A 113,961-nucleotide genomic window follows, 5' to 3' on the forward strand; every position below is an offset into this window, starting at 1 on the left:
CATAAATATTTTTTACCCCCTGTTCCACGCGGGGGCGGCTTCGTTGCTCCCGTTTTGCGTCCCACACAAAAAGGGGTGGGGGGGGGAGAGGGAATCCAACCCCTCGTAGCCAGTTGGGAAGGCTGCCTTCCTCCATTTAAACCCCCCCCGCCTATGCCCGCGGACTTGCCTCGGGGCAGATAACCGGAATGAAAAGCAGCCGGGATCGATAGTCAACCGGATTCGCACATCACCCTGCAAACAGCATGTATATCAGCTACGGCGCATGCGGCCGGCGATGGCGACAATGCCAAGGCCGATCCAGCCCAGCACCGCAATGAGCAGAAGCGGCGCGGCCGGGATCATCAGCCAGCCCAGCACGCCCATGGTGTAAAGCGTATCGCCAATATCAATGCCGGCCAGCAGACACGGGTGAACACTGTTCTCATCCACCGTGCAGCCAAGCGTATTGGCGATCGCATAGGTCACCAGGACCGACAACAGCGGCAATAGCGCAATGAACGTCAGAATGGCGAGCACGACAGCTGCCGCACGCCGTTTCGAGCCGGTTTTCCGAGGCATCGCAAACCTCCAATCCTGCATGACAAATCCCAGGAATACATCTAGGCCCGTCAAATCGGCGTCTTGTCAATCAACCGCGGTTCACGACCGGAAATGTTTGGAGAGTTTCAGGCCCTGCGCCTGATAATTCGAGCCGAGGTCGGTGCCATAAAGGGCCTTGGGCCGCTCCAGCATATGTTCATAGATCAGGCGGCCGACGATCTGGCCATGCTCGAGAATGAACGGCACCTCGTGGCTGCGCACTTCAAGTACCGCGCGGCTGCCGGTTCCGCCTGCGGCGGTGTGCCCGAAACCCGGATCGAAGAACCCGGCATAGTGCACGCGGAATTCGCCGACCAGCGGATCGAACGGCGTCATCTCCGCCGCATAAAGCGGAGGAACATGCACGGCTTCACGCGACACGAGAATGTAGAATTCATCGGGATCGAGCACCAGTTCGCGTGCGCCGCGATCATGGATCGGCTCCCAGAAATCGAAGAGGTCATGCGCCCCGCGCTTGTCGACATCCACCACGCCCGTGTGGTGCTTGCCGCGATAACCGACGAGGCCGTTGGCATCGCCGGTCAGATCGATGGACAAGGCAATGCCGCCGCCCGATATGTTAGGCGTGTCCGACGCCACGAGCGTCTCGCTTGCATGCAGTGCGGTCAGTTCCGTCTCGTCGAGCTGTGCCCGCCCGGTGCGGAAGCGTATCTGCGAGAGACGCGATCCTGCCCGCGCGACAATCGGGAAGGTACGCGGGCTGACTTCGAGATAGATGGGGCCATTATATCCCGCCGGCACCTTGTCGAATTCCTGTGCCCCGTCAACAATGACGCGAGTGAAAATATCAAGACGCCCGGTCGAACTCTTGGGATTGGCCGATGCCGAAACCCCGGCGGGCAGCGCCAGGCTTTCCAGCAGCGGGACGATATAGACACAGCCGGTTTCCAGCACGGCACCGTGACTGAGGTCGATCTCGTGCAGCTTGAGTTTTTCCAGCTTGTTGATGACGGGGGTTCCGGGCCCCGGCATGAAACTGGCGCGCACGCGATAGGCTTTCGTGCCCAGGCGCAGGTCCAGGCTGGCAGGCTGGATCTGATCAGCGTCGAAATCACGCTCGGTTTTCAGTGCACCGGCCTGATGCAATGCCCTGATGCCGCTATCTGCCAGAATGCCCGCTTCACGTATACTCATATCGACCGCCGAAACCTCATATAATTTCCCAAAAGCTTTAGCGTCTCACCCGATTGACGCAAGCCGCCAAGAGGATTAAAGCAATTTTATCCCGTGGTGATTTGGCCGGCCGGCTTGCAGCCACGTTAAACAATTTGCTAAAAGAGGCCCGGTCTCGTCCGGCCTTTTTGCGATTCCCGCAAGGCCGGTTTTTTATTGGCCAGATTCTGGCAGATTGAGAAGACGATGACCACAACCCGTAAGCTGCGCCCCGCGACACAACTCGTTCATGCCGGAACCTTGCGCTCCGGTTTCGGTGAAACATCGGAAGCCCTCTTCCTCACCCAGGGCTTTGTCTATGACACGGCGGAAGCTGCCGAATCCCGCTTCAAAGGCGAAGAACCCGGCTTCATCTATTCACGCTACGCCAATCCGACAACCGACATGTTCGAAAAGCGCATGTGCGCGCTTGAGGGCGCGGAAGATGCGCGCGCAACGGCTTCGGGAATGGCTGCGGTTGCGGCGGCAATCCTGTGTCAGGTCAAGGCCGGAGACCACGTTCTGGCAGCGCGCGCCCTGTTCGGCTCGTGCCGCTACATCATCGAGACGCTCCTGCCGAAATATGGCGTGGACTTCACCCTGATCGACGGCTCCAAGGCCGAGAACTGGGAAAAGGCCATCCGCCCGAACACCAAGGCGCTGTTCCTGGAAAGCCCGACCAACCCAACACTCGAGATCGTCGATATTGCCGCGGTGGCCAAGGTCGCCAATTCCGTCGGCGCCAAACTGATCGTCGACAATGTGTTTGCGACCCCGCTGTTCCAGAAGCCGCTGGAACTTGGCGCCCACATCGTCGTCTATTCGGCCACCAAGCACATTGAAGGCCAGGGACGCTGTCTTGGCGGCGTCATCCTTTCCGACAAGAAGTGGATTGACGAAAACCTCCACGAATATTTCCGCCACACCGGCCCGGGCCTCAGCCCCTTCAATTCCTGGATCATGTTGAAGGGTCTTGAAACCCTGCCTGTCCGCGTCCGCCAGCAAACCGAAAGTGCGGCGAAAATTGCCGACTTCCTCGCGGACCATCCAGCAGTTTCCAGGGTTATTTACCCCGGCCGTGCGGATCACCCGCAGGCGGACATCATCGCCAAACAGATGACCGGTGGTTCCACGCTCGTGGCCTTTGAACTCAAGGACGGCAAGAAGGCGGCCTTTGATTGCGAGAACGGACTGGAAGTGGTGCGAATTTCCAACAATCTTGGAGATTCGAAGAGTCTCATCACACACCCCGCGACAACCACGCACAAAAACCTTACAGATGAAGCGCGTGCAGAACTTGGCATTTCGGACGGGCTGTTGCGCCTGTCGGTTGGCCTGGAAGATGCCGACGATCTGATCGAGGATTTCGATGCTGCCCTCAAGGCAGCCAAGTAAGATAGAACCAATCCCGCACTGAAACCAATTTCAGTGCGGGAACGGTATATTTAAGTATAAACGTTGCAGAATGTTGGCTATTCACATTAAATTTAATCATCTTTATGTATTGTAATGGTTGACGAGACGGCCACGACCCGCAATATCATTGATAAGACAAGGTTTATCATGTATCGCGCAGTCACTCAGAATATTGAAGTAATCGTAGAGCCATTCTATCTGGAGGAGCAGTCCAATCCGGAAGAAAACAGATATGTCTGGGGATACCGGATTACAATCGCCAATGAATCCGACGGCACCGTCCGGCTTCGGGCACGCTATTGGAAAATCACCGATGGGAACGGCCAGATCGAAGAGATTCGCGGCCCGGGTGTCATCGGTGAACAGCCGGTGCTCAATCCCGGAGACTCGTTCCAGTATTCCTCAGGCTGCCCGCTGACAACGACATCCGGTGTGATGGTTGGCCGTTATTCCATGGAAAGCGAAACCGGAAACTTGTTCGATATCGAGATACCGGCTTTTTCGCTTGATTTGCCGGATCAATTGCGGACATTGAATTAATTCTCGACCGGACTGTTGCCTTTGCAGAGCGCAATCGTTGCAAGCGCCATTTTGATCACATGCATGAGTACACGCCCTGATGACCAGCCAAACTGAAATGCCGTACCTGAAGGCGCTTGCCTGCTCCGTCGTTACCTTTGCCATTGGTGTCGGCGCACTTTTTATGGGCTATGCCCTGCCAAGCATTCAGGCCGGCAAGGCCGGCATGCCGGAACTTCTGGCGCTGGCGCTTGTGCCGGGCCTTGTCGTCGGCCTCTTCGCCAAACGTTCGGCGAAGCCGTGGCCGTTGTGGCTGATCATCGGTGCGTTCCTGATTGTCCTGGTTGCCGTCACCGCTGCCCACGAGGCGCTGGTATCCTGGCGGATCGCCAACGGGCTGCTGAAATAACAATTCACGTGCAGCGCTTGTGACGTCGCATTACGCCTTCTTGACGAATTCCGTTTTCAGAACCAGGCCTTTGACCTGTTTGGTGTTGCACTCGACTTCACCCTCGCGGCCGTTCAGGCGGATATTCTTGACGAGCGTGCCCCGCTTGATCGTCTCTGACGTTCCCTTGACTTTCAGATCCTTGATCAAGGTGACGGAATCGCCGTCCTGAAGCTCATTTCCGTTGCTGTCGCGTACGTCCACAGGGGGCAATCCTCGTTTGGATGATCAGTTTTTTGGCAGGAATTCCGCGGGGTCAAACTCGTAATGGGTCGAGCAGAACTCGCAGGTCACGCTGATCTTGCCATCTTCGATGCTGTCCGTGATCTCTTCGGCGGTAAATCCGGAAAGGACGCCTGCAATCTTGTCACGCGAGCAGGAACAATCGTCGTTCACCGGCACGGCGTCGAATACGCGGACGCCGCGTTCATGGAACAGGCGGTACAACAGCCGTTCGGCACCCACCTGCGGATCGGTCAGTTCCGAACTCTCGATGGTCGCAACCAGAGCCTTTACTTCAGCCCAATCATCGTCCTCTTCAATATCGTCCTCATCCTCGTCGGTATCCGGCGCATCGCCCGCAGGCAGATCACGCTGGCGGATGCGCAACTCGGATTCCGGCAGGAACTGCACGATCAGCCCTCCGGCGCGCCATTGCTCGACGGGTTTGCCATCCTCGCCGCGTTCTATGAGCTTGGCGACGGACAGGCGGATATCGGTCGGAATCTGCTCCGACTGGCGGAAATAGGTCTTGGCTATTTCCTCCAGGTTGGAACCGTCGAGTGCAACGATGCCTTGATAGCGCTGGGTGTACTCGCCCTGATCAACCGTCAGCGCCAGCGTTCCCGTCCCCATCAACTGCTCCGGCGAAAGCCGGTGCGCGGCGATCGCCTCGGCCAGCCGGTCTTCGTCATAGCGGGCATAGGCGCGCACCGAATTCGGCGTGCGGAAATCAACCACCAGCATGTCGACAGGCCCATCGGACTGCGACTGGAAAATGAACTTGCCGTCGAATTTCAGTGACGTTCCCAAGAGCACGGTCAGGACAATCGCTTCGGCCAAGAGCTTTGCAACCGGCTCCGGGTAGTCGTGCCGGCTGAGAATATCGTCCAGTGCCGCACCCAATTGCACGGCGCGGCCGCGGGCATCGAGTGTCTCGACTTGAAACGGCACAACCGCATCATCCCCGGCGAAGACGTATTCGTCGGAGCGCTTGGTGATGTCAGGCATATCAGACACGCGGGCGACCTCCTTCGAGACACCAGGCTAGAATGGCTTTTTGTGCATGCAACCGGTTTTCGGCTTCATCGAAAACGACCGAGTGCGGCCCGTCAATAACGGAATCCGTTACTTCTTCGCCGCGATGGGCAGGCAGGCAGTGCATGAACAGGGCATCGGGATGCGCGTGCTTTATCAGGGCATCATTGACCTGATAGGGCATGAACACATTGTGACCGCGCGCACGGCCTTCCTGTCCCATCGAAACCCATGTATCGGTGACGATGCAGTCAACGCCCTCGACAGCCGCGATAGGATCGGACGTCAGCTTGACATTGCCGCCGGCGCTCTTGGCCCAGGCGAGATATTTGCTCTCGGGCTCGCTGCCTTCCGGCGTGGCAATATTCAGGTTGAAATCAAAGCGCGCAGCCGCTTCGACGAGCGAATGCAGCACATTGTTGCCATCGCCTGTCCAGGCAAACGTCTTACCCCTGACCGGACCGCGATGCTCTTCGAACGTCATGATATCGGCCATGATCTGGCATGGATGCGTGTCGTCCGTCAGGGCATTGATGACGGGAACCGTGGCGTTCTCAGCCATTTCGATCAGCCGGTCATGGGTCGTCGTGCGCATCATGATGATATCGACGTAGCGCGAAAGCACCTTTGCCGTATCCGCAATGGTCTCGCTGCGGCCGAGCTGCATTTCGGAACCGGTGAGCATGATGGTTTCGCCGCCCAGCTGGCGCATGCCGACATCGAAGGACACACGGGTCCGCGTCGAAGGCTTGTCGAAAATCATCGCAAGCACCTTGCCTGCAAAGGGCTTCTCGATATTGCCTGCCTTGAGGCGGTTCTTGCGCGCGCGCGCATCATCAAGAATGGAACGCAACACACCGGAAGAAAGCGCCGAGATATCCGTGAAGTGACGGAGGTCCTGCTTGATTGTCATGACAGTTCCCTACGCACTCTTCTGCCGGGCCGTGACCGACAGACGTTCGGCAGCGGCTTCAATCCGGGAAAGGGCCTCACGGGCCTCTTCTTCGGTCACGACCAAAGGCGGCAGCAACCGAATGACGTTGTCGCCGGCACCAACGGTGAGCAGGTGTTCGTCACGCAGGGCCTGAACGAGCGCTGTATTGGGAACAACACTCTTGATGCCCATCAACAGGCCGCGGCCGCGTACTTCCGCAATGACCTCGGGATAGCGATCGGAGATCGAGGCAAGGCCCTGCTTCATGAAGAGGGCGACCTGCTGCACATGCTCGAAAAAGCCGTCGGCGAGAATGACATCAAGTACGGCATTGCCGACGGCCATGGCGAGCGGATTGCCGCCATAGGTCGTGCCATGCACGCCGGCTGTCATGCCCTTGGCTGCCTCGACCGTTGCGAGACAGGCGCCAAGCGGGAAACCGCCGCCGATGCCCTTGGCGACAGCCATGATATCGGGCGTGATACCCGACCACTCATAGGCAAAGAACTTGCCCGTGCGTCCGACACCCGACTGAACTTCATCGAGGATCAGCAGCAGGCCGTTCTCGTCGCAAATCTTGCGCAGACGGCGCAAATCCTCATCCGGCACGGGACGCACACCGCCCTCGCCCTGGATCGGTTCAATCAGGATGGCAGCGGTCTGGGGACCAATGGCCGCCTTCAATGCCTTCTCGTCACCAAAGGGCACCTGATCGAAGCCCGAGACTTTGGGGCCGAAGCCTTCGAGATACTTTTCCTGGCCGCCGGCAGCGATCGTCGCCAGCGTCCGGCCATGGAACGCGCCTTCGAACGTGATGATATGAAACCGTTCCGGGTGACCGTTGACATAGTGATAGCGCCGCGCGGTCTTGATCGCGCATTCCAGCGCTTCCGCCCCGGAATTGGTGAAAAACACCTTGTCGGCAAACGTGTTGTCCACGAGACGCTGACCAAGACGCCTTTGCCCCGGAATTTCATAAATATTGGACAGATGCCAGAGCTTGTCAGCCTGGGTCTTCAGGGTTTCGACGAGATGCGGATGCGAATAACCCAGCGAATTGACGGCAATGCCGGCAGCGAAATCCAGATAGCGTTCACCGCTCTCGGTCGTCAGCCAAACACCGTCTCCTCGCTCAAAGCGCAGATCCGCACGAGCAAAAGTGTCGTATAGCGGTTGCGCGTTTGCGTCCGTCATGTCGTTTCGGGCCTCCAATACCCTGTTTTGATCTGCTGTTTGCTAAGAAGAAACCGGCAGCGATGAAATCAAAAAGCCGCCCACAAGGGCGGCCTGACGCTGGTAATATCATCATTCAATCCGCAATTGTCAAATGAACACTTCAAAAACATAGCCGCGACAGTGCGTCCGCGCGAGGCGGTCTTTCCATAAGGTTTTCAAATCTGTAGCCAAGCGACCATACGGAAAGCGACATGATCTGCAAGAAATGTCATTTATGCCGCGTTTTCTCGCGCAAGTTGGGGAAAACCCAAAAAAGCAAGCCGCTTCCCACGCCCGACTCTTGTCACAGAGTCATCGCATATTGTAGCTTGAGAAACGGAATAGCTAGATTTCGTGCGGCGGACCTCGTCACCTGGATAGATATAGTATCTGCAATCTGGAGCAATCCAGATGTGAGGGAAGGATTCAGCCTAGAGTCCGCACAATACGGAGCCAAGGAAGATGAACTGGACAGATGAGCGCGTAGAACAGCTGAAGAAGCTTTGGGCCGAAGGTCTGAGCGCAAGCCAGATCGCAGCACAGCTGGGTGGCGTCAGCCGCAATGCGGTCATCGGCAAGGTGCACCGCCTGAAACTGTCAGGCCGCGGCAAGACCACATCGACCCAGACACGCAGCAAGAAAGTCAACACGACCGCTTCAGCCGGACATCGCAGCAGCGTCAGCACGTCGGCGCAGATGACGAGCCGTGTTGTGACCAAGAGCGTTGGCGCAACAGCGCTGCAGCAGGAATATTTCGTCGACACGGTTACGCAGACCGTGATGAAGCCCTCGACGGATGTCGTGGTGCCGATCTCGCGGCGTCTCGAACTGGTGCAGCTCAGCGAGCGCACCTGCAAGTGGCCGATGGGCGATCCGTTGCAGCCTGATTTTCACTTCTGCGGAAATGATGTCGGCGAAGGCGGCCCGTACTGCACCTATCATGCCCGCCTGGCCTATCAGCCGGCGTCCGATCGCCGCCGCGCTCGGTAATCTGCAAGGCACATAGATAGGGAAAGGCGCCGTCAGGCGCCTTTTTTATTGGCGTCAAGCCTTGGCTTTCTGCGGACCGAAGGCAACCGTGAACGATGAGCCCTCGCCAACGCGGGAGCGAACCACAAGCCGGGCCCGGTGCCGCGTAAGGATGTGCTTGACGATTGCCAGACCGAGACCCGTGCCTTTCTGGGCCCGGCTGGTCTCGATATTGACGCGATAAAAGCGCTCGGTCAGCCGCGGTATATGTTCTTCCGGTATGCCAGGGCCAAAATCCTGAATAGTGGCTTTGATCCCCTCGCCATTGTTTTTGAGCTCGACAACCACCTTCTTGCCGGACTGGCCGTATTTGCAGGCGTTCTCCAGAAGATTCTGGAAAACCTGCGTCAGTTCATCCCGATCGCCGAGGACCATGACCGGCCCGGGATCGATATGGCGTTCGATTTCAATGTCGAGGTGCGTGGCGAGCGGGCGGAGAGTGTCCACCACATGATTGAGAACGATCGTCAGGTCCACCTGGTCCTTCACCGCGATATGGGCCTTCATTTCGATGCGCGACAGGGACAGAAGATCATCGATGAGCCGTGCCATGCGCTCAGCCTGCTTCTGCATGATCTCCAGAAAATTGTCGCGGGCAACGGCGTCGTTGCGCGCGGGACCGCGCAGCGTTTCAATGAAACCGCTGAGTGACGCCAGTGGCGTGCGCAATTCATGGCTGGCATTGGCGATGAAGTCCGAGCGCATGCGCTCCAGACGATGCGCCTCGGTCAGATCGCGGAATGACAGGAGATACTGGCGGTCGGAACCGCCCTGGTCCAGACGCAGCACTGTGGCGCGATACCAGCGTTCAACCGGGACACGCTCGGAATAATCAATCGATCCGGCCTGCGCATCCGACATGACCGACTGGACCAGCGTCTGCATCTCCGGTGCGCGGAAATGCAGGAGCAGCGTACCGCCGCGCGCCAGAGGCCCGAAAGCGCCGTTGGCCGCCGGATTGACATAAAGAATTGTCCCTTCGTGATCAAAGATGATCAGGGGATCGGGCAATTGCGCCGCAAGCTGCTGACCGGACAGGCGGAAGATCGCCGGATCGCTGACCGGCTGTGCACGGGTGGTGTCGTCGCTGCGCGGGATGCTTGCCGACAAGGCGACCACGCCCAGGAGCAGAAGCATCAGAATGGCAAAGCTCAGCCACCAGGACACGCCGGAATTCAGAACGAGAGCGGTGAGAAAGGCAGCGGCACCAAGAATATAGCGCGCGCGAATGATCCGCTGCATCGCCCTTTGCCGCAAACCGCGGCTTTCCTGCCCTGAACCGAATATGCTCATGCGTTCAACTCCCTGCCCTGCCATGCTTGTCATCGACACTGGACGCCACAACGCTGTCCCAATAACATGGCTTCATGTCAATTGAGGGAGACTGTCTTGGCCAAAAATTCGAAAGAGAAATCCGACCAGCCGCATGTCGGTAAGACAACGCTTAAACTCAGGATCGATGGGAAGAAGCGGAGTTTCGATATCGACGATGCCAAACTGCCGGACTGGATTGACGACGGCGCCCTTGCGTCCGGTGACTTTCCCTACACGGATAAAATGAACAGGGCCGAATACGAAAAAACACTCGAACAGCTGCAGATTGAACTGGTCAAAATGCAGAGCTGGCTGCAGGAAACCGGCGGCCGCGTGATAACCGTCTTCGAAGGGCGCGATGCAGCCGGCAAGGGCGGAACGATCTTTACCTTGCGCCAGTACATGAACCCACGCAATGCGCGCAACGTTGCCCTGCCCAAGCCCACGGAAACCGAAGGCGGGCAATGGTACTATCAGCGCTACGTCTCGCATTTTCCGACGAGGGGCGAATTCGTCACGTTTGACCGCTCCTGGTACAATCGCGGTGGTGTCGAACCCGTCATGGGTTTCTGTACGCCGGAACAGCATGAATCGTTCCTCGAGGAAACACCCGGCTTCGAACGCATGATCGTTGCCGACGGTATCTTCTTCTTCAAGTTCTGGCTCAATATCGGCCAGATCATGCAGTTGAAACGTTTTCACGATCGACGCCACAGCCCGTTGAAGAACTGGAAGTTCTCGCCGATGGATATTGCCGGTGCCGAAAAATGGGATGACTACACCAACGCCCGGAACGAAATGATGGCCCGGACCCATACGGCCCATGCGCCGTGGACCGTGGTGCGCTCCAATGACAAGCGCCGCGCCCGCATCGCCGTTATCCGCCGGGTTTTGCTGAGCTTGCCCTACAAGGGCCGGGATGTCGGGGTGATCGGCAATGAAGACGCTCTGATCATTGGTTCCGGTCCGGGGTTTCTTGAGTAGATTGTGCGGGCCGATGCGGCGTTTTCTCCCATAGGAAAGGCCGCGTGTTCAACTGCCCCAAAGCACGCCATGCCGCCAGGGACATGAGCAACCAGTAGAGCGGTATCCATGGCAGGATCCTGCCGGGCATTCCCTTGCCCGCCAGCGCGCGCTGCCCCAGCCGGTGGAACGAGAGATACCCCATCACGATATTGATGAGATCGATGCAGAGAATATCCCGATGCAGGGCAAAGACATCGCTTCCGGAAAGCCAGCACAAGGTGACCGAGAGCATAAACAGCAGCGTGACGGGATAAAGCAGGGATGAAACGATCATCCCCACCGCCAGAAGGTGATAGACGACGAAGCGCAGAATGCCCAACTGGACGAGAAGGGTAAACGGCTGGCGCATCTGCACAAGCCACGTCTGCATCCAGCCCTTGAACCAGCGCGTTCGCTGGCGAAACCAGATGCCGATTTCAGTTGGCGCATCTTCGATCGTCGCGCGTTCGATCATATCCGTCCGATACCCCAGACGCGCCAAACGGGTTCCGAGTTCCGCGTCCTCCGTGACGTTGTGCGGATCCCACCCTCCGATGGCGGTCAGGCAATCGGAACGAAAATGATTGGAGCTGCCGCCAAGGGGCAAGACCAGCCCGCGATGCGCGAGCCACGGCAGGAAGCTCTGGAAGTGCGCCGCATATTCGAAGGCGAACAGACGCGCGACCAGACTTTCATGGGCATTGGCGACCGTCAACGGAGCCTGGAGGCAGCCGAGTTTTTCATCGGCGCGCTGGAAGCGTTGAAAGGCTTCCAGCAACTGGTCTGGGTGGGGGCGATCCTCTGCATCGTAGACCACGACAAACGCTCCCTTCGACAGCAGGAGCCCGTAATTGAGCGCCTTTGGCTTCGTCCGCGGGCCATATCCGGATACGGAAATGATATCGAAGGACTGAGGCAGCCCCTGGCGCCTCAATGCGGCGAGTGTCGCCGCGTCATCCCCTTCGCAGAGGAAGAGAACCTGAAGCTTTGAACGCGGCCAGTTCAACGCCAGTATGGCTCTGACGAGCTGCGGAACAATGTCTGCTTCCTGATACAGTGCAATCATAACCGTGTAGATCGGAAGCTCTGCAGGATTTATTGCCAGCAGGGGTAACGGATTGTCGCCACGCGCATTTTTGCATGCCACGAGGCGCAGCAGGACACAGGCAAGAAAGAACAGCGAGAGGATGACATGCGCACCCTTCCAGCTCAGTTGCTGCTTCTCAAAGGCGCCCAGCAGCAGACAGCTTGCCAATATGCCGATCAGGATGCCTTGCTGGCCTGTCAGGACAGTTTTGGCCGAGTATTCGCAGCGGGAGTCTTCGATCATTCTTGCGGCTCTATCGGCGAGCAGATGCTGATGCCCGGCCCTGAGAAGCTCGCGCACCCCTGAGGGCGTGGTCACGCTCAAGCGGCCAGCCAGCTCCTTGCGGCTCGACAGATGGCGTTTGACTACGGCAATGTCGGCGATTGTCGGCGCAATATAGGTCAATGCATTGCTGTCGTGGTTGAGTGTCGTCGCAATGCGCGCGTGCGGCAGAATGGTGATATCCGGGCCCGATCGCAGAAAAATGCCGGTTGTTTGCGGTGCCGCTTCAAAAGCCAGTCCCGTTATGTCGGCGATACATTGGCCGATCAGCGCATCTTTGCCGCGAACGCTGGCGTAGAGTTCCTCGATAAAGGACGTGTTGCCGGCAATGGAATCCCTGAAGGCCCGTACGATCAGGATTTTTGCCAATCCGGCGCGGTGGAGACGCGCGGCCAGAGCCACTTCGATGTCTCGATGCAGCATCTTCCCTCTACCGAGAGCCTGATCTTTGAATATTATCGATCGTCAAGGCGCGTGTTTTCTGTAGAGGGAACGCCAACAGCATGAACTCAACTCACAATTCATAATTGAAAATAAAATTCGGAACAATTTATAGCGTTATAAGCGAAGAATAATATTGTTACGTCTCTTTATACCAATGGCAATTCTTCATAAGTCGAAGAACGGCACCTATTGCAGCCCATCACTCCGTGCAGCGGCACAGGACGGCCATCAAACCTGTCATGTCAGGATCACCCATGCTACTCTTCGGGCAAATCACATGGGCATCTCAAATCGAATGCATATCCGCACAATCGTTTTTTGCACGGCAGTTTTCCTTGGGGCGGGATTGTCACAATTCAGTGCAGCATCGGATTTCCCGCACTATTGGGATGGCCGGGAACATGTTGCCAAGCCAAATCTTTCGACGGTCGAGCGCATCCGGTTTGTGACCACGGTGGATTACCCTCCGTTCAATTTCATCGACGCCAGCGGACGGATATCCGGTTTCAACATCGATCTGGTGCGGGCCATTTGCAGCGAATTGAATGTGACCGCGATTTGCCAGATCGAAGCGCGTCCGTGGAATGAACTTCAGCAGACCGTGGAAAACGGCGAAGCCGAGGCCATTATCGCCGGATTGAAGCCGACGACACAATTGCGTGAAAAGTTTGCATTCACCGCCCCCTACATGCGGCTGCCTGCCCGTTTCGTCACCCTGAAGGAAACGACGCTGGAGGAACCTCTGGCAGACAAGCTCGAGAAGAAAGTGGTTGGCGTCGTGGACGGGTCGGTGCATCAGGCGATTTTCGCCGATTACTTCCCCGGGGACAGATGGGTCGGCTACCCCACACGCGCCCTGATGCTGAAGGATTTGCGTGACAAGAAAATCGATGCGGTTTTTGGAGACGGATCCGACCTGTCGTTCTGGATCGGCAGCCCGGAAGCGCAGAATTGCTGCACATTTTCCGGCGGGCCTTATATCGCACCACAGTTTCTGGGCGACGGCATGATGATTGCCGCAACCGCGAAGAACACAGATCTCGTCGATGCCTTCAATTTTGCATTGAAATCCATGGAGGAAAAGGGCACGACCTCCGAACTCTATCTACGGTACTTCCCCGTCGATTTTTATTGAAACCGCATGCAAAAGCCTTGTGAGACGCCGTGGCAATTGACGCGGCGAAGCTGCCGCCATAGTGTCCGCGCGCTTCACCACATGGCAGGAAAACAGGAAACCAAGAATGACTTCGCGCCCCAACACCCAAATCGAACTGACCCCCGAGCTGATCGCGGCGGCAGCAGAGGCCAAAGCATGGCCCTTCGAAGAGGCGCAGAAGATCATCAAACGCTATGAAAAGTCCGGCTATCCCGACTCGATCCTGTTCGAGACAGGATACGGCCCGTCCGGCCTGCCGCATATCGGCACGTTCGGCGAAGTCGCGCGCACGTCGATGGTCCGCCACGCCTTTCGTGTCCTGACGAAGGACAGCGTCAAGACAAAGATCCTTTGCTTCTCGGACGACATGGACGGATTGCGCAAGGTTCCGGACAATGTGCCGAACCGGGAGATGATGGCTTCGCATCTGGGCAAGCCGCTCAGCCGCATTCCCGACCCGTTCTCCAACGAGTATCCATCGTTTGGTGCGGCCAACAATGCGCGGCTGCGGGCGTTTCTCGACCGTTTCGGTTTCGACTACGAATTTGCCTCGGCAACGGACTATTACGCTTCCGGCCGGTTCGATGAAACATTGCTCAAGATGCTCGCGGTCTATGACGATGTCATGAACATCATCCTGCCCACCCTAGGTGAGGAACGCCGGGCAACCTATTCGCCTTTCCTGCCCATCAGCCCGCGCACCGGCGTTGTCCTGCAGGTCCCGATGATCGCCCGCAATGTGCAGAAGGGCACCATCACCTATGAGGACCCCGATACCGGCGAACACATCGAAACGGAAGTGACCGGCGGCAAGGTCAAGTGCCAGTGGAAGGCCGACTGGGCCATGCGCTGGACCGCCCTTGGCGTTGACTACGAGATGGCCGGCAAGGATCTCATCGACTCCGTGACCCTGTCGTCCAAGATCTGCCGCGCCATTGGCGGCCGGGCGCCCGAAGGCTTCAATTACGAGCTCTTCCTCGATGACAAGGGGCAAAAAATTTCCAAGTCGAAGGGCAACGGCCTGACCATCGATGACTGGTTGACCTACGCGCCGACCGAAAGTCTGGCACTTTACATGTTCCAGAAGCCGAAGACGGCGAAGAAGCTGTATTTCGACGTGATCCCGAAGGCCGTGGACGAGTATTTCACCTTCCTGTCCGCCTATCAGCGGCAGGAATGGAAGGAGCGCCTCGGCAATCCGGTCTGGCATCAGCATTACGGCAATCCGCCCGTGCTCGACATGCCGGTGCCCTTTGCCATGCTGCTCAACCTCGTCAGCGCGTCGAATGCCGAAAATGCCGATGTTCTCTGGGGGTTCATCTCCCGCTATGCGCCCGGCGTGACGCAGGAAAACAACCCGAAGTTGAACGAGCTCGTCACCTATGCGATCCGCTACTTCAACGATTTCGTCAAGCCGACCAAGAAGTTCCGCCCCGCGGACGACGTTGAGCTTGCGGCGTTGAAGGGCATTGATGCGCAGCTTGCCACCTTGCCGGCGGATGCGGATGGCAATGCCATCCAGAACGCCATGCTGGACGTTGCCCGTGGCATCGAACGCTATCAGGATCACACCAAGAAGAGCCCCGAAGGCGGGCCCGGCGTATCGGTGTCGTTCTTCCAGATGCTCTATGAAGTGCTGATCGGACAGGAACGCGGGCCGCGGTTCGGTTCCTTCGTCGCGCTTTACGGCATCGCCGAAACGCGGGCCCTCATTAAAAAGGCGTTGATGGGCCAACTGGCATAGTTGCTCCATATCTGGAGCGAAATCGAGGGAGGACGGAATGATTGACCATATCGGAGTGAATGTCAGCAATTTCGACGAGAGCAAAAAGTTCTACCAGAAAGCCCTCGCGGCCATTGGCTATGAATTGATCCTCGAGTTCCCGGCATCCGTGACCGGGAGTGCCGACGTTGCCGGCTTTGGCGAAGGCGGCAAGCCCGATTTCTGGATCGCCAGCGGCATCGCGAACAATCCACCGGCGCACGTTGCATTTCGTGTCAACACGCGCGCACTCGTCGATGCCTTTCACAAGGCAGCCCTGGAAGCTGGCGGCAACGACAATGGCCAGCCAGGACTGCGCCCCCATTACCATCCGGACTATTATGGCGCCTTCGTGCGTGATCCGGACAACCACAATATCGAGGCCGTCTGCCACGAAGGCTGACACCTCAAACCTTTCTACTCCGGCTTTGGCGGGAACGGCGCATCCGGAGCGGGTACAGCCAGCGGTGCCGGCTGTGGTTCTGCCGATGGCAGCGGCAGGTCGCCGGCGGCAACGGGAGATGGCAAGTCGCTGGCGGCCGGAAGCGATGGTGGCGGGCTGCCGAAAATGCCGAGTTTTGCCTCCTGCGCCTTTTTCATATTATCGGCCAGGGGCGAGCCGTCACTGGCTCTCGCCCAGCCATTGTCAACAAGCCATGCGGCCAGATCGGTCGTACCAAGCTTGCACTGGGTGGCAACGAGCGCGTCCGGAGGAAGGTCGGGAACATTGCATTCTATGGCGCGCGAACGCAGCCAGTTGCGAAAGGCAGTGCGCGCCGCCGTGCCGCATGGCCAGGACGTCCCGCCATCGACAGCGCATGTTTCTTCCGGCGGCACGACATTGATCCCCTCGATGGCGATCCTGTAGCCTGAGACATCCACGGTTCCCGCGGCCGTCGCTACCGCGCGGTAAAGCAGTTTGGGCCGTGCCGTCGTATCGACAGGCACGGGAGGCGGAGGGGGTGCAGGCGGGGTCGCGTGGCCCATGTCACTCAAGGGTTGGCGTGGTTCGATACGCTGCAACGGCCCGGATTCCTTGCCGGTCATCGAAAATCCATCCGGATCGACCTGCCGCGCGGCAGTGGCGGGTTTGGCTGGGGGGGGTGGCGATTTCGGCCGGTTGCGGCGGTGTGTCCGGCGCGGCCCCACCTGTATCAGCCGGCACCTGAAAGTTTTCGGGGGCAATCGTCACGTCCTGCCCGCTTACCCCTACCGCTGGCAGTCCGATATAGAACGGGGAAACAAAGACATAGGCCAGACAAAGTCCGACCAGAATGGTCAGAACGTAAAGCGGCATCCGGCGCATGGGAAATGGCTCCCTGTTATTGGCTGGCCCACAGGATTCGGGCGATCCAGTCGATATGAACCGCATCAAACGTCCGGTTGGCATGCTCCGGATTCATCGATTGCAGTTCAATGGTGCGCGGGGTCTGGCGCGTCAGAATCTTCGCCATGACCTCGCCTTCCTTCGTGCGGACAACGACGCGGTCGCCGCGGCGCACCGGAGCGCCCGGGGCGACTATGATCGTATCGCCGTCGCGATAAAGCGGCAGCATGGAATCCCCGGAAACCTCCAGCGCATAGACCGCTTCTCCGGAACCAACGGGAAACTCAACCACGTCCCAGCCCTGGCCGACCGGGAATCCCCCATCGTCGAAGAAGCCGCCGGCGCCCGCCTGGGCAAACCCCAGAAGCGGTACGGACCGTATGGCACCCATGCCGGCCCTCGTACCCTTGCCGCCGACAACCAGCGTCATGAATTCATCGAGCGAAGCGCCCGTCGCTTCCATGATCTTGGCCAGCGACTCCGTCGACGGCCAGCGGGCACGACCATCGACCGCATAACGTTTGGATTTGTTGAACGTGGTGGGATCAAGCCCGGCGCGCTTCGCCAGTCCCGAAACGGAAAGCGAATGACGTTCCGCCAGCGCATCGATGGCCGCCCAGATACGGTCATGTGAGAACATGGGACTCTTCCAGATAAAGGAAAAAATACCTTCACTAAAGTTTTAGGAGGGAATTGGGGAAAAGTCGAGATAAAACGCGGAAAACTTTCTTATAATGCGAGAGGACCCGTGCGTGGTTCGACAAGCTCACCATGAGGGAGGGCGAGGATTGCAGGGAGCTATATTCTGCAACGTTTGCGATTAGCCTTGCAGCCAAATCACTCCCCTCATGGTGAGCTTGTCGAACCACGCACCAACAGCAATGAGGGGATCAGCAAGTGATCCCCTCATATCTCAGTCAGGCAGCCTTTTTCTTCTTGGCTTCAACCGGATAGGGATTGAAGCGTTCATAGAAGGTGTCACCCTTCTCGGCCATGTCGAGCAACAGCTTCGGCGCCTTGAACTGGGCACCGTATTTGCGCTGCAGGCCTTTGGCGATTTCCACGAACTTCGCCGCGCCGATGCCATCGATATAGGACAGCGTTCCGCCCGTATAAGGCGCGAAACCGAAGGCCAGGATCGAGCCGACATCCGCTTCGCGCGGATCGGTGACAATCCCCTCTTCCATGACGCGCGCCGCTTCCAGCGCGATGGTGAAGAGGAAACGCTGCTTGAGCACTTCCACATCGATCTTGTCGGCGTCCTGCTGCGGATAGAGCGTCTTCAATTCCGGCCACAGATGCTTTTTGGCCGGCTTGGCCGGATAATCATAGAAGCCCTTGCCGTTCTTGCGGCCACGGCGGTCGTACTTGTCGACCAGCGTGTTGACCAGTTCCACATGCCGCGGATCGACGGCCTTCGGTCCGAGATCGGCAAGCGTCGCCTTGAGGATTTTCTGCGACAGATCGATGGCCGTCTCGTCATTGAGCGCGAGAGGCCCGACCGGCATGCCTGCCATGCGGGCAACATTCTCGATCATTGCAGGCGGAACGCCTTCCACGAGCATGTTGTAGGCTTCCGACATGTAGCGCAGGACGCAGCGATTGACATAGAAACCGCGAGTATCATTGACGACAATCGGGGTTTTCTTGATCGCACGCACATAATCCAGCGCGACAGCCAGCGCCTTTTCCGATGTCTTCTTGCCGAGGATAACCTCGACAAGCATCATCTTGTCGACGGGCGAGAAGAAGTGGATGCCGATGAAGTTCTTCGGGCGCACTGATACCTTGGCAAGGCCGGTGATCGGCAGGGTCGAGGTATTGGAGGCAAACACGGCCGCAGGCTTCAGCACGGCTTCCGCCTGCTCCGTTGCCTTGCGCTTGACATCACGGTCTTCGAACACGGCTTCGATCACAAGGTCGGCACCGTCAAGCTCGGCATATTGCGTGGTGGCGGTGATCAGGCCAAGGAGCTTTTCCTTGTCTTCCGCCGTTGCCTTGCCCCGCTGGATATCCTTGGTGATCAGCTCAGCCGTATGCGCCTTGCCCTTGTCGGCGGCTTCCTGCGTCTGATCGATCAGGACAACGGGAATCCCGGCCTTGGCTGTGACAAAGGCGATACCTGCTCCCATGAAACCGGCACCGATGACACCGACCTTCTTGAACTTGGTCGGCTTGACGTCGGCCGGGCGGCGCGCCCCCTTGTTCAGTTCCTGCAGGGAAACGAACAGCGAGCGGATCATCATGCCCGCTTCCGTGCTCTGCAGGATGTTGGTGAAGTAACGCTGCTCGATCTTCAGACCGGTATCGAAGGGCACGAGAAGGCCTTCGTAGACGGATTTCAGGATCGCTGCGGCACCGGGATAATTCCCATAGGTTTCGCGGCGCAGAATAGCTGTCGCAGCCGGCCAGAGATTGGCACCCGCTGCCGAATAGATCGCACCACCGGGGAGCTTGAAACCCTTTTCATCCCATGGCTGGACTGGCTTCAAACCGGCCTTGATCATCTTCTTGGCGGTTTCGACGAGCTTCTTGGCCGGCGCGATTTCATGCACGAGGCCCATGGCCTTTGCACGCGCGGCAGTCAGGCTGGAGCCCGTCGTCATCATTTGCAGGGCGTCCTGCTGGTTGGTCAGGCGCGGAACGCGCTGCGTGCCGCCGGCACCCGGGAAAATACCGACCTTCACCTCAGGCAGGGCCATCTTCACCGATGGATCATCGGAAACAACGCGGCCATGGCAGGCCAGCGACATTTCGAATGCGCCGCCCATGCAGGTGCCGTTGATGGCCGAAACCCATGGCTTGCCCGATGTTTCGAGCTTGCGGAACAGGCCGCCCATCTTGCCTGTGTTTTCGAACAGGAGTTCGACGGCCTTCTTGGGATCCCGCGCCTTTTCCTCCTGGAACAGCTGGAACATGCGCTTGAGCATGGTGAGGTCCGCGCCGCCGGAGAAGGTATCCTTGCCGGATGTGATAACCGCACCCTTGATCGCCTCGTCCTTGGCAACGCGGTCGACGATGGCGTCGAGTTCCTTCATCACCTCTTCGGTGAAGACATTCATCGACTTGTCGGGCATATCCCAGGTGACCAGCGCAATGCCGTCCGCGTCGACGTCGAATTTGAAGTTTGTATAGCTCATCTTCTGCTCTCCCTCAGACGCGTTCGATAATCGTTGCGGTGCCCATGCCGGCACCAATGCACAGTGTGACCAAGGCCACATTCAGGTCACGGCGCTCCAGCTCGTCAAGCACCGTGCCGAGGATCATCGCACCGGTTGCCCCGAGCGGATGGCCCATGGCGATGGCACCGCCATTCACGTTGATCTTGTCGCGCGGAATGTTGAAGGCCTGCATGTAGCGCAGCACAACAGCCGCAAAGGCTTCATTCAGTTCGAACAGATCGATATCCGAAATCTTCATCTTGGCGCGCTTCAGCAGCTTTTCCGTCACATCGACCGGACCGGTCAGCATCAAGGCCGGATCGGAACCGATATTGGCAAAGGCGCGGATGCGGGCGCGCGGCTTGGCACTCAATGCCTTGCCGGCGCTTTTCGAGCCGAGCAGGACACCAGCGGCACCGTCAACGATGCCGGAGGAATTGCCGGCATGGTGTACGTGGTTGATGGTCTCAACTTCCGGATGCGCCTGAATACCAACGGCGTTGAAGCCGCCCATTTCACCCGGCATCACGAAGGAGGGATTGAGCGATGCCAGCGCCTGCATATCCGTTGCCGGACGCATGTGCTCGTCGTGATCAAGGATGGTCAGGCCGTTCTGGTCCTTGATGCTGAGAACCGAATTCTTGAAGTAGCCCTTCTTCCAGGCTTCCCCAGCGCGCTTCTGGCTTTCGACGGCATAGGCGTCGACATCATCGCGGGTAAAACCATACTTGGTGGCGATCAGATCGGCCGATACACCCTGCGGCATGAAATAGCCGGGAAGGCCCACCGACGGGTCCATGTACCAGGCACCGCCGGACATACCCATGCCGACGCGCGACATGGATTCCACGCCGCCGGCGATGACGATGTCATCGGCACCCTGCACGATCTTGGCGGCGGCAAAATTCACCGCGTCGAGGCCAGAGGCACAGAAGCGCGAAATCTGCATGCCGGGCGCCTTGAAATCATATCCGGCTTCGAAAGCCGATGAACGCGGAATGACAGCGCCGGCTTCACCGACGGGATCAACGCAGCCATAGATGATGTCGTCGACGAGTCCCGTGTCGAGACCATTGCGGTCGCGCAGCGCTTCCAGCACCTTGGCGCCGAGACGGACGGCGGGCACTTCATGCAGGCTGCCATCCTTCTTGCCCTTGCCGCGCGGCGTGCGGACGTGGTCGTAAATATATGCTTCGGCCATTTCATTCTCCCTTTTCGAACCGCACCTCAGAGGCTGCGGGCGATCAAAAGCTTCATGATTTCATTGGTTCCGCCATAGATCCGCTGGACGCGGGCATCGCGGAACATACGTGCGATCGGGTATTCGTTCATATAGCCGTAGCCGCCATGCAGCTGCAGGCATTCGTCAACGATCTTGTTCTGCAGGTCGCTCAACCAGTATTTCGCCATGGAGGCGGTGACCGGATCGAGCCCGCCATTGACGTGGCGTTCCACGCAGTGATTGTAGAAGACGCGGCCGATGGTGGCTTCCGTCTTCATCTCCGCCAGTTTGAACTGGGTATTCTGGAAGTCGATGACCGCCTTGCCGAAGGCCTTGCGCTCCTTGACATAGTCCGAGGTAATCGCGATGGCGCGCTCGGCCATGGCAATCGCGGTGCCGCCGATCTGCAGACGTTCCTGCGGCAGTTGCTGCATCAGCTGGACAAAGCCCTGACCTTCTTCGGTTCCGAGCAGGTTCGCTGTGGGCACGCGGACATTGTTGAAGAACAGTTCCGAGGTATCGTTTGATTTCAGCCCGACCTTGTCGAGGTTGCGGCCGCGCTCGAACCCTTCCTGTCCGTCCGTCTCGACCACAATGAGCGATGTGCCCTTGGCGCCCTGCGACGGGTCCGTCTTGGTCACGACGACAACCAGATTGGCGAGCTGACCATTGGTGATGAAGGTCTTCGATCCGTTGATGACGTATTGATTGCCGTCCTTCTTGGCGCTTGTCTTTACGCCCTGAAGGTCGGAACCGGCACCCGGCTCGGTCATGGCGATGGCGCCGATCAGTTCGCCGGTCGCCATCTTCGGCAGCCACTTCTTCTTCTGCTCTTCCGAACCATAATGCAGAATATAGGGAGCAACGATTGAATTGTGCAGGGCTATGCCGAAGCCATCGACACCAACATGGCTGATGGCTTCCAGGATGGCGCTTTCATGGGCATAGGTACCGCCGGCACCGCCATATTCTTCCGGCATGGAGGCGCACAGAAGCCCGTTCTCGCCGGCAAGCTCCCAGATGGAACGGTCGAAAATTTCCTGCTTCTCGAAACGGTCGTAGTGCGGCAGCACCTCGGCTTCGAGAAACTTCGAAGCCATGTCCTGCAGCATCACCACATCGTCAGTCTTCCAGTCGGGTTTTGGTACGCCCAACACGTCTTCCGGCCGAATAGACATCTCTAACCTCCCTAGAAATCACCTTTCGCTGCATATGGGAGCCTCCGCTCCCTTTTGCATCAATCAGAATGCCTCCGCCGTCAGCGTCATCATCGTGTCCGCGCCAGTCTGGATGCGGGCGAGATGCGCCGATGTTTCCGGCATGACGCGTTCCATGAAGAATTTCCCGGTGACGAGCTTGGTCTCGTAGAAATCCTTCTTCTCGGCACCTTCCGCCAGCTTCGCATGGGATGCCTTGGCAATCTGCGCCCACATGTAGCCAAGCGATACCAGACCGAAGAGATGCATGTAATCGGTCGACGCTGCCCCGGCATTGTCCGGGTTCGCCATGCCGTTCTGCATCAGCCACATCGAGGCGGCCTGCAGGTCATTGAGGCCTTTCTTCAGATGCTTGGTGAAGAAGGCGAGCTTTTCATCGCCGCGGTTCTCCTCGCAGAAATCACCGACCTCCTTGAAGAACGCCATGACGGCGCGGCCGCCATTGGCGCCGAGCTTGCGGCCGACGAGGTCGAGCGCCTGCACGCCATTGGCACCTTCATAGATCATGGCAATGCGCGCATCGCGCACATACTGGCTCATGCCGTGTTCTTCGATGTAACCGTGGCCGCCATAGACCTGCTGCGCCATGACCGCATGTTCAAAGCCCTTGTCCGTCAGGACGCCCTTGAGAACCGGGGTCATCAGGCCAAGAATATCATCGGCAATCTGCTTGTCACCCTCGTCGTCGGAACGGTGCGCGACATCCGACTTGAGCGCGGACCACAGGATGAAGGCGCGGCCCGCTTCATTGAACGACTTGATCGTCATCAGAATGCGGCGGATATCCGGATGCACGATCAGAGGATCGGCTTTCTTGTCCGGCGCCTTCGGCCCGGTCAACGAACGGCCCTGGAGACGCTCGCGCGCATATTCCACCGCGTTCTGGTAGGCGACTTCCCCGATGGACAGGCCCTGCAGGGCAACGCCGAGACGCGCCTCGTTCATCATCGTGAACATGGCGCGCAGACCCTTGTTCTCGCCGCCGATGAGGTAGCCCGTGGCTTCGTCATAGTTCATCACACAGGTCGAATTGGCGTGGATGCCCATCTTCTCTTCAATCGAGCCGCAGGATACGCCATTGCGGGTACCGGCATTGCCGCTGTCGTCGAGATTGAACTTCGGCACGATGAACAGGGAAATGCCTTTCACGCCTTCCGGCGCACCCTCGATACGGGCAAGCACCAGATGGATGATGTTTTCCGACATGTCATGCTCACCGGCGGAGATGAAAATCTTCTGGCCGGAAATCTTGTAGGAGCCATCGCCATTGGGCACAGCCTTGGTGCGCAGCAGGCCGAGATCGGTGCCGCAATGCGGCTCGGTGAGGTTCATGGTGCCGGTCCAGGTGCCATCGACCATTTTCGGCAGATAGGTCTGCTTCTGATCGTCGGTGCCATGCGTCAGGATCGCGGCAATCGCGCCCTGCGTCAGGCCGGGATACATCACCAGCGCCATATTGGCCGAGGACATGTATTCGCCAACCGCAACATGCAGCGCGTAAGGAAGACCCTGACCGCCGAATTCCGCCGGTATGGCCAGGCTCATCCAGCCGCCTTCGCGGTACTGATCGAAAGCCGCCTTGAAGCCTTTGGGTGTGGTGACCGTGCCGTCCGCATGACGCACGCAGCCTTCGTGATCACCGGACTGGTTGATCGGAAACAGCGTGTTTTCGGCCAGCTTGGCGCCTTCGCTCAGGATTGCCGCAACGATATCGGGCGATGCATCGGCGAAACCTGGCAGGTTGTTGTAGCGTTCATAGCCCAGGACATCGTTCAGAATGAAAAGCGTGTCTTCAACGGGCGCGCGATAACTCGGCATCAGTTTCCTCCAAAACATAAACGAGCAAAACGGCCCGGAGACTTCGGTGCCGTCGGATTTTCCATCTCTTTAACAAATTTTGACGTTTCCGTAAACGTCAAAATTTTGTGAAGTTTTGCTCCTGTGGATCAATCTTTCTGAATGGGATGCCCTGTTCAACGAGACGATGGCGATGAGAGATGGATTCCAGCGATTTCGGCTGGTGCCGCGTCTATGAATTACAATGCCAGCGTATCACATTTTTAACGCTTCCGGCCCATCTCTTAACCAGTTGTTTACCACGTTTCGCCAATGTCACGGTGTCGGTAAACCGTGTCTATGAGTGATTTGTTTTTCACGGCTTGTCGGACCGCATGGGGCAAACGGTCCCGGCTTTCCGGATTGGCAATGTGCAGAACGCATTCTTGAGCTTCGGAAGACCGAGACCAGACAAAGCCAGAATGGCAGGCGAACATCGCCAGCGCTTCCGGCCCTGCCCCGTGGAACAGAATTAACCCGCCGGATCACTGGCGTAAACACGGCAAAGCAGGCGTCCATGACGAACCAAAGGTCACTACTGGAACAGGTCAATGTGAACCGGTCACGCCGCGAGACCACATCGCTCGACAGTATCAACCGCACGCTCGAAGCGCTGGAAAGCCAGCTGCGCGAGACGATGGAGCCGGATTATCCGGATTTCGACCACGACCAGACGGATATTGCCGACCGCTTCGCCGCACTGGCTTCCCGCGCCGGCGCGGCATCGGCGCCGAGACACAAGCCATCCGACGATCTGCCGTCCTTTGCCAGCAAGCCCCACAACGGCAAGCACGACCTTTCGGCCATTGCGGCCAGGATCAAGCAGTTGCGCGAAGAAATGCGCGACGATGCCCGTGCACCGGCCCGGCATCATGCCGAACCGCACACGGAAACCTTGCAGCGCCTGCACCAGTCAACTGCAAGCCGCAATCTGGACGACAGGTCCGGTCGCGCGGACAATGGTCATCTGTCGATGCTGCGCGGCGATCTTGATGAATTGAAGCGCACCGTTACGACACTCGCCCGCGAAGAATCGGTCAAAAGCCTGAACAATCGCTGGGATGCGATGGACGAACGCTTCGACGCCTTCCGTCAGGATCATCCGCTGGGTGGCCGGCTCGACCAGATCCGCCAGGCAGTGGATGTATTGCCGCAATCGATTCCGCTGAAGAAGGTCGAAGACAAGCTCAAGACACTGGCAAGCGCCGTGGAGCAGATGTCGCGCACGGGAACATCAGGCGTGAATGGCGACTTCATGCGCCAGATGGACGAGCGGCTCGATGAAATCAGCCGCGCCATCGTGGCCACGGCCCGCCCTGCCCAGGCAAATCACATTGACACCGATGCGTTCGAGCGCCTTGAAGCACGCATCGCAACCCTGAGCAGCAAGGTCGAAGCGGTTGCCTACGACCGCACCTCGGACACGATCCTGCAGCGCATGGGCGAACTGGCCGAGCGCGTTGATCATCTGGCAGCGATGCGCGCAACACCAGCCATCAATCTTGACGCGCTATCCGAACAGCTGTCGTCCGTCACCCGTCATCTGGAGAATACACCGGCCTCCATCAGCATTTCTGATTTCCGCGATCTGGAAGACCGGGTCCTGCACATCATCCATCGTCTGGAAACAGCGCCCCAGCAGGCACCGGCCGCCGATCCGGCATTCATGCACCAGATCGACCAGCGCTTCGAAGAGCTGACCCGCCGCCTCGATGACCACCACATGATGGCCGAGCACAGCGACATCCGGCTGACCGACAATCTCGAAGCCCGCTTTGACGATATGGCGCGCTATATCGCCCAGAACGTGCCGCAGGTCGATGGTTCTAACGATGCCATCCGCAATCTCGAGTTGCAGATTGCCGGTCTTGCCGAGCATCTCTCGCATTCCAACGATCGTTATGCGGAATTTGCGGCCATCCCGCCGCGCCTCGACGCCATCGAGGAATCGATGGCCATGAACCGCGACTTCGTCGTGGAAGCTGCACGCCAGGCGGCATCGGAAGCCATCCGCAATTCGGCCAATTTCAGCAATGCCCATGACGGCGTCATCGCCCGCGAGCTTGCCGACGATCTGAAAACGCTGGAAAGCCTTGCCCGCAAGTCGGAAGACCGCAATTCCAAGACTTTCGAGGCCATTCATGACACGCTTTTGAAGATCGTTGACCGCCTTGGCTCCCTGGAGAACGGCGCTGTCGTCGGATCGCATGTCACGGCGGCCGCCAAAACCAAGACCGCGGTTGATGCCTATGAGGCACCATACCGCGACGCCGAGACCGCTTTTGAAGCCCCGGTCTTTTCCAAGCTGGACGATGTTCCGGCGCACATGACAATGGCCGCAGACGACGCTGACCAGCTGGAAGAGGCGGCTCCGGCGCGCAAATCCCTGCTGGGCAGCCTGACCCGCGGCATGAAATCCCGCAGCAAACAGGAACAGGCGCATCGGGAACCAACCATCGAGACAATCGGCAGCGATGAAAAGATCGACGACAAGGTCGATCTTGACGCCGAAATTCTCAACCGGCCGCTTGAACCCGGCTCGGGCATGCCGGATCTCAACTCCATCCTCAAGCGCGTGCGTGACGAACGCCGCGAGATGAACCTTGGCGGCGATACGGGCATTGGCAAGGCGGATTTCATTGCCGCAGCCCGCCGCGCCGCGCAGGCAGCGGCAGCGGAAGTCGAAAGCCAGACACGCGGTTCCAGCCGCAGGGATAGCGCGGAGGGCAAGAAGGGCAGTCTGCTGGCCCGCCAGCGCAAACCCATTCTCCTTGCCATCGGCGCCATCATGATTGCGATCGCGGGCCTGCAACTCAAAAACGCCTTCTTCAGCGGCCCCGCAGCAGTGAACGGCGATACCGGTTCCGTCGCTGCGCCGATGGTGCCGACAGTCGAACCCAAGGCGCAGGTTGCCGCATCGGCAGCTCCTGCAGCACCGGCACCGTCCACTCCTGCCCCCGCACCACAAACTTCAGCCGGAAACACCCCTAACCAGGAGCAAACCGCTGCACCGGCACCAACGCAGGAAACCGTGGGCAGCCTGATTGCCGCCCAGTCTTCCGGTACGGATGTCCCGGCATCGGCCAAGGTCGATACGAGTGTGAGCCAGATTCCTGCCATCCCCGTCGAAGCAGGTCCGGAACCGCTGCGCGAAGCGGCGGCCAGCGGCAATACCAAGGCTCTGTTTGAAATCGGCGACCGCTACATGGAAGGCCGTGGCGTCCAGAGCGATTACGCCAAGGCCGCCGAATGGTACACGCTTGCCGCCGACAAGGGCTTTGCGCCTGCACAATACCGCCTGGGGAATTTTGCCGAAAAGGGTCTCGGCGTTCCGCGCGACCTTGCCAAGGCAAAGACCTATTACCAACTGGCCGCCGAACAGGGCAATGCCAGCGCGATGCACAATCTGGCCGTGCTGTTCGCAGCCGGAGCGAATGGCGCGCCGGATAATGAATCCGCGGTCATGTGGTTTACCAAGGCGGCCGAACTCGGCGTCAAGGACAGCCAGTTCAACCTCGCCATCCTGTCGGCCAAGGGCATGGGGATGCGGCAGGATCTGGAAGAAAGCTATAAATGGTTTGCGCTTGCCGCCAATGCCGGTGACAAGGATGCCGGCCAGAAGCGCGACGAAGTGGCAAAGGCCATGACCTCCGATCAACTGACCCGGGCCCGCGAAGCCACCGCTCTGTGGAAGCCCAAACAGATGAATCCGGAAAGCAATGCCCTGAGCGTGCCGGAGGAATGGCGCGAGAGCCCGACCACCACCGGTTCGATCAACATGGAAAAAGCCGTCCGCAACATTCAGCTGATCCTCAACAAGAATGGCTATGACGCCGGCGGCTCGGACGGCAAGATGGGTACGAAAACCCGCGATGCCATCATGGCGTTCCAGAAGAGCAACGGCTTGAAGCCAACGGGCAATATCGACAAGGACCTGGTCAAGCGGCTGCTCGAAAAGAACACCTGAACCGGCCAAGGCGACTGTTGCGACACATGGGTTCGTGTTTGGGGCAACACGTTGACGCCCCAGCAGTCATTGTTTGACTTGGCGCGCGGCTGAGGGCAAGAAACTTTAACGCATTCTGTGTCAGCCTGCGCGCAGAATGCATTAAAGAATTTCTGTCATCATGGTGTGCGAACAATCGCCATAACGCCGTGATGGGTTCGGGGTCTGAATTGGGAATCTACCTGCCAATAGCCGAGATTTCGGTCAATATCTTCGTGCTGTTCGGCATGGGGGCAGCGGTTGGATTCCTGTCGGGCATGTTCGGCGTCGGCGGCGGATTTCTCATCACGCCGCTGCTGACCTTCTACAACATCCCGCCCGCCGTTGCCGTTGCCACCGGCGCGAACCAGGTCATTGCCTCGTCCTTCACGGGTGCGCTGTCGCATTTCAAGCGCGGCACGCTCGACGTCAAGCTGGGAACGCTGCTTGTCATCGGCGGCGTGGTGGGCGCGGGCGTCGGCATTTACGTCTTTGTCCTGCTGCGCGAACTCGGTCAGCTCGACCTGATCGTGTCGCTGCTCTACGTGATCTTCCTGAGCACGATCGGCGGGCTGATGCTGCTGGAAAGCGTCAGGTCCATGCGCCGGACAAGGGCCGGCCAGCTTGCCAGTCTCAAGAAACCGGGACAGCACAATTGGGTGCACCGGCTGCCCTTCAAGATGCGGTTTCGCGCCTCGAAGATCTATGTGAGCATCATCCCGATCCTGGCGCTGGGCGCGGCCATCGGCTTCCTCTCGTCGATCATGGGCGTCGGCGGCGGCTTCATCATGGTCCCCGCCATGATCTACCTTCTCAAAGTGCCGACCAATGTGGTTATCGGCACATCGCTCTACCAGATCGTTTTCGTGACGGCTTTCACCACCGTCATGCAGGCAACGACCAACCAGTCGGTCGATATCGTGCTGGCCTTTCTGCTGATGAGCGGCGGCGTCATCGGCGCGCAGTACGGCACCCGCATCGGGCAAAAACTGCGCGGCGAACAATTGCGTGCGCTGCTGGCCACGCTGGTTCTGGCGGTGGGCCTGCGCCTTGCCATCGAACTTTTTGTCACCCCCGACGATCTCTATTCGATCGCCATCGCGCTTGCTGCGCCGGGGGCATCATGAGAATTCTGGCGACCACCCTTCTTCTCATCCTGGCGTCGCTGTCCGCGGCCATGGCACAGCAGTTGCCGGGGAACAAGGAAACGATCGAGATTGGCCTGTCGACCGATACCATCGCCATCACCTCGGGCTTTCGCGGCACGGACCTGACCGTCTTCGGCGCGCTCGACAATGCCGACCCGCTGATCCAGCGGCAGGGCCGCTATGATATCGTCGTGATCCTGCAGGGGCCCGAACGCGATTTCGTCGTGCGCCGCAAGGACCGGTTTTTCGGCGTCTGGATCAATGCGGAATCGGTGTCGTTCCAGCATATTCCGGCATCCTATTCCCTGGCCTCGACGCGGAACCTTCAGGACATCGCCGTTCCCAAGACGTTTGCCCAATTGTCACTCGGCGTGAACAATATCTTTTACGAGCCCATGCCCGACGGCTTCGGCTCCAGCGCATCGCTGCGGGAATTCACCAAGGAGCTGCCAAGGCTGAAGCTCAAGCAGAACCTGTACAGCCAGCGTCCGGGTGACGTGCAGTTCCTGTCATCGACCCTGTTCCGCGCAACGCTGTCCCTGCCTGCCAATGTGCCGGTGGGCAAGCATCAGGCGCGGGCCTTTCTGTTCCGCAATGGCGAATTCCTGCGTGAAAGCTCGACCAGCCTCAATATCGTGAAAGCCGGGCTGGAATACCGCATCTACAAGGCGGCGCACGAGAACAGCCTGCTCTACGGTCTGTTTGCCGTGTTCCTGGCCGTGATTACCGGCTGGATGGGCCGCCTGATGTTCCGGAAAGACTGATCAGGCGCGCCCGGCAACGACGAGCAGCCCCTGCAGGGGCTCACCCCGGTCAAAGCGGATCGCCTCGCGCTCGATCGTTGCCGGAGCAAGGCCATGTTCGGCCAGGAGGCGGCGGACATAGTCTTCCGAATGGGTATAGCGCAGCGAGGATTGCAGGATCAGTTCGCCATCATCGGCATGGGTTTCCACCGAGAAGGCAAACAGCCCGTTGGGGCCGAGCGCGTGGACAAGACGGGCGAAGGCTCTGTCGAGATCGCCGACATAGACAAACACATCCGCCGCGATAATGAGATCGGCCGAACCCGCGGGATAATCGAGTTCGTTGACATCGCCCTTGAAGAGGCGGTCATAGACGTGCTTTTCCTCGGCCTTCTGCAGCATGGCTTCGGAGAGGTCCATGCCTGCCATATGATCCACAGCCGCCCGGAAATAGTCGCCCATCAGGCCCGTGCCGCAGCCGACATCGAGCATGGACTGATAGTGTCTTCCGGGCGCCGCCGCCTTGATGGCCTTGGCCAGCAGTTCCGGCACGCGATAGTGCAGCTTGTCCAGAAGCGCCGTCTCGAAGGTCGGGGCATAGGCATCGAACAGCGTCTCGACATAGGCCGTCGGCGGATTGTCCGGCACCACCGCATAGCCCGAGGCCGCCAGTTTCAACGTCGCGCCAAAGCGGTCGTCGGGATCGAGTTCCAGCAGGCGCCGCCACGTCTCGGCTGCGGCGTCCTCGTCACCCGCGGCTTCCTCCATTTCGCCCAGGCGATAGAGTCCGGCGGTCCATTCCGGCGTGATGTCCAGCGCCTGCCGCATCAGATCGGCGGCGGCCACGTGATCACCGGACTCGAACAGCATGTCGGCATAGGAAGCGCGGCGGTCCGCAATCAGATCACCCGAGGACAGGAACGCCCGCGCCATGCTGGTTCAGTTCGCAACCAGCACGCGGATGGAAAAGATATCGATCGCTTTCCCCGTGCGGGCAATGTCCGAGTTGATCTTGATGATACCGCCCGCACCCGGCTTCTTGCCTTCCGGGAATTGCAGTTCGAACAGATACTCGTTGCTCGCATCGGTCACGTCGTAACGCTTGCGTCCGCAATCGCCGAGGGTACCGAAATCACAGCTGACCGCCATCTGCGTCGCGGAACCGTCCTCGGCCTTGGCAATGATATCGAAGATGGCATGCTTGCCCGCCAGTTGCTGCAGAACGCCCTGCCCGACCTGGAAGCTGATATCGTCGTTCTCGCCCGGCGACTTGATGCGCACGAATTTCTGCAGATTGTCACCGGCAACGCTGGCGGTCGCCCGGCCCGCCATCGAAACGCGGGTCATGTCAGACGGGTCGAAAATTGAAATCCAGTTGCCATCCGCGGCAAGCTGTCCGCCCTTCATCGGCTCGTGGCTGCCAACGGCAGGACCGGCACTCGACGAAGGCGGCGTGCTGCCCGATGGCTTCGAATTGATCAGACCCGATGCAACAAGCCAGAGAAGGCCGATGGCTACCAGCAGGATCGCCACCATGATGACGAATTTCTTCAGGCCACGCGCCTTCTGGCGTTCGCGGGTCTTCTTGACACGCGGCTGGTTGTAGGCGGGCCGGTAATTGTCGGCGCGGCTGTTGTCCGTCGGGCCGAGGTCGGAATCCAGCGATCCGCCCATGGAGGGTTCGACGCGGCCGGATGTTGTCTGCCTGGATTCCGCGGGCCCCGCCGACATGGAAGGCTCGCGCCGTTCCGCGACGGGTTCCGGCGCAACACGCGAAGAGTCGCGCGATTCACCCTCTATGCGTGTGATCGTGGCCTTCAAATGCTCCCGGCGCTCTTCACGCTCGGCCTCATCCAGCGCGCCGTTGGCGATCAGCGAACGCTCATGCGCGGTCCAGGCTGATTCGTAAATTTTCTGACGAACGGCAGGGTTGCTCACATCCGCTTTGGCGAAAGCATTTCGGATGGCTTGTTCAATCGCTTCCAACTCGACGATTTCCCCTTCAAAGCAGCTCGTATGACCCGGGTAGGCATAGACGATTTGACTGCTTATTCAAGACTACCGCGGCGCAATGATGGCGGTTTTCGCCCGAATTGGCGCTCTATACAAAACGAATATCCCCGGCATCGAACGCGAGCGGACGGCCGGGGGATCGATATTCAGATGAAACGGCTGAGAAACGCCCGTGTGCGGGGATGCTGCGGGTTGCCGAGAACGTCTTCGGGTTTGCCCTGTTCGACGATGTAGCCGCCATCCATGAAGACCACCCGGTCAGCGGCTTCCCGGGCAAAACCGATTTCATGCGTGACCACAATCATGGTCAGCCCCTGGTCAGCCAGATCGCGCATGGTGGCCAGCACTTCACCGACCAGCTCCGGATCGAGCGCCGAGGTCGGCTCGTCGAAAAGCATCAGTTTGGGCCGGATCGCGAGGGCGCGTGCGATGGCGATGCGCTGCTGCTGGCCGCCGGACAATTGCCGGGGGTAGGCATCGGCCTTGTGGGTCAGCCCGACGCGGGCCAGCAGTTCCATGGCAAGTTCCGTGGCTTCCCTGCGGCTTTGCTTGTGCACGCCGATGGGCGCTTCGATGATGTTCTGCAGGGCGGTCATGTGCGGGTAAAGGTTGAACTGCTGGAACACCATGCCGATCTGGCGCCGCTGCACGGCGATGGCCCGCGCCGGCAGCTTGTTGAGCCGGCCATTGCGCAGGGAATAGCCAATCTGTTCCCCGGCCACGACAATCGAACCGCGGTCGATCGCCTCCAGATGGTTGATGCAGCGCAGGAACGTGGATTTGCCCGAGCCCGAAGGGCCAAGCACAACCACGACTTCGCCAGGGGCAACATCGAGGTCGATCCCCTTCAACACTTCCACGTCGCCGAAAGACTTGTGGACATTGCGGGCCCGCACCAGCGCTTCGCCCGGTTCGGTGCCATTCATGGAAAACTGCGCGGTCATTTGCTTGCCTCCTGCGCCAGGGCTGGCACTGCGGCGCTCAACGCGGCAGCGGCAACCTTGTCCTGTTTCCTGGCCGTTGAAGAACCCCGTTCGCCGCGACCGTAGTAGCGCTCGATGAAACCCTGTCCGACGTTGAGGATCGACGTGATGAACAGATACCAGATGACGGCGACCATCAGCATCGGGATGACCTCGAAGGTCCGGTTATAGACCGCCTGCACCGAATAGAGCAGATCGGCCATGGCGATGACGCTGACGAGTGACGTCGCCTTGATCATGCTGATCAGCTGATTGCCGGTCGGCGGCACGATGGAACGCATGGCCTGGGGGATGATGATGCGCCTGAGGGCGCGGGTGCGCGTCATGCCGAAAGCTTCGGTGGTTTCGATCTGCCCCTTGTCGACGGACAGAAGACCGCCGCGAATGATTTCGGCCATATAGGCGGCCTCGTTCAGCGCAAGGCCGGCAATGGCCGCCGTCATCGGCGTGATCAGATCATTGGTATTCCAGCTCGCCAGTGTCGGGCCGAAGGGAATGGCAATGGAAATTTCCGGAAAAAGCGTCGAGAGGTTGTACCAGAAGATCAGCTGGACCAGCAGCGGCGTCCCGCGGAAAAACCAGATGTAAAGACCCGCCAGGGAACTTGCCAGCCGGTCGTTCGACAGGCGGGCAATAGCAAGAACCAGCCCGATGACCACGCCGATGGCCATGGCAACAACGGTCAGGCCAAGCGTGACATAGAGGCCGCGCAGCACGGTGGCTTCGGTGAACCATTGAAATACGATCGGCCAGCCGAAATTCTGGTTGTTGGCGACGATCCAGAGGAAGTTCGCGGCAATGAGAAGCGTGATGCCCCACAGGAGCCAGCGATCCGTGCGAAAGGGCTTGTGCGCATTCGCCACATCGCGAAGCGCAGCCTCCGCATCGCCCTTTGCGGGCGATGCCAATGTTTGCGTGTTTCCGGTCATTTTGCAGCTTTGCCCGCGAGATTGATCCCGGGCTCCTTCAACATGTTCTTCTCAAGGCCCCACTTCTTCAGAATGGCGGCGTAGGTGCCATTGTCCATGAGGGTCTTGATGCTTTCCAGGAGGACGCCACCAAGCGGCGAACCTTTGGCGACCACGGCGCCCTGGAAAATATCGTCGAACCCGTTTTTCAGGCCGGTGCCCGTCAGCTCGAGCTGGCCATTGGCCTGCTCGACGAAATAGATCAGCGGCGCCTGCGACGAGAAGAAAGCGTCGGACCGCTTTGAGCGAACCGCCAGGATGGAAGTGGGCTGGTCGGTGAAGGACTGGACTTCGATGGCTGCCTTGCCATCCTTGGTGCATTTCTCCGCCTGCTCCTTGATGACTTTTTCCGCCGAACCGCCAGCCATGACGGCAATGCGGCTGCCGCAGGTGTTGTCGAGCGAGGTGATGCCCTTGGGATTGCCCTTCTGCACGGCAAACACCACGAACTCCTGCACATAATCGACAAAATCATTGGCACCCTGGCGCGAGGGGTAATCGCCCACAGGGCCCATAGCGAACTGGTAGCGGCCGGAATTGATGCCGCTCAAGAGCGCCGGAAGGCCGCTGACCGTTGCGTGCTTGATCTCGACACCCCACAACTCGCCGACAGCCTTGGTCAGATCGGCGCTGGCGCCCTGCATTTCCGTGTTGCCGGTGACGATTTCATAGGGCGGGAAGGAGCCGTTGTTGACCGAGGTGATGCTTCCGGCCTTGCGGATTTCCTCGGGCAGCTTGGCCCGTAGTGCCTCGTTGACCGTCTGCTTGGCGATGGTCACCTCCGCGGCCATTGCTGGTGCAGCGACGAGAGTTGCCGCAAACAGCGCGGTAAAGGTCAGGTGTTTGAGTTTCATTATTATTCCCCTTTTTATATCTTTTGAAAACCTATTGCGTTCAGGCAGTCGTATCGGCCAGTTCGGGCCGGGCAAAACGGCGGTTGGCGAGAACCGGCAGGACCGCACGCGCATGACTGATGCGCTTGGGATCGATGTCGGCCAAGATCAGTACGGGCCCTTCCCCCGCCCGCACGACGGCCACGCCGAGCGGGTCCACCACCATGCTGGCACCGATATTGCGCTCGCCGCACTCACCCACGGCAACGATGTAGCAGGTGTTTTCCAGCGCCCGCGCCGTCACCAGCACCTCCCAATGCGCCTCCTTGCCGGGGCCCTTGACCCATGCGGCGGGAAGGATGAGCACATCCGCGCCGTCCACCGCATGGCGGCGCGCCAGTTCCGGAAAGCGCAGGTCGTAACAGGTCATGAGGCCAAGCTTGAGCCCTGAAATTTCGATAAGACCGGGAATCTCGCCACCCGGCTGCACATTGGTGGATTCCTTGGCGGCAAAAGCGTCATAAAGATGAAGCTTCAGATATTGCGCGACGATTTCGCCGCCGCGGATGGTCACCAGATTGTTGAAGACGCGCTGACCGCCTGTTGGAACGTGCACGCACATCATCACGGTCATGTCGCTGTTGCGGCTTTCGGCCAGCAATTGCGTCATGAACGGGCCATCCAGCGGCTGCGCCGTCTTCAGCACGATATCCGGATCGGTGATGTCACGGGCAAGGATGCCTTCCGGCAGAACCAGAAGCTCGGCACCGCCCGCATGCGCATCGCGCATCAGCGTCGTGCAGATGTCGGCATTTTCCTGCCAGACCTTGCTGACGGCAAATTGACCCAGCGCGACCCTCATGCCGGCACTCCCGTGCGGCTGGTGGAGCCGGAAGTCTGGCCGCTGTAATGCGGGAAAAGGTCGGCGGGCGAGAGCAGCATCGGTGTCAATCCTTGCAGGTGCAGTTGTTCGGCAAAATCGGCGATCATCCGTTCGTTGACGGCAAACCCGCTGTCGTTCCAGTGGGCAGGCAAATCCCGGGCGACGTGGCCAAGCTCATCAATGATCCATGGCGTGGTATCGGCATATTTGCGCCGCTTCTCCAGCCAGACCCGCTGGGATTCATCCAGCAGGTTGCTGAGCTCATCCGGCAGCCAGGGATGCTCGGCGACAAAGGATGTTTTCAGGCCCAGAAGATGCATGCCGGGGATGTAGCCAACCTCGTGGAAATAGGCGAGTTCTTCTGCCCGGAAATCCGTCAGCACATGGCGGAATTTGGAAGCGGGGCCAAAAAAGCCTTCCGGCATGAACGGCGTGAACACGGCGTCAAGTTCGCCGGTTTCCAGCAATTGCATCATCGGCCGCTCGCCCGGCACCGCTTCGATGCGGCCGGGGCGGCCAAAACCGTCGAGCCTGTCGGTGATGGGATGGGCCTCGGTCAGGCGGCCGGCATACCAGAATGCGTCTTCGATACCGACGCCGGCATGGGAAAGCGCCGCGCGGGTCCAGGTATTGCCGGAATCGCGCCAGCCGGTCACGCCGATCTTCTTGCCCGCCAGATGTTCCAGCCGGGTAACCGGGCTGTTCCTGGCCGTGATGATGCAGCGATGGCGAAAGCCGCGCATGACAAAGTTGGGAACGCCAAGGACATCGGTTTCGCCGTTGGCGCGCGCCGACGCATAGCGGCTGAAGGACATTTCAGCCGCATCGTGATGCGGATCGGCGGCGACATTGCCGATCAGCGTGCCGACGCGATCAACTTTGACATCAAGCCTCTCGGAGGTAACGTCACCCAACGCCAGCGGCGTATAATAATCCCAATCGCGAACAGCCAATCGAACAGTGATACGCAAGACATTTCCTCGTTGCAATTTCGGTTTTCGTGCGGGAAGCTAAATGTTCATTATTGACTGATCAAATACTATTACGTTACTGAACATTTAAAAGAGGGACAGATATGAGCGAATTGGCCTCAGTTCAGTGGTTTGCAGAGAAATTGCGAGACCGGACGATGCGCGGCATCGCCATCGAGACCAGCGCATTGATCCGCGCCGGCGCCATTCCCGTCGGCACCAAACTGCCCGCCATCCGTCATCTCGCCTATACGCTCGGCATCAGTCCGGCGACTGTTTCGGAAGCATGGAGCGAGCTGCGGCGGCAGAAGATCATCACCGGACGCGGGCGCAACGGCACATGGGTCAGCGGCGACCGCATTGCGCCAAGACCCCTGCGGCTGACGAGTTCGGGCGATTACGGCGATGGTGTGCTCAACCTTGCCATCGCATCGCCTGACGTGGATGTGCTTCCGCCTCTTGAAGAAGCCTTGAAACATGGCGCCACGGCGGAAGCGCTGAACAGCTACCAGCGCGTCCCGATACTGCCTGAATTGCAGGCGGCAGTGGAGCCGAACTGGCCCTGCAGGCCGGAGGCGTTTCTCGCGACCAATGGCGGCTATAACGCCGTCTATGCCCTTCTGCATGCGCTCGTCATGCCGGGATCGTTCGTGGCGATCGAGGAGCCGACAGCCCTCAGGCTTCTCGACATCCTCGAGGATCTCGGCGCGCACATCCTGCCGGTGGCGTGCGATGAGAACGGCCCGCTGCCGGATGCTCTGATGGAGGCCCTCAAACGCAAGCCGGCTGCGTTCCTTTTTCAGCCACGCACCCACGCGGTGACCGGACGGGGTGTCAGCCGGGAACGGCTTGCGGCGCTGGGCGATGTCCTTGCCGATAGCGACGCGCTCATCATCGAGGATGACGGTGTCGGCGATATCTCGTCCCTGCCACCGATCAGCCTCGGGGACCGGTTTCCGGACCGGGTCATTCACATCGTTTCCTATTCGAAATCCCTCGGCCCCGATCTGCGGCTGGCAGTCCTGTCGAGTTCGACGCGCATCGTCGAACAGATCCAGTCCTACCGCAGCTTCAGTGCAGGCTGGACCAGCCGGGTGCTGCAATCAGCCGTGGCTTTCCTGATCAAGGACGCGGCAACACAGCTGAGCTTACAGAGGGCAAGAGGTATCTATCGGGAGAGGCGCGAGGGGTTGATGCTGGCACTGCGCGAGCGCGGTGTTCATCTTTCCGGCGGCGAAGGGTTCAGCCTCTGGGTTCCCGTGGCTTCGGAACAATTCGCCCTCGTGACCCTTGCAGCGCGTGGAATCGCGGTGGGCATCGGCCGCAAATATGTCGTGAACCCGTCGCCGCATATCCGCGTGGCCACCAGCATCTTGCGGGACAGGCAAGACGAGGTGGCCGATGCGATCGCCCTTGCGGTGAGGCACCCGGATCATCTTTACTGAGATCAATGCATCGCCCGCGCTCACACGCCTTTGATCGGGCGCAGGCAACCGCGCCAACCTTTCGCTTGATCACGGCACGCGGTCTGATAAAAAGAGTTACGTTTACGGAAACGTCAAAATTTATTCCATGGGAGGAAACACATGGCATTGCCCGAAATCCTGACGAAAAAGCTGCGCATTCCCGTTGTCGGCGCGCCGCTGTTCATCATTTCGCATCCGGCCCTCGTGCTGGCGCAATGCAAGGCTGGCGTTGTCGGCTCCTTCCCCGCCCTGAACGCACGGCCCGAGGCCCAGCTCGACGAATGGCTTGCCGAGATCACCGAAGGCCTGCGCGACCACGACGCCAAAAACCCGGACCGCCCGGCAGCACCGTTTGCGGTCAACCAGATCGTCCACCGCTCCAACAAGCGGCTCGAGCATGACCTTTCCATGTGCGTGAAATACAAGGTGCCGATCGTTATCTCCTCTCTCGGCCCCGTACCGGAAGCCACCGCGGCCACCCACCTCGCCGGCGGGTGCGGGCGGAGCGACACCAACAACAACCGCCACGCCAACTCAGCCATCCGCAAGGGTGCGGACGGGCTGATCGCGGTTGCCGCCGGTGCAGGCGGGCACGCCGGACCATTGTCGCCCTTCGCGCTCATCCAGGAAATCCGCGAATGGTTTGATGGGCCGCTGCTGCTGTCCGGCGCCATCGCCACGGGCAAGGCCGTCCTGGCAGCACAGGCCATGGGTGCGGACCTTGCCTATATCGGCTCGCCTTTCATTGCGACCAAGGAAGCGCGGGCAGTCGATGCCTACAAGCAGATGATCGTTGATTCCGTCTCATCCGACATTGTCTATTCCAACTACTTTACCGGCATTCACGGCAACTATCTCAAGCCATCCATCGTCAATTCGGGGATGGACGCCGATCACCTGCCGGAAGCCGACCCCTCAAAGATGGATTTCGAAGCGGCAACCACCGGTGCCAAGGCCTGGAAAGATATCTGGGGTTGCGGCCAGGGCATCGGCGCGATCAAGGAAGTAACCGGCGCCGCAGAATATGTTGAGCGGCTGGAACGCGAATACCACGAGGCGAAGGCAAAACTCTGCGCCGCCTAACGCGGTGGAGCATTATCCAGAACGATCTGCATGAATGTCAGGTCAAGCCATTTGCCGAATTTGGTTCCGACTTCCGGCAGATGGCCCACCGCCTGAAAGCCCAGTTTTTCGTGCAGGCGGATGGACGCCGCGTTGCCGGACTCGATACCGGCAACCATGGCGTGCTTGCCAAGCTCGTGGGCTTTGCCGATCAGCGCCAGCATCAATGCCTTGCCGATCCCGCCGCCGCGCGCCGCCTTGTGCACATAGACGGAATGCTCGACCGTGTGACGATAGCCATCGAAAGCACGCCAGTCGCCGAACGAGGCATAGCCGGTGACACCACCGTCATCATCGACGCTGACCAGCACTGGAAATCCCTTTGACTGCCGCTCGCTGAGCCACGCCTTGCGGTTGGCCAGATCGACCTGCGTTTCGTTCCAGATCGCCGTGGTGTTCAGCACCGCGTCGTTGTAAATCTCGAGAATGGCTGGAAGATCCGCCTCACTGGCCGCACGCACCATCACAACTTGCATCCCTTTCAATCGTCTACTATAGTTTCATTATGTCTCATAAAATAGACGATGTCGATGCAAAAATCGGTGCGCGCATCCGGATCGAGCGCGAGGTGCGCGGCTGGTCGCTGACCGAACTCGCGGAAAAATCCGGCGTCTCGCGCGCCATGATCAACAAGGTGGAGCGCGGCCAGAGCAGCCCGACGGCCATGCTGATGGCGCGATTCTCAGGCGCTTTCGGCCTCAGCATGTCGACGCTGATGGCGCGGGCGGAAATGCAGGAAGGACGACTGCTGCGCCACAAGGACCAGCCGCTGTGGACCGATCCCGAAACCGGCTACATCCGCCGCCATGTCTCGCCTGCCTCCGACTTGCCCATGGATGTGGTGCATGTCGACCTGCCGGCAAAGGCGCGGGTGGCACTCCCCGCGTCCGCCTATACCTTCCAGCGGCAATTGATCTGGATTTTAAGCGGCGTGCTGAGCTTTACCGAAGGTGAAACGTTTCACCGGCTCGAAGAGGGCGATTGTCTCGAACTCGGCACCCCTAACAACTGCGTCTTCGCCAATGAGACGAACGAGCCCTGCCGCTATGCGGTGATCGTGCTGCGGCAGACGTGAGAAGCCGCAGGCCTAGCCCGCAATCTCCGCCACGGCACGCTTGGCCATGACCTTCACCAGATTGGCGCGGTAGTCGGCCGAGGCATGCATATCGGACATCAGGCCATCGGCGGAAACCACAACGCCGTCCAGCGCCGCAGCACTGAAACTCTTTGCCAGAGCCGCCTCCAGCGCTCGCGCCCGGAACACGCCATTCTCGCCAGCCCCGGTCACCGCAACCCGCACCTCGCTGCCAGCCTTGGCAACGAACACGCCAGCCATGGCATAGAGCGACGCCGGATTCGGGAACTTCTTATAGGCCGCCCTGTCGGGCGCGGTGAATTCGACTGCCGTGACAATCTCGTCCGGCTCCAGCGCCGTTTCGAACAGCCCGGCAAAGAAATCCGCAGCGGCAAGCGAGCGCGCGCTGGTGATGACGGTTGCATTGAGGGCGAGCAGCGCCGCGGGATAGTCGGCCGCCGGATCGTTGTTGGCGACCGAGCCGCCGATGGTGCCCATGTTGCGCACCTGCGGATCGCCGATATGTGCCGCGAGATGCGTGATCGCCGGGCAGAGCCTTGCCAGCTCGGCATGGACCGCGACGTCATAATGCGTGGTCGCCGCGCCGATACGCACGGTTTTGCCCGTGATGGTGATGCCTTTCAAGCCGGGAATATGGCGCAGGTCGATCAGATGGCTCGGTGACGCCAGCCGCTGCTTCATGGTCGGGATGAGGGTCATGCCGCCGGACAGGAATTTGCCGTCCTCGGCCGCGCCCATCTGCCGTGCGGCGTCCTCGACCGAAGTGGCCCGATGATACTGGGTTTCATACATGGCACATCTCCCTATTTCGCCGCCTGAATGGCAGCCCAGACCTTTTGCGGGGTCGCGGGCATGCTCAGGCTGTTGTTGCGGATGGCATCGGTGATGGCATTCATCACGGCAGGCGGCGAACCGATGGCGCCAGCCTCGCCGCAGCCCTTGATCCCCAGCGGGTTGGACGGGCACGGGGTTTCCGTCGTCATGATGTTGAACGACGGCAGGTCCTGTGCGCGGGGCATGGTGTAGTCCATGTAGCTCGCCGTCAGCAGCTGGCCGCTTTCATCGTAATGCGTGCCTTCCAGCAGCGCCTGGCCGATGCCCTGCGCCAGGCCGCCATGCACCTGCCCTTCAACGATCATCGGATTGATGATCTTGCCGAAATCGTCGGCGGCAACAAACTGCACGATCTTGGTCGTGCCGGTTTCCGGATCGATCTCCACCTCGCAGATGTAGCAGCCGGCCGGGAAGGTAAAATTGCTCGGGTCGTAGAACGCCGTTTCCTTCAGCCCCGGCTCCATGCCGGAGGGCAGGTTGTGCGCGGTGTAGGAGGCGAGCGCCACCTGGAACCACGGCAGCGACTTGTCCGTCCCCGCCACCCGGACATTGCCGTCCTTGATCTCGATATCCGCCTCGTCTGCCTCGAGCAGGTGCGCGGCGATCTTCTTGGCCTTGGCCTCGACCTTGTCCATGGCCTTGACGACCGCGGACATGCCAACCGCACCGGAGCGCGAGCCATAGGTGCCCATGCCCATCTGCACCTTGTCCGTGTCGCCGTGGACGATGGAAATGCTGTCGAGCGGTACGCCGAAACGCTCCGCCGCCAGCTGGGCGAACGTGGTTTCGTGCCCCTGCCCGTGCGAATGCGAGCCGGTGAGGATTTCGATGGTGCCGACGGCATTGACCCGCACCTCGGCGCTTTCCCACAGGCCGACACCGGCGCCCAGCGCCCCGACCGCCGCCGACGGTGCGATGCCGCAGGCCTCGATGTAGCAGCTCATGCCGATGCCGCGCAGCTTGCCGCGGCCGGCGGCTTCCGTGCGGCGCTTTTCGAAACCGGCATAGTCCGCCGCCTTCATGCTGGCATCGAGCGTCGCGTCGAAATCCCCGGCATCATAGGCCATGATGACAGGCGTCTGGTGCGGGAAAGCACGGATGAAATTGCGCCGCCGCAATTCCGCCGGCGATATTTTCAGCTCGCGTGCCGCTGTCTCCATGATGCGTTCCAGCACATAGGAAGCCTCCGGCCGCCCGGCGCCGCGATAGGCATCGACCGGCGCCGTGTTGGTGTAGACCGTCTTCACATTGGCGTGGATCGCCGGAATGTCATACTGGCCGGACAGAAGCGTCGCGTAGAGATAGGTCGGCACGGAACTCGAAAACAGCGACATGTAAGCGCCGAGATTGGCGATGGTTTCCACCTTCAGGCCGAGAATTTTGTGGTCCTTGTCAAAGGCGATCTGCGCATGGGTGGCGTGGTCGCGCCCGTGCGCATCGCACAGGAAGCTTTCCGTGCGGTCCGCGACCCACTTGACCGGAACACCCGTCTTTTTCGATGCCCACAGGCAGACGATCTCTTCCGGATAGATGAAAATCTTCGAGCCGAAACCGCCGCCGACATCCGGCGCGATCACCCGCAGCTTGTTCTCCGGCGCGACATTATAGAACGCGCTCATCACCAGCCGCGCCACATGCGGGTTCTGCGAGGTGGTCCAGCAGGTGTAGTGATCCTCCGCCGCATCGTACTGGCCGAGCGCCGCGCGCGGCTCCATGGCATTGGGCACGAGGCGGTTGTTGTCGATATCGAGCGTCGTTACATGCGCCGCGCGGGCAAAGGCGTCAGCTGTCGCCTTTTCATCGCCGATATCCCAGTCGAAAATCAGGTTGCCCGGCGCTTCCGGGTGCACTTGCGGCGCGCCCGGCTTCAGCGCCTCGACGGCACTGACCACAACGGGCAGCTCCTCATAGGCGATTTCCACCGCCTCGGCGGCATCGCGCGCCTCGCCCTTGGTATCGGCGACGACGATCGCCACCGCATCGCCGACATAGCGCACCGTATCGGTGGCGAGCGGCGACCAGGCGCCCATCTTCATCGGCGTGCCATCCTTCGACTGGATCATCCAGCCGCAGATGAGGTTGCCGATGCCGTCGGCCTTCAATTCCTTGCCGGTGAGCACCCCGATGACGCCGGGCATCTTGAGTGCCGCGCCCGTGCTGATCCCGGTGATTTTTGCGTGGGCATGCGGGCTGCGCACGAAGACCGCGTGCTTCATCCCCGGCACGACCATATCGTCGGTATAGCGACCCTTGCCGGTGAGGAACCGCTTGTCCTCCTTGCGCAGAACGCGTGATCCAATGCCTTCGACACCCATGACACTACCTCCCTGTCGCAGGCGCCTCGCCAAAATGTCTCAATTGTCTGTTTGGCCGGAAGCGGACTGCACGACGTGAATTGATTTCTCAGGCGGCCTTGACGGCGCCCTTGCCCATTTTTTCCGATGCATCGAGCACGGCCTGAACAATGTTGTGGTAGCCGGTACAGCGGCAGATATTGCCTTCCAGCTCCGCGCGCACCGTGGCTTCGTCGAGCCCTTCCGGGTGGCGGCGGATCATATCCACCGACGACATGATCATCCCCGGCGTGCAGAAACCGCATTGCAGGCCGTGATGTTCGCGGAAGGCCGCCTGCACCGGATGCAGCTCGCCATTGAGGGCAATGCCCTCGATGGTTGTCACCTCGGCGCCGGACGCCTGCACCGCCAGCATGGTGCAGGATTTGACGGCCCGCCCGTCCACATGCACGACGCAGGCGCCGCATTGCGAGGTGTCACACCCCACATGGGTTCCCGTCAGTCCCAGATTTTCACGCAGGAAATGCACAAGCAGCGTGCGGTCTTCGGCTTCGCCCTTGACGGCGCGCCCATTGACCACCAGTTCGACTTTGGCCATCGGTTCCTCCCAGAACGCCTTGGTCACCGCCCCTCCCTGGGCCGCATGACCACAACCGAAAGTTTAACCTGTCCTGCACGCTTGTCTATCGGCAAAATGGAAATATTCCAATCTGGCTGCACTGCGGGACAAGAGGTGGTGGGCACAGGGATTTTCGCGGTTTCAGCCAAAAGCCGGCATGACGAGGCTTGCAATCCGCATGCAATAACGCTATCAGGCGCGTCATCCCTCCGGCACATTCCGATGGCCGGTCCAGGGATCGGGAAGTCCCTTCCCTGCCGCTTTAGCTCAGTTGGTAGAGCACATCATTCGTAAGTAGCGGGTCCGCCCGAGAATGATGTTCAAAGCCAGTGAGTTGGCAGATCAGGGAATAAAATAGTAGGGCATTGGTAGGTGCCCTGCGCTTGGTAGGCCGCTTTAGCTCAGTTGGTAGAGCACATCATTCGTAATGATGGGGTCCTCGGTTCGATTCCGGGAAGCGGCACCATTTTTCAATGTAAAATCAGATGTTTAACTCATTTTCCCGTAAAATGAATGCTTAGGCTTCATCGGCAGGCAATAGGATCTTTGAGATCAGAAAGACCCCACCATCCATTTGGATTTCAAACGAGGCATCCTTAACTGTCACGGCAACATCTCCGTAATGTACCTGTCGGTGGTGATTGGCGCATAACGTCATGATGTTGGACGACGACAACACTCCCACCTGCTTCGTCGCTACTGGCATAACGTGATGAGCCTCGACATAAGGCGTACCATCTTTCTTGAGAAAACCCTTTGGATTCGCTCCCATCGCTTCGCATAGTTGGCACTTGTGGCCGTTTGCTTTTTTTACAGCCCCCCCGATGCGACCGCGTTCCACACTTTTGCTAATCCGAATCTTTACTTCCGGACTTGCGTTCGCGAAGCGCTCTTCCAGAGTGGCTAACGCCCGCAATGATGTCACATCATCGGAGGGCGAAGATACCAGCTCATCTAAATCTTCACCAAGTAACGCACTAACGGCTCGAAAATCATCGCCGTTGATTGGGAACGACGCCGCCTGAAAACCGCGCAACAGAAGAGGAGACAAATTTGGCCGCTCTTGTCGCAACCGTTCCATGGTCAAGGGATTAGCGCCAAAGGTGCGCAAATATCGAAGGCGAATTGTGGGCCAGCCAGGTTCCCGTTCCTCTGCTGCAGCCCAATATACGCTATTCCCACCCGTGGAAGGGAACGCAGTGCTCTCCACCTCGCATAGGGCATATATACCGGGTTCGAGGATGGGCGCTCCAGCGCGTTCAACCGTTGTCCGGTTATCGACACCTACTCTAATGATCGCGAGTTGACCCGGTGCAAAGAACTGGGCATCGGATGGGCGGATGCCCCACGTATCCTCACGGATTCCGTCCGCCAGAAAACGATCAATTGCCCATTTCTTTGGATTACAGACAAGCACCCAGTATCGGTCGGAGTCGGGTGACAAATGCTCCGCTTCGTCAATCAAAGCAATGATCGCTTCTGCGGCAGAAGTAAGCGCAGTTTGATTGTCGGCGAACTCCCGCCAAACACTTTCCTCAACACTGCTACCACGGTTCAAGCCGACGCGACCATTGGCGGTATATTCGGGATCAATGCGCCGGAAATTCATCATCTTCATTGATACGCCATTGGGATTTCTGAAGGCGGCATCTCCCGACATACCGCGAATTCCAGCAAGCTTGCGTAAAGTCTCCGATAGCGAAATCACTTCCGCGGACTCATCGCTATAACTGGTGCCTCTTAGCATCAAATAGAGGTCAAGAGCCAGTATATGCTCCTCTCGAGTCCAATCTGGGTTGCGAACACCTGCCGGAGCGGCTTGGATTTCCGCAGGCGATAAATCCTCGGGTAAAAACGCTTGACCAAAAGCCCATTGGCGAACTGCCTCGCCATTGTCAGCTATCTCTGCCTTCCATGAGAGATGTGCTTGTCCTGGCAAAGTGCGCGTCCGGGCGAGAAGCTGATCGAAGTCGCGCCCTGACCAGCGACGTAATCTCGCCGCTTGCCGCATGATTGGGATCGGAAAATCCCAACTGCGACGTTCCGAATTTCCCCAAGCTTCGGCGAACGGAGATTCGGCTGCAAGGCCAAGCGGCGGCAACCCCGATTTATAGCAGGCGAAATCTAAACGGGATTGGATGTTACCGTGCACGCGACCGTACTGATGCATGTCACCCAAGCCAATGGCGACGGCGGCTTCAGCGTTAGTATAGACTGGGATAATTCCATTATCTGTAGCCGCGCGCGTCCTAAGCCACTCAAGCAACGCTTCGGTGCGCCGTTGAACCGGTGTAGAGCTCTTGGCTGGTGGTTTCTCACTGGTATTTTGCAAACCAAGTGTTCGTTTGGCGTACCAGAGTGCTCGATCCGAGAACTCCTCGGGATGATCAATGATGATTTGTTCATAGGACAAATCTGTTAGATTTTCGGCTGTCAACGTTTCATACCCACGTGTGGGTTTTGCTTTAGCAACAGATACCTCAGCAGAATCAATCAATCCTCGATTTTCAAGCTGCATGAACGTCCGATTGGCATTTCGACCCATGCGACGCTTGATACCGACGTAAGCCGAAACCGCTTGAATAATTTTCTCCTCGGCTATTGAGAGATCGGTGACTGCAATGCCGGTCCTTTTAACTACAAGATCCCGGCCCAATTCCGCAGTGCGCAAATCCACTGCCGCCTTTATATCATCAGTCAAAGCCTTAAGACGTTCTGCATTCTTCTCGAACTGGGTAAGCCCATCGAGAGTCTGAATATTGGCAATCCTCAGAGCTATTTTCTCATCCATACTACTCGCTATAGTTGATTTCCTTGTATTGCACGAGTAGCAACAAGTTGTATCTCAGAGCTTTCACTTTGATGGTGCTCTATCTGTTCAACTTACATTCAATGGGTATGTATGCCTCCGCTTGGTGAACTAGACTTGATTGTCCAATCTGACGATAACTATTCATGGCAACCCCTTTCACCTCCCCGCATTTCCCACTATGATTCCCGTTGAGACCGGTCGAAACGGATCGGTCTTGGGGCTTCATAACCCCTTCAGCAGCGGTCGGTGTCGACCGTGAAGGCACCTCCTCAGCCCTATGGCCGGGGAGGCTTCGGCGTATGTCCAGAGCTTCGGCTTAAAGGCCGTGGCGGTCGTCTGCTGACGGCTTATGAACTCCCCGGTCACCAGAGGATAAACCTCGGGTGACCACTTTCCTCTTGGAACAAGGGAGTGCATATGAACGATTACAATTTCTGGTCAGACCTGCTCGATACGTTTCAATCCTCACCGGACTGGATCAAGGCCGTGTGGCTGCTGATTCCGCCCGGCTTTCTGCTTGGTCTCGTGGCACTGACGATGCGGTTCAGGATCGCAGCCAAACAGATGGACCAAAGCCCGAAGGGCGAGCTGATCTATTCGATCCATCGGGATATCCGAAATCAGCTGCATGTCGTCAGCCATATTCCCGTTACCGACGGCAACCCGGCATTGCTCCTGCTCGATCCGCCCGCCAGCGGCGAACTTGGAACACAAGAGTCAATCCGCCTCGCGCCACCCGCATAGGAGCCGTCAGAGCGCATAAGGCAGGCAATGCCGGTATTGGCGGCCAAGCCGCCGCCATGCCCGCCTCGGACACGCTCGGAGGCCGTCGGAGCACGTGCGCCGGGCACCTGCACCCAAGCAGCAAGCCCTTGGCCTGTAACCTGTAACTGTAACCTTGGCCTCAAAAGAAATATGGGGTGTAGGGGGGAGTGGCATACCCCCGGTGCCCGGTGCCACACCTTTTGGCAGCCTGGGTTACAGTTACAGGTTACAAGCCCGCTCAAAAGGGCATGTCATTATCGGCGCTCTCGCCAAGGCGAACCAGCACAGCGATGCCGCCGTCCACCCGTTTGGCAATCCATTCCACTTTTCGCTCTTCCTCGGTGCCGCGTGCAAAACCCTTGCGTGGCACGTTCGATGTCTGCCCGAGATCACGCAGCCGATGCGAACCATATTCCCAGCCAAGACGGTCCATGATGCGTTTCAGGCGCTGTGCTTCCGTTGGCAGCATTTTGCCACCTTCGAACCCGAGCAGCAGCTTGATGCTTTCCAATGACACCCGGCCTATCCGGTCGTTGAACCAGCCTTCCAGAACCACCTCAAAGGAGTCCTCCACCATGCGCACGGCCTGCAATTCCGCCGCAGCCTGCCAAAGATGCTGAGACAACGTGATGGGCTCGCCCGCCTGCTCGCGCACAACCGCCTCAGCCCAAAGCTGATGGACATCGCGGCTGAACCGTTCGATATCGATGGTCTTCACCCGCACCGGCCAGAACCGGCGATTGCCTGTCAGGTCGCGCAGATAGGTATCCTCATTGGTCGTGCCGATGATGACGCAATGCCGCCGATAGGGTTTGGCGTCGTGATCGTAGGCCTTGCGGTAATTGTCTGTATCCGTGCCAAGAAACTTCTTGAGGCTCTGGCTGGTGGTCTTGTTCATACCGTCCAATTCCTGGCATTCGACAATCCACGCGCGGGCCAGAAGTTCGGCCTTGGTCTTGTCGTCGCTCTTGAGATCGAGACTGCCGCAGCACCATTCACGACGCACGGCAAGCTTTGTCGCAAGCTGTGATTTGCCGAGACCTTGGGGGCCCTCCAGCACCAGCATCGTGTCGAACTTGACACCGGGCTGCTTGATGCGCCTAACGCCGGCGATCAGCAGCTTGGCGCCGAATTCGCGATTGAGCTCCGTATCCTCTGCGCCGCAATAATCCCGCAGCCATGTGTCGATACGTGGCGCGCCGTCCCATTGCTGACTGTCGAAATAGTCAATCACCGGGTGATAGGCCTGCTCATGGGCGATGGCGATCAGTTCGCGTTTGACGGCGTAGGATGACGCCTTGAAATGCTTATCGCGCAGCAACTGGCTGGACAGGATTTCGCCGATAGCGTTGAGGTCACGGTCATCGAGCCCCTGCCCCGTGATCTCGTCCGCGTTGATGAAGAGATTCCGCCTGGAATCGACTTCCAGCAATGTCAGCGCATAGCGGATGTTGTTGGGGTGGTTCTCGACCGGGCGGCCCTCCGCCGTCACGTGCGGCCAATCTTTCCGGCAGGCGGCAATGAACGCCATGGCCCGCGCGACCTGCCGCTGCGCATAGCGCAGAGGATTGGGGCTCTCCAGCACGTGCGCGCTGATCTTCAATTCCGGCTCGGTGATGATCGAAATCACGTGCCCCGGCGTGACGCCTTTTCCCAGCATCCAGAGGACGCAGGCAAACACCAGCTCAGAGCGCGACCCATAGGATTTGCCGGGCGGCGCCTTGCCGTCCGCCAGCGCCTCCACCCAGTCGGGGTCCGGCGGCAAAATCTCTGAAAGATCTTCCGGTAGTGGAAGCGGCTGCAAGTCTGCCGGGTCGAGCATGTTGCCAGCCTTCGCGGAGATGGCAGGCATGATCTCGCGGGCGGGCTTCAGCTTGAAATCCGACGCCTCATAGCAAACCGGAGGTTGCGATAGGTTGATCGGCTCGACGACATAGGCACGCGCCGGTACGCGCCTGGCATCCCGCTTCTTCTGGTTGAGCCAGTTGACGGTAAATGGCACCCGCATCAATTGAGCCGGGCTGTGGGTATTCCCCTCGCCTTGATAGGCTTGAAGCAACGCCAGATTGAGCGCTGCCGCCGCCTCCACGCCAATCGGCTCTTTCAAACGCCAGAATGCCTGAAATCCACCACCGGAAAAAATGATCGCCGTTGGTGCCGGCACATTCTTCGGCATGCGCTTGGGATCGGTCAGCAACCCGAGAATGGTATCGAGCTGTTCCGTCTGAGAACCGGGATAATCCTTGCCGTCGAGATCGCAATGCAGAATCCGCACGGCGCTGAGATTGGCCTTTGCCCGTTTACCGGTCAGGAACTCGCCGTTCGGCAGGAAGTAGTTATTTCTCTGGTATTCGTCGCCATTGTTCATGGCGATGAATTTCTCGGCAGAACCAAGCTCGTGCGGTCCATAGGTTTTCTGCAAGGGGATTTCTGGCCCGACGCTGTTCATGCGCTCAAGATGCAATGGCGCGCCCTGGGTCATCCAGGAAAGGAACGCTATGGCACGCTTGGCGTCCGGCTGCAGCTTCTCAGTCATAGCGCATCTCCACTGGAACGCATTCCTTGGAGGTCAGCCAGTTTTCGACATCTTCAGGCCGGTAAAACACCCGGCCGGTGCGCCTGCCGGATTTGATTTGGATGAATTTCGGGCCGTAGCCCAAACGGCGACCCTTATCGAAAAAGCTTTTGCTCAAGCCCGTAATGTCGGGAAGCTCTTTGGTGGTCAGCAGTTTTCTGGGTTGCGTCATTGGTGGCTCCTTTGTTGAAGAAGCCTCCCAATATTCACATGCAGCTCAGGCAAGCCACAGGTTTAAATCGCCGAATTAACACCGCGAAGGACCTCCTTTGGGAAGTCGACACGGACGCCCAGCGGCTCCAGCAGTTCGGCAAGCTCGCGCAGCTTCAGTATGAAAACGCTCTCAGCCAAGCCTGACTGTCCATAGGCCATTGCCAGCCATTCATCCTTGTTGCGGCAGAATTTCTCCTGAAGATTGTCGGCCTTGTCGTCGCTGTGCGGCTGATAATTCGGATCGGCTGCTTGACGCGACCGGATTGCCTCTCTGGCCAAGACAGTCGGCGGTGTGTGATGGTCGCCGCCATCCGGCCAAGCCAGCTCGTAATCCTTCCCAATCTGCGGGGCACCACGTTCCCGGATATAGGCTTCGGTCATGTGCACCAGTTCAGGCAGGTCATCATGTACGCTGCGCCCACGCTGGCTCCTGATACCGAACAGGGCGCTCTTGGCCTCGTTGAGCCGTCTGTAAGCCTCACGCCCTTTGGCATCGTCAGGATAGGCGCGGATGATGGCCAGCAGCAGGACATCGATAACGGCGGTTACGGCTTCGGCTGATATGTCTCCGGCCACGGGAATGGGTCTAATCATGCTGCATCTCCCACCAGTTCGAGTATTCTCTCGGCCACCTGTTCCACCGGCCCGCGCAGCCGTTCGGCATTAACGACGATATAGCCGCCTGTCACGTCGCCAGTTGCACGATGGTTGAGCAGACGCTTCAGCGCGTAATAGGGAACGTCGAGGCTTTCAGCGATGGTAATGAACGTGCGCCTCAGATCATGCAGCGTGAAGCTGACGCCGGAACCGGTGACGACCCGGAGCAAGAATTTCTTCGTTTCAACAAGATGCCCCTGCTCCCCCGGTCCGGGAAACACATAGGGCGATGTGCCCGAGCGTTCGAACCTATCCTCAAGCATTTCAACCAGAAACGCCGACAGCGGCAAATGCAGGGGATCGCCGTTCTTGGTTGTCGGCAGATGCAGTGTGCGCGCCTTCAGGTCCACATTTTCCCAGCGCAATTTCAAGAGCTCACCACGGCGCATGCCGGTGAACAGAGCCATCCGCAGGAAATCGCGGGAATAGTCCGGCTCGGCCCTGACAGCCTTCCACCACAACGGCAAAACCTGCGCGGTCACCACCGTCTGGCGCCGCTGCTCCCGGTGCCATGCCCGCGCCTGCGTCAATATCTGCACGGGATTGGGCGGGAAATCGTCATGGGTGGCGGCAGCGAAATTGTAGACGGACCGCAGGTGCCGCATGACGTTGTTGGCAGTAGTTTTGCCCGACTCATTGGAAATATCCTGATGACGCTTGAGCACCATCTGGCGGGAGATCGCCTTGATCGGCTGCTTGCGCCACGTTTTCAGATAAAGCTTTATGGTACGCGAGTAGCCGTCAACCGTATGCGAAGAGAGATGCGGCCTAGCCTCGAAGAAGCGATCAAAGGCATCGGCCAGCGTGAGTTTGGCGACAATCTGCTTTCGCTTGGCCGCATTGGGGTCGCGCCCATCAGCCATTTCACCCAAAAGAGCGAGCGCCTTCTTGCGCGCCACCTCAGGCGCAAACACATCGGCGCGCCCAATGGAGACACGGCACGTCCGCCTGTTCACCTGCCCTTCGGCAAAGTAGACCTTGGATTGGACACCAACACGCAGACCAAAACCGGTCAGCAGCGTATCGCGGTAAAAAATCTGGCCGCTCTTAGGCAATGGAATTTCATCTATCGCGCGGCGGGTAAGTCGTAAATTAGGCATTGAGACCTCCTTTTGGCCTCAACTCAAAGTAATATGAGTTTTAAAAAATGACAAGTAATATCAGATAGTTATGACATAATCTCCTACAATGCGCAACACCGGGAAACAAAAAGAAATGCGATCCTGCGCCCGCGCACGCGAGAGCGGTGCAACATGAGCAACGCAAGTGTCAGGATAGCCAGCGGCATAGATGAAACAAGCCTCACGATGATTGATCGCGAGGCTTGTTTCTAATGCTGTATACACTGCGTCTGATCTTGAACCTGCACGAAGTAAATGGCCTGCAGGACTGCCAGACCGGTTAGCTACACTCTTTCAAAGCGAGGAGGTTATCCTTCCAGATCCCATCGGCATAGGTCTGAATGAACTTATTGCCGTTCACACTAGTCCTGACACCGACCCAAGCAGCATTTCCACCTTCATTCGTATAGAATCTGTGGGTGCCCTGCTCGATGAACCGCACGATATTTGGGACGGTCTCCTTCCAGCGCCCGTTGACGTCTGGCTTTGGTCCACCTGCATGTGTGATGTGCTCGTGAGGGCTGTTGCGATTCGTTTTATTAATGCAGTCGATTCTGTAGTCAGCCATGGCTGCCACCCTTTCGTTGATTTTTGCGACCCGTCCGAAGCGCCGGGTCATTGATCTTTAAGGAGGGGCCAGCTAGGGTAATGGCGTTCAAGACATGCCTAGCGGGCTTCGGCCCAGGTATTCGGAAATCGGCTGGTTTACGAGACCAGTCGGTTTTCCATCCAGGTCACCTTCGGGGTCAGATACGGCCCCCTTGGCGGAAGTTCATTCGGACTCGCCGGCGGAACTGCTGGAAACCGCGTCCCATCCTTTACTTCAGCGATTCGGCCCTGATTGAGGCCGAAAAACGCTGCGATATCGTGATGGCGGTCGCCCCGCTCGATCATGCCCCGAATAAGCGCTACGTCGCGCTCGGTGATTGTGAGGCCACTCGGCCTCGCACGTGATGCCATATATTTCTCCTGCGTTTTCAACGTCAGACTCTGGCCTGACACCTCCTATATGAGGGAGAGTCACCAAATAGTCAAGCCAAAATCTAATGATGTGATACCGTAGCATGTTACGGTTTTATTTTTCTTGACAACGTAGCGTGCTACGCATATTTAACATGCATGACGAAACAAGAGGAAACAGTTGCCCCAAGCCGCTCTAGAGCACGCCTTCTGGATGTCGCGGAGGTTTTTGCGGGTGTCGGGGTATCGCGCGAGGAAACGGTGGCCCGTCCGGGCGAAAGGCTGCCGGTTATCGGCGTGCGTGACCTCCAAGACGGCGCAGTAGCCGCGCGAGAAGCGCTCGACACGGTTGGCTTTTCGTCCCCCTCCAAAGCCATGACTTATGCGGTTCGGGCTGACGATGTACTCGTCACCGGGCGCGGGACACTGCTGAAGTTCGGCCTCGTGGGCAATGAGACAGCAGGAGCCATTGCCAGCGCAAACATCATTGTCGTGCGACCTGGCCGTGATGTGACGGGCGGCGCTCTGTTTGCGATCTTGTCGAGCGATGTATTCCGTCCCAAGATCGAGGTTTTGCGCAGAGGGGCAACGACACTGCTGTCCCTGTCGCCGAAGGACCTTGCCAAGCTCGAAATCAACCTGCCGCCGCTGAACGAGCAGGAGCGCATCGCCGCCCTCGTTAAGGACGCGCAAATCGCCTACCGCACCGCCCTGGAGGCCGCCGAAATCCGCCGCTCACTCGCGCGACGTCTGATTGACGCGCGCCTGTTTGGCGACAACCAGAACCACTGAGGGTAACATGGCCAAACTCACACGTGCCGAATTGGAAAATCATCTCTGGAAATCCGCCGACATTCTTCGCGGCTCCATCGATAGTTCCGACTACAAGATCTACATCTTCGGCTTTCTCTTTCTAAAGCGCCTTTCTGATCGTTTCGAGGAAGAGGCCAAAGAGGCAATCCGTCAGGGCCTGCCGGAAGATGTAGCGTACAGCGACCCAGACGAGCATGAGTTCTTTCTGGTTGAACGTGCGCGCTGGTCGTCGATCAAAAAGCTGACGACCGGCATTGGCGATCACCTCAACAAGGCATGCGCCGCGATTGAGGACGCCAATCCCTCGATTGAAGGCGTGCTGGCCAATATCGATTTCAATTCTGAATCGCGCCTTGGCGATGCCAAGAACCGCGAAGGCGTTCTGTCGCGTCTGATCGACCACTTCTCTCGCATCGACCTGTCCAATGCCTCTCTGTCCGAACCGGACATGCTTGGTCGCGCGTATGAATACCTGATCGACAAGTTCGCGGACGACGCAGGCAAGAAGGGCGGCGAGTTCTACACCCCCCATCATGTCGTGCGGCTGATCGTGGAGCTGCTGGACCCCAAGCCCGGCATGCGCATCAGCGACCCCACATGCGGCTCAGGCGGCATGCTGGTTCAGGTTGCGGAGCATGTTGCGAAGCTCGAAGGCAAGCGGCTGGGCGAAGCGCTCAACATCACGCTGCACGGTCAGGAAAAGAACCTCGGCACATGGGCCATCGCTAAGATGAACCTGCTGCTGCATGGGCTTCGCGATGCTCGGATTGAAAAGGGCGATACGATTCGCAATCCGCGCCTGCTCGATCAGGACGGCAACCTGTTCCTTTATGATCGCGTCATCGCCAACCCGCCTTTTTCGCTGGATAGCTGGGGCGCGGAGGACGTTTCAGGCGACACCGAGAAGAAGGGTCATAACCGCTTTATCTATGGCATCCCACCCAAGAACATGGGTGATCTGGCCTTCGTTCAGCACATGGTGGCGACGCTCAACGCCAAGGGCGTGTGCGGCGTGGTGATGCCGCATGGCGTGCTGTTCCGTGGCTCCGGGGACGGCCGTATTCGCGAGGCGATGCTAAAAGCCGATCTGTTCGAGGCGATTGTCGGCCTACCCGAAAATCTGTTCGCCGGCACTGGTATTCCAGCAACCGTTTTGATCCTCAACAAGGCGAAGGCACCTGAGCGCAAGGGCAAGGTGCTCTTCATCCACGGCGCGAAGGAATTCGAAGAGCGGCCCAAGAAGAACATTCTTGGCGAAGGCAATATCACGCGGATCGTCGATGCCTTCAATGCTTGGAAGGATGATGACCGCTTTTGCCGCATCGTCGACATGACGGAGATTGAGGAGAATGATTTCAACCTCAACATCTCCCGCTACATCGACACACTCGAGCCTGAAAAGCCGATCGACGTTAAAGCTGAGCTTGGCAAACTTTGGGCTGCCGAGCAGGCGCGCGACGAAGCCGCCGCTCGCATGAATGCCCTTCTCAAGGAGATGGGCTATGTCGGGTAACGTGCCGAATGGGTGGCGCGAAGTCCGCATTGGCCAGATCGCGCGCGAAGTTTCGAGCAGGAATCGGTCAAGCGCCGATATTCCGGTCTTGAGCATGACAAAGCATCGCGGCTTCGTTCGCTCCAATGAATATTTCTCAAAGTCTGTCCACAGCGAAAACACAGAGAACTATAAGATCGTAAAGCGCGGACAATTCGCTTATGCAACGATCCACTTGGACGAAGGCTCTATCGATTATCTCAAAAACCATGACGCGGGCCTGATAAGCCCAATGTATACGGTCTTTGAGCTCAGCTCCGCAGATATTGACAAGGATGTTGCCTTTCGGAATTTCAAGCGATTTGCATTGAGCGGTCGTTTTGACCCTTACAGCAACGGTGGGGTCAACCGCCGAAAGTCGATCCTGTTCAGCGATCTGGCTTCCTTTAGGTTTGCTATTCCCCCGCTCGCTGAACAGCGCGCGATTGCCGAGGTCTTGGGTACGGTGGAGGCGGCAATCGCTAAAACGGAGGCGCTGATTGACGCAATTGCGCAAACTGAGACGGTGCTTCTCAAACAGTATTTTATCGAACGACAGAAGTCTCTGCTTTGGTCCCGCGTAGCGAAGATGGGGCGCTGGCTGAGTGGCGGAACACCCGCAACTGGTATTGAGGAGAATTGGAAAGGCCCAGTACCTTGGGTATGTCCGAAGGACATAAAGGCGCCAACTGTTTCATCGACGATCGATCATATTTCGGAAGACGCGGCAAAAGCGCTCGGGATGGTTGATCCGGGGACGCTTCTCTTGGTTGTTCGCGGCATGATCCTTACGCGATCGGTCCCGTCAACGATTTGCACGGTTCGGTGCGCCTTCAATCAGGACGTGAAGGCATTTGTTCCAAATGAAGGTGTTCTACCGGCCTTTCTAAAACTCTGGTTCGACATAAATGAGCATAAGCTGCTCGGAGAAATAGAAACTGCAACACATGGAACCAAGCGGTTTCCTTTGGAGCGTCTTAACGCATTTCCCGTTCCCGTGGTAACCCGCGACGAGCAAGTCAGATTAGTTACATTAGCAGAATGCTGCCAAGAACGTTTGCGTTCGGAGAGAGAGAACCTTTCCGCGCTTCGTTCTGTCCGTGATGCGTTAGCGCAAGAGCTGCTCTCAGGACGCGTTCGCCTCCCGGAAAGCATCATTGCGCGGCATCGTGACAAAGCTGGGCAAGCGGCATGAACGAGACCAGCGAGCAGCTAGAGCGTGAATGGGTAGAGGAGCCGGCGACGGACCTGCTGCGAGTGCTGTTCGACTATAAGCCCTTGTCTTCAGACGACGTGCGGCGGTTGCGCGATGGGCTGGCGACGGAGCCGGTTTTGACAGTTCGCGTTGCAGAATGCCTGAAGCGCCTCAATCCTTGGCTCGGCGAGGACGGCGTTCGCCGCGCTGTTGCGGCTGTCACGCGCGTTTCCGCGGTTGATGTGATGGAGGCCAACGAGAGCGCCTATACGGCCCTCACCTATGGTGTGACAGCCCCCCACACTGAAGGCGGCAGACGACAGGACCGCAATGTGCGGTTCTTCGATTTCGATGATCCATACGCCAACACGTTCGAGTTCGCCCGGCAAGTCGCTATTAAGGGCGCACGTCAGGACATCATCCCGGATATTGTCGTCTACGTGAATGGGCTCCCGCTCGCGGCCATCGAATGCAAATCGCCGTCGTTGGCCGACCCGATGGGCGAGGCGATCCGCCAGTTCCGCCGTTATGAAAGCCGGGATGAATTCGCCGGGCTTGGTGCGCCCCGCCTGTTTGAGACGGCGCAGATTTCCATCGCACTGGCGCGCGATGTGGCGAAGTACGGCACGACGCTGACCCCTGCTCGCCAATGGGCCGAGTGGAAGGATCCCTATCCGCTCACGCTCGATGCACTTGCGGCCCAATTGGGTCGAACGCCAACCGGGCAAGACATCTTGCTCGCCGGGCTTCTCGCACCGGCCAATCTGCTCGATCTCGTCCGGAATTTCGTGATGTTTGAGACCATCGACGGGCGGCGCATCAAGAAATTGGCGCGCTATCAGCAGTTCGTTGCCGTCGGCAAGGCGATTGAGCGTATCCGGACCGCACCCAATCCGCAGCGTCGTGGCGGTGTCATCCACCACACCCAAGGCTCCGGTAAATCGCTCACGATGGTGTTTCTGGCAACCAAGTTGCGCCGTTTACATGAGGCTGAAAACCCGACGATTGTCATCGTTACGGATCGGAACGACCTTGATGACCAGATCACCGGGCAATTCCAGCGCTCAGGCTTTGCCAACCCTATCCAGGCCGAGAGCGGGGACGCGCTGCGCAAGGCCCTGTCGGGCGGGGCGGGAACAACAGTTTTGACGACCGTTCATAAGTTCCACAGCGCCGTGCCGAAACGCTCGTCTGTCATTTCCAAGGCGCAAAACGTCTTCGTTATGGTCGATGAAGCGCACCGGACACAATATGGCGCGCTCGCCGCCCGGATGCGCGCGGGCCTGCCAAATGCCTGCATGATCGCCTTCACCGGCACGCCCATCGACAAAAAAGATCGTAGCACTCGTGAGGTGTTCGGCGATTACCTGCACCGCTACCTGATCGACCAGGCTGTGAAGGATGGAGCGACCGTCCCGATCTATTACGAAATGCGCGATGCGCAACTGCGGATCGACGGGCGCGATCTCGAACGGGATATTCGGGCCACGTTCCCGGAACTGAATGACGACGAGATTGAGAAGCTGAAGCGCGGTATGCGACTTCAAGAGAAATTGGCCGGAGCGCCGGTTCGTGTAGAGGCCATCGCTAAAGACATTCTCGCGCATTATCGAAGCACTATCGAGCCGAACGGCTTCAAAGCGCAGATCGTGACCATCAGTCGAGACGTCGCCGTGACCTACGTCGAAGCTTTGCGGCAGCTTGGCGCGCCTGAATGCGCTCTGATCATGTCCACATCCAACAATGACAGCGCCCACCTGCAAGCCCATCACCTTTCCAAACGTGACCGCGACACCTTGATGGGCCGGTTCAAGAAGCGCGACGATCCGTTAAAAATCTTGGTCGTATGCGACATGCTGCTGACCGGTTTTGACGCTCCGATAGAGCAGGTTCTGTATCTCGATGCGCCTTTGCGGGAACATACACTTTTGCAGGCCATCGCCCGCGTGAACCGGACCGCTGACGGTAAGACCTATGGGTTGGTCGTTGACTATTGGGGCGACAATCGACGCATTTCCGATGCCTTGGATATGTTCTCGGACGAAGACGGCATAGCCAGTGCGCTTCGTCCGCTGTCGGAGAAAGTCCAGCTTCTTGAAAGTCGGCACCGAGCGGCCATTCGGCTCTTCGAAGGTATCGGCCGCGAGGACGATACGACGTGCGTCGAGCTGCTGCGCCCGGATGACATCCGCGCCAAATTCGAACTCGACTTCCTGCGCTTTGCCGAAGCCATGGACATGGTCTTGCCTGACCCAAAAGCATTGGAAGAACCCTATCCATCCGACCTAAAGCGGCTATCGCGCATTCGTGTTCTCGCACGCCGCGCCTATCATGAGGAGCCGTTCGACCCGAAGGACTACGGCGCGAAGGTCGGCGAGATCATTACCAGTCACCTCTCGGTGACAGGTGTCCAGCAGTTGCTGGTGAAGTTCGATATTCTCGATCCTGCCTTCCGGCCGCATTTGGAAAGCCTACGGTCGAGCGATGCCAAGGCGGCAGAGATTGAGCACGCGATCCGCCAAGAAATCCACGTCCACCGCGACGAAAATCCCACGGCTTACGCCTCGCTTTGGGAACAGCTAGAGCGGATCGTCAATGACAGGCGGGAAGCTCGCGTTTCCGCCGCCAGCGCGTTGACCCAGCTTGAAGCAATGGTGGGGCAAGCCGTAGATATTCGCTCAGGCGCGGCGGGTAGGAGCGACGGGCTAAGCGCAACGGCCTCGGCCATCCTACCATTCCTTGACGCCGACCTTCCTACCAACGCGCGAACCCAGAGCGCTGCCGGGATCACCAAGGCACTCGATGAGTATGCCGAGGTTGTCGACTGGCATCACAAGGAGGACGTGCAACGGCAGATGCGCCGATCCATTAAGGAGCAGTTGCGCAGCTTAGGCTTGGACGCGCACAAGGTCGAAGCCACGACGGCAAAGATTATGGATGTCGCCCGCGCGAGGTATCCGGGATGACGGACGCGGCTCAACATTCAATCGTCTTCGGCGGTGAAACCTTCGCATTCCTAATCGAGCGGACAGCGCGCCGGAAAACCGTGGCGATATCGGTTGGGTTCGACGGGGTGCGCGTACTCGCACCGTCAGACCTGGATGATGATCGCGTCCTCGGCATCGTTCGTAAGAAAGGCGCTTGGCTGCTTCGCAAACAGGCGGCGTATCGCGAACTTGGGGGACAGCCGATTGCAAAGGAATTTGTGAGTGGCGAGACCTTCCATTATCTCGGCCGCCAGTATCGCCTGAAGCTCATTGCCGACGAAACCGTCGTTGTGACCCGGATTGCCGCGAGAGGTTCAACGCTCGTCGCGCCGGTGCTTCCAAATGGACATGTCGCCGTCCAGCGCGCCGCTGTCCGCAGTGGTCTCAGGCACTGGTATCGCGCCCATGCGATCCAGCATTTCCCCGTCCGCGCGCGAATGATCGCCCAAATGCTTGGAATTCCGACCCCGACCGTCAAGGTGGTTGATCAGTCTAAACGCTGGGGAAGTTGCGATGCTCGGGGGCGTATTCGCTTAAACTGGCGTTTGGTCATGGCACCTATGCCATTGGTCGACTACGTTATCGCCCATGAAGTTTGCCATATCATTGAGCAAAATCACTCGCGACGCTTTTGGCGCTCCTTGGAGATCATAATGCCGGACTATGAGGAACGACTAAGAAGACTTGATCGATTGGGACACCAGTGTATTTGGTAAAGGTAATAGGCCGTTATTGACGTGTGGCAAATTTTCAAGGGGTACAATGCTATATGACTGAACTCGAGAAACCTGCCACTATCGTTCAAGCCCCACTTTATCCACTTTATTCCGATGTCGCCCACGCTATTCGTCTGCTCAATGGCGAACCCGTTCAACGGGTCCGTGACATGATCAGTGCAATTGCGAGTCAAATGGGAACACCTCAGAATCCGGCAGATTGGTCCGATCCCAATACGTGGATAGCCCAACGTTTATCTGGTGAACTTCAAACGCTTGCAAAGAAGATATGGGAGGACAGCGGCGAGGCGTTGAACCCTCGTTATCTCACTGGCTGCTATCTGTTCATAAATCGGCTGAAACTACTGGAACAGAATGCAGGGGTTTACCGGATTGGCGAACGAGGCCAGCAGTTCCTTGCGAACGACGAAACCATTCTCCGCGAACTAGACGCTATAGAAGGCATCCCAAAACTGCTCTCGCTCGTTGCAGAACGATCGCCGTGTAAACGTGGTGATATATTGCCTGCTTGGTCGGATTACCTGAAGGCCGTTTCACTGTTCACGACACCAAAAACTTTTGCCGATACATTGCGGCGGCGTTTGGTCAGCATCGCGGAACGCGGATTAATCACTCGTGAAGGCAATTACTACGCAATCACTGATGCAGGCTTGCAATGGCTCAAGGGATTCGTGTCAGGACCAGAGGCAGGTAAAACAGCAACGCCCTCCTCAAAACGCACTACGGTCGCAGAAGCCGCCCATGCTCACAACGAAGAGCAATTGGCTGCGTTTCGAGCACGGTTAATGCAGCTTGAACCGGCCCAATTTGAGCACTTTGTTAAAGAACTCCTAGATGCCATGGACTATGAGGACGTGCGCGTTACAAAAGTCAGCGGCGATAAGGGCGTCGACGTAATTGCCCGCGTGCAGTTCGGCATCACCGAAATTACCGAAGTCGTTCAAGTGAAGCGAACAGAAAACACCATAACCCGTCCCAAGGTTGATGAGCTTCGTGGAGCACTTCCCTATTTCAAAGCCATCCGAGGTACGATCATCAGCCTTGGCAGCTTTGCAAAGGGCGCCCAAGAAGGTGCGCTCTTTATCGGCGCCGCTCCCATCACGTTGATCGACGGCAAACGACTTCTGGACCTCTGCATTAAACATGAAGTAGGTGTAAAGCGTAGGCCGGTCGAAATTTACGAAATTGACGAAGCATTCTTTGCGGAGAAATTCACTCGTGAAGAGGTCGAAGAGTCCGCGCCGATCACCGATGATAACGAATGATACCTATCTGAAAGAGCTTGCTGCCGATGTCTGATGGGAATTTAATTCTCTACACCACCGAAGACGGTCGCGACCGGATCGAATTGCTCGCGCGGGGCGGCACAGTATGGCTTTCGTTGAATCGGATTGCCGACCTGTTCGAGCGGGACAAATCCGTCATTTCCCGGCATATCGCCAATGTTTTTGAAGATCGCGAATTGGTTGAGGATTCAGTTGTTGCAAATATTGCAACAACTGCCGCTGACGGCAAAATCTATCAGGTCGACCACTATAATCTCAAAATGATCTTGGCCATTGGATACCGCGTGCGCTCACCTCGTGGAGTGCAGTTTCGCCGTTGGGCAACGACGGCATTAAGCGAATATCTTATCAAGGGCTTCGTGATGGACGATGCCCGCCTGAAACAGCCAACCTATGACTATTTCGACGAGCTGCTTGAGCGCATCCGGGATATTCGGGCATCCGAAGCGCGGTTGTATCAGAAAGTCCGTGATATTCTGGCACTCAGCGAAGATTATGATTCTGGATCGAAGGTTGTGAATAGCTTCTATGCCACCATCCAGAACAAGATGTTGCATGCCGTGACTGGTCATACTGCCGCCGAACTCATTATTGTGCGTGCAGACCCTACTACTCAGAATATGGGCCTTACTTCCTGGAAGGGGTCCCGGGTGCGCAAAAGCGATGTCACCACTGCTAAGAACTATCTCGCTCAGCCGGAAATTTCCGAGCTCAACCTCATTGTTACAATGTTCCTCGATACTGCCGATTTACGGGCGAGACGTCGGCAGAGCATGCAATTGGCAGAATGGGAAGGTGTGCTCGATAATTTTCTGCTATCCAATGAGCTAAATGTTCTAAAAAACGCAGGCTCTGTTTCCCACAAACAAGCCGCACAGATCGTTGAGGAACGTTACGAGAGCTTTGATGAGAACAGAAAAAAAGCTGAGCGATTGGCGGATGCCCAGGTTGATGAGCTGGATGAATTGAAGCGAATCGCAGATGACTTGAAGAAGAGTGAGAAAGATCAGCCTTGAGGATGATGCTGGCGTCAGCACCTCCCTTCGCGAGCGCAATTCTGATGAGCCATAAACAAAGCCATTTTAGGAACATTCAGAAATCTGCACCATCCCTCCATCCGCAGGCTCACTCCCCCAGCCCATCCGCTGAAACCCGTTGATGGGGAGGTCCGTACGTTGACCTCTGCCGTCGAGATTGGCGCGACCTGTCTTCTAGAAAACCGTAACCTCAGTAATTTTCGCAGAATTTATCCACGTCACGCTAGCCTCAGCGATAATACCTCCAGCAGAAATCGGAGCTGAATCCACCGGTCGCCTTGCCGGGTTCAGAAAAGACTATTCACGACACATCCAATCACCCGTTTAGAAGAATCCTTTTGAACCAGATCAAGATTATGTGGCTGAGGCTGCCTGTTCGATGAGAGCGGCAACAGCTTGTGGCTTGGAAAGTAGACAGCGTGGCCACCACCCACCTCGTAAACAGCCTTCTTGCGCCCAGGTATGGCCGGGGCCAGCATGGTTTATAAAGTAGTTGGACGCTCACCAGCACCCTTGTTGTTCTGCTTCGTCTTCTAACTCTTCACGAGATAACGATGACGCAGCCCCTCGCACTTGGCAACACCCATGGTAGAACATGAGCGTCCCAGCACTCGGAGCCCGCCTATGTCCGTCACTAATGTCCGCCTCGCCATCGAACGCTTTATAGAATACCCAAAGCCGCAAGTCCTATGCATTCGTGGCGCATGGGGAACCGGCAAGACATGGACGTGGGAAGATGTGCTGAAGAAGGCTGTGGCCGCCGATAAGGTCAAGGCGAAGAAATATGCCAAAGCATCCCTGTTCGGCCTCAATTCTATCAAGGAACTGAAGCGGGAAATTTTCCAATCTACAATCGATATCAAACAAATTGGAAAGCCGTTCGACGCGGAAAACGTCGAGAGCATCATGGTGAGCGTGAAGACGTGGGGGAAATGGGCAATCAACAAGGCCAGCTTCGTCCACGATGACGCGCTCACGGCTGCAATCGAAGTTGCCGCGCTATTCGCCCGTGATCAGCTTATCCTCATTGATGACCTTGAGCGGAAAGGTGACGACCTGCGGAGCGTGGACGTGCTTGGCTACATCTCCCAGCTGCGAGACGACCGCAATTGTAAGGTGGTGTTGCTGCTCAATGACGAGGAGCTGGAGGACAAGCCCGATTTCACATCCTATCTTGAGAAGGTGGTCGATATCTACTTACGCTTCGAGCCTACAGGCACAGAAATCGCCGGCATCGCCGTGCCGGAGATGGACCAGCTTTCGGTCATGGTGCGCGACAACGCAATTGCACTCAATATCAGCAATGTCCGTGTCATTCGCAAAATCCTCGAACTGGTGAAGGATGTAGCGCCTCTCCTCGCCAAATATTCCGAGCTAGTCACCACCAACGCTGCTGGTGTCATCACGCTGTTTGGATGGAGCTATTTCCAGCCCAAAATGGCGCCGCCGCTCGAATATTTGAAGCGAGTGCACACTTATTCCCCGAAGCAGGGTGATGAGCCGCTTGATGTTAAATGGCGCGACCTCCTGCTCAAATACCGGTACACCAACACCAGTGACTTCGATTTGGTGCTGCTGAAGGGGATTGAGAACGGCTATTTCGACAGCGCTGCAATCGACAAGCATGCCGCCGAGCTGCATCGTGCCGACGAGAGGGACAAGGTCGAACAGGAGGTGCGGGCCATCTGGGATGACGTCCATTATTCTTTTACGAAACCGGCGCAAGGCATTCTCGATAAGTTCTTCGAATGCTACATACGCAACATCGATTTTATGACGCTCAGCGATTTGTATGTCTTCGAGCGGCTATTCCGCGAATTGGGAGACGATCGCTCTGATCAACTGGTAGACCACTACATCGAGGTCAACAAAGCCAAACCTGATGCCTTCGACGTCGACCGCCTTGAACGGTTCGGTGATGAACTGTCACCACCAGTAAAAGAAAAAATTGCAGCGGCCGAGGCGGAACAGGCGCCTAAACTCAATCCTGACGAGGTGCTTATGGCGCTTAGTAAGCGTGGCTACGAGGAAGAACTGTACGACGTTGCTGCCAAATTGCCGGTGAGTGAGTACGTCCGTATCTTGAAGGCATATGAAGGGTCGCAACTCTCCGACATCATCTCCGGCCTGCGCCAGTACCTCCGCACAAGTGGGCTGGATCCACGCCTCCACGCCCTTATGGATAAGGCGGGTTTGGCCCTGCGGCAGATTGCGGAAGAAAGCCCTATCAACAATCGTCGGGCAATGCGGCTTGGCCTCATCCAGCGGCTCGATGCCAGAGAAGCGGAGGCAAAAGGTGCTGATGAAGCTGCCGAAGCCTAGGGCTCTGCCCCGCACGCATAAGCGCCTTCAGCCCATCTTCGTTGGTTCTCAACGAAGGGGCTTGCCCCTTGCCACCCGCTTTTCGTCACGAGGCAGACCACCATGGGCCCTCATATGACAGGTTTTGGTCTAGCAGCCGTCTTGCGCCTCGCGGCATAGGCGGCACACCGCTTCTTCTTGCCAGCACCAACGCGCCATGTATGCTTGCCCTTCCCCTAGCAGCGTAGTCAGAACACAAATGAACAGGGGCCCACGGCCCCTGTTCATTAGATGCCGGGCGAAGCCACCGTTCTCTTCAGGATCGTCGTTTGTTTACGCCAGTCTAAACTGCGGTTTGGTTGGGTGAGGATAGGCCGGTGTCTACCCGCTTATTATGAACTCCATCTCTGTCCTTCTAACCAGCAGCAGGACTGCGTTGCTATGCTCCCCAAACGTTTGCGCTCTCTGCGTCGTAAAAACTATAAGGGATTCCTTTAGCGCCCAGTTTTTGATACTTTGCTAGCTCAGAATCAATCCCTTTGAGGCGGTCTTCGCTTGGTTTATAAACGCCGAAATAGAGGTGCTCGATATTTGAGCTGAAAAGTGACGTGTAAATGTGGCTGTCATTTTCAGCTGCAGAGTGACCGCAGATGAACACATTTCCACCGCTGGCTCTTAGCTTGTCTAAGCAATGTCTGAGATATGCTATCGAGTTTATTTTTTTTAATTTCGCCTGCCAAGTACCTTCTGCAACATACAGTGGCAAGCGCTTCTGCTGCGTAATTGATTGCGCAATAGCGTCGATAATGCCGGTATGCCCCATGAGCCTTTTTTGAACATCGCCGATCTCATCGAGAAATAAATGTAATCCACCATGAAGATTGTAAGTATTGCAGTAAGCCCCCGGCTTAAATGGTCCTCTGAAACCACCGGCTTCGATGCCAAGCCCGAATCCGTCCGTATAACCCTTCGTGTCGAGTTGAATCCAATAAAGCAATAGATCGTAATTCAGCGTGAAGTATGTTGCGAAGTTTTTTAGAAACGCGCGACTGCTTTCGAAGTGAGGCTCTATATCCTCGCGATGTGCAGGATGAATCGTGCGGATAGCGCCGACAAGTTGTTCCCGCAGCCTGTCGGCATCGGAGCGAAATTGGTTGGCTTGAGCCTCATTTTCGTAAGCATCTTCAACCTGTGCTGCTTCTTCAAGCGCCCTAATCACGGCCTCGAAGTCAACCGTGCCGAACGAGTCGAAGAGCCGCCGCAATGGTTCATCCTCATCCAAGTCTGTTTTCTCAAGGAGCGTCCGGTAGGTAAAGTATTGACTTGAAAAACCGTTTCCAATCAATAATGACCTGTCCTTGTTACTGGTTGCATCAATAGCCTCCTGGAACGTGTTAACAACTGGCATGAGATTTTAACTTCCATACTTTTAATGGTTACATATATACAAATCCATGAATTAACAGTGGCGACAGATTATTCATTTAATACCAGTAGTGTTATGCAATAGTTTTTAGTCAAATAATATTCATGATTAATAGTTTCGGACGCCATCCTACCCTTTATTGACCGCATGGCACGCAAATGAAAAATATGTGGTAAGTTTATCTCATTTCTTTGGAAACAATACATGACCGCTCTCAAAAGAACGATACTTCAGTCCTTTGCTAAATTGCCGAAGACCCTTTTGCGCAAATTTGTTATTCGTAAGCTAACAGAGACTGGCACCGAGATGCCGCTTGAGGCCGTCGATGCCTTTACAGATCATCTCCTTTCGGGACAACGCAGTGTTTTCTTCTGGCAAGACGGGACAGAGGGTGAACTAAAAGAACTAAGACTAGTCTTTACTGAGGAGGATGGCCGAGAGTTAGATGCAGCCATTACCAAAGCACTGGAGATCGTCCCAGAAGCCGTACAAAACGCCACAGCTCAAGCTGCCAAACTAATGTTTCGGGCGCTGTGCGAGCGTTGGACAATCGAAGGTATCGCCCAACACAGTGATGCTGAGGGATTTCGGGATCGGATGCAAGAACGTTGGGGTGAGGGTCTTGGTTACCTGCGCATGCTGCTCACATGTTGCCGCGAAGCTGGTCAGGAAGCGCTGACGCGTTACAATAAGTCTAAGTCCAACAAGTACACTTTTCGCCGTTGGGTATCTGTGCGGCTGCATGCACGGGCCTGTCAAGTTTCAGATGAAATTATTTGCCTGATGGAGAACGGTTTTGCTGATGGCGCCATGGCACGGTGGCGTACGTTGCATGAACTTTCCGTGGTTGCTGCCATGATCACAAACGGCGATGAGGACCTTGCCGAACGCTATATCCTTCACGACGCCGTCGAGGTAAAGCGTCAAGCCGACGAATACGATGCAACCCAACTACTGCTTGGCAACACCCCGATAAAAAAGCGGCAGCGGGCAGCCATCGAGCGCCGATACCAAACAGTCATGGACCGCTTTGGTCCAGCGTTTACCCACCCCTATGGATGGGCAGCCAAACATCTGAATCATAAAAAGCCAACGTTCAAAGAAGTTCAGGTTGCGGCTGGCAGTAGTGGTATGAACAGTTACTACAAACTGGCATCATTCAATGTTCATGCGGGAGCACGCAGCCTATTCTTCAATTTGAGTTCAATCGGCATTCAGGATGTCATTCTGGCTGGCAAAAGCAATGCTGGTCTTGCCGAGCCAGGCGACCGTATGGCCCAAACCTTGCTGCTTATTACCAGCCTGTGTATTGGCATCTCATCCAATTTCGATCGGATAGCTGAACTCAACTGCCTGATTCATATAAGAGACGCTGCTGGACTCGCGCTAAGGCGCGCGGAACGCCGCCTTGTGCGACAAGAGCGGGCGAGACAGAAGCTGGCGGCCGAGCAACAGGTGAAGCGCAATTCAATGAGTAAATAGATACTAACACGAGGATTGAATTACATATTTCCTCATTCATGCCTGATTTTACCCCTCTTTAGAATAGTTTTGAGCCTACGGCGCAATTATGTACTTCCCAGTGAGATATTACTTATGCCGCTGCATCAGGCAAGGTGAGCTTTCACGGCGACTGTTCCCCAATCATAATCCGGAATCGTCCCTAAGTGAGCTAATCGAACTTTAAGGGTTCCTTTCTCGTTCCAAGATTGGATCCCGACGAAGATATCGTCGCTCGCACTGCCCCACGCACGAGCGTGCCACATAAGGGGTCACAAGAGTGCATGATTTGGTTCAACTGAACCGTATCACCCAGTGGAAATTCCATAGTATTCTCCATTCGCCACACGTTTCTCCGAATTACAATAATCGAAACTCGCGAGTACTGGCGAACTTTACCAGAAGGGGGTCAAGTTTCTTGTGGATGCGTGATGGATGCTTACTTAAACGAACGTCCCGCTACGAAGTACTGCATCGACGAATGCCACTGCCGGCGACATCCCTCAAGCCACAGGCTCCATCCCCCGGCCCGTCTGGTGAAACCCGTTGATGGGGGGAGGTCCGCGTGGGCCGTTGGCCACTCAGGTGGCGTGTCTTGTCGAGCTGGTAGGGCGTTAGTAGGGTTGCAGTGTGCCAAGGCAAGCATCAGGGTGATACGGCGTGCTATAGGCCCGCGATGAAAACCCATGCTATATCAATATGTTATCCTATTCCACACCGCTCTGTGCCACGCGATCCAACCGTCTGAAACGGTTGCGGAATATAATTCGTAATGATGGGGTCCTCGGTTCGATTCCGGGAAGCGGCACCAGTTCCCCATTGATATAGTTGCGCGCGCCGGTAATTCGACCTGGGGATATGGCTCGTTTTTCGAATGGCGACTTCAAGACTGCGCCAGACGCTTCCTAACTACTTTCCGCACACGCCACCAGTAAGTCTGCTCCGCACCATCGCTGCGATACCACACGCGCTCATGTCGGGCGAAAGCCTCATGTTCCGGGTCGGCGTAGCTGGCAATAATGTCACCTGCCATGCTGTCGATCTCAGCTTTCGGGATCATTCTCGGCTTAATAGCGTCTATCCAAACGACCCATAGGATGAGGCCAATGAAAATCACAACCTGACTGCCGCAGAAGATCAGCAGAAACAGAGCTATACCTTGGAAAACCATATCCAACATTTGCCATCCTCGGACACATGACGATATGTAGATTATCGTCAACAAACTAAAAGTGGAAGCACTTTTGTGGACTATAATCCGTTGGACTATTGTCTACAGCATGATCAATCCGCAGAATGGAAAACGTTCGCGGAATTCTGGCGCGCAATGTCAGGCTTGGCAGACAGCAGCTGCATCTTTCTCAGGAAGAGCTCGCGGCTCAAGCAAATATTGACCGCACCTATATCTCGGGCATTGAGCGGGAAACGCGAAATCCAACCATTACGATTGTCGCCAAGATCGCGGAAGTTCTTGGAACCACGGCGGCGGCGCTGCTTACCAATCAATCAAAAACAACAGAATTCTAGCCTTGCAGGACATAACTCTCGCCCCCGCATAGCCACCTGCCAGCACACAAGGCAGCGCCAATGCTGGCATTGGCGGCCAAGCAAGCCGCCTCGGAGGCCATCTGCGCTGGTTATTTCGTCAGCTTGGCGACCTGCGTGCTGATGATGGCAATGAACAATCCGGGGTCACCAAAAGCCCGCGCGGAGAGCATGGCCCCGTGAACCGAGGCCATCAGCATCTGGGCCTCCTCCTCGGGCCGCCCGTTCAACCGGAACAGGTCCTGCTGCGCTCCGGCGCTCAGCACCGACGCAAGCCATGCCGCGAGACTTTGGAAATGCGCGCGGACGCGTGATGCGACCTCATCGGGCAGCATCGGCATCTCGCCAGCCAGCATCGCGCAGACGCAGAAGGGCTGCGAGGCATCGCGAATGCATGTGTCCCAGTAATTCAGGTAGAACTGCAACTGTTCGGCAGGGCTTGCGACCTGCGCGCGGAGCGCTTGCAAACCGGTTTCGGCCTGCTGCCTGTAACGGTCCACCAGCACCGCGACCAGTTCCGCCTTCGTCGGAAAGTGATGGTGGATGCTCGCCTTCCGGATGCCGATCGCAGCCGAGATATCGGCATAGCTGAACCCGTTATAGCCTCCCGCGACGATGAGAGACTGCGCGATATCAAGAATCTTTTCTGAAGTCGAAGCCATTGATTTCATAGCGCTGCCTACCTTCTGGTAGGCTGGATGTCAAGATTGTGCATCGCTCCCGCTTTTCACAATGAGGTGTTCGAGCACCGGGTTGACTCACAGGCGCAGCCTTCCTACTGGTAGGTAGACAACAACAAGGAATCTGCCAATGCAAAGCCAATCTTCAACCCCGTCCAGCTGGCTGCGAACCTATTATTTTGCGCGCGCCATCTTCTCCGTCGCATGGGTTGCCGCCGCCATTCTCTTCAGTGCGCAACCCGCTCTCGCCGTGGTTCTGCTCGTCATCTACCCGGCATGGGACGCCCTCGCCAATCTGGTTGATGCCCGTGTCAATGGCGGCCTGAAAGCCAACCCGTCCCAAGCATTGAATGTCGCGGTCAGCACGATAACGACGATTGCCGTCATCGCAGCGTCGAGCAGCAGCATGTATGCCGTGCTGGCGGTGTTTGGCGTCTGGGCGATCTTTTCAGGTCTGCTGCAGCTGAACACGGGAATAAAACGCTGGCGTCATTGCGGCGCGCAATGGCCGATGATCCTGAGCGGCGCGCAATCCGCCCTTGCCGGCGGTTTCATGATCAGCCGATCCATCGGCACTGTTGCGCCGACAATACTGGACATTGCTCCCTATGCGGCATTCGGCGCATTCTACTTCCTGCTTTCCGCAATCTGGCTTGCCGTCACGGCCTACCGCAAGGCAGTTGCCTAGGCGTTATCGCGCCCTAATCGCGATCCGGCGCGGCGGTGAACACCGCCCGTTGGGCAGCGAAGGCGCGCTGGTAGGCGGGGCGCGCTTCGCCGCGCGCGACATAGGCGGCAAGGCTCGGATATTCCGCCAGTATCCCCGACGCCCGCAGCCGGATGAGCACGTGCACCATCATCAGGTCCCCGGCGCTGAACGCGCCGTCGAGCCACTCGGCATCATCAAGCCGGGTGGAAACTTCGCCGAGCCGGTCCCGGATGCGGTTGTCGACGAGAGGCATGCGCTCTGCGCGCCAGCTCCTGTCCCCCTCCGCAAACAGGGCGACCTGACGCTCGAGGATCGGCGGTTCCACCGTGGCGACAGCGGCAAACATCCATGCGATGGCACGCGCCCGCGCATTGGCATTATCCGGCAGGAGGCCGGGATTGCGCCCTGCGATATGCAAGACGATGGCCCCGGATTCGAACAAAGCGAGCCCGTCTTCCTCATAGGTCGGAATCTGTCCGAACGGCTGCAGCGCCAGATGCGCGGGCTCCTTCATCGCCCTGAATGAAACAAGTCTGGTAGTGTAGGGCTGGCCGACTTCTTCCAGCGCCCAGCGCACGCGCATGTCGCGCGCCAGGCCCTGGCCCTTGTCGGGTGAGCGTTCAAAGGCGGTAATGGTTATCGTCATGGCGGTTCTCCATCGCTTCTGCGTCCTGAAGACGATTGGCTATGCGGGATTCCGACACTGCTTGCTTGAGATAATCTTCGCCCTTGGGGGAGCGTCATCCTTGACCCGCCGATCCATATAAGCCTCCGGCCAGCCGATATCGTCAAGAATATGGTCGGGAAGCTCGTTGATATGCCGGTGCGTACGGGCCTTGCGCCAGCGCCGCGCAAGAGGGCTGGACAGGCGCTTCATCCCGGTGATGACATGTGAAATCAAATCGGCCATTTCAGCCTCCATCATTCTGGTTTCCCGGTTGGTGCGGCCGTTGTCTCCCCCCCGGAAAGGGGGAGATCCCGTTGCCACGCAAACCGCGAGCGCCGGTCAGGACCAATGCGCGCGCAATTCACGGTTGAATGCTTCCGGCCGCTCCTCGGGGAAGAACAGCCGGGCGCCCTCGAACTCGACGACGCGGCGCGTGCCGGGTATGCGCCCGGCCAGCCAATGGGCCCACTTCCGGTCGAAATAGACGTCATCGGTCGCCCAGACGATCAGGGTCGGCACATCCAGCATGCGCAGTTTCGGCTCGATGGCGACGGTCTGGCTGTTGTCAAAGGCGGCAACGAAACGCTCGAGCCCGCGGATGCGATCCGGCGCGGAGAAATAGGGCTTGAGATAGATGTCGATCGTCGCGTCGCTGACGCTTGCCGTGTCCTCGTAGCAGGGGCCGAGCGCGCCGGGCGAACGGAAGATGTCCTTGTTGTCCAGCATCGCCGCCAGCGTATCGCGCAGGCCGCCTGACGCGCACAGGTCGACGAAGCCCTGGAACGCCTGCGGCGGCCAGTTGTCATGGGTGTCGCAGTCCGTCAGGGTAAGGCTGCGGACACGGCCTGGATGGTTGACGGCAAAGATCTGGCACACCGCGCCGCCGCCGTCATTGCCGACGAGATCGACCGCATCGATGCCAAGCGCATCGAGAAACTCCGCCAGCATTGCCGCCTGCGCGGCGGTGGACAGGTCCTGCGTCGCGGACGCCTCCGTCGCACCGTGGGCGAGCGTGTCGATGGCAATGCAGCGGCGGATATCCGACAGGCCCGCCAGCTGATGCCGCCAGAGATGGCTGTTGACGAGAATGCCATGGACGAAAAGCGCAACAGGGCCCGTACCCGCCTCGGCATAATGGATACGCCCGGACGGCGTATCCACGTGCTTGCGGGCAGCCTGAAACTGCTGCACGGTCATGACGGCTTCCTCGGGGCGGCTTCCCGCAGCTTGCCGGCGCATTCCTCGCAGCAGACTTCCACGGTCTGGTCGCCGATCTTGACTTCGATGATGGTCGCATCCAGCGCGTCATCGCAGACGGCACAGGTTTTCTGGCTCATGATCTCACCTCCTTTTCCCCGCCTATCGGGCAGGTGCAGGAGACCATCGCGAGCGTTTCGCTGCTATCGAGATCTTTAGCTGTTTCCGGGGTGCGCCGACTGGACAAAGGCGCTGGGCGAACGGCCATAGGCCTGTTTGAACGCCGCGGTGAAATGGCTGTGGCTGGAAAAGCCGAGATCGAGCGCCAGCGCCGTCAGATCATCCGAGCGCGGCAGCAGATCGAGGGCGCGGGCAAGGCGCAGGCGCAGGTGATAGCGGTAGAGCGGCATGCCTTCGACCTGCTGGAACACCTGGGTGAGATAGACGGGTGAGCCGCCGATCTCCCGGGCAATGTCAGCCAGGGTCCAGCGGCGGGAGAGATCGCCCGCCAGCAGCAGCTTGACCCTGTCGGCCAGACGGCTGCGGGCAAAGCTGGCGCGTGGCACGTGTGAGGTGCGCGGACCAAGACTGCGGCACACCAGCGTCAGCAACAGGCTTTCGGCTTCCAGCGGCTCGATGCTGGCGTTTTCCAGATGGTGCCGGAGGAGTGCCACCAGCGCTTGCGCCCGCGGGTCGATGCGCTGGTGCTGGCCGCGAAACCCGAACATACCGCCCTTTTTCAGCAGGGACGGCGGCGCCAGCTCCTGCAAAACCGTTTCGGGCAGCGCCATGGACAGGCTCGAGTCACCGCCGCGGACGGGGTGGCTGACCTGATAGCCCTCGCCCGCATTGAAGAACAGCACGTGGTTGGCATCGGCCACCGCCTGCCCGCTGCCGACATGCCTGACATAGACCCCGCGATAGGGGAAAACGAGGTGGGTGGCGGATGTGCATTCCTCGGCGCTGCGATGCCGGCAATGGCCGTGGCAGCGGACATTCTTCAGCGACACGACATCCGTATCGAGAAGATCGCTAACTTCAAATTCAGGCATTCCGGCCGTATTGCAAGGCTCGTTCATCGAAAGTCCAATTTCCCGCGGTGCTGTTTCAGCCTACATCAGGGCTCCTGACATCCTGATGTCAGGAGCTTTGAACAGACAATTCATCGGCAAATGATTGCTCGCCAATCGCCAAATCAGCCCTTATAAGGGGGCGCAGTGCGGTTTGTTGGGGATAAAGTTCCGCGTGCCTCGATATTGCCATGTTAGACAATAGCCTCGCGCGCAATGGAAGCGTGACGTACGGGACCTGATGACGCGATCAAACGCAAAAAGCAGAATCGAACAGGCAATCGACGATAATTTTGGCGCCATCCGCCAGATATCGCGCATTGTCCGCTTTTCGCTTTTCACCCATGCGCGCTTCCTCTCGGCCATTCTGGTCGCGGTGATTGCCTCTGCCGCCATGTTTGCAGGCGTCCTCACCGTCATGAACCGGCGCCCGCCCGTGGCCATCGCCGCCATTGCCGCACCGCTGCGCACGCGGCCGGCAGCCGCGCCGAAGGGCGACCGCCTCCCCCCGCCCGCCATCGTGCAGGCGGTACCGGTGGCCAAGGTGCTGGAAAGCCAGGCGGACGGTTCGACGGAAAAATTCGCCTATCATCAGGTCAAGCTCGGCGCGAACAAGCAAACGCGGGCGCGGCCCGGCGCGGGCCACGCCGCCGCACTCGCCCAGCGGTTTCCGCCCGCCAGCACCGATCCGTTCCAGTCCATTTTGACGGAGAAATCCACGAAGACCAAAACCACGGGCATGCCCGTGGCATTGGCGAGCTTGGGCGAAGAACGCATTCTCGTGCGCGGAACGCCGATCAATGTCAGCACGGCCAAGGTGCAGCCGGCTCCCGCTGTCGAGCAGGTGGTTGCCCTGCCCACCCAGGGCGGAGACATCGGCGGTCTCCTGGCCGCAGCCAACATGACCAACGAGGACCGGGCGGCGCTGCAGACGGCACTGACGGCCAGCAGCAGCGCGTCGCCGGAGCGGATCGAGCTTCTCCTGGAAAAGGCGCCGCGCAAGGATGCGCCTGAGCGGCTGCTGATGGCGCGGCTTTTCCGGCACGACAGCCCGCCATCCGATCTGGCGCGCGACGATGGCGGCATCCTGCGGCGCGTCAGCAACCCGCGGCAGTTCGAACGCCTCGCCCATGATGCCCACATGGCAAGCGCCGATGTGACCAGCCCCGATACGCGCAGGGACGACCGGGCGCAGGCGGCCGAAAAGGAATTTCCCGCCGCCATGCAGCAGCTGGAAAAGCTGAATGTTCCGGCCCACATGGCGGGACAAATCCTGCAGCTTGCCAAGGAAAACGGCATCAAGCTGACCGATGCGGCTCTGCTCGACCAATCCGTCGAACTGGTGTTCCGCACCAATGAACAGGGCGAATCCGAGCCTGTTGCCGTGACCTTCAACACGAAGGACAAGACCAAGCGGTTTTACCATTTCCGCGCAGCGCCCGGCAACAAGGCGGAATTCTTCGACGAGGACGGCCAGTCGGCCTCCAAGACCCTGATGAAAAACCCGGTTCCGAACGGGCGGCTCGGCGATGGTTTTGCCTGGCGCACGCACCCGATCCTGAAAGTGCGCAAGCACCACAACGGTGTCGACTACGCTGCGCCCTTCGGCTCGCCCATTCTCGCGGCGGGCGATGGCGAGGTGGTGCTGATCTCATCGGAATCCGGCTACGGCAAATATGTCCGCATCAAGCATGATGGCGGGTTCTTCACCACCTATTCGCATATTTCGCGAACGCCGCCATCGCTGAAAGTCGGCCAGCGTGTCAGCCAGGGGCAGGTGATTGCCTATATCGGCTCGACCGGCCTCTCCACGGGCCCGCATCTCTACTACGAACTGCGCATCGGCGATAAATATTACGACCCGACCGCAACACCGCTGCCTGCCGGAACCGATCTTGAAGGCGCGCGATTGACGGATTTCCGCAAGCAGATCAGCCACGTGGAAAACATCGAGAACTATATCGGCGCACGCATCGCCACCGCATTTGCCCCGCCGGACGATGGCCGGGTGCACACGGCCATCCATTAGATTTTTGCAGGACCAATCGGCGAAGGCCGATCAGTGGCTGCCCGCTTCGCTGTCGAGATGCGCCATCTGGGCGGCGGCATAGCGCTCTCCGGCAGCAGCGCCTTTCGGCACAGCCTGCTCGATGCGCTCCAGATCATCCCCGGACAAGGTCAGATCCAGCGCGCCCAGTGCTTCGCTCAGGCGATCCCGGCGGCGGGCGCCAACAACGGGAATGATGTCATCGCCCTGCGCGGCGACCCAGGCAATGGCAATCTGCGCCACGGTGACACCCCTGGCTTCGGCAATGCCCTGCAGCGCATCGACCAGACGCAGGTTCTTGTCGACATTCTCACCCTGAAAGCGCGGGCTGTGGGTACGGAAATCGGCAGGACCAGCCGCATCCTTGCGCCAATGGCCGCTGATCAGGCCACGTGACAGCACGCCATAGGCGGTGATGCCGATGCCCAGTTCCCGGCAGGTGGCGAGAATACGGTCCTCGATACCGCGCGAAATCAGCGAATACTCGATCTGCAGATCGACAATCGGATGGACGGCGGCAGCACGGCGGATGGTTTCGGGTCCAACCTCCGACAGGCCGATATGCCGGACAAACCCGGCCTTCACCATCTCTGCGATGGCACCGACCGTCTCCTCGATCGGCACATTCGGATCAAGGCGCGCCGGGCGATAGACGTCGATATAGTCGACACCCAGCCTTTGCAGGGAATAGGCGAGCGAGGTTTTCACCGCCGCGGGCCGTCCGTCAAAGCCGATCCAGCCGCCAGCAGGGTCACGCTGCGCACCGAACTTGACGCTGAGGATCGCCTGATCGCGCTTTGTGCCCTTGAGCGCTTCGCTGATCAGCAGCTCATTATGGCCCATGCCGTAGAAATCGCCGGTATCGAGCAGGTTGATGCCCGCTTCCAGCGCCGCGTGAATGGTCGCAATACTCTCGGCACGGTCAGCGGGACCGTATATGCCGGACATGCCCATGCAGCCCAGACCCAATGCCGAGACCTGCGGACCGGTTGCACCCAATGGACGAATTTGCATCTTGTCGAACTCCTTTTGCCGCCGCACTTCCTGCGGCAGGTTGGCTCTTTATAAACCAAGGGCATTTGTGCGATAATCTATCCTACTATGTACGGGCTGTACGGAAAACCGAACAATGAACGATCCCAATCTCAGCGATCTCGATGCGCTTGTGTCCGTGGCGCGAGCCCGCAGCTTCCGCGGCGCCGCCAAGCTGCGCGGTGTCTCGGCCTCGTCGCTCAGCGATGCCATCCGCCGGCTCGAAGAGCGTGTCGGCGTGCGCCTGCTCAACCGCACCACCCGCAGCGTTACGCCCACGGAGGCAGGCATACGCCTGCTCGAACGGCTGACGCCGGCACTCGGCGAGATCACCGGCGCGCTCGATGCGCTCAACAGTTTTCGCGATAGCCCGACGGGAACGCTGAAGCTGAATGTTCCCACCATCGTCGCCCACTGCATCCTGCCGCCGATTGTCAACCGGTTCCTCGCGGCACATCCGGGGATCAGGCTGGAAGTAACCACCAACGACACCTTCATCGACGTGCTGGCAGCCGGTTTCGACGCAGGTATCCGCTATGATGAAAGCATCGAGCAGGACATGATCGCCGTGCCCATTGGCCCGCGCACCCAGCGTTTCATCTGCGTTGCAACACCGGCCTATCTGGAAAAGCACGGCGAACCGCAGCACCCGAAGGACCTGCTGCAGCATGCCTGCATACGCCACCGCTTTGCCAGCGGCGCCATGGCGCCGTGGGAGTTCGAGCGGAATGGGGAACTGGTGAAGGTCAACCCGACGGGGCCGTTGATCGCCTCCACCATGGATCTGGAACTCGGTGCGGCGCTGGCAGATCTCGGCATCATCAGTACATTCGAGGAATTTTTGACGGAAGGCCTCGAAAGCGGCGCTTTCCGGCCCGTCCTCGCCGAATGGTGGCAGAGTTTTTCAGGCCCCTTCCTCTACTATCCGAGCCGCAGGCTCATGCCGGCTCCGCTGCGCGCATTCGTGGATTTCATCAAATCCGGCGGCGCGAAGCCTTGAAAGAGGGATGCCTATTCTTCCTCTTCCTCGTCATCATCGGACTCGATCACATCCCAGATGAAGGCGTTCAAACGCTCTTCGATGCTTTTCCTGGAAGCGCCGGCTTTTTCCATCTCGCGCTTGATCTTGACGAACTGCGCCTTGTCTTCGGGCGAGAGGTATTTTGCAGCGTTTTCGAGTGATGACATGGAACTGGACATACGCGGCTCATACCTTTTCGGACGCGACAATGGAAGGATCATATCACGCCCAGAGCCAGTCCACCCTTAAGAAGTTGAGGCAATATGCTGCTCCTGGCCGTTATCCCTGCCGCGCTCCGCCTTGTCACGACCCGCAGGGTCAGCCAAGAGCAGTGGTGGATTGCTGTCACCAAGCGGCATGTGACTGAGGATATGGATCCGGTTTTGCGCATCACGACGGATGGAATAGACCAGTTCGCCATCAAGACCGCTGTTCATCTGCCTGCTTGCGAGCCGGAACCGCAGCGTCAGCGCCACCAGCCCCAGCACGAAGGCGGGCGGAACGATCAGCCACAGCACCTTCAGCCAATCGGAGAGCGATTGGTACGTGTCAAAAAAATCCTGCCAGAAATTGTAGGTATCCATATCGATGGCTCAAAAATTCAACGTCAGTTGTGACTTATAGTATACATATCGCAAGCGCATTGACCAGCACTTTTCGCCTATTGTTACTCATAGTGTGTAGACTTAAAAGCTACATGCACGGCCACATGCCGCCATGGACTCAAGGCAGATCGTTGGCAGAAATGTGAGAAGAATCCGGGAAGAGATGGGCCTATCTCAGGAGCAGCTTGCCTTTGAGACAGAGCTGCACCGGACTTATATCAGCGGTGTCGAAAGAGGCGTCAGAAATCCGACGGTTCTGGTGATCGACCGTTTGGCAAAAGCACTTGGTGTGCCGCCCCATCGGCTTTTGATGCCGGGTAATATCTAGCTTAAATTGCAGCGATTACTGAATGGCTGGCATTCCCGTCCCGCGTGGTTCGACAAGCTCACCATGAGGGGGCCGGGTTGATTGCAAGGAGCCATATTCTGCAATGTTTGCGATTAGCTTTGCAGCCATCCACGTCCCTCATGGTGAGCCTGTCGAACCACGCACGATCAGCTTGCCGCGCAAAACCATCTCCGGCGCCAAACCCACGAGCTGCGTGTAACGCGCCGGGTCCGTCGCCCCCTCGGTGTTGACAATGAACACGCGCGAACCGGCATCAAGATGGATGGCTTTGCGCAACTCATGATCTTCAGCAACAGCGAGCAGGCCAGCCAAACCGGCGCCGCCGCTTTCGCCCGCAACGACGGCCATGTCCTTTCCCAGCGGCCGGGCCAGGCGGTTCATCGCCGCGACAGCCCCTTCCTCTTCAACCGTCATGAACGCATCGGCGACACGCGAGAGGATACGCCAGGCCACGGGTGACGGCTCGTAGCATTCGAGCATCGCCATGACGGTGGCTTCGCCGTGGGCGATCTGGACCACCTCGCCCGCCTGCGCGCTGGCAAAAATGCAGGCGGCGCGGGCCGGTTCGATCACGATGAAGGCCGGACGTTTTTTTCCAAGAACAAGCGACAGATATGCTGCGAGTGCCGCGGCAACGCCGCCCACACCGGCCTGCACGAAGACGTGGGTTGGCGTTTGCGGCAGTGCACGCAAGGCTTCGCGGATGATGGCCGTGTAGCCCTGCATCACCAGCCCGGGAATGCGTTCATAACCCGGCCAGGAGGTGTCGGACACAACCGTCCAGCCATTGGCCGCGCATACCCGCGCCGACTCCCGGATGGAATCGTCATAGGTGCCGTCGACGCGGATCATCTCGGCACCGTAGCGGGCAATGGCCGCCACCCGTTCATCGCTCACCCCGGCATGCACGAAGATCGCCGACTGCGCACCCACAAGCCGGGCCCCCGCCGCGACGGACTTGCCGTGATTGCCATCGGTCGCGCAGCCGAAGGTCATGCCGCTGGCGATGGCGCGAACGGGCGGTGTGTGGAGTTCCGCAATATCCACGGCGCGTCGCAATTGCCGCTCCGCTTCCTCGAGCACGAGCCGGATTACGGCATAGGAGCCGCCCAGCGCCTTGAAGCTGCCGAGACCGAGGCGCGCGCCCTCATCCTTGACGTGGAGCGCGGCAATCCCGAGACCGGCGGCCAGCGCGGGCAGTGCATGCAGCGGCGTCGGCGCGTGATTGTCCCGATGGGACAGATACCGTTCCGCTTCCTCCGCCGCGTCGACACCCAGGGTCTCCGCGTCCCGCGGGTCGAGCGGCTCATTGTGGGTGGAATGCCGGTTAAGGATCAACATTGCTCTTTCACTCCTGCCGTTTGCGCATTTATAGTGCGCTTGAGGCGAGAAAAGCGCTCTTATTTGGCGTGTCTTGCGCAAGTTTGTTGCATGAAGGAGGTGTTCCATGGCCAAACCACTGCTGACCGCGCCAGCCGAGCTCGATCATTTCGATCTTGCGATCCTCGACATCCTGCAGAAGGACAATGCAACGCCGCAACGGGTCATCGGTGAAGCGGTCAACCTTTCCGCGCCGGCGGTGCAGCGCCGGATCAAGCGCATGGAGGAAAGCGGCGTCATTCAGGCCAATGTTGCCGTCCTCGACCCCGCCAGGCTCGGGCAGCCGATCACGATCCTTGTCGAAGTGGAGGTGGAAAGCGAGCGCATCGATCTGATCGATGCGGCGAAAAAGAGCTTTGCCGCCGCGCCGGAGGTGCAGCAATGCTACTATGTCACCGGTGAGGCCGATTTCATGCTTGTGATCATCGTGGCCAGCATGGCCGCCTATGAAGGCCTGACCCGGCGGCTGTTCTTTGCCAACCACAATGTCAAACGCTTCCGTACGGTTGTGGTGATGGACCGCGTCAAGGCGAGTCTCGCCATCCCGCTGACCTGATATTCACCCCCGTTTTCGAGGCCGGCGCGCGAGACCGCGCGCCGGATTAATGTTGTTTGCCCGCTCTGGATCAAACTTGACGGGCAGCACCATGTCTCAGCCGTGCCAGCAGGTTGAGCCAAGGCATCCCATGGAAAATGCTCATCAGCACATACATGAGGGTCATGCCGCTGAAGGGCGATGCATTCTGCGTCGCCGAGCAGATCATGCCGGCGTCGCCGGAGAGGGCTGTGACGAGCGCCATAACAGCGAATGTCGGTGCCGCGGCGAGACGCAGCCAGCCGGCAATGCCGGGATCAGACGCGCTGCCGGAGTCCGGGCGGAACATCGACGTTCAACCCTGACCGTATTTATCGTGATGGCGCCACCAGACACCGTTCTCATTCCGGCCGAACGGCGCACGATCCAGCCATTGATACATGCCCCAGATGCCGTCGAGGCCGCGCGCATAGCTGGAATAGGTGTGATAGACGACGCCCTTATCGAGCACGAAAGCGCTTAGCCCCGGCCGGTCACGGGTGAAGGTGGCAGCATCGGTGCCTGTCATGGCCGCCATCAGATCGACAGGCCCTTCTTCACCGCGCAGCTTCCATTGCTGCACGGTCTTGCCCGCCGGCGGCTGGGGAGCCGGTGCCTCCCGGCGGAAATTGTATTCTATGCCGCCGTTGTGCTGTTGCTCCTCCGTGAACAAGACGCTGAAATCCTGATTGAAATCAGTGTTGAACGACGAAGCCCAAGGGAAACTCCAGCCCATGCGTTGTTTGAAACCCTGCAGTTTCGCCAGCGGTGCACGCGATATCGCCGAGAAGGCGACGTCATGATTTTCCAGATGGACGGTGACGCCGTTGAACCCGTCGGCGATCGCCGAGCAGGACGGGCAGCCGGCGGTATAGTCGGGTCCGAACATGAAGTGGTAGACGAGAAGCTGCGAACGGCCCTTGAACAGATCCGCCAGCGAGGCGCTTCCCGCATCGGTATCGAACCGATATTCCTTGTCGATGCGAACCCAGGGCAGTTCCTGGCGCCGCTGTGTCAGCGCGTCGCTGCGCCGCGTCAGATCCTTCTCATCCTTGAGCAGGTCGATCCGCGCAGCCAGCCATTCCTCGCGCGTTCCAGTTATATGAGATGTCATCATTCTTCTCCTTCGATTGTCGGTTGCCTGTCGTCCGTCATTGGCGGCGCGACATGTTGCTTACCGGTCCTGAGTTTAGGGCCGGATACCGAAAGCATGGGAGTTACAATTGTGACGGGATTTCCTTGGGCATGTCCCTTGCATGGTCACGCACCGCATGTGTGCCATCGCAATTGTCCGCGAACCTCAGGAATTGAGCGGCTTGTCCGGCCCCGGGTCGCCGCCCGCTGCCGCCACCACCAGCCTGCGCAGATAGTGGTTCCAGCCCTTTTCGTGGTTGACGCGTTCCGTCTCGTTCGGCAGCCCGCTATGGGTGAAGCGCACCAGCGTGCCTCCCTCCTTCTCGATGAGGTCTATCTCGACCAGGCTCGACCCCGGCGGCACGTTTTCATGCCCTTCCCAGCCGAAACTGTAGGCGAGGCGGTGGACAGGAATCACCTCGGTGAACTGACCGCGAACGGTGTGCGCGTCGTTGATGCTCAGGAGATAAATGCCGCCGGGATGCGGCTCGATTGTCGCTTTCGTCCCCATCCAGCGCAGGATCTTGTCGGGATCGGTGAGGAAGGCGAAGACCGTCGCCTGCGGGGCGGCAATCTCGATTTCATTGCGAAGCGTCTCGGTCATCGGCGATCTCCTCCCAACAGGACGCATTCTCACTTCGGCATCGCGCAATGTAAGCCAATCGGGATTTCGCGCAAGAAACAAAAGCGGATGACAGGGACCCGGCATCGCTGCATGATGGCGGGCATGCAGTTGCCGTCCGCTCTTTCCTTTCTCGTCGACGAAGCGACCGGTATGCCGGATGGCGATGCCTTTCTGACGGCGCTCGCGGCCCGGCTCATCGCCGACGGCCTGCCGCTGGCCGGCGGCACGCTCACCCAGGCGGCACCCCATCCGGTCATTGGACGGCGCACCTGGCTGTGGCGCGCCGACACGGGACAGGTGATCGAGGCGCTGGGCCTGGCCGGTCCAGCCGAGTCCCAGGACGCCAACCTTGCCGGCAACTGGCTGGCCAGCCTCGGGACGAATACCGTGCAGGAGGATTTCGCCAACGGTGCCATCCTTGGCTGGGCCGCGCACCGTCCGCTGACCGGGGAGGAGTCGGACCTGCTACGCCAGGCCGCCCGCTTTGCCGCTGCGCCGCTGGCATTGCTGGCCGCGCGTTCGACGCTGACCGCACTCCTGACCACCTATCTCGGCCGGCGCAGCGCGACGCAGGTCCTGGCCGGGCGTTTGCGGCGCGAGCCGGGCGAGACCATCCGGGCCGCCCTGCTGTTCGCCGATCTTCGCGGCTTCACCGAATTGTCGGAGACAACAGGAGCGAAGGACGTGATCGCCGCACTCGACGCGTGGTTCGACCGGATCGCCGGTGCCGTCCATGCCTTTGGCGGCGAGGTGCTGAAATTCATCGGCGATGGCGTTCTGGCGATTTTTCCGATTGGCGAGCGTGATGCTGCCGGCGCCTGCGGCGCGGCGCTGCGTGCGGTCGCCGCTGCCCGTGCCGGGATGGACCACCTCAACCGCGACCGCGCCGCGCGGGGGGGGCCGCCGCTGTCGTTCGGCACGGCACTGCATCTCGGCGACATGCTGTGGGGCAATATCGGTACGGCCGACCGGCTGGATTTCACGGCCATCGGCCCTGCCGTCAATCTGGTCAGCCGGTTGGAGGGCTTGTGCCGCCCGCTTGGCCACACTGTTTTACTTTCGGGCGCCTTCGCGGCGGAAACGGCGCAGCCGCTGATCCCGCTCGGCGAGCACCGGCTGCGCGGTATTGCCGTGCCCTGTGCGGTGTTTACACCGGCACAGTGATGCACCGCATTTTTCCCGGAGGGTGGCTGGCTTCAACCGCCCTCCGGCAAGCCACCCGATGGTTACAGGGTGGCCATATCGATGACGAAGCGGTAGCGCACGTCGCTCTTGAGCACGCGCTCATAGGCTTCGTTGATATCCTTGATATCGATGGTCTCGATTTCGGCAACGATGTTGTGCTCGCCGCAGAAATCCAGCATTTCCTGGGTTTCCTTGATCGAGCCGATGCCTGATCCGGCGAGGCTCTTGCGTCCGGCGATCACCGAGAAGGCATTGACGGGAACCGGGTGCTCCGGTGCCCCAACGAGAACCATGGTGCCGTCGATCTTCAGCAGGCCGAGATAGGCATTCCAGTCAATCGCCACACCCGCGGTGCAGATGATGACGTCAAAGGTTCCCGCAAGAGTTTTGAACGTTTCGGGATCGCTGGTTGCATAATAGTGGCTTGCACCGAGCTTCAGCCCATCGTCCTGTTTCGACAGGGTCTGGCTGAGGACCGTGATCTCCGCCCCCATCGCGTGACCCAGCTTGACGCCCATATGGCCAAGTCCGCCCATGCCGACAATGGCGATTTTCTTGCCCGGACCCGCCTTCCAGTGCCGCAGCGGCGAATAGAGCGTGATGCCGGCGCACAGCAGCGGAGCGGCAGCGTCAAGCGGCAGGTTGTCCGGAATGGAAAGGACATAACCTTCCTTGACCACGATGGAATCCGAGTAGCCGCCCTGGGTGGGCGTGACACCATCGGCTTCAACGTCATTGTAGGTCAGGACGATGCCAGGCATGTACTGCTCGAGATCGGCATCGCGCGCGGCGCATTTCGTGCACGAATTGACGAAACAGCCAACGCCGACGCGGTCGCCCTTCTTGAACTTCGTGACCTTTGCGCCAACGGCCGCCACGATCCCGGCGACCTCATGACCCGGCACCATGGGGAATTTGGAGCCACCCCATTCGTCGCGTGCCTGATGGATATCGGAGTGGCAGACCCCGCAATATTTTACCGAGATGACGACGTCATCGTCATTGGGTTCCCGCCGTTCGAAGACAAACGGGGTGAGCGGTTTGGAGGCGTCGGTTGCCGCATAGCCTTTAGCAAGAGCCATGAATGATTCCTTTTGAGATGACGAGATGTGTAGGGCAACCAGCTATGCCGCAGGATAGGCCCGGAGCAATAGCGCAATCCTGCAGGCTTGTTGCACAATCCTCCAAATTGGAGGCCGCCGCTCTCCCCGCCCCGCAGTCCCGATGATGGACTGCGCAAACCCGGCCTGATTTTCTATTGGAGAAATGCCTGTCCTATTTGCCGATCAAATCGCGCACCACTTCTGTGGTTTCTGCGGGATCGAGCAGCAGCAGCGGCGTCTTGCCTCCGGCAAGCGGGATATGGCTGACGACATGCAGCTGGTTGCCCGCATCGCGGTGGATGGAGTAGACTAGTTCACCGTCAAAACGCCTTTCCACCTTCCTGCTCTCGATACGAAACCGCAGCGTCAGCGCCACCAGCCCCAGCACGAAGGCCGGCGGAATCAGCAGCCGCAGCGCCTTGATCCAATCGGGCGAGGATTGGAACGTGTCGAGCAGGTCTGACCAGAAATTGTAGTTGTCCATGTTCACTCCCTTGTCTCGCGAGGAAAGTGGTCACCCGAGGTTTATCCTCTGGTGACCGGGGAGTTAGAAAGCCGCCGCAAGACGACCGCCACGGCCTTTAAGCCGAAGCTCTGGACATACGCCGAGACCTCCCCGGCCATAGGGCTGAGGAGGCATCATTGCGGTTGATGCCAACCGCTTGCGGTGGGGTTTCTAAGCCCCAAGACCGACCCATTTCGACCGGCCTCATCGCGGACCATAGTGGGAAAGTGAAGCGGGTGGAAGGGGTTAGGGTATCGGTTTGTATATTGAAGACTGCAAAACCTCCGGTGCGTGGTTCGACAAGCTCGCCATGAGGGAGAGTGAGGATTGCAGGCAGCACCATTCTGCAACCTTTGCGATTGGCATTTCAACCAAATCACCTCCCTCATGGTGAGCTTCCTGAGCTTGTCGAAGGGCGAACCACGCACCGCGCACAAAGCTGGCGGGACGTTGAACCGACGGCGGAACCTCTCCTATTCCGCCGCCTCGGCCACGGCCGTGTCCAGCTTCTTGGCCGCAGCGGCCACGGGCAATTGTACCGGCTTCAGGAGCAACGCCATCAGCAATCCGAACAGGGCGATGCAGGCTGCCGTCAGGAACAGCGGCGTGAAGGCGGCGGCGTAGCTGTCGGCAAGCATCCGGCGCGTTTCCTCGGGAAGCGCCGCCATCATCTTGGGCGTCAGCTCGCCGATGTTGCTGACGCCGGGAATGGCACCGGCACCGTGCGGGAGGTTGGCCGCGATGATCGCGCCATAGGCTGATATGGCGATCGAGGCACCGGCCATGCGGGCCAGCGACACGGAACCGGTCGCCGCGCCGACATCGCGGCTGCCCGCTGCATTCTGGACACCGATGATCGGAAGCTGCTGTCCGATGCCAATGCCGGCACCGTGCATGAGCATCAACAGGCCGATGATGACCACGGGCGTTCCGGCATGCACCTGAGTGAGCAGGCCAAAGGCAATGGCACTGAGCGTGAGACTGGCCACGGAAAGGTATTTGTAGCGGCCGGTGGTCGAGATCAACCGGCCGGTCAGAAGCGAGCCGCCGACAATGCCGCCCGTCAGAAGAATGAACAGCAGCCCGGCGAGCGACGGGGACAGGCCCGTCGTGGTCTGCAGGAAAAAGGCGAAGTAATTGACCATGCCGATGGCGATCGAACCGCTGGCGATCGAAATGATCAGGAACAGGGTGAAGGTCGAATTGCGGAACAGCGACAGTGGAATGATCGGTTCGGGCGCGTTGCGCTCGACCAGGATCCATGCCGTGGCGCAAAGGACGGCAAATGCCACAAGCGAAACAGTCTGGGGTGCCAGCAGCGAGCCGAACAGCTGGGCGCCATCGGCGGCCAGAACAAGGCTGGTCGTGGTCAGGGCGAGCAGAACGGCACCGGCATAGTCGATCTTGGGCCGGCGCGCCGGTTTGCGGTAGGGCAGCATGAAGGCCAGTCCGGCAATCACGGCAATGCCGATCGGCAGGTTGATCAGGAAGATCGAACGCCAGCCGAACAGGTCGCTCATCGTGCCGCCGAGCACCGGGCCGATGGCACCGGAAGCCATGAACACAAGGCTGATATAGCTCTGGTAGCGGGCACGCTCGCGCGGCTCGAACAGATCGGCAGTAACAGAAAAAATCGAGACCATGACGCCGCCGCCGCCGAGGCCCTGCAGCACGCGCGCTGCAATCAGCGTGTTCATGGAAATGGCAAGACCGCAGACCGCCGAACCCAGCGTGAAGATGGATATGGCGGCGATCATCACATATTTGCGCCCGAACAGGTCGCCCAGCTTGCCATAGACCGGCATCACCGCACTGACGGCAAGCAGATAGGCTGAGCCGATCCAGGCGAAGCGCTCGAGCTCGCCGAACTCGCCGACAATGGTCGGCAGCGCCGTCGACACGATCTGGTTGTCGAGCACGGCCATGAACATGGCCGCCATCAGGAAGAAGAAAAGCATCAGCCGCTTGCGCGGGTCCGCAACGAGCGGCTCGAACGTGTTGGTCATGTTCATGGAGCGGGGGTATCCGGTTTTGACTGGCGCAATTTATGTGCTATTAGCATACATATGTCAATCGCACTTTAATGCCTTTTGCATATTTTAATGCCGGTAGGCATCTGTTATGCTGGAATCATGACAGAAATCACGACGACACAAAAAATTGAAACCCCGCAAACCGGGTCGAATGATGATCTCCTGCGCATCGGGCGGGTGATGACCCGCATGCGGCTGATGACGGGCCGGCGGGTGATTGGCCGCCTTGCCATCCAGAAGCTGGCGCCCGGTCTCGAACTGACCCATCTCGACGTTCTCGATGCGGTCCGCCGCGGCGAACTCGCCGGCGAGGTGACGGTCGGCGTCATTGCCGAAACCCTGCGGATCGACCCCTCGCGCGCCAGCCGCATCGTGGCCGAGATGGTCGCCAAGAACGTATTGCGCCGCAAGGCTTCGCAGAACGATGCACGGCGGATCGTCGTGATCATGACGGCGCTCGGACAACGGCTGGTCGCCGAACTTCACGCGCTGAAGCAGTCCATTGTCGAAAGCGTGGTCGCCGACTGGTCGCCTGAAGACATCGAAATCTTCTCCAAGCTTTTTGAGAAATATGTCGATGAGTTCGAACAGCTGTTTGCGCGCAGCCCAACCGACCCGGCGGATTAGATGAGCTTGCGCAGCGTCAGCTCGTCCTTCAGATAGGCGTAGTAGATCGGGGCGGCGACGAGACCGGCCACGCCGAACCACGCTTCCAGCACTACCATTGCGAGCAGCAATTCCCAGGAGCGGGACTTGATCCGGGCGCCGATGATCCGGGCATTCAGGAAATATTCGAGCTTGTGAATGACGACGAGAAAGGCGAGCGAGCCGACGGCAGCGATGAACGACACGCTCAAACCCACAACGACGATGATGGTGTTGGAAATCAGGTTGCCGATGACCGGCAGGAGACCGGCGACAAAGGTCACGACGATCATGGTCTTGACCAGCGGCAGGTGCACGCCAAGGATCGGCAGGATGACGACGAGGTAGATCGCCGTGAGGAACGTGTTCAGCGCCGAAATGCGGATCTGCGAGAAAACGATGTTGCGGAACGCGCCGCTGAGGAGGCTGGCCCGCTCGACCAGCGCGACAGCCAGAGGGCCCGGCTCGCGCGACACATTCACCGTGCTCAGCGCGATCATGCCGCCGATCACCATGCCGACGATGACGCGAACGATCAGGACACCGAAATCGCGACCGACAAGCTGCAGCTGACCGGCATGTTCGCGCAGCCACTTGGCCGCCATGGATTCCAGCTCGTCGAGGCTGGCCGGGAAATACGCCTTCGCCCAGTCCGGCAGGTGAACCTGCGCCGTATCGATGATCTCAGCCATCTTCTTGAACAGCGAGACAACCCCTTCGGTGCCGTTGGTCAATTGTCCAAGTCCGCTGACCACGGCGGCAACGATCAGAAGAATGAAAATGATCGCCAGCAGGGCCAGCGCCACGGTCTTCGTCAAGCTGTTGGAAACACCCAGTTTACCCAGCTGGGGCGCGGCTAGATGAACAAGATTGTAGACAAGAAGTCCGGATAGCAGAGCCGAAAGCAGTCCTAGCTGCAGGACGGCAAAGAGGGCGACGAGCGTCAGGGCGAAAGACGCAATATAGAGCCGTGTGGCAGTCAGCAAGTGGCACCTTGAGAAGGGCGATCTGTTTCGGATTGTTCCTAGCCTTGAACGGCGTATGGACGCAAGCAAAAGCGGCTCAAATATGGACAAAATTTAATGGCTGCGGCAATTTCCAAGCAACCCCAATACCCGCTAATGTCCTGTTTAACTTATGCCCTTTCGAGGGATGACAAGAACAGGTGAATGAATGGTATCGAAATCGCGTGTCCTGGTATCGATCCTGGTCATTGCGGCGCTGGGTGCAGGCGCTTATGTGACGCGGGATCGCTGGTGGACAAATGGTCTGGGCGTTGCGGCGCAGAATGCTGCCGCCCCGTCCGGCGGCCAGAGTGACACCGGACGCCGGGGCGGATCACGGCGCGGTGGCGGACAGAGCCTCGGCCCCACGCCTGTCCTGGTGACTGACGCCAAATCCGCCGATGTCCCGGTCTATATCGATGGCGTCGGATCGGTGCGGCCTCTCAATTCCGTGGTGGTGCGCTCGCAGGTCAGCGGCAAGCTGGCGGCCATCGAATTCCAGGAAGGGCAGGACGTGAAGGCGGGTGACGTGCTCGCCCGCATCGACGATGCGATCTACAAGGCGCAGCTCGACCAGGCGACGGCAAAGAAGGCACAGGATCAGGCACTCCTTGCCAATTCCAGGCTTGACCTCGAACGGTATACCAAGCTTGCCCAGACCAATGCCGGCACCCAGCAGCAGGCAGACACGCAGCGCGCGCTGGTGGCGCAATACGAAGCGCAGATCAAATCCGACGAGGCCGCCATCGAAAGCGCGCAGGCAACGCTCAACTACACGGTCATCCGCGCGCCCATTGACGGGCGCACCGGCATCCGCAATGTCGATATCGGCAATATCGTCAGCACCTCTGATGCGACGGGCATCGTGACACTCTCGCAGATCAAGCCGATATCGGTGCAATTCGCCATTCCCCAACAGCAATTGAGCAAGATCAACCGGGCAAGTTCGGCCAGCACACTGGCCGTGCAAGCCATTTCCGGAGACGGCAAAACCGTCATCGACAACGGCACGCTTGCCGTCATTGACAATCAGGTCGATCCGACAACGGGAACGGTGAAGCTGAAGGCCAACTTCCCCAATGACAAACTCGTTCTCTGGCCCGGCGCATTCGTCAATGCGCGCCTGCTTGTCCAGACACTGAGCGGCGCGATTGTCGTCCCCACAGCAGCGGTGCAGCGCGGGCCATCGGGAACCTTTGTCTATCTGCTCCAGCAGGGCGATACGGTTGCCATGCGCCCGGTCACCGTGGGACAGCAAGACGACGTGCAGGCAGTCATTACCGATGGCGTCGCAGCCGGCGACCGCATTGTCACCACCGGCTTTGCCCGCCTGCAGGATGGCGCCAAGGTGCAGGTGACCAGCGCCGGGGATCAGGGGGCTGCGCCTGCACCGGACAGCACCCCGGCGGCCGATGACAAACAACCGGCAGGCGCACCCAAGAGCGGCGAACGGCAACACAAACGGCGCAACCAGAAGAATGCTGGCGCAAACGGCGAAGAGGCTGACAACGGAACCGCGAAATGAGTGTTTCCACCCCCTTCATCCACCGTCCGATCGCAACCTCGCTGCTGGGGATTGCCGTCCTGCTCGGCGGCATCCTCGGCTATCTCGCGCTGCCGGTTGCCCCCTTGCCTCAGGTGGACTTTCCGACGATCCAGGTGACGACGCAGCTGCCGGGCGCCAATCCCGACACCATGGCTTCGCTCGTTACCGCGCCGCTCGAACGGCAGCTGGGGCAAATTCCTTCCCTTTCGTCGATGGTTTCGTCCAGCGCTTTCGGCATCAGCCAGGTGACCCTCCAGTTCGATCTCGACCGGGATATCGACGGGGCAGCGCAGGATGTACAGGCTGCGATCAACGCCGCCGGTTCCATGCTGCCGCGAACCCTGCCCTACCCGCCGACCTATGCGAAGGTGAATCCCGCCGATACGCCGATCATCACCCTTGCCCTGCGCTCGACGAGTTATTCGATCCGTAACCTCAGCGATTTTGCCGACACGATGATGGCGCAGCGCCTGAGCGAAGTCACGGGCGTTGGCAATGTCAATATCCAGGGCGGCGTGCGGCCGGCGGTGCGGATACAGGCAGACCTGCCGCGGCTTGCCTCCTATGGCATATCGCTCGAAGACATCCGCACGGCGATCACCAATGCCAGCGTTGCCGGTGCCAAGGGCGCGCTTGATGGCACCCATCAATCCTATACCATTTCGGCCAATGACCAGATTGTCGATCCGCAGAACTACAACGCGATCATCGTGACGTACAAGAACGGTTCCCCCGTCCTGCTCAAGGACGTGGCAACGGTTGTTGAAGGGCTGGAGAATGCCCGTGTCGGCGCCTGGTACCAGGGGCAGCCGGCGGTCGTCATCGACGTCATGCGCCAGCCGGGTGCCAATGTCATCGATACGGTCTCGCGCGTGCTGCAACAGATTCCACGGCTCAAACAGGCCTTGCCTGCGGGTGTCACGCTGGATGTGGTGAACGACCGGACCAACACCATCCGCGCATCGATCCATGACGTGCAGCTGACCCTCGCCATCAGTGTCGCGCTTGTCATCCTCGTCGTCTTCATCTTCCTGCGGACTGTCCGGGCCACCATCATTGCGGGCGTTGCCCTGCCGCTCTCGCTTGTGGCGACATTCGGCGTGATGTGGTTTGCCGGGTTCAGCCTTGATAATCTCTCCTTGATGGCTCTCACCATCGGCACCGGTTTCGTGGTCGACGATGCCATCGTGATGATCGAGAATATCGTGCGTCACATAGAAGATGGCGAAGGCCCGCTGGATGCAGCGCTCAAGGGCGCGGGCGAGATCGGCTTCACCATCATATCGCTGACCGTTTCGCTGATCGCCGTGTTTATTCCGCTGCTCTTCATGACGGGCATTGTCGGGCGCATGTTCCGCGAATTTGCTTTGACGCTGACGATAGCGGTTGTCGTGTCGGCGGTGGTTTCATTGACGCTGACGCCGATGATGTGCGCCCGCATCCTGCACGGCAAGGGCGAAGGCGAACGCCGCGGCATTCTGCATGGCATTGACCGAGGGATGGATCGGATCATAGCGGGTTACCGCAGCAGCCTTCTCTGGGCGCTGGACCGCAGCAAGCTCATGCTGCTGCTGACAGCCATCACACTGGCGGCAACCATTGCGCTTTATGTCATTATCCCCAAAGGCTTCCTGCCCTCGCAGGATACGGGGCTGATAACGGCGATCATCGAAACCGAGCCGACAACCTCGTTCGAGGCGATCAAGCGGACCCAGGCTATCGTCACCGACAGGCTGCAGCACGATCCCGACGTCGCCGGTGTTGTTTCCGTCGTCGGAACCAGCACGACCAATCTCACGCCCAACACGGGCACGCTCAGCCTTGTGCTGAAACCGCAGGACCAGCGGTCGGATTCCGCCACCCAGATCATCGATCGCCTGCGCGGCGAAACCACCGGTATTCCAGGCGTGCAGGTCACATTCCAAAGCGTGCAGGATATCCGCATCAGCACCCGGACCAGCCGTGCGCCCTATCAATATACGTTGACCGGCACGGATACAGCGACTGTCGTCAACTGGGCGCAGCGGCTTGCAACGGAACTGCAGCGCGATCCGTCTCTTGTCAATGTCGCTTCGGAAGTCGAAATGGGCGGCGGGCGCATCTTCGTCAATGTCGATCGGGAAACCGCATCCCGGCTAGGTGTGTCGATGCAGGCGGTCAGCGACACCCTCAATGATGCCTTCGGGCAGCGCCAGATCGGCACCATTTACGGACAGGCGAACCAATACCGCATCATCCTCGAGGCCTCGCCGCAATATCAGGCAGACCCGAAATCGCTGGACAAGCTTTATGTCAGCGGCGCCAACGGTACGCAGGTGCAACTGAGCGCGTTTGCCACTGCCTCGTTCACGACGGCTCCCCTCGTCATCGGCCATGACGAGCAATTTCCTGCCGTTACGGTCAGTTTCGACCTTGCTCCGGGGGCATCGCTCAGCCACGCCGTCACCGCGATCCAAGAGGCGCAAAAAGCAATCGCCCTGCCCGACTCCATCCGTGGGCAATATTCCGGCGATGCCGCCGAGTTCGCCAGCTCTCTGGCGGGTGAGCCATGGCTGATCCTCGCGGCTATCGTCACGATCTACATCGTGCTTGGCGTACTCTACGAGAGCGCGATCCATCCGATCACCATCCTGTCGACACTGCCCTCGGCGGGTGTCGGCGCACTGGTTGCACTGATGGTATTTGGCCAGGACCTGTCCATCATCGCGCTCATCGGCATCGTGCTGCTGATGGGTATCGTCAAGAAGAACGCGATCATGATGATCGATTTTGCCCTCGAAGCGGAACGAACCGAAGGGCTGGATCCGCGCGCGGCGATTGTCAAAGCGTCGATCCTGCGCTTCCGCCCGATCATGATGACCACGCTCGCGGCGCTCTTCGGCGCCCTGCCGCTGGCGCTTGCCCAAGGGACAGGATCGGAACTGCGTATCCCGCTCGGCATCAGCATCATTGGCGGCCTCGTCCTCAGCCAGCTTCTAACATTGTACACGACGCCCGTCATCTATCTCGGTTTCGAACGGCTGCGCAGCCGCATCGTCGGACGGCCGACCGGCACGCCCGCCCCTGAAACGGACGGCGCCCTATGAACATTTCGGACCCGTTCATCCGCAGGCCTGTTGGAACCACGCTTCTGGCGCTGGGGCTGCTGATCCTCGGGATTGTCGCCTATGGCTTTCTGCCGGTCGCCAGCCTGCCCTCGGTCGACCTGCCCACTATCCGCGTGTCGGCCAGCCGTCCCGGCGCCGATCCGGCCACAATGGCCGCCAGCGTCGCTGCACCGCTGGAACGCCGCCTGGGCTCCATCGCCGGCGTTACCGAACTGACCTCGGTCAGTTCGCTCGGATCAACCAACATTACAATCCAGTTCGATCTGTCGCGCGATGTCGATGGTGCGGCACAGGATGTGCAGGCCGCGCTCAATGCGGCGGCAACCGACTTGCCGTCCGATCTGCCGACACTGCCCAGTTTCCGCAAGGTCAACCCGGCAGCCGCACCGGTCCTCATCCTGGCGCTGACGTCGGATACGATCTCTGCCAGCGCCATCTATGATGCGGCAGACACGGTTATCGTCCAGCGCATTTCGCAAGTCGACGGCGTCGGCGAAGTGACGGCCAGCGGCGCTGATCAGCCCGCTGTGCGCATCCGCCTCGATCCGGACCGGCTGGCCGCCATGGGCATGTCACTCGACAATGTGCGCACTGCGATCACCAACGCCAACGTAGCCGAGCCGGTCGGCTCCATCGACGGCGCCGATTTTGCCTTCTCGATCGGTACCAATGCGCAACTGAAAACGCCGGAGGATTACGGCCGCGTCATTATCCGCAGCGGCGACGGAACTGCCGTGCGCCTTTCCGATATCGCCACTGTCGACCAGGGCGTAAGAAACAGCCGTTCGGATGCCTGGTATAACGGCAAGCCCTCCGTGCTTCTCAACATCACGAAGCAGGCCAATGCCAATGTCATCACCACCGTCGACGCGGTAAAAACATTGCTGCCCGATCTGAAACGGCTGATCCCTCCGGGCATCGACATCGCCGTCCTCTCGGACCGGACCACGACCATCCATGCCAGCGTCAACGATATGCAGTGGACCCTTCTGGCAACCATTTGCCTGGTGATGGCGGTCGTCATGGTTTTCCTGCGGCGCGCGACACCGACCATTGCGGCAGGTGTCACGGTGCCCTTGTCGCTGGCCGGTACATTCGCCGCCATGTGGGCCTGGGGCCTGTCCATCGACAATCTTTCCCTGATGGCGCTGGCCGTATCCGTCGGGTTCGTTGTCGACGATGCCATTGTGATGATCGAAAACATCTATGCCAATCTGGAGGCTGGCATGAAGCCGATGCGCGCAGCACTCGAGGGCGCGCGGCAGATCGGTTTCACCGTTGTCTCGATCAGCCTGTCTTTGCTTGCCGCCTTCATTCCCCTCTTCTTCATGGGTGGCATTGTCGGCCGTTTCTTCCAGACGTTCTCGCTGACGCTTGCATTCACCATTGCGGTTTCCACCGTGGTATCGCTGACCGTCACGCCCATGATCTGCGGACACAGACTGAAGGCCCATGACACCGACGCACGCCCGGGTATTTTCGGCCGTATCGTCGAAGGCACGCTGGATGCGGTTATCGGTTTCTATGGCCGCACCCTGAAGAGCGTTCTCTATCACCGGGTTCTGGCTGTTCTTGTGATTTTTGCCTGCGTGGCCATCACGGTCTTTCTCTACATCAAGGTCCCCAAGGGCTTTTTCCCGCAGGATGATACGGGCTTCATCATGGGTGGCACGCAGGCCTCCACCGACATCTCCTATCCGGCCATGGTGCTGTTGCAACGGCAGGCGGCGGCGATCGCGGGCCAGGACCCGGCCGTTGCGGGCGTTGGCTCCTCGGTGGGCGGCGGCGGTTTTTCCTCCGGCGTCAATCGCGGACAGCTGCTGATTTCACTGAAACCAGAGAAAGAACGCGACCCGACCGCTGTCGTCATCGACCGCATGCGCAAATCGCTTGCATCCGTGGCAGGCCTTTCGACCTTCCTTTTTTCACCGGGCGACATCCGTGCCGGCGGCCGCTCGACCCAGTCGCAATATCAGTTCACGCTGTGGGATGCCAATTACAACGAACTGGTTACCTGGGCGCCAAAGATACTCGACCGCCTGAAGCAGGAACCGGGGTTGACCGACGTTGCGACGGACCGCCAGCCGAACGGCTTGCAGGCCAATGTCACCATTGACCGCGTTGCCGCAGCCCGTATGGGGGTAGCAATCGGCGATATAGACAGCGCGCTCAACAACGCCTTTTCGCAACGGCAGATTTCCACCATCTATTCCGCACGCAACCAGTACCGCGTGGTGATCGAAGCGAACAATGACTATGCACGCGACCCCGCGCAGATCGCCAATCTGCATGTCACCGGAACCGGTGGAATTCAGGTGCCACTCAGCAGCGTGGCCAGGATCGAGCGCACGCTGGCGCCTCTCGTCGTCAACCATCAGGGCCAGTTTCCGTCCGTCACCATTTCCTACAATCTGGCTCTGGGAACGTCACTGGAAGAGGCAAACAATGCGGTGCAGGCGGCTGTGCTCGAAATGCATCTTCCGGATTCGCTGCATGCGGAATTTGCCGGCGATGCGGCATCGCTCACCCAATCCACGGGCAGCCAGCCGCTGCTTATCCTGGCAGCCCTGCTGACGGTCTACATCGTGCTGGGTATTCTCTATGAAAGTCTCGCCCATCCGCTGACCATCATATCCACCTTGCCGTCTGCCGGGCTTGGCGCCCTGCTGGCGCTGGTGGTGACGGGCACGGACCTGACACTGATCGCCTTCATCGGCATCATCCTTCTGATCGGCATCGTCAAGAAGAACGGCATCATGATGGTGGATTTCGCCCTGCACGGCGAACGGGTTTCCGGCCTCTCGGCCGAAGAGGCCATTTATCAGGCCTGCCTCAAGCGTTTCCGGCCAATCCTGATGACAACACTCGCCGCCATCATGGGCGCCATACCGCTGATCATTGCCACCGGTCCGGGCACCGAGCTGCGCCGCCCGCTCGGCATCACCATCGTCGGCGGCCTCATCGTCTCGCAGGTTCTGACCCTCTACACGACGCCCGTCATCTACCTGATGCTGGCACGGCTGCATCACCGCTGGTCGGTCAGAAAACGCGCTGCCGCAGCCGCGCCCGATACCGCAGGCAAGGCCGGAATACCCCCGGCACAAGCGAAAATTTCATAGACTTTTAACAAATCGAAACGCTGGATGAACGACGGATTCCACGTCTGTTCAGGTTGCCCCGCATATTGTTGCGCCAGTTACAAAGGGGGTATCCGCCATGCTTGCACAGCGTCTTGGCATCGTCTTTTTCATCTTCCTGGCGTTTGCCTTGTCGTTTGGCAGCTTTGTCAACCACACGGCAAAATATGGCCGTTACCCGCACCTCGCCTCTGAGGGCAAGGTCATGCAGGATGCCAGCCGGAACTGACCCGGGCTTTTCACAGGAATGCTATCGTTTGGGTTTCTCGGCCTTCTCCAGGCGTTTGAGCAACTCGACAAGCTGGGAAGGGAGTTCCCGGTCGGCCTGAGACGGCCGGGAGGATTGTACCGCATTGCGGAACTCCTGCCGCGTGATCTGCGCGCGGACGACAGCGGCGACCCGTCGATGCGATGTTCCGTGTTTTACTGCCATAGCCCTTCCCAACCATTTCTGGAGCAAGATTGGCATTCACCTTCCAATGCGCACCCAATCCTCAAAGCGGCCAGTCTTACGGGTATCCACCGGTTTTCCGCGATGGCGCTCTCTGGGCATAACGGGCTTCACGCGCATTCGTTTCAGATTTTACCGGCCTATGGTCAACAAAAGCTGAAGGACCCTGCAGGGATGTCCTCGCGCGATATTTTATTTCGCCGGACAGGAACCCAAACCGTCATTGTCGCGTTTTCCTCAAAACCCCAAAAGGATGCGCCATGTTGATCCGTGTCGGATATGAAATTGCTATTCAATGCAACGAACCAACACCTATGACGACCTATTTGAATCTGGAGTCGGACCGGCTTTCCGACATTGTTTGTGAACGCGGCCCCGTCGTAACACCCGGTGTGAAGCTGGAGAATTTTCGCGATCTCTTCGGGAATAATTGCCTGCGCCTTCTGGCTCCTGCCGGAAATCTATCGTTGAAATACGACGCGGTGCTGCGGGATGATGGCTTACCCGACCCTGTTGACGGCGATGCCCGGGAGCTGACTGTCGACAAGTTGCCGACCGAGTGTCTGGCCTTTCTGTCGGCAAGCCGCTACTGCGAAACAGACGAGCTCAGCAATCTGGCGTGGAACCTCTTCGGTCAGGTGGAGCCGGGCTGGACACGTGTTCAGGCGATCTGTGATTACGTCAATCAGCGCCTGACGTTCAGCTATGGTTTTGCCCGGGCCACGCGGACCGCCGCGCAAGCGCATGAAGAGCGGGTCGGCGTATGCCGCGACTTTGCGCATCTGGCCGTGGCCTTCTGCCGCTGCATGAACATTCCGGCCCGTTACGTCAACGGATACATGGGCGATATCGGCGTTCCCGCCGATCCCGCCCCCATGGATTTCAACGCCTGGTTCGAGGTTTATCTCGGCGGCAAGTGGCACACATTCGACGCGCGCCATAACAAGCGCCGCATTGGCCGCATTGTTGTCGCCCGTGGGCGGGACGCCGCTGATATCCCTCTTATCTATACATTCGGGCCGCACCAGCTGACGAACTTCAAGGTCTGGACGTTCGAAGAGACCAAGCCGTCCTTCTCCAGCCAACACTTTGAAAAGGTTTCACTTGTCACGCCCTGGTTCAGCCAGAGATGGGCCCGGCTTTCGCGGCATATCCAAGCCAGAACAGACGCTGAAAATACGATGTAGCGGGCTCGGGACCGGCGTCCCGCAGCCTGTGGAAGCCGGCTCAATACCCGTGACGGCATCTGCCATATTCCGATATGCCGCTCGTCTGTTTGCACTGCGGTAAGCTCTTCCGCAGCCGCAACAAATCGTTTCGAATTGCCATGCCGCATTTGAAGGGCTAGCTTTTTTCCCAAGCGGGATTTCATTCGATTCAGGAAAGGACTATTCCCCATGCCTTTCACAAATCCTCCAGAGCCAGCCTATTCGCAGGATGATTGGGACCTGATGCAGGCGGCCTACAACAGGGCTGCTGCCACCCTTCTCGTGCAGTCAAGCACTGATGACGAAGCGAGGATTATCGCGGAGACCGTGATGACCGCGTTTAACCGCGGCAATCGCAGCGTAAACTCACTCGCCGCTCTTGCGGTGATCACGGCCGTCAATGCCCATCCGGACGTCAGCGGAACGGACACCCGGCCCGAAAAGCGATACGCCTGACGCAATCTACCCGGCACACACCCTTGCTGCTTTGACATTCAGCTCCATTTGCGGCAGATGTGACCTTCATCGTTTGGGTCGAGGTCTTAGAATGAAATTCATCACTGTCGCGACACTCCTATGTGGCCTGGCTTTGTCTGCCTGTGGCTCAACCTATGCGACATGGACGCCGCGGCAAACCGAGATTACGGGGAAAAACCCGCCCGAATGCCAGCGCGGTATCGGTATTTGCCCGAGCGACTATGGCCGCTCCGGACAAATGCGCGCCGGCAAGGGCTGACGCTACGCGCCGAAACTGCGGCGGAATTGATCGTTGAGATCATCAACAATGGTTTCCGCCCTATGGTGACCGCGCAAACCCGCGTTGAGGCGATCCGACGCCGATTGCTGAAACGCCATGTAGCCATTGTGGCGCGGGCGCACCCACGCCGCTTCCAGTGTCCGGCGCGTCGCGGTGTAGAAATCTGACGTCGCCGTATTCACCGCCTCGTCTTCCCACGCGTCAGCGTGCCCCGGCTGGCCGCCCGTGTGCGCATAAGGACCACGCTGGACATCGCCGCTGGCAATCCAGTAGGCAAAATCGACAGCCGCTTGCCGGTGTTCGGAAAAAGCAGAAACGGCAATCCCGGTTCCGCCGAGGGCAGAACCCATTGGCCCGCTGTTGCCCGCGGTTGGAATGTCGGCAAAGGCCACAAGATGCGGCCGAAATCCCGGAATGGCGTAGTTGACGTAGCCATAGATCAGCGGTGCGCAGGCGACCGCCGATCCGGCGTCGGCCATCCGTTCAAGCACGGCAATCGGGTCCATCTCGAAACATGCGGGATCAACGAGGGCACTGATCTCGCGCATCATTTCCAGCACACGAACCCCATGCTGCCGTTCGATCAGCTCTCCGGTTGTCGTGGCGCAGGGCGTCCCCATGTTTCCGCTCAGGGTGTAAAAGGTCATCAGCGAATGGGGCGGCCGGAGCGGAAGAAGAACCCTGCCTGCGCGGGCGAGAACCAGCATTTCGTCCCAGCTGCCGGGTGACCGCTCCAGGAGATCGGGGCGCCAGGCACAGACCTGCGTTGCCGTATCGATCGGAAATGCCCATTGATGTCCCTGCCAGTGGTAGCTCGGATAGGATTGCCCGACGCTGCCCTCGAGCAGCGTGCGGCGCTCCACCTCCCGACCGGCAACATCCAGCGGGGCGAGGCAGTTCTCTGCCGTAATCTGCCCGACATGCGGATGGTCGATGACGATCAGATCATAGGTTCGCGCCAGTTCCTCGACTGGAAAGGACTCAAAATCCTGCAGCGAGCGCTTGGCCCATTCCACTGTGACGCCTGTCTTTTCCTGCCAGAGCCTGGAGCAGGCAACCATGGGGTCAAAGCCGCGCGGATGGCTCCACGTCATGCCTTTCAACGTGATATCGCTCACAGACCGAACTCCTTGCGGATCGCCTCGCTGTGTTCGCCAATGCGCGGCGCGGCGCGGTCGGATTTTGCCCGCTTGCCGTTAACCCGGATGGGCGATCGCGTCGTGAGAATGGAAACGTTGTCCGCCCGTTCCACCCTTTGCAGCATATCGAGAACCTTGAAGCCTTCGCTTGCCATCAGTTCTTCCCAGTTCAGCACTTTCGCGCACCAGATATCGGCAGGTTCGAGGATCGAAAGCCAATGCTCGGTCTCCTGCGTGGCGAGTTTTTGAGCGATGATGCGTTTGATCTCATCCCGGGCGGTAAACCAGCTGGCGGGCGTATCGCGATAGGGTGCCAGTTCATCCAGACCAAGAAGGTCAGCAAGCTTGGGCAACGGCGTCATGGCAAGGGCCAGATAATTGTCCTTGGTCGGGTAAACGCCGTATGGGGCGGAGAGATAGGCATGCGCACTGCGGAAGTCGGAGCGCTTGGGCAGCCGGCGGCCGTCATTCAAATGGGTGGTCAGCACTTCAAACTGGAAATCGATCAGCGATTCCAGCAGGCTTGTTTCGATATGGCTGCCGGTTCCGCTGATCCCGCGCCGCACCAAGGCGGCAAGAACCCCCTGAACCGTGGCGGCACCCGCCAGCATGTCGGCGACCGCAAGCCCGAACGGCACGGGGCCCTGGCTTTCATCGCCATTCAGCCACATCAGGCCGGAGCGCGATTGCGCCAGCAGATCCTGTCCCGGACGGCTCACCCAAGGGCCCTCCTCGCCGTAGCCGCTGATGCTGGCATAGACCAGCCGCGAATTGATGGCTTTCACCGCGTCGTAGTCCAGTCCCAGTCGCTTGATGACGCCGGGGCGGAAATTCTGGATGAGGACATCGGCCTTGCCGAGCAGTTTTCGCAGGGAAGCAAGGTCGCCCTCGCTTTTCAGGTCGATCGCAAGACTTTCCTTGGCACGGTTGATCGCATGAAAAATCGTCGAGTCACCGCCGATTTCGGTATCGCTCAGATAAAGCCGGCGTGAGAGATCGCCGCCGTCGGGGCGTTCGATCTTGATGACCCGCGCGCCAAGATCCATCAGGCGCAGCGAGGCATAGGGGCCCGACAGGAATTGGCTCATATCAACGACGAGCAGGCCGGCAAGCGGCAGATCAGCATTGTCCGTGGTCATCACTTCTCGGTCTTTCCAATAAAATCGGCGGGATTCTGGTATTTCACCGTTTGCAGATGCTCGCAGTAGAGGACGAGCTCGCCTTCGTTCTTGAACACTTCATAGCTGGCGCGGATCAGCCCCAAATCCTTGTAGCGCGGGCGCTTGTCGAGATTGGTCCTGATCGTATAAACCGTATCGTTCAGGAACACCGGTTTGATGAAACGCAGCTTGTCATAACCATAGGAAAAGGCGTTGACGCAGTTGGTCGCAACAAGGCCAAGCCCGGCGGAAAAGACAAAGGCACCGGCGACGAGCCGCCTGCCGAAAATGCCTTCGCTTTCCGCAAACATCTGATCCTGCACATAGGGATGGATGTCGGTGACCAGCGTGTTGAAGAGGTGGCTGTCACTTTCCGAAATCGTCCGCCGCAGCGAACGGATTTTCTGTCCGACAGGCCAATCCTCGTAAAACCAGTTTTCAGCATTCCAGACCGGCAAAGCCGCATGATCGGCCGGCATGTTCTTCGGATGCGTCGAGGAGACACCGACAGTCGGTGAAAACCCGGTCACAGCTGCACCCCGCCCTGATCTTCGTGCACAGTTCCGCGTTGTTCCAGACACCTGAAATCGAACGGGTGTTTCATTGTCCTCGCCTCCTCCATCTTCTTTTGTAAATATTATTTTCACATATGGGTATTCCTGACAAGCCAAAAAACAGGGAAAAATTGTGCTCCAATGCAAAAAGCCCGATGGCCGGACATTTTCATCCGGCCATCGGGCTTCTTTGTTCTAAATCTTGTCCTTCAATGCATTAGCGCATGACAATACCCTTACCCATCAGGCGCTCGCGATCATGCGGCCGGTCGAAATCAATCAATGGACCGGCAGGCACAATACCCGTCGGATTCACAGAGGCGATGGAATAATACCCCGCCTTGATATGATCGATTTTCACCGTCTCGCGCACGTTTTCAAACTGATGGAGCTCTCGCAGATAATGCGAGAGATGATGATAGTCCTCGAGCCGCCGGATGTTGCATTTGAAGACGCCATTATAGGCAGCGTCAAACCGGACGAGCGTCACAAATAGCCGCCAGTCGGCCTCGGTCAGGTACTGCCCCGCCAGATAGCGATGATCGGCCAGATGGGCTTCCACGCGATCAAGCGCCGCAAAGACATCACGCACGGCTTCGTCATAGCTTGCCTGTGACTTTGCAAAGCCGGCGCGGTAGACGCCGTTGTTGATGTTGTTATAGACGAGGCCGTTCCACCGCTCGATCTCCAGCCGCAGGCTTTCTGGATAGAAATCCCTTTTATCGCCGGTCAGTCCGTCAAAAGCGCTGTTCAGAATGCGGATAATATCGGCAGACTCGTTGTTGACGATCTGCCCCTCACGGCGGTCCCACAGCACCGGCACCGAAACCTTGCCGGTATAGGTCGCAAGGCTGGCGGTGTAGAGCTGGTGCAGATAATGGATCGGCGGCGCTTTTTGCCCGGCATCGACGAGATTGGTGAATGTCCAGCCGTTTTCACCGAGCGCGGGCTCGGCAACCGCAACGCTGATGATGTTTTCCAGCCCCTTGAGATGACGGAAGATCAGCGTCCGCGAAGCCCAGGGACACAGATATGAAACGAAGAGCTGATAGCGCCCGGCCTCAGCCTTGAAGGTTGGCGTTCCCTCCTTGTCGAGCACGCCATCTGGCGTAATCCAGTTGCGAAACCGGGTCGGCTCGCGGTGGAAGGCTCCATCTTTCATTTCACTGGCGGCGACGTCGCCCTTGATCCATTGTCCATTCACCAAGGCTGGCATGTGCGGATTTCCTGACTATTCAATTGCATGTCAGGATCGCATTTCATGGGTGGCATTCATACCACCCATGCTTTGACAGACTGTTTTTGCCTTCGCGACAATAGGAGAGTCCGGCCCTTAATCCGTGACGGCGCCTTCACTGGCGGATTTGGCCAACTTGGCAAATTTGGCCAGCACCCCGCGCGTATAGCGTGGTGCTGGTTGCCGCCATAGCTTGCGCCGCTCTTCGAGTTCAGCATCGCTGACCTCCAGCTGCAGCAGCTGCTTGTGGGCATCGATGGTAATCGTGTCGCCTTCCCTGACGAGGGCAATTGCGCCGCCCTCGAACGCTTCCGGCGTAACGTGGCCGACCACCATGCCCCAGGTTCCCCCGGAGAACCGTCCGTCGGTGATGAGCCCGACGCTTTCACCCAGACCGCGTCCGATGATTGCCGATGTCGGCGCCAGCATTTCCGGCATGCCGGGTCCGCCCTTGGGACCGAGGTAACGCAGGACCAGCACATCGCCCGGCCTGATCTTGTCTGAGAGGATGGCGTCCATCGCCGATTGCTCGTCATCGAACACCCGTGCGGGCCCCTGGATAACCGGGTTTTTGAGGCCGGTGATTTTTGCAACAGCACCACCTGTCGCCAGATTTCCCCTGAGGATAGCCAAATGTCCCTCCTTGTAGAGGGCCTTGTCGATGGGTCTGATGATGTTCTGATCGGCAGGCGGAGCGTCGGGAACCTGAGCCAGTTCCTCGGCAATGGTCCGGCCAGTGATCGTCAGGCAGTCACCATGCAGCAACCCGGCATTGAGCAGGATTTTCAGGACCTGCGGGATGCCGCCGACCTGGTGCAGGTCCACGGCCATGTATTGGCCTGATGGCCGAAGGTTGCAGATCACCGGAACCTTGCGGCGCACGCGCTCGAAATCGTCCAGCGTCCATTCGACTTCCGCCGCGTGGGCGATGGCCAGAAAATGCAGCACAGCATTGGTCGATCCGCCGGTGGCCATGATCAGCGATACGGCATTTTCGATGGAATTGCGGGTGATGATATCCCGCGGCCGGATACCCCGGCGCACCGCTTCGACCAGAACGCGTGCTGATTCGGCGGTGCTGTCCGCCTTTTCGGCATCCGGATTGGCCATGGTCGACGAGGACATCAATGACATGCCCAGTGCCTCGAACGAAGAGCTCATGGTGTTGGCGGTGTACATGCCGCCGCAGGAACCGGTGGAGGGGCAGGCATGCCGCTCGATGCCTTCAAAATCTTCCTGGCTCATCTTGCCCGCCATGAAGGAACCCACGGCTTCGAAGGAGGAAACGATGGAAAGATCCTTGCCCTTCCATTTACCCGGCTTGATCGTGCCGCCGTAGACATAGATCGCCGGAACATTGGTTCGGGCAATGGCCATCATGCCGCCGGGCATGTTCTTGTCGCAGCCACCCAGCACCAGAACGCCGTCCATCCATTGACCGTTCACGCAGGTTTCGATGCAATCGGCGATCACCTCGCGCGAGATCAGCGAGTATTTCATGCCTTCCGTGCCCATCGCCATTCCATCGGAGATGGTCGGCGTGCCGAAGATTTGCGGATTGCCGCCCGCAGCCTTGACCGCAGCAACCGCCGCATCGGCGAGCGGCTGCAAACCGGCATTGCAAGGCGTGATTGTGGAATGGCCATTGGCAATGCCGATCATCGGCTTGTCAAAATCCGCCTTCTCATACCCGAGCGCATAATACATGGCCCGGTTGGGCGAGCGCGCTATTCCCTGCGTGATGTGTTTCGAGCGTTCATTGACTGCCATGACTGTTTCTCCACTAGGATATTTTGGTCCAAGACCGGATTGCCTATTGTTTAGAGCGCTTCCAAACACGTGTGAAATATATAATTCACACTTGATTAGGTCGTATTTTATATTAGAAATGCGGCATGGATCTGCGTCAGCTGCGCTACTTTACCACTGTTGCCGAGGAACTGCATTTCGGGAGAGCTGCGGCGCGGCTCAACATGACCCAACCGCCGCTCAGCCAAACCATACTCGCGCTCGAAGAGGAGATCGGCGTCGAACTGTTCACGCGCACCAAGCGCAGCGTCGCGCTGACGCCTGCGGGCGCCCAATGGCTGGACCATGTGCGCAAGGTTCTGGACGCAGCAGGCGCGCTCCCCGGCGTTGCCCGGCAGCTCGCGCACGGCACCATGGGCAGTTTGAAACTCGCTTTCGTCAGCACAGCCGATTACAGCCTGCTGCCGGCACTGCTCGGCCGTTACAAGACGGATTATCCCGGCGTGCAGATCGCCCTGCAGGAGGCAACGAGTGACGTGCAGATCGAAGCGCTTCTGAACGGAGACATTCACGCCGGCTTGATCATCCCGCCGTCGCAGACCAGCCTTCACGCTTCTCTCACCTATCTGTCATTGCTTCAGGAGGAACTTGTCGCTGCGGTCCCGGAGGAATGGGTGGCATCCGGCAGGTTGGCTCTCTCCAACGGAGCGCTCGACATCAAAGGCGCTCTGTCGGAGCCACTGATTATCTTTCCCCGCCGCAGCGCACCGGCCTTTCACGATCTGATCACCGGCTATTATGCCGGCAATGGTGCCGTCCCATGCATCGGGCAGGAAGCTATCCAGATGCAGACAATCATCAGCCTGGTCTCAGCGGGGATGGGAATCGCGCTGGTGCCGGAATCGCTGCGGAATCTTGGCCGTGCCGGCGTTCGCTACCTGAAACTGTCAGGCACGCCGCCACGGATCGAGACCGGGCTTGTCTGGCGCCGAGACGATCCGTCGCCGGCGCTCAGACATCTGATTGATATTGCCTCGGCGTTCAACGGATCGCCTTGACGAGATCCTTGTCGGGAAAACAGGTGGCAGGCAGGCCCTGTTTCGTTTGCCAATCACCGATGGAACGCCGTGTCTTGAAGCCCGGAAAGCCGTCGGCTCCCCCGGCGTCATAACCCTTTTTTTCCAGCGCCTTCTGCAAACCGGCAATGTCCGAGCGATAGAGCCCGCCGACATCACCCCAGCCGGCGGAAAAACCCTTCGCACCATTGGCGATGCGGTCACCCACATGCCCGATGAAGAGCGCATAGAGATCGCTCATATTGTATTCCTTGATCACGTAGAAATTCTTGGTGACCACAAAGGCCGGGCCGTGACGCCCGGCAGGCATCAACAGGAAGCCCTCGCGATTGGTTTCGCTGGCCGGAAACGGCTTGCCGTTGACCCGGGTGATGCCAAGCTTGGCCCATGCGGCGAAAGGCTTGCCCTGATCCGGGCCCTCCAGGGAGCAGCTGACAGTCTGCGGAACGCTGACTTCATAGCCCCAGTCGCGGCCGCGCTGCCATCCATACTGCGCGAGATAATGACCGATGGAACCGAGCGTATCGGGAACGGAATTCCAGATGTCCCGCTTGCCGTCGCCGTCAAAATCCACTGCATGTTCGAGATAGGATGTCGGCATGAATTGCGGCTGGCCCAGTGCACCTGCCCACGAGCTTTTCATGCTTGCAACGCCGATATAGCCCTTTTCCACGATCTGGAGCGCAGCCAAAAGCTCCTTGCGGAACATGTCCTTGCGCGTTGCCATAAAGGCTTTTGTGCCGAGGACGGCAAAGGCGTTGTAAGGGATTTTCACGCTGCCATAACCGCTTTCGCGCCCCCAGATGGCAAGAACGATCGGCCCCGGAACGCCATATTTGCTTTCAACCGCTTTGAGGATTTTGGCATACTGGCCAGACCGCGCTACGCCACCCGATGTCACCGCGTTGACTGTCTTGTCGTTGAAATACTTGCCGGGAGAGCCGAACTCGGATTGCCGCTGCTCCTTGGGCGTCTGCGGTTTTTCGCCCGGCATGACCAGGTCAGGCAAATCGAAATTGAGCGTGACGCCCGAAAACGCCTGATCAAAAACCGCTTTGGAAATACCCTGCGTCTTGGCTTCAGGCCAAAGATCGTTGACAAGCCATGCTCGGAACTGTGCTTCAACTTCCGGTTTTGAAGCGGCCAACCCGGCTGTTGCATGGAGAAAGATCGCAAACAGCGCCGCAAGAGCCAGTCGCATCGGACGTCTGATCAAAAGCCTTCTCCCTATAAAGAGGTCCGCGCGCGCAGGGCAGCGGCCAACGTGCCCTCGTCCAGATAGTCGAGTTCCCCGCCGACCGGAACGCCATGCGCCAGCCGCGTGATACGCACGTCAAAATCCGCAAGCTGATCAGTGATGTAATGAGCCGTCGTCTGCCCCTCGACCGTCGCATTGACGGCGAGAATGACCTCCTTGATCTCGCCTTCCGCCACGCGGCTGACAAGGCTGCCGATGTTGAGATCGTCTGGACCAACACCATCCAGCGGCGACAGCCGTCCGCCAAGCACATGATAGCGGACATTCATTGAACCGGCCCGCTCCAGCGCCCAAAGGTCGGCAACATCCTCGACCACAATCAGCGTCGCCCGTTCGCGACGCGGATCGGTACAGATCATGCACGGATCAGATGTATCGACATTGCCGCATGTGGAGCAGATACGCACCTTGTCCGCTGCGTCCTGCATGGCAGAACCCAACGGGATCAGCAGCGCTTCCTTCTTCTTGATGAGATGCAGCGCGGCGCGGCGGGCGGAACGCGGCCCGAGCCCCGGCATTTTGGCCAGAAGCTGGATCAGGCGTTCAATTTCGGGACCGGCGATTCGTTTCGACATATCGCCGGTTTAAAGCAAATTTTGCCCATAGGGAATCGGAGACGCACCGCGAACTCAACCCAAGCGAAAAAGAGACCGTTATTTTACAACTCTGCATTCGTTGTTGCCACTCACCAACCAAGCAATGATCGAACGGGCGCTGAAAAGCGTGATCACAGTTTGAGGGCAGAGGCAGCAACACCGTGTCAGCCGGTGCATCGGGAGAATGGGCTACCCGACTGTGGCAACAGCCTTGCCTTCGACCTTGGAGGTGAACTATGCGGATCTTTCCGTTTAGCATCACACTTGTTTTAAGAAAAACCCGGACGAGCTGGTCATGGACCGTCCGGGTTCAATTTAAATAAGGAAACGGGTGATGGGCGAAAGCTCATCATCCACTCCAAGAGCAACATAAACTATCGCAGTGCTATTTCCAATAAACTTGTGATTGTGCAGAACGTGATCAGAACGGCAGTTTGAAGCCCGGAGGGATCGGCAGACCCGCTGTCAGTGCCTGAGTCTTTTCCGCCATGATGGCTTCAACCTTGGCTTTTGCCTCGTTATGGGCAGCGATGATCAGATCTTCGAGAATCTCGACATCATCTTCCTTGAAGAGCGATGGATCAATCTTGAGCGAGGTCAGCGCCCCCTTGCCGGACAGCTTGACCGTGACGAGACCGCCGCCGGAATGGCCCTCCGCCTCCAGTGCCGCGATTTCTTCCTGCATGGCAGCCATCTTGCCCTGCATTTCCTTGGCCTGTTTCATCATGCCCATAATGTCACGCATGGGAAAAACTCCTTTTGATCAATCATCTTCTTCGACGGGGGCCAGCGTATCGTCGCCGGAGCCGATCCCGTCCATGCCGTCGGGGTCGCCACCTGCCTGCCCGGCGGGTGTTGCGATCCGTACATTGATAATCTTGGCACCGGGGAACCGCGACAGGATCGCCGCGACATCCGGATCGGCGCGCGCATCGCTGAGCATGGAATCGCGCCGGGCCGTCTCGGTTTCATTGATGGTTCGGCCACCCTGTTCCCGCGACAGCGATACCATCCAGCGCGTACCGGTCCATTCGCTGAGTTTCTGCGACAGGTCTGTCAAAAGCGTTTTTGGCGCGTCGTCGGTCAGATTGATCTCGAGCCGTCCCGGCTTGATGCTGACAAGCCGCACGCAGTTCTTGACCAGTATCTTGAACTGCATGTTGCGCTGCTTGTCGGCGAGCGCCACGATATCAGCGATGCTGGTGACGGGAACAGCCGGCGCCAGTTCTTCCGCAGCCGGTTGCACCGGCACAACAGGTGCAGGCTGTGCCGATTGTTCAACCAGCCGCATGGTGGCACCACCGCTGGAGGTCACGGAACTGCGCAGCGGTGCAACAGCGTCCGCCGGCGCAGCGCGGTTCATCGTCTCGCCGCCGCCATTGCCGGGACGCGGGCCATCGCTTCGCGGAGGCTGCAGGGAGGAAGACGCCCCATTTTCCAGCGATTTCAGGGCTTCATCCAGCGTCGGCAAATCGGCTGCATGCGCCAGCCGGATCAACAGCATTTCTGCAGCCTGGACCGGGCGATTGGATGCATCCACCTCGGCAATGCCTTTCAGCAGCATCTGCCATGTCCGGGAGAGGACCCGGATGGAAAGCTTTTCGGCATAATCCCGGCCGCGCAGGCGTTCATCCTCGGACAGGGAGATATCGTCCGCGACATCCGGGGTGAAGCGAATACGCGTCACCAGATGGTTGAAGTCGGCAAGATCGGAAAGAACAACACTGGGGTCCGCGCCGACATCATACTGGGCACGAAACTCGCGCAGGGCGGAAGCCACATCACCGCGCATCAGCATCTCGAAAAGATCGATGATCCGGGCGCGATCCGCCAGCCCCAGCATGGAGCGGACGGTCTCGGCGTCGACATTGCCCGCACCATGGGCGATTGCCTGATCGAAGATCGACAGGGAATCGCGCGCCGAACCCTCGCCCGCACGGGCGATCATCGCCAGGGATGCGGCATCAACCGTGATGCTCTCCTTGTCGGCGATCTTCTTCAGCAACGCCGTCAGCATGTTCGCGTCGATACGGCGCAGGTCAAAGCGCTGGCAGCGCGACAGCACAGTGATCGGAACTTTACGGATTTCGGTGGTAGCGAAGATGAATTTGACGTGGGGCGGCGGCTCTTCCAATGTTTTCAACAGGCCGTTGAAGGCCTGATTGGACAGCATGTGCACTTCGTCGATGATGTAGACTTTGTACCGGGCCGAAACCGGGCGGTAGCGAACCTGCTCGATGATTTCACGGATGTCATCGATACCCGTATGCGAGGCGGCATCCATCTCGATGACATCGACATGGCGGCCTTCCATGATCGCCTGACAATGTTCACCGGGAACAGACAGGTCGATCGTTGGCTTGTCGATTTCAGCTGTTTTATAATTGAGGGCGCGGGCCAGAATGCGGGCAGTGGTGGTCTTGCCAACACCGCGCACACCGGTCAGCATCCACGCCTGCGCAATGCGGCCGGTCTCGAACGCATTGGTCAGGGTCCGAACCATCGGCTCCTGACCGACCAGATCGTCGAAATTCTGCGGGCGATATTTGCGGGCAAGCACGCGATAGGCGCTATCTGCCGTTTTGGTGTCCATCCCGGTTGATTCCGCTCCTGCATTACTCTTCATGGCGCTAATTGTCCGATTCTGACATTCGCATGTCTCGCGTGATGTCAAATTCGTTCCACCAGGCAAGTTTGTACCGCTGCACACCGCAGCGTCAATGCCGGATCACGGCTTTAAAGAGGATAAAGGTGGGAGGCTGGCACGGCGACCCGTGCCTGGCTCGTTGGGGCTGCTTCCTTCCGGACCTGACCCGGTTGGCGAGTGGCTCGTCCACCACCAACCTCCCGAGGCTCATATCGGCAATCTTTGCGCAAAAAGCAAGCGGGACGACAAAAAAACTGCTAATTGTTGCAAATCATGACGTTCATACTCGATAGCAAACTTGCAGCTGATACGATTCCCATTGCAAGGCTGGGCCTTTGCGATCTGCGCCTGATGAATGACCGGCGCTGGCCTTGGCTCATTCTCGTGCCGCAAAGGGCTGATATCAGCGAGATTCACGACCTTACCCCCCTCGACCAGACAATGCTTGTCTTTGAATCGGGCATTGCCGCACAGGCGCTCAAGGCTGTCGTCAATTGCGAAAAGATCAACACCGGTGCTCTCGGCAATATCGTCCGGCAGTTGCACCTGCATATCATTGCTCGCAACACCGGAGATCCGGCATGGCCCGGTCCCGTCTGGGGCTATGGCACGCGCGAACCCTACGGCGAAAAAGACGCACGGGACTTTGCGAACGCCATTCTCAACGCTATCTAATCAGCATCATCACACAGTCCCATTCCGGACCGGTCTTCTGGAGCCCCACTTATGTCATTTCGCCTTTATGATGTACCGGAAGCGGAAGCGAGCCGCTTCGTCGGCTTTGCCGGCAACAGGATAAACCGCCACGCTGAAAACCGCAGCGATGATGTGGTGACGGTCGCGCTTGCAGATGCAAAGGCGCGCATGCTGCTGATCGGGCAAGGCCAGATATTGTTGTCGCAGGGCAATGACATAGGCAATGCCTTTTTCGACCTTGAAGAAGCCGCCGCGCTGCTGCCCAATCCAAACAGGACAATCTATTTGGGAATGCAGGAGGACATGCCGGTTCTCGCTGCTGTGAGCGGTATCGATCTGGCAACCCTTCCCGAGACAATCAAGGCCGTTGAATACCGCCCTGTCTACACGCAAGGCCTCATACCCGAAGATCAGCTGGGCGCCATGGCGCAAGCCGTTTCGCTGCTGACGTGGCATGAGAATCACCGCTTCTGCGGACGCTGCGGCACGGAAACGGTGATGCACGATGGCGGGTACCGGCGCACTTGCCCGAATTGCGACGCCCAGCATTTCCCGCGCACCGATCCGGTTGCCATCATGATGGTGGTGCGCGGCGACAAATGTCTTCTGGCCCGTGGGCCCCATTTCGGACCGGGCATGTATTCCTGCCTTGCCGGGTTCATTGAACCAGGGGAAACCATCGAAAATGCCGTGCGGCGCGAGACGCTGGAAGAAACCAACCTGCCTATCGGCCGGGTAGTCTATCACGCATCGCAACCCTGGCCGTTTCCCTATTCGCTGATGATCGGCTGCCATGCGGAGGCTTTGTCCGACGACTACACGCTCGACAAGGCTGAGCTGGAGGCGGGCCGCTGGTTCACACGCGATGAAGTCGCCCTGATGCTCGACCGGACACACCCGGAAGGATTGATGACGCCGCCACCCGGCGCCATCGCCGCCCATCTGATCCGCAGCTGGGTTGAGAGCGGGGTTTGAGCCCTACCAAGGTTGAATTGAAAATATCGCCCAATTGGTATATATCATTGTCATATCTCAAAAGAGGTGCGACATGGAAAAAGCCAAAATCTTCTGGTCCGGACGCTCGCAGGCCGTACGCCTTCCAAAGGAGTTCCGATTTGACGCCACAGAGGTTCGCATACGGCGTCACGGGCAATCCGTGATTCTTGAGCCGGTGCCGGAAAATTGGACTTGGCTGGATGCCCTTACAGGCCCGTTAGACGACGACCTTGTAAAAGCTGCGAGCGAGAAGCCAGTACCGCAGGAAAGACCTGATCTCGACTATTTCAAATGAAATTCTTGCTTGATACCAACGCCATCATTGCGTTGCTGAAAGGCAATGAACGGCTGCACAGCCGACTGCGTCGACATCAGCCGCAGGATTTTGCAATCTCGGCCATTGTTGCCCATGAACTATTTTACGGAGCCTACAAATCACAGCGCGCCGTTCAGAATGTCGGCCTTGTTGAAAGCTTGCAATTCCCGGCACTTGAGTTTGATCTGGACGACGCCAGACATGCGGGCGAGTTGCGCGCAAAGCTTGCGCGCGCGGGCAGTCCCATCGGCCCTTACGATGTTTTGGTCGCAGGGCAGGCCCTTGCACGGTCTCTGACCCTCATCACACGCAATGTCCGTGAATTTCAGAGGGTCGAGGGACTCGGCGTTGAAAACTGGGAGGATTAGACCGTCAATCTACTCTTCCTCACCCTGGCTGCTGCGAAACGTGGTATCCGCCGGATAGACCCCGAGAACCCGCACCTCCTTGGAGAAGAATTCCAGTTCTTCCAGGGCATGGGCAACGTTCTTGTCGTCCGGATGCCCTTCAATATCGGCGTAAAACTGCGTGGCAGTGAACTTGCCGTCAATTTGATAGCTTTCCAGCTTGGTCATGTTGACGCCATTGGTGGCAAAGCCGCCCATCGCCTTGTAGAGCGCCGCCGGAACGTTGCGCACGCGAAAGACGAAGGTCGTCATCATCAGCTCGTCGGATGTGCGCGGCGCCCACTTTTTCGTCTTGTTCAGGACGACGAAGCGCGTGACATTGTTTTCCGTGTCCTCGACATCCTCTTCCAGGATATCGAGACCATAAAGGCTGGAGGCGAGCCGTGGTGCGAGCGCGGCCATCGTCTTATCCTTGACGTCGGAGACCAGCCGCGCCGCACCTGCCGTATCCCCGGCAATGACCGGCTTCCAGCCGTTCTTGCGGATGTATTTGCGGCACTGGCCCAGCGCGTGGATATGGCTGTGAACCGTGACGATTTCGCTGCGTTTGGTGC

General features: G+C 58.8%; 107 protein-coding genes, 1 tRNA gene, 1 other RNA gene, 1 pseudogene and 1 riboswitch (1 of these 111 only partly in view). Of the genes and pseudogenes, 46 read left to right on the forward strand and 64 right to left on the reverse strand.

The window, feature by feature from the left end; genetic code table 11:
• Window positions 1-252 precede the first annotated feature (252 nt).
• The gene (locus RDL77_RS02425) at window positions 253-561 is read right to left on the reverse strand and encodes a hypothetical protein (RefSeq protein ID WP_223611875.1); all 309 of its coding nucleotides are present in this window, start codon (window positions 559-561) and stop codon (window positions 253-255) included.
• 81 nt (window positions 562-642) lie between these two features.
• Window positions 643-1,737 carry a 2'-deoxycytidine 5'-triphosphate deaminase gene (locus tag RDL77_RS02430; protein WP_223611877.1) on the reverse strand — a complete coding sequence of 365 codons (1,095 nt, stop codon included), beginning with the start codon at window positions 1,735-1,737 and terminating at the stop codon, window positions 643-645.
• A gap of 83 nt (window positions 1,738-1,820) precedes the next feature.
• Window positions 1,821-1,900: riboswitch (SAM riboswitch) on the forward strand.
• Between the two features lie 62 nt (window positions 1,901-1,962).
• Here RDL77_RS02430 and RDL77_RS02435 point away from each other — a divergent pair.
• The 3 genes from RDL77_RS02435 to RDL77_RS02445 all read left to right on the forward strand — a co-directional run bounded on the left by RDL77_RS02435 (window position 1,963) and on the right by RDL77_RS02445 (window position 4,099).
• Window positions 1,963-3,150: an O-succinylhomoserine sulfhydrylase gene (locus RDL77_RS02435; RefSeq protein WP_223611879.1), complete on the forward strand. Its 1,188-nt coding sequence runs from the start codon at window positions 1,963-1,965 to the stop codon at window positions 3,148-3,150.
• A gap of 168 nt (window positions 3,151-3,318) precedes the next feature.
• Entirely contained in the window at window positions 3,319-3,711 is a 393-nt protein-coding gene (gene apaG / locus RDL77_RS02440) for a Co2+/Mg2+ efflux protein ApaG (RefSeq protein ID WP_105736766.1), read from the forward strand.
• A 79-nt stretch (window positions 3,712-3,790) separates the two neighbouring features.
• Window positions 3,791-4,099 (forward strand): hypothetical protein, encoded by a 309-nt coding sequence (locus tag RDL77_RS02445; protein WP_223611880.1) that lies wholly within the window; start codon window positions 3,791-3,793, stop codon window positions 4,097-4,099.
• A gap of 30 nt (window positions 4,100-4,129) precedes the next feature.
• Here the strand turns inward: RDL77_RS02445 and RDL77_RS02450 are convergent, their stop codons facing one another.
• The 4 genes from RDL77_RS02450 to RDL77_RS02465 are packed head-to-tail and all read right to left on the reverse strand — an operon-like array spanning window position 4,130 to window position 7,523.
• Window positions 4,130-4,342 (reverse strand): alkylphosphonate utilization protein, encoded by a 213-nt coding sequence (locus tag RDL77_RS02450; protein ID WP_162800123.1) that lies wholly within the window; start codon window positions 4,340-4,342, stop codon window positions 4,130-4,132.
• 24 nt (window positions 4,343-4,366) lie between these two features.
• Window positions 4,367-5,368, reverse strand: a complete 1,002-nt coding sequence (locus RDL77_RS02455) for an Hsp33 family molecular chaperone (protein WP_223612398.1) — start codon at window positions 5,366-5,368, stop codon at window positions 4,367-4,369.
• Window position 5,369: 1 nt separating this feature from the next.
• Window positions 5,370-6,308: an ornithine carbamoyltransferase gene (gene argF / locus RDL77_RS02460; RefSeq protein WP_288191666.1), complete on the reverse strand. Its 939-nt coding sequence runs from the start codon at window positions 6,306-6,308 to the stop codon at window positions 5,370-5,372.
• A 9-nt stretch (window positions 6,309-6,317) separates the two neighbouring features.
• Window positions 6,318-7,523 (reverse strand): aspartate aminotransferase family protein, encoded by a 1,206-nt coding sequence (locus tag RDL77_RS02465; protein ID WP_288191667.1) that lies wholly within the window; start codon window positions 7,521-7,523, stop codon window positions 6,318-6,320.
• A 483-nt stretch (window positions 7,524-8,006) separates the two neighbouring features.
• On the opposite strand from RDL77_RS02465, the gene RDL77_RS02470 reads away from it, so the two are divergent.
• A complete protein-coding gene (locus RDL77_RS02470) occupies window positions 8,007-8,534 on the forward strand; it encodes a GcrA family cell cycle regulator (RefSeq protein ID WP_223611884.1) in 528 nt (175 codons plus the stop codon).
• A 54-nt stretch (window positions 8,535-8,588) separates the two neighbouring features.
• On the opposite strand, the gene phoR is transcribed toward RDL77_RS02470, so the two are convergent.
• The gene (phoR, locus tag RDL77_RS02475; RefSeq protein ID WP_223611886.1) at window positions 8,589-9,866 is read right to left on the reverse strand and encodes a phosphate regulon sensor histidine kinase PhoR; all 1,278 of its coding nucleotides are present in this window, start codon (window positions 9,864-9,866) and stop codon (window positions 8,589-8,591) included.
• 162 nt (window positions 9,867-10,028) lie between these two features.
• On the opposite strand from phoR, the gene ppk2 reads away from it, so the two are divergent.
• Complete coding sequence (gene ppk2, locus RDL77_RS02480) at window positions 10,029-10,871, forward strand: polyphosphate kinase 2 (protein ID WP_374042651.1); 843 nt, start codon at window positions 10,029-10,031, stop codon at window positions 10,869-10,871.
• Here the strand turns inward: ppk2 and RDL77_RS02485 are convergent.
• Window positions 10,840-12,684 (reverse strand): glycosyltransferase, encoded by a 1,845-nt coding sequence (locus RDL77_RS02485; protein ID WP_288191668.1) that lies wholly within the window; start codon window positions 12,682-12,684, stop codon window positions 10,840-10,842. The genes ppk2 and RDL77_RS02485 overlap by 32 nt on opposite strands.
• Before the next feature lie 367 nt (window positions 12,685-13,051).
• On the opposite strand from RDL77_RS02485, the gene RDL77_RS02490 reads away from it, so the two are divergent.
• The 3 genes from RDL77_RS02490 (at window position 13,052) to RDL77_RS02500 (ending at window position 16,026) form a co-directional block, all read left to right on the forward strand.
• Window positions 13,052-13,840, forward strand: coding sequence for a transporter substrate-binding domain-containing protein (locus RDL77_RS02490; protein ID WP_288191669.1), 789 nt, complete (start codon window positions 13,052-13,054; stop codon window positions 13,838-13,840).
• 106 nt (window positions 13,841-13,946) lie between these two features.
• On the forward strand, window positions 13,947-15,605 hold the full coding sequence (locus RDL77_RS02495) for a lysine--tRNA ligase (RefSeq protein WP_288191670.1): 1,659 nt from the start codon (window positions 13,947-13,949) through the stop codon (window positions 15,603-15,605).
• 37 nt (window positions 15,606-15,642) lie between these two features.
• Entirely contained in the window at window positions 15,643-16,026 is a 384-nt protein-coding gene (locus RDL77_RS02500) for a VOC family protein (protein WP_223611893.1), read from the forward strand.
• 14 nt (window positions 16,027-16,040) lie between these two features.
• On the opposite strand, the gene RDL77_RS02505 is transcribed toward RDL77_RS02500, so the two are convergent.
• The 7 genes from RDL77_RS02505 to RDL77_RS02535 all read right to left on the reverse strand — a co-directional run bounded on the left by RDL77_RS02505 (window position 16,041) and on the right by RDL77_RS02535 (window position 24,368).
• Window positions 16,041-16,670, reverse strand: a complete 630-nt coding sequence (locus RDL77_RS02505; protein WP_288191671.1) for a thermonuclease family protein — start codon at window positions 16,668-16,670, stop codon at window positions 16,041-16,043.
• The gene (locus RDL77_RS02510; RefSeq protein ID WP_288191672.1) at window positions 16,612-16,929 is read right to left on the reverse strand and encodes a hypothetical protein; all 318 of its coding nucleotides are present in this window, start codon (window positions 16,927-16,929) and stop codon (window positions 16,612-16,614) included. Before RDL77_RS02510 ends, RDL77_RS02505 begins: the two co-directional genes overlap by 59 nt.
• A 16-nt stretch (window positions 16,930-16,945) precedes the next feature.
• Window positions 16,946-17,590, reverse strand: a complete 645-nt coding sequence (locus tag RDL77_RS02515) for a helix-turn-helix transcriptional regulator (RefSeq protein ID WP_288191673.1) — start codon at window positions 17,588-17,590, stop codon at window positions 16,946-16,948.
• A gap of 277 nt (window positions 17,591-17,867) precedes the next feature.
• Window positions 17,868-20,090, reverse strand: a complete 2,223-nt coding sequence (locus tag RDL77_RS02520; protein WP_288191675.1) for a 3-hydroxyacyl-CoA dehydrogenase NAD-binding domain-containing protein — start codon at window positions 20,088-20,090, stop codon at window positions 17,868-17,870.
• Between the two features lie 13 nt (window positions 20,091-20,103).
• Complete coding sequence (locus RDL77_RS02525) at window positions 20,104-21,312, reverse strand: acetyl-CoA C-acetyltransferase (protein ID WP_223611899.1); 1,209 nt, start codon at window positions 21,310-21,312, stop codon at window positions 20,104-20,106.
• A gap of 26 nt (window positions 21,313-21,338) precedes the next feature.
• Window positions 21,339-22,511, reverse strand: coding sequence for an acyl-CoA dehydrogenase family protein (locus tag RDL77_RS02530; RefSeq protein ID WP_223611901.1), 1,173 nt, complete (start codon window positions 22,509-22,511; stop codon window positions 21,339-21,341).
• A gap of 63 nt (window positions 22,512-22,574) precedes the next feature.
• Window positions 22,575-24,368, reverse strand: a complete 1,794-nt coding sequence (locus RDL77_RS02535; protein ID WP_288191677.1) for an acyl-CoA dehydrogenase C-terminal domain-containing protein — start codon at window positions 24,366-24,368, stop codon at window positions 22,575-22,577.
• A 535-nt stretch (window positions 24,369-24,903) separates the two neighbouring features.
• On the opposite strand from RDL77_RS02535, the gene RDL77_RS02540 reads away from it, so the two are divergent.
• From RDL77_RS02540 to RDL77_RS02550, 3 genes are all read left to right on the forward strand, one after another.
• Window positions 24,904-28,353 (forward strand): peptidoglycan-binding protein, encoded by a 3,450-nt coding sequence (locus RDL77_RS02540; RefSeq protein ID WP_288191678.1) that lies wholly within the window; start codon window positions 24,904-24,906, stop codon window positions 28,351-28,353.
• Between the two features lie 191 nt (window positions 28,354-28,544).
• A complete protein-coding gene (locus RDL77_RS02545; protein ID WP_288191679.1) occupies window positions 28,545-29,498 on the forward strand; it encodes a sulfite exporter TauE/SafE family protein in 954 nt (317 codons plus the stop codon).
• Entirely contained in the window at window positions 29,495-30,283 is a 789-nt protein-coding gene (locus RDL77_RS02550) for a TIGR02186 family protein (protein WP_288191680.1), read from the forward strand. Before RDL77_RS02545 ends, RDL77_RS02550 begins: the two co-directional genes overlap by 4 nt.
• On the opposite strand, the gene RDL77_RS02555 is transcribed toward RDL77_RS02550, so the two are convergent.
• From RDL77_RS02555 to RDL77_RS02585, 7 genes are all read right to left on the reverse strand, one after another.
• A complete protein-coding gene (locus RDL77_RS02555) occupies window positions 30,284-31,195 on the reverse strand; it encodes a methyltransferase domain-containing protein (RefSeq protein WP_288191681.1) in 912 nt (303 codons plus the stop codon).
• Between the two features lie 6 nt (window positions 31,196-31,201).
• Complete coding sequence (locus tag RDL77_RS02560) at window positions 31,202-32,248, reverse strand: hypothetical protein (protein WP_288191682.1); 1,047 nt, start codon at window positions 32,246-32,248, stop codon at window positions 31,202-31,204.
• A gap of 173 nt (window positions 32,249-32,421) precedes the next feature.
• On the reverse strand, window positions 32,422-33,201 hold the full coding sequence (locus RDL77_RS02565) for an amino acid ABC transporter ATP-binding protein (RefSeq protein WP_223612400.1): 780 nt from the start codon (window positions 33,199-33,201) through the stop codon (window positions 32,422-32,424).
• Between the two features lie 14 nt (window positions 33,202-33,215).
• Window positions 33,216-34,187, reverse strand: a complete 972-nt coding sequence (locus tag RDL77_RS02570) for an amino acid ABC transporter permease (RefSeq protein WP_288191684.1) — start codon at window positions 34,185-34,187, stop codon at window positions 33,216-33,218.
• Complete coding sequence (locus RDL77_RS02575; RefSeq protein WP_288191685.1) at window positions 34,184-35,080, reverse strand: ABC transporter substrate-binding protein; 897 nt, start codon at window positions 35,078-35,080, stop codon at window positions 34,184-34,186. Before RDL77_RS02575 ends, RDL77_RS02570 begins: the two co-directional genes overlap by 4 nt.
• 40 nt (window positions 35,081-35,120) lie before the next feature.
• Window positions 35,121-35,921, reverse strand: a complete 801-nt coding sequence (locus RDL77_RS02580; RefSeq protein WP_288191686.1) for a deaminated glutathione amidase — start codon at window positions 35,919-35,921, stop codon at window positions 35,121-35,123.
• The gene (locus tag RDL77_RS02585; RefSeq protein ID WP_288191687.1) at window positions 35,918-36,913 is read right to left on the reverse strand and encodes a nitrate ABC transporter substrate-binding protein; all 996 of its coding nucleotides are present in this window, start codon (window positions 36,911-36,913) and stop codon (window positions 35,918-35,920) included. Before RDL77_RS02585 ends, RDL77_RS02580 begins: the two co-directional genes overlap by 4 nt.
• Before the next feature lie 104 nt (window positions 36,914-37,017).
• On the opposite strand from RDL77_RS02585, the gene RDL77_RS02590 reads away from it, so the two are divergent.
• Complete coding sequence (locus RDL77_RS02590) at window positions 37,018-38,358, forward strand: PLP-dependent aminotransferase family protein (protein ID WP_288191688.1); 1,341 nt, start codon at window positions 37,018-37,020, stop codon at window positions 38,356-38,358.
• Between the two features lie 141 nt (window positions 38,359-38,499).
• A complete protein-coding gene (locus RDL77_RS02595) occupies window positions 38,500-39,462 on the forward strand; it encodes a nitronate monooxygenase family protein (RefSeq protein WP_288191689.1) in 963 nt (320 codons plus the stop codon).
• On the opposite strand, the gene RDL77_RS02600 is transcribed toward RDL77_RS02595, so the two are convergent.
• Entirely contained in the window at window positions 39,459-39,965 is a 507-nt protein-coding gene (locus RDL77_RS02600; RefSeq protein ID WP_374042652.1) for an N-acetyltransferase family protein, read from the reverse strand. The two genes, RDL77_RS02595 and RDL77_RS02600, sit on opposite strands and share 4 nt — an antisense overlap.
• 41 nt (window positions 39,966-40,006) lie before the next feature.
• On the opposite strand from RDL77_RS02600, the gene RDL77_RS02605 reads away from it, so the two are divergent.
• The gene (locus tag RDL77_RS02605; protein WP_288191691.1) at window positions 40,007-40,576 is read left to right on the forward strand and encodes an XRE family transcriptional regulator; all 570 of its coding nucleotides are present in this window, start codon (window positions 40,007-40,009) and stop codon (window positions 40,574-40,576) included.
• 12 nt (window positions 40,577-40,588) lie between these two features.
• Here RDL77_RS02605 and RDL77_RS02610 read toward each other — a convergent pair whose 3' ends face one another.
• From RDL77_RS02610 to RDL77_RS02620, 3 genes are all read right to left on the reverse strand, one after another.
• Window positions 40,589-41,389, reverse strand: coding sequence for a xanthine dehydrogenase family protein subunit M (locus tag RDL77_RS02610; protein ID WP_288191692.1), 801 nt, complete (start codon window positions 41,387-41,389; stop codon window positions 40,589-40,591).
• Between the two features lie 11 nt (window positions 41,390-41,400).
• The gene (locus RDL77_RS02615; protein ID WP_223611924.1) at window positions 41,401-43,746 is read right to left on the reverse strand and encodes a xanthine dehydrogenase family protein molybdopterin-binding subunit; all 2,346 of its coding nucleotides are present in this window, start codon (window positions 43,744-43,746) and stop codon (window positions 41,401-41,403) included.
• Window positions 43,747-43,834: 88 nt separating this feature from the next.
• Window positions 43,835-44,323: a (2Fe-2S)-binding protein gene (locus RDL77_RS02620; protein WP_105736548.1), complete on the reverse strand. Its 489-nt coding sequence runs from the start codon at window positions 44,321-44,323 to the stop codon at window positions 43,835-43,837.
• Window positions 44,324-44,734: 411 nt separating this feature from the next.
• Between RDL77_RS02620 and RDL77_RS02625 the strand changes: the two genes are divergently transcribed.
• A tRNA-Thr gene (locus RDL77_RS02625) sits at window positions 44,735-44,810 on the forward strand.
• Window positions 44,811-44,861: 51 nt separating this feature from the next.
• Here RDL77_RS02625 and RDL77_RS02630 read toward each other — a convergent pair.
• Window positions 44,862-47,135: an EVE domain-containing protein gene (locus RDL77_RS02630; protein ID WP_288191695.1), complete on the reverse strand. Its 2,274-nt coding sequence runs from the start codon at window positions 47,133-47,135 to the stop codon at window positions 44,862-44,864.
• Between the two features lie 438 nt (window positions 47,136-47,573).
• On the opposite strand from RDL77_RS02630, the gene RDL77_RS02635 reads away from it, so the two are divergent.
• On the forward strand, window positions 47,574-47,900 hold the full coding sequence (locus RDL77_RS02635) for a hypothetical protein (RefSeq protein WP_288191696.1): 327 nt from the start codon (window positions 47,574-47,576) through the stop codon (window positions 47,898-47,900).
• Between the two features lie 259 nt (window positions 47,901-48,159).
• Here the strand turns inward: RDL77_RS02635 and RDL77_RS02640 are convergent, their stop codons facing one another.
• The 7 genes and pseudogenes from RDL77_RS02640 to RDL77_RS02670 form a co-directional block, all read right to left on the reverse strand.
• Window positions 48,160-50,457, reverse strand: coding sequence for a virulence-associated E family protein (locus RDL77_RS02640; RefSeq protein ID WP_288191697.1), 2,298 nt, complete (start codon window positions 50,455-50,457; stop codon window positions 48,160-48,162).
• Window positions 50,450-50,668, reverse strand: coding sequence for an AlpA family transcriptional regulator (locus RDL77_RS02645; RefSeq protein WP_288191698.1), 219 nt, complete (start codon window positions 50,666-50,668; stop codon window positions 50,450-50,452). Before RDL77_RS02645 ends, RDL77_RS02640 begins: the two co-directional genes overlap by 8 nt.
• A 62-nt stretch (window positions 50,669-50,730) precedes the next feature.
• Entirely contained in the window at window positions 50,731-51,303 is a 573-nt protein-coding gene (locus tag RDL77_RS02650; protein ID WP_288191699.1) for a hypothetical protein, read from the reverse strand.
• Complete coding sequence (locus RDL77_RS02655; protein WP_288191819.1) at window positions 51,300-52,187, reverse strand: tyrosine-type recombinase/integrase; 888 nt, start codon at window positions 52,185-52,187, stop codon at window positions 51,300-51,302. Before RDL77_RS02655 ends, RDL77_RS02650 begins: the two co-directional genes overlap by 4 nt.
• Window positions 52,188-52,199: 12 nt before the next feature.
• Window positions 52,200-52,466 (reverse strand): annotated as a pseudogene (locus RDL77_RS02660) (integrase arm-type DNA-binding domain-containing protein); the annotation flags it as partial.
• Between the two features lie 301 nt (window positions 52,467-52,767).
• Window positions 52,768-53,055, reverse strand: coding sequence for a DUF3892 domain-containing protein (locus RDL77_RS02665; RefSeq protein ID WP_288191700.1), 288 nt, complete (start codon window positions 53,053-53,055; stop codon window positions 52,768-52,770).
• Window positions 53,056-53,192: 137 nt separating this feature from the next.
• Window positions 53,193-53,447, reverse strand: coding sequence for a hypothetical protein (locus RDL77_RS02670; RefSeq protein ID WP_288191834.1), 255 nt, complete (start codon window positions 53,445-53,447; stop codon window positions 53,193-53,195).
• Between the two features lie 159 nt (window positions 53,448-53,606).
• Here RDL77_RS02670 and RDL77_RS02675 point away from each other — a divergent pair, with 159 nt between their 5' ends.
• From RDL77_RS02675 to RDL77_RS02710, 8 genes are all read left to right on the forward strand, one after another.
• A complete protein-coding gene (locus RDL77_RS02675; protein ID WP_288191701.1) occupies window positions 53,607-54,239 on the forward strand; it encodes a restriction endonuclease subunit S in 633 nt (210 codons plus the stop codon).
• 7 nt (window positions 54,240-54,246) lie between these two features.
• Window positions 54,247-55,773 carry a class I SAM-dependent DNA methyltransferase gene (locus RDL77_RS02680; RefSeq protein ID WP_288191702.1) on the forward strand — a complete coding sequence of 509 codons (1,527 nt, stop codon included), beginning with the start codon at window positions 54,247-54,249 and terminating at the stop codon, window positions 55,771-55,773.
• Entirely contained in the window at window positions 55,763-56,986 is a 1,224-nt protein-coding gene (locus RDL77_RS02685; protein WP_288191703.1) for a restriction endonuclease subunit S, read from the forward strand. The genes RDL77_RS02680 and RDL77_RS02685 overlap by 11 nt, the downstream gene beginning before the upstream one ends.
• Window positions 56,983-59,952, forward strand: coding sequence for a type I restriction endonuclease subunit R (locus RDL77_RS02690; protein WP_288191704.1), 2,970 nt, complete (start codon window positions 56,983-56,985; stop codon window positions 59,950-59,952). Before RDL77_RS02685 ends, RDL77_RS02690 begins: the two co-directional genes overlap by 4 nt.
• Window positions 59,949-60,689: a M48 family metallopeptidase gene (locus RDL77_RS02695; protein WP_288191705.1), complete on the forward strand. Its 741-nt coding sequence runs from the start codon at window positions 59,949-59,951 to the stop codon at window positions 60,687-60,689. The genes RDL77_RS02690 and RDL77_RS02695 overlap by 4 nt, the downstream gene beginning before the upstream one ends.
• 53 nt (window positions 60,690-60,742) lie before the next feature.
• Window positions 60,743-61,975 carry a restriction endonuclease gene (locus tag RDL77_RS02700; RefSeq protein WP_288191706.1) on the forward strand — a complete coding sequence of 411 codons (1,233 nt, stop codon included), beginning with the start codon at window positions 60,743-60,745 and terminating at the stop codon, window positions 61,973-61,975.
• Window positions 61,976-62,001: 26 nt separating this feature from the next.
• On the forward strand, window positions 62,002-63,012 hold the full coding sequence (locus tag RDL77_RS02705) for a virulence RhuM family protein (protein ID WP_288191707.1): 1,011 nt from the start codon (window positions 62,002-62,004) through the stop codon (window positions 63,010-63,012).
• Between the two features lie 645 nt (window positions 63,013-63,657).
• The gene (locus RDL77_RS02710; protein ID WP_288191708.1) at window positions 63,658-65,355 is read left to right on the forward strand and encodes a hypothetical protein; all 1,698 of its coding nucleotides are present in this window, start codon (window positions 63,658-63,660) and stop codon (window positions 65,353-65,355) included.
• A 418-nt stretch (window positions 65,356-65,773) separates the two neighbouring features.
• Here RDL77_RS02710 and RDL77_RS02715 read toward each other — a convergent pair whose 3' ends face one another.
• Window positions 65,774-66,742 carry a DUF4917 family protein gene (locus RDL77_RS02715; RefSeq protein WP_288191709.1) on the reverse strand — a complete coding sequence of 323 codons (969 nt, stop codon included), beginning with the start codon at window positions 66,740-66,742 and terminating at the stop codon, window positions 65,774-65,776.
• 222 nt (window positions 66,743-66,964) lie between these two features.
• Here RDL77_RS02715 and RDL77_RS02720 point away from each other — a divergent pair, with 222 nt between their 5' ends.
• On the forward strand, window positions 66,965-68,242 hold the full coding sequence (locus RDL77_RS02720; protein ID WP_288191710.1) for a DUF5677 domain-containing protein: 1,278 nt from the start codon (window positions 66,965-66,967) through the stop codon (window positions 68,240-68,242).
• A gap of 901 nt (window positions 68,243-69,143) precedes the next feature.
• On the opposite strand, the gene RDL77_RS02725 is transcribed toward RDL77_RS02720, so the two are convergent.
• Complete coding sequence (locus tag RDL77_RS02725) at window positions 69,144-69,440, reverse strand: hypothetical protein (RefSeq protein WP_374042645.1); 297 nt, start codon at window positions 69,438-69,440, stop codon at window positions 69,144-69,146.
• Between the two features lie 116 nt (window positions 69,441-69,556).
• Here RDL77_RS02725 and RDL77_RS02730 point away from each other — a divergent pair, with 116 nt between their 5' ends.
• Window positions 69,557-69,787 (forward strand): helix-turn-helix domain-containing protein, encoded by a 231-nt coding sequence (locus RDL77_RS02730; RefSeq protein ID WP_288191711.1) that lies wholly within the window; start codon window positions 69,557-69,559, stop codon window positions 69,785-69,787.
• A gap of 110 nt (window positions 69,788-69,897) precedes the next feature.
• Here RDL77_RS02730 and RDL77_RS02735 read toward each other — a convergent pair whose 3' ends face one another.
• A complete protein-coding gene (locus RDL77_RS02735; RefSeq protein WP_288191712.1) occupies window positions 69,898-70,476 on the reverse strand; it encodes a TetR/AcrR family transcriptional regulator in 579 nt (192 codons plus the stop codon).
• A 139-nt stretch (window positions 70,477-70,615) separates the two neighbouring features.
• Between RDL77_RS02735 and RDL77_RS02740 the strand changes: the two genes are divergently transcribed.
• Window positions 70,616-71,173, forward strand: coding sequence for a DUF308 domain-containing protein (locus tag RDL77_RS02740; RefSeq protein WP_288191713.1), 558 nt, complete (start codon window positions 70,616-70,618; stop codon window positions 71,171-71,173).
• Between the two features lie 13 nt (window positions 71,174-71,186).
• Here RDL77_RS02740 and RDL77_RS02745 read toward each other — a convergent pair whose 3' ends face one another.
• The 5 genes from RDL77_RS02745 to RDL77_RS02765 all read right to left on the reverse strand — a co-directional run bounded on the left by RDL77_RS02745 (window position 71,187) and on the right by RDL77_RS02765 (window position 74,110).
• Window positions 71,187-71,840 (reverse strand): glutathione S-transferase family protein, encoded by a 654-nt coding sequence (locus tag RDL77_RS02745; protein ID WP_288191714.1) that lies wholly within the window; start codon window positions 71,838-71,840, stop codon window positions 71,187-71,189.
• A gap of 39 nt (window positions 71,841-71,879) precedes the next feature.
• Window positions 71,880-72,119: a DUF1127 domain-containing protein gene (locus tag RDL77_RS02750; protein WP_288191715.1), complete on the reverse strand. Its 240-nt coding sequence runs from the start codon at window positions 72,117-72,119 to the stop codon at window positions 71,880-71,882.
• Window positions 72,120-72,200: 81 nt separating this feature from the next.
• Window positions 72,201-73,058 (reverse strand): alpha/beta fold hydrolase, encoded by an 858-nt coding sequence (locus RDL77_RS02755; protein WP_288191716.1) that lies wholly within the window; start codon window positions 73,056-73,058, stop codon window positions 72,201-72,203.
• A complete protein-coding gene (locus tag RDL77_RS02760; RefSeq protein ID WP_223611938.1) occupies window positions 73,055-73,198 on the reverse strand; it encodes a hypothetical protein in 144 nt (47 codons plus the stop codon). Before RDL77_RS02760 ends, RDL77_RS02755 begins: the two co-directional genes overlap by 4 nt.
• A gap of 75 nt (window positions 73,199-73,273) precedes the next feature.
• Entirely contained in the window at window positions 73,274-74,110 is an 837-nt protein-coding gene (locus RDL77_RS02765; protein ID WP_288191717.1) for a helix-turn-helix domain-containing protein, read from the reverse strand.
• 259 nt (window positions 74,111-74,369) lie between these two features.
• Between RDL77_RS02765 and RDL77_RS02770 the strand changes: the two genes are divergently transcribed.
• Window positions 74,370-76,157 (forward strand): M23 family metallopeptidase, encoded by a 1,788-nt coding sequence (locus tag RDL77_RS02770; protein ID WP_288191718.1) that lies wholly within the window; start codon window positions 74,370-74,372, stop codon window positions 76,155-76,157.
• A 30-nt stretch (window positions 76,158-76,187) separates the two neighbouring features.
• On the opposite strand, the gene RDL77_RS02775 is transcribed toward RDL77_RS02770, so the two are convergent.
• Window positions 76,188-77,189 carry an aldo/keto reductase gene (locus tag RDL77_RS02775; RefSeq protein ID WP_288191719.1) on the reverse strand — a complete coding sequence of 334 codons (1,002 nt, stop codon included), beginning with the start codon at window positions 77,187-77,189 and terminating at the stop codon, window positions 76,188-76,190.
• 115 nt (window positions 77,190-77,304) lie between these two features.
• Here RDL77_RS02775 and RDL77_RS02780 point away from each other — a divergent pair, with 115 nt between their 5' ends.
• Complete coding sequence (locus tag RDL77_RS02780) at window positions 77,305-78,207, forward strand: LysR family transcriptional regulator (protein WP_288191720.1); 903 nt, start codon at window positions 77,305-77,307, stop codon at window positions 78,205-78,207.
• Window positions 78,208-78,218: 11 nt separating this feature from the next.
• Here the strand turns inward: RDL77_RS02780 and RDL77_RS02785 are convergent, their stop codons facing one another.
• Both RDL77_RS02785 and RDL77_RS02790 read right to left on the reverse strand, forming a co-directional pair.
• Complete coding sequence (locus RDL77_RS02785) at window positions 78,219-78,407, reverse strand: hypothetical protein (protein ID WP_223611946.1); 189 nt, start codon at window positions 78,405-78,407, stop codon at window positions 78,219-78,221.
• A gap of 66 nt (window positions 78,408-78,473) precedes the next feature.
• A complete protein-coding gene (locus RDL77_RS02790) occupies window positions 78,474-78,812 on the reverse strand; it encodes a hypothetical protein (protein ID WP_288191721.1) in 339 nt (112 codons plus the stop codon).
• Between the two features lie 133 nt (window positions 78,813-78,945).
• Here RDL77_RS02790 and RDL77_RS02795 point away from each other — a divergent pair, with 133 nt between their 5' ends.
• Window positions 78,946-79,161, forward strand: a complete 216-nt coding sequence (locus RDL77_RS02795; RefSeq protein WP_288191722.1) for a helix-turn-helix domain-containing protein — start codon at window positions 78,946-78,948, stop codon at window positions 79,159-79,161.
• Window positions 79,162-79,299: 138 nt separating this feature from the next.
• On the opposite strand, the gene RDL77_RS02800 is transcribed toward RDL77_RS02795, so the two are convergent.
• Window positions 79,300-80,523: a diaminopropionate ammonia-lyase gene (locus RDL77_RS02800; protein ID WP_288191723.1), complete on the reverse strand. Its 1,224-nt coding sequence runs from the start codon at window positions 80,521-80,523 to the stop codon at window positions 79,300-79,302.
• 106 nt (window positions 80,524-80,629) lie between these two features.
• Between RDL77_RS02800 and RDL77_RS02805 the strand changes: the two genes are divergently transcribed.
• Window positions 80,630-81,118 carry an Lrp/AsnC family transcriptional regulator gene (locus RDL77_RS02805; RefSeq protein WP_288191724.1) on the forward strand — a complete coding sequence of 163 codons (489 nt, stop codon included), beginning with the start codon at window positions 80,630-80,632 and terminating at the stop codon, window positions 81,116-81,118.
• Between the two features lie 70 nt (window positions 81,119-81,188).
• On the opposite strand, the gene RDL77_RS02810 is transcribed toward RDL77_RS02805, so the two are convergent.
• The 3 genes from RDL77_RS02810 to RDL77_RS02820 all read right to left on the reverse strand — a co-directional run bounded on the left by RDL77_RS02810 (window position 81,189) and on the right by RDL77_RS02820 (window position 82,874).
• Window positions 81,189-81,446, reverse strand: a complete 258-nt coding sequence (locus RDL77_RS02810; RefSeq protein ID WP_223611953.1) for a hypothetical protein — start codon at window positions 81,444-81,446, stop codon at window positions 81,189-81,191.
• A gap of 6 nt (window positions 81,447-81,452) precedes the next feature.
• Window positions 81,453-82,250, reverse strand: coding sequence for a thioredoxin family protein (locus RDL77_RS02815; protein ID WP_288191725.1), 798 nt, complete (start codon window positions 82,248-82,250; stop codon window positions 81,453-81,455).
• 186 nt (window positions 82,251-82,436) lie between these two features.
• Window positions 82,437-82,874, reverse strand: a complete 438-nt coding sequence (locus RDL77_RS02820) for an SRPBCC domain-containing protein (protein WP_288191726.1) — start codon at window positions 82,872-82,874, stop codon at window positions 82,437-82,439.
• 123 nt (window positions 82,875-82,997) lie between these two features.
• On the opposite strand from RDL77_RS02820, the gene RDL77_RS02825 reads away from it, so the two are divergent.
• Window positions 82,998-84,059: an adenylate/guanylate cyclase domain-containing protein gene (locus RDL77_RS02825; RefSeq protein WP_288191821.1), complete on the forward strand. Its 1,062-nt coding sequence runs from the start codon at window positions 82,998-83,000 to the stop codon at window positions 84,057-84,059.
• Between the two features lie 62 nt (window positions 84,060-84,121).
• On the opposite strand, the gene RDL77_RS02830 is transcribed toward RDL77_RS02825, so the two are convergent.
• The 3 genes from RDL77_RS02830 to RDL77_RS02840 all read right to left on the reverse strand — a co-directional run bounded on the left by RDL77_RS02830 (window position 84,122) and on the right by RDL77_RS02840 (window position 87,700).
• A complete protein-coding gene (locus RDL77_RS02830; protein WP_288191728.1) occupies window positions 84,122-85,162 on the reverse strand; it encodes an NAD(P)-dependent alcohol dehydrogenase in 1,041 nt (346 codons plus the stop codon).
• A gap of 193 nt (window positions 85,163-85,355) precedes the next feature.
• Entirely contained in the window at window positions 85,356-85,667 is a 312-nt protein-coding gene (locus RDL77_RS02835) for a hypothetical protein (protein ID WP_288191729.1), read from the reverse strand.
• A 494-nt stretch (window positions 85,668-86,161) separates the two neighbouring features.
• Window positions 86,162-87,700 (reverse strand): MDR family MFS transporter, encoded by a 1,539-nt coding sequence (locus RDL77_RS02840; protein WP_288191730.1) that lies wholly within the window; start codon window positions 87,698-87,700, stop codon window positions 86,162-86,164.
• 120 nt (window positions 87,701-87,820) lie between these two features.
• Between RDL77_RS02840 and RDL77_RS02845 the strand changes: the two genes are divergently transcribed.
• Complete coding sequence (locus RDL77_RS02845; RefSeq protein ID WP_288191732.1) at window positions 87,821-88,348, forward strand: MarR family winged helix-turn-helix transcriptional regulator; 528 nt, start codon at window positions 87,821-87,823, stop codon at window positions 88,346-88,348.
• Here RDL77_RS02845 and RDL77_RS02850 read toward each other — a convergent pair.
• Complete coding sequence (locus tag RDL77_RS02850; RefSeq protein ID WP_223611965.1) at window positions 88,345-89,352, reverse strand: AI-2E family transporter; 1,008 nt, start codon at window positions 89,350-89,352, stop codon at window positions 88,345-88,347. The two genes, RDL77_RS02845 and RDL77_RS02850, sit on opposite strands and share 4 nt — an antisense overlap.
• A 187-nt stretch (window positions 89,353-89,539) precedes the next feature.
• On the opposite strand from RDL77_RS02850, the gene RDL77_RS02855 reads away from it, so the two are divergent.
• The 8 genes from RDL77_RS02855 to RDL77_RS02890 all read left to right on the forward strand — a co-directional run bounded on the left by RDL77_RS02855 (window position 89,540) and on the right by RDL77_RS02890 (window position 99,555).
• Window positions 89,540-90,895 (forward strand): efflux RND transporter periplasmic adaptor subunit, encoded by a 1,356-nt coding sequence (locus RDL77_RS02855; RefSeq protein WP_223611967.1) that lies wholly within the window; start codon window positions 89,540-89,542, stop codon window positions 90,893-90,895.
• Window positions 90,892-94,002 (forward strand): efflux RND transporter permease subunit, encoded by a 3,111-nt coding sequence (locus RDL77_RS02860; RefSeq protein ID WP_288191733.1) that lies wholly within the window; start codon window positions 90,892-90,894, stop codon window positions 94,000-94,002. The genes RDL77_RS02855 and RDL77_RS02860 overlap by 4 nt, the downstream gene beginning before the upstream one ends.
• Window positions 93,999-97,142: an efflux RND transporter permease subunit gene (locus tag RDL77_RS02865; protein ID WP_288191734.1), complete on the forward strand. Its 3,144-nt coding sequence runs from the start codon at window positions 93,999-94,001 to the stop codon at window positions 97,140-97,142. Before RDL77_RS02860 ends, RDL77_RS02865 begins: the two co-directional genes overlap by 4 nt.
• 97 nt (window positions 97,143-97,239) lie before the next feature.
• Entirely contained in the window at window positions 97,240-97,389 is a 150-nt protein-coding gene (locus tag RDL77_RS02870) for a hypothetical protein (protein ID WP_288191735.1), read from the forward strand.
• 18 nt (window positions 97,390-97,407) lie between these two features.
• Window positions 97,408-97,878, forward strand: coding sequence for a hypothetical protein (locus tag RDL77_RS02875; RefSeq protein ID WP_288191736.1), 471 nt, complete (start codon window positions 97,408-97,410; stop codon window positions 97,876-97,878).
• Entirely contained in the window at window positions 97,872-98,798 is a 927-nt protein-coding gene (locus tag RDL77_RS02880; RefSeq protein WP_223611974.1) for a transglutaminase family protein, read from the forward strand. The genes RDL77_RS02875 and RDL77_RS02880 overlap by 7 nt, the downstream gene beginning before the upstream one ends.
• A gap of 210 nt (window positions 98,799-99,008) precedes the next feature.
• A complete protein-coding gene (locus tag RDL77_RS02885) occupies window positions 99,009-99,275 on the forward strand; it encodes a hypothetical protein (protein WP_288191737.1) in 267 nt (88 codons plus the stop codon).
• Between the two features lie 91 nt (window positions 99,276-99,366).
• Window positions 99,367-99,555 (forward strand): hypothetical protein, encoded by a 189-nt coding sequence (locus RDL77_RS02890; RefSeq protein WP_223611977.1) that lies wholly within the window; start codon window positions 99,367-99,369, stop codon window positions 99,553-99,555.
• 2 nt (window positions 99,556-99,557) lie between these two features.
• Here RDL77_RS02890 and RDL77_RS02895 read toward each other — a convergent pair whose 3' ends face one another.
• The 5 genes from RDL77_RS02895 to ilvD form a co-directional block, all read right to left on the reverse strand.
• The gene (locus RDL77_RS02895; protein ID WP_288191822.1) at window positions 99,558-100,670 is read right to left on the reverse strand and encodes an extracellular solute-binding protein; all 1,113 of its coding nucleotides are present in this window, start codon (window positions 100,668-100,670) and stop codon (window positions 99,558-99,560) included.
• A 20-nt stretch (window positions 100,671-100,690) separates the two neighbouring features.
• Window positions 100,691-101,854 (reverse strand): CaiB/BaiF CoA-transferase family protein, encoded by a 1,164-nt coding sequence (locus RDL77_RS02900; protein WP_288191739.1) that lies wholly within the window; start codon window positions 101,852-101,854, stop codon window positions 100,691-100,693.
• On the reverse strand, window positions 101,854-102,405 hold the full coding sequence (locus tag RDL77_RS02905; RefSeq protein WP_288191740.1) for a MaoC family dehydratase: 552 nt from the start codon (window positions 102,403-102,405) through the stop codon (window positions 101,854-101,856). The genes RDL77_RS02900 and RDL77_RS02905 overlap by 1 nt, the downstream gene beginning before the upstream one ends.
• Window positions 102,406-102,646: 241 nt before the next feature.
• Window positions 102,647-103,645, reverse strand: a complete 999-nt coding sequence (locus tag RDL77_RS02910) for a glutathione S-transferase family protein (protein WP_288191741.1) — start codon at window positions 103,643-103,645, stop codon at window positions 102,647-102,649.
• A 117-nt stretch (window positions 103,646-103,762) separates the two neighbouring features.
• Entirely contained in the window at window positions 103,763-105,436 is a 1,674-nt protein-coding gene (gene ilvD / locus RDL77_RS02915) for a dihydroxy-acid dehydratase (RefSeq protein ID WP_288191742.1), read from the reverse strand.
• 125 nt (window positions 105,437-105,561) lie between these two features.
• On the opposite strand from ilvD, the gene RDL77_RS02920 reads away from it, so the two are divergent.
• Window positions 105,562-106,473, forward strand: coding sequence for a LysR family transcriptional regulator (locus RDL77_RS02920; protein ID WP_288191743.1), 912 nt, complete (start codon window positions 105,562-105,564; stop codon window positions 106,471-106,473).
• On the opposite strand, the gene RDL77_RS02925 is transcribed toward RDL77_RS02920, so the two are convergent.
• The 5 genes from RDL77_RS02925 to ffs form a co-directional block, all read right to left on the reverse strand.
• Window positions 106,457-107,692: a lytic murein transglycosylase gene (locus RDL77_RS02925; protein WP_288191823.1), complete on the reverse strand. Its 1,236-nt coding sequence runs from the start codon at window positions 107,690-107,692 to the stop codon at window positions 106,457-106,459. The two genes, RDL77_RS02920 and RDL77_RS02925, sit on opposite strands and share 17 nt — an antisense overlap.
• Window positions 107,693-107,718: 26 nt before the next feature.
• Window positions 107,719-108,324 (reverse strand): recombination mediator RecR, encoded by a 606-nt coding sequence (gene recR / locus RDL77_RS02930; protein ID WP_288191745.1) that lies wholly within the window; start codon window positions 108,322-108,324, stop codon window positions 107,719-107,721.
• A gap of 442 nt (window positions 108,325-108,766) precedes the next feature.
• Entirely contained in the window at window positions 108,767-109,090 is a 324-nt protein-coding gene (locus RDL77_RS02935) for a YbaB/EbfC family nucleoid-associated protein (protein ID WP_091878585.1), read from the reverse strand.
• Window positions 109,091-109,108: 18 nt separating this feature from the next.
• Window positions 109,109-110,971 carry a DNA polymerase III subunit gamma/tau gene (locus RDL77_RS02940; protein ID WP_288191748.1) on the reverse strand — a complete coding sequence of 621 codons (1,863 nt, stop codon included), beginning with the start codon at window positions 110,969-110,971 and terminating at the stop codon, window positions 109,109-109,111.
• A 125-nt stretch (window positions 110,972-111,096) separates the two neighbouring features.
• Window positions 111,097-111,193, reverse strand: an RNA gene (gene ffs, locus RDL77_RS02945) — signal recognition particle sRNA small type.
• A gap of 69 nt (window positions 111,194-111,262) precedes the next feature.
• Here ffs and RDL77_RS02950 point away from each other — a divergent pair.
• The 4 genes from RDL77_RS02950 (at window position 111,263) to RDL77_RS02965 (ending at window position 113,368) form a co-directional block, all read left to right on the forward strand.
• Entirely contained in the window at window positions 111,263-111,667 is a 405-nt protein-coding gene (locus RDL77_RS02950) for an HIT domain-containing protein (RefSeq protein ID WP_105736783.1), read from the forward strand.
• A gap of 51 nt (window positions 111,668-111,718) precedes the next feature.
• On the forward strand, window positions 111,719-112,663 hold the full coding sequence (gene nudC, locus RDL77_RS02955; protein WP_288191749.1) for an NAD(+) diphosphatase: 945 nt from the start codon (window positions 111,719-111,721) through the stop codon (window positions 112,661-112,663).
• A gap of 73 nt (window positions 112,664-112,736) precedes the next feature.
• Window positions 112,737-112,979, forward strand: coding sequence for an antitoxin (locus RDL77_RS02960; protein WP_288191750.1), 243 nt, complete (start codon window positions 112,737-112,739; stop codon window positions 112,977-112,979).
• Window positions 112,976-113,368 carry a type II toxin-antitoxin system VapC family toxin gene (locus tag RDL77_RS02965; protein WP_288191751.1) on the forward strand — a complete coding sequence of 131 codons (393 nt, stop codon included), beginning with the start codon at window positions 112,976-112,978 and terminating at the stop codon, window positions 113,366-113,368. Before RDL77_RS02960 ends, RDL77_RS02965 begins: the two co-directional genes overlap by 4 nt.
• A 9-nt stretch (window positions 113,369-113,377) precedes the next feature.
• Here RDL77_RS02965 and RDL77_RS02970 read toward each other — a convergent pair whose 3' ends face one another.
• Window positions 113,378-113,961: the 3' portion of a prephenate dehydratase gene (locus RDL77_RS02970; protein WP_288191752.1), read on the reverse strand. The gene runs 280 nt beyond the window's last position; only the last 584 of its 864 coding nucleotides appear in the window; the start codon falls outside the window, past its right edge; the stop codon is at window positions 113,378-113,380.

The organism is uncultured Phyllobacterium sp. (genome assembly GCF_902479695.1).
Lineage (GTDB): Bacteria > Pseudomonadota > Alphaproteobacteria > Rhizobiales > Rhizobiaceae > Phyllobacterium > Phyllobacterium calauticae.

Bases quoted from the DNA above. Each gene is read 5' to 3' on its own strand.
- RDL77_RS02425 (WP_223611875.1), bottom strand. From the start codon at position 561: ATGCCTCGGAAAACCGGCTCGAAACGGCGTGCGGCAGCTGTCGTGCTC.
- RDL77_RS02430 (WP_223611877.1), bottom strand. From the start codon at position 1,737: ATGAGTATACGTGAAGCGGGCATTCTGGCAGATAGCGGCATCAGGGCA.
- RDL77_RS02435 (WP_223611879.1), top strand. From the start codon at position 1,963: ATGACCACAACCCGTAAGCTGCGCCCCGCGACACAACTCGTTCATGCC.
- apaG (WP_105736766.1), top strand. From the start codon at position 3,319: ATGTATCGCGCAGTCACTCAGAATATTGAAGTAATCGTAGAGCCATTC.
- RDL77_RS02445 (WP_223611880.1), top strand. From the start codon at position 3,791: ATGACCAGCCAAACTGAAATGCCGTACCTGAAGGCGCTTGCCTGCTCC.
- RDL77_RS02455 (WP_223612398.1), bottom strand. From the start codon at position 5,368: ATGCCTGACATCACCAAGCGCTCCGACGAATACGTCTTCGCCGGGGAT.
- argF (WP_288191666.1), bottom strand. From the start codon at position 6,308: ATGACAATCAAGCAGGACCTCCGTCACTTCACGGATATCTCGGCGCTT.
- RDL77_RS02465 (WP_288191667.1), bottom strand. From the start codon at position 7,523: ATGACGGACGCAAACGCGCAACCGCTATACGACACTTTTGCTCGTGCG.
- RDL77_RS02470 (WP_223611884.1), top strand. From the start codon at position 8,007: ATGAACTGGACAGATGAGCGCGTAGAACAGCTGAAGAAGCTTTGGGCC.
- phoR (WP_223611886.1), bottom strand. From the start codon at position 9,866: ATGAGCATATTCGGTTCAGGGCAGGAAAGCCGCGGTTTGCGGCAAAGG.
- RDL77_RS02485 (WP_288191668.1), bottom strand. From the start codon at position 12,684: ATGCTGCATCGAGACATCGAAGTGGCTCTGGCCGCGCGTCTCCACCGC.
- RDL77_RS02495 (WP_288191670.1), top strand. From the start codon at position 13,947: ATGACTTCGCGCCCCAACACCCAAATCGAACTGACCCCCGAGCTGATC.
- RDL77_RS02500 (WP_223611893.1), top strand. From the start codon at position 15,643: ATGATTGACCATATCGGAGTGAATGTCAGCAATTTCGACGAGAGCAAA.
- RDL77_RS02505 (WP_288191671.1), bottom strand. From the start codon at position 16,670: ATGACCGGCAAGGAATCCGGGCCGTTGCAGCGTATCGAACCACGCCAA.
- RDL77_RS02510 (WP_288191672.1), bottom strand. From the start codon at position 16,929: ATGCGCCGGATGCCGCTTTACGTTCTGACCATTCTGGTCGGACTTTGT.
- RDL77_RS02515 (WP_288191673.1), bottom strand. From the start codon at position 17,590: ATGTTCTCACATGACCGTATCTGGGCGGCCATCGATGCGCTGGCGGAA.
- RDL77_RS02520 (WP_288191675.1), bottom strand. From the start codon at position 20,090: ATGAGCTATACAAACTTCAAATTCGACGTCGACGCGGACGGCATTGCG.
- RDL77_RS02525 (WP_223611899.1), bottom strand. From the start codon at position 21,312: ATGGCCGAAGCATATATTTACGACCACGTCCGCACGCCGCGCGGCAAG.
- RDL77_RS02530 (WP_223611901.1), bottom strand. From the start codon at position 22,511: ATGTCTATTCGGCCGGAAGACGTGTTGGGCGTACCAAAACCCGACTGG.
- RDL77_RS02535 (WP_288191677.1), bottom strand. From the start codon at position 24,368: ATGCCGAGTTATCGCGCGCCCGTTGAAGACACGCTTTTCATTCTGAAC.
- RDL77_RS02540 (WP_288191678.1), top strand. From the start codon at position 24,904: ATGACGAACCAAAGGTCACTACTGGAACAGGTCAATGTGAACCGGTCA.
- RDL77_RS02545 (WP_288191679.1), top strand. From the start codon at position 28,545: ATGGGTTCGGGGTCTGAATTGGGAATCTACCTGCCAATAGCCGAGATT.
- RDL77_RS02550 (WP_288191680.1), top strand. From the start codon at position 29,495: ATGAGAATTCTGGCGACCACCCTTCTTCTCATCCTGGCGTCGCTGTCC.
- RDL77_RS02555 (WP_288191681.1), bottom strand. From the start codon at position 31,195: ATGGCGCGGGCGTTCCTGTCCTCGGGTGATCTGATTGCGGACCGCCGC.
- RDL77_RS02565 (WP_223612400.1), bottom strand. From the start codon at position 33,201: ATGAATGGCACCGAACCGGGCGAAGCGCTGGTGCGGGCCCGCAATGTC.
- RDL77_RS02570 (WP_288191684.1), bottom strand. From the start codon at position 34,187: ATGACCGGAAACACGCAAACATTGGCATCGCCCGCAAAGGGCGATGCG.
- RDL77_RS02575 (WP_288191685.1), bottom strand. From the start codon at position 35,080: ATGAAACTCAAACACCTGACCTTTACCGCGCTGTTTGCGGCAACTCTC.
- RDL77_RS02580 (WP_288191686.1), bottom strand. From the start codon at position 35,921: ATGAGGGTCGCGCTGGGTCAATTTGCCGTCAGCAAGGTCTGGCAGGAA.
- RDL77_RS02590 (WP_288191688.1), top strand. From the start codon at position 37,018: ATGAGCGAATTGGCCTCAGTTCAGTGGTTTGCAGAGAAATTGCGAGAC.
- RDL77_RS02595 (WP_288191689.1), top strand. From the start codon at position 38,500: ATGGCATTGCCCGAAATCCTGACGAAAAAGCTGCGCATTCCCGTTGTC.
- RDL77_RS02600 (WP_374042652.1), bottom strand. From the start codon at position 39,965: ATGGTGCGTGCGGCCAGTGAGGCGGATCTTCCAGCCATTCTCGAGATT.
- RDL77_RS02605 (WP_288191691.1), top strand. From the start codon at position 40,007: ATGTCTCATAAAATAGACGATGTCGATGCAAAAATCGGTGCGCGCATC.
- RDL77_RS02610 (WP_288191692.1), bottom strand. From the start codon at position 41,389: ATGTATGAAACCCAGTATCATCGGGCCACTTCGGTCGAGGACGCCGCA.
- RDL77_RS02615 (WP_223611924.1), bottom strand. From the start codon at position 43,746: ATGGGTGTCGAAGGCATTGGATCACGCGTTCTGCGCAAGGAGGACAAG.
- RDL77_RS02620 (WP_105736548.1), bottom strand. From the start codon at position 44,323: ATGGCCAAAGTCGAACTGGTGGTCAATGGGCGCGCCGTCAAGGGCGAA.
- RDL77_RS02630 (WP_288191695.1), bottom strand. From the start codon at position 47,135: ATGGATGAGAAAATAGCTCTGAGGATTGCCAATATTCAGACTCTCGAT.
- RDL77_RS02635 (WP_288191696.1), top strand. From the start codon at position 47,574: ATGAACGATTACAATTTCTGGTCAGACCTGCTCGATACGTTTCAATCC.
- RDL77_RS02640 (WP_288191697.1), bottom strand. From the start codon at position 50,457: ATGACTGAGAAGCTGCAGCCGGACGCCAAGCGTGCCATAGCGTTCCTT.
- RDL77_RS02645 (WP_288191698.1), bottom strand. From the start codon at position 50,668: ATGACGCAACCCAGAAAACTGCTGACCACCAAAGAGCTTCCCGACATT.
- RDL77_RS02650 (WP_288191699.1), bottom strand. From the start codon at position 51,303: ATGATTAGACCCATTCCCGTGGCCGGAGACATATCAGCCGAAGCCGTA.
- RDL77_RS02665 (WP_288191700.1), bottom strand. From the start codon at position 53,055: ATGGCTGACTACAGAATCGACTGCATTAATAAAACGAATCGCAACAGC.
- RDL77_RS02670 (WP_288191834.1), bottom strand. From the start codon at position 53,447: ATGGCATCACGTGCGAGGCCGAGTGGCCTCACAATCACCGAGCGCGAC.
- RDL77_RS02675 (WP_288191701.1), top strand. From the start codon at position 53,607: ATGACGAAACAAGAGGAAACAGTTGCCCCAAGCCGCTCTAGAGCACGC.
- RDL77_RS02680 (WP_288191702.1), top strand. From the start codon at position 54,247: ATGGCCAAACTCACACGTGCCGAATTGGAAAATCATCTCTGGAAATCC.
- RDL77_RS02685 (WP_288191703.1), top strand. From the start codon at position 55,763: ATGTCGGGTAACGTGCCGAATGGGTGGCGCGAAGTCCGCATTGGCCAG.
- RDL77_RS02690 (WP_288191704.1), top strand. From the start codon at position 56,983: ATGAACGAGACCAGCGAGCAGCTAGAGCGTGAATGGGTAGAGGAGCCG.
- RDL77_RS02695 (WP_288191705.1), top strand. From the start codon at position 59,949: ATGACGGACGCGGCTCAACATTCAATCGTCTTCGGCGGTGAAACCTTC.
- RDL77_RS02700 (WP_288191706.1), top strand. From the start codon at position 60,743: ATGACTGAACTCGAGAAACCTGCCACTATCGTTCAAGCCCCACTTTAT.
- RDL77_RS02705 (WP_288191707.1), top strand. From the start codon at position 62,002: ATGTCTGATGGGAATTTAATTCTCTACACCACCGAAGACGGTCGCGAC.
- RDL77_RS02710 (WP_288191708.1), top strand. From the start codon at position 63,658: ATGTCCGTCACTAATGTCCGCCTCGCCATCGAACGCTTTATAGAATAC.
- RDL77_RS02715 (WP_288191709.1), bottom strand. From the start codon at position 66,742: ATGCCAGTTGTTAACACGTTCCAGGAGGCTATTGATGCAACCAGTAAC.
- RDL77_RS02720 (WP_288191710.1), top strand. From the start codon at position 66,965: ATGACCGCTCTCAAAAGAACGATACTTCAGTCCTTTGCTAAATTGCCG.
- RDL77_RS02725 (WP_374042645.1), bottom strand. From the start codon at position 69,440: ATGTTGGATATGGTTTTCCAAGGTATAGCTCTGTTTCTGCTGATCTTC.
- RDL77_RS02730 (WP_288191711.1), top strand. From the start codon at position 69,557: ATGGAAAACGTTCGCGGAATTCTGGCGCGCAATGTCAGGCTTGGCAGA.
- RDL77_RS02735 (WP_288191712.1), bottom strand. From the start codon at position 70,476: ATGAAATCAATGGCTTCGACTTCAGAAAAGATTCTTGATATCGCGCAG.
- RDL77_RS02740 (WP_288191713.1), top strand. From the start codon at position 70,616: ATGCAAAGCCAATCTTCAACCCCGTCCAGCTGGCTGCGAACCTATTAT.
- RDL77_RS02745 (WP_288191714.1), bottom strand. From the start codon at position 71,840: ATGACGATAACCATTACCGCCTTTGAACGCTCACCCGACAAGGGCCAG.
- RDL77_RS02750 (WP_288191715.1), bottom strand. From the start codon at position 72,119: ATGATGGAGGCTGAAATGGCCGATTTGATTTCACATGTCATCACCGGG.
- RDL77_RS02755 (WP_288191716.1), bottom strand. From the start codon at position 73,058: ATGACCGTGCAGCAGTTTCAGGCTGCCCGCAAGCACGTGGATACGCCG.
- RDL77_RS02760 (WP_223611938.1), bottom strand. From the start codon at position 73,198: ATGAGCCAGAAAACCTGTGCCGTCTGCGATGACGCGCTGGATGCGACC.
- RDL77_RS02765 (WP_288191717.1), bottom strand. From the start codon at position 74,110: ATGCCTGAATTTGAAGTTAGCGATCTTCTCGATACGGATGTCGTGTCG.
- RDL77_RS02770 (WP_288191718.1), top strand. From the start codon at position 74,370: ATGACGCGATCAAACGCAAAAAGCAGAATCGAACAGGCAATCGACGAT.
- RDL77_RS02775 (WP_288191719.1), bottom strand. From the start codon at position 77,189: ATGCAAATTCGTCCATTGGGTGCAACCGGTCCGCAGGTCTCGGCATTG.
- RDL77_RS02780 (WP_288191720.1), top strand. From the start codon at position 77,305: ATGAACGATCCCAATCTCAGCGATCTCGATGCGCTTGTGTCCGTGGCG.
- RDL77_RS02785 (WP_223611946.1), bottom strand. From the start codon at position 78,407: ATGTCCAGTTCCATGTCATCACTCGAAAACGCTGCAAAATACCTCTCG.
- RDL77_RS02790 (WP_288191721.1), bottom strand. From the start codon at position 78,812: ATGGATACCTACAATTTCTGGCAGGATTTTTTTGACACGTACCAATCG.
- RDL77_RS02795 (WP_288191722.1), top strand. From the start codon at position 78,946: ATGGACTCAAGGCAGATCGTTGGCAGAAATGTGAGAAGAATCCGGGAA.
- RDL77_RS02800 (WP_288191723.1), bottom strand. From the start codon at position 80,523: ATGTTGATCCTTAACCGGCATTCCACCCACAATGAGCCGCTCGACCCG.
- RDL77_RS02805 (WP_288191724.1), top strand. From the start codon at position 80,630: ATGGCCAAACCACTGCTGACCGCGCCAGCCGAGCTCGATCATTTCGAT.
- RDL77_RS02810 (WP_223611953.1), bottom strand. From the start codon at position 81,446: ATGTTCCGCCCGGACTCCGGCAGCGCGTCTGATCCCGGCATTGCCGGC.
- RDL77_RS02815 (WP_288191725.1), bottom strand. From the start codon at position 82,250: ATGACATCTCATATAACTGGAACGCGCGAGGAATGGCTGGCTGCGCGG.
- RDL77_RS02820 (WP_288191726.1), bottom strand. From the start codon at position 82,874: ATGACCGAGACGCTTCGCAATGAAATCGAGATTGCCGCCCCGCAGGCG.
- RDL77_RS02825 (WP_288191821.1), top strand. From the start codon at position 82,998: ATGCAGTTGCCGTCCGCTCTTTCCTTTCTCGTCGACGAAGCGACCGGT.
- RDL77_RS02830 (WP_288191728.1), bottom strand. From the start codon at position 85,162: ATGGCTCTTGCTAAAGGCTATGCGGCAACCGACGCCTCCAAACCGCTC.
- RDL77_RS02835 (WP_288191729.1), bottom strand. From the start codon at position 85,667: ATGGACAACTACAATTTCTGGTCAGACCTGCTCGACACGTTCCAATCC.
- RDL77_RS02840 (WP_288191730.1), bottom strand. From the start codon at position 87,700: ATGAACATGACCAACACGTTCGAGCCGCTCGTTGCGGACCCGCGCAAG.
- RDL77_RS02845 (WP_288191732.1), top strand. From the start codon at position 87,821: ATGACAGAAATCACGACGACACAAAAAATTGAAACCCCGCAAACCGGG.
- RDL77_RS02855 (WP_223611967.1), top strand. From the start codon at position 89,540: ATGGTATCGAAATCGCGTGTCCTGGTATCGATCCTGGTCATTGCGGCG.
- RDL77_RS02860 (WP_288191733.1), top strand. From the start codon at position 90,892: ATGAGTGTTTCCACCCCCTTCATCCACCGTCCGATCGCAACCTCGCTG.
- RDL77_RS02865 (WP_288191734.1), top strand. From the start codon at position 93,999: ATGAACATTTCGGACCCGTTCATCCGCAGGCCTGTTGGAACCACGCTT.
- RDL77_RS02870 (WP_288191735.1), top strand. From the start codon at position 97,240: ATGCTTGCACAGCGTCTTGGCATCGTCTTTTTCATCTTCCTGGCGTTT.
- RDL77_RS02875 (WP_288191736.1), top strand. From the start codon at position 97,408: ATGCTATCGTTTGGGTTTCTCGGCCTTCTCCAGGCGTTTGAGCAACTC.
- RDL77_RS02880 (WP_223611974.1), top strand. From the start codon at position 97,872: ATGTTGATCCGTGTCGGATATGAAATTGCTATTCAATGCAACGAACCA.
- RDL77_RS02885 (WP_288191737.1), top strand. From the start codon at position 99,009: ATGCCTTTCACAAATCCTCCAGAGCCAGCCTATTCGCAGGATGATTGG.
- RDL77_RS02890 (WP_223611977.1), top strand. From the start codon at position 99,367: ATGAAATTCATCACTGTCGCGACACTCCTATGTGGCCTGGCTTTGTCT.
- RDL77_RS02895 (WP_288191822.1), bottom strand. From the start codon at position 100,670: ATGACGTGGAGCCATCCGCGCGGCTTTGACCCCATGGTTGCCTGCTCC.
- RDL77_RS02900 (WP_288191739.1), bottom strand. From the start codon at position 101,854: ATGACCACGGACAATGCTGATCTGCCGCTTGCCGGCCTGCTCGTCGTT.
- RDL77_RS02910 (WP_288191741.1), bottom strand. From the start codon at position 103,645: ATGCCAGCCTTGGTGAATGGACAATGGATCAAGGGCGACGTCGCCGCC.
- ilvD (WP_288191742.1), bottom strand. From the start codon at position 105,436: ATGGCAGTCAATGAACGCTCGAAACACATCACGCAGGGAATAGCGCGC.
- RDL77_RS02920 (WP_288191743.1), top strand. From the start codon at position 105,562: ATGGATCTGCGTCAGCTGCGCTACTTTACCACTGTTGCCGAGGAACTG.
- RDL77_RS02925 (WP_288191823.1), bottom strand. From the start codon at position 107,692: ATGCGACTGGCTCTTGCGGCGCTGTTTGCGATCTTTCTCCATGCAACA.
- recR (WP_288191745.1), bottom strand. From the start codon at position 108,324: ATGTCGAAACGAATCGCCGGTCCCGAAATTGAACGCCTGATCCAGCTT.
- RDL77_RS02935 (WP_091878585.1), bottom strand. From the start codon at position 109,090: ATGCGTGACATTATGGGCATGATGAAACAGGCCAAGGAAATGCAGGGC.
- RDL77_RS02940 (WP_288191748.1), bottom strand. From the start codon at position 110,971: ATGAAGAGTAATGCAGGAGCGGAATCAACCGGGATGGACACCAAAACG.
- nudC (WP_288191749.1), top strand. From the start codon at position 111,719: ATGTCATTTCGCCTTTATGATGTACCGGAAGCGGAAGCGAGCCGCTTC.
- RDL77_RS02960 (WP_288191750.1), top strand. From the start codon at position 112,737: ATGGAAAAAGCCAAAATCTTCTGGTCCGGACGCTCGCAGGCCGTACGC.
- RDL77_RS02965 (WP_288191751.1), top strand. From the start codon at position 112,976: ATGAAATTCTTGCTTGATACCAACGCCATCATTGCGTTGCTGAAAGGC.